The sequence below is a fragment of the Nonomuraea sp. NPDC049684 genome, assembly GCF_044465345.1.
GTDB lineage: Bacteria > Actinomycetota > Actinomycetes > Streptosporangiales > Streptosporangiaceae > Nonomuraea.
This window is the reverse complement of sequence record NZ_JBITLO010000001.1, coordinates 1-111154: the sequence shown is the minus strand read 5'-3', so window position 1 is coordinate 111154 and position 111154 is coordinate 1. Positions and strand designations below refer to the sequence as shown.

Annotated in this window: 105 protein-coding genes (1 of these 105 cut by a window edge); 51 read left to right on the top strand and 54 right to left on the bottom strand. The window is 73.4% G+C overall.

Annotated elements, in window-relative coordinates:
* Nucleotides 1-1048, bottom strand: the 5' portion of a protein-coding gene (locus ACIBST_RS00525; RefSeq protein ID WP_397167829.1) for a S8 family serine peptidase. 311 nt of this gene lie to the left of the window's left edge; 1048 of the gene's 1359 nt are visible here — the first part of the coding sequence; it begins with the start codon at nucleotides 1046-1048; the stop codon falls past the left edge of the window.
* 185 nt (nucleotides 1049-1233) lie between these two features.
* Between ACIBST_RS00525 and ACIBST_RS00520 the strand changes: the two genes are divergently transcribed.
* Both ACIBST_RS00520 and ACIBST_RS00515 read left to right on the top strand, forming a co-directional pair.
* Nucleotides 1234-3270, top strand: coding sequence for a spermidine synthase (locus tag ACIBST_RS00520; RefSeq protein WP_397167828.1), 2037 nt, complete (start codon nucleotides 1234-1236; stop codon nucleotides 3268-3270).
* A 204-nt stretch (nucleotides 3271-3474) separates the two neighbouring features.
* Entirely contained in the window at nucleotides 3475-4812 is a 1338-nt protein-coding gene (locus ACIBST_RS00515; protein ID WP_397167827.1) for a hypothetical protein, read from the top strand.
* A gap of 65 nt (nucleotides 4813-4877) precedes the next feature.
* On the opposite strand, the gene ACIBST_RS00510 is transcribed toward ACIBST_RS00515, so the two are convergent.
* Together ACIBST_RS00510 and ACIBST_RS00505 are read right to left on the bottom strand one after the other, a co-directional pair.
* Nucleotides 4878-6440 (bottom strand): LCP family protein, encoded by a 1563-nt coding sequence (locus tag ACIBST_RS00510; protein WP_397167825.1) that lies wholly within the window; start codon nucleotides 6438-6440, stop codon nucleotides 4878-4880.
* Nucleotides 6441-6574: 134 nt separating this feature from the next.
* A complete protein-coding gene (locus ACIBST_RS00505; protein WP_397167823.1) occupies nucleotides 6575-7666 on the bottom strand; it encodes a neutral zinc metallopeptidase in 1092 nt (363 codons plus the stop codon).
* Between the two features lie 631 nt (nucleotides 7667-8297).
* On the opposite strand from ACIBST_RS00505, the gene ACIBST_RS00500 reads away from it, so the two are divergent.
* The gene (locus tag ACIBST_RS00500; RefSeq protein WP_352328087.1) at nucleotides 8298-9167 is read left to right on the top strand and encodes a LysR family transcriptional regulator; all 870 of its coding nucleotides are present in this window, start codon (nucleotides 8298-8300) and stop codon (nucleotides 9165-9167) included.
* Nucleotides 9168-9298: 131 nt separating this feature from the next.
* Here ACIBST_RS00500 and ACIBST_RS00495 read toward each other — a convergent pair whose 3' ends face one another.
* On the bottom strand, nucleotides 9299-10645 hold the full coding sequence (locus ACIBST_RS00495; RefSeq protein WP_397167822.1) for a sensor histidine kinase: 1347 nt from the start codon (nucleotides 10643-10645) through the stop codon (nucleotides 9299-9301).
* Complete coding sequence (locus ACIBST_RS00490; RefSeq protein WP_397167820.1) at nucleotides 10638-11312, bottom strand: response regulator transcription factor; 675 nt, start codon at nucleotides 11310-11312, stop codon at nucleotides 10638-10640. Before ACIBST_RS00490 ends, ACIBST_RS00495 begins: the two co-directional genes overlap by 8 nt.
* 127 nt (nucleotides 11313-11439) lie before the next feature.
* On the opposite strand from ACIBST_RS00490, the gene ACIBST_RS00485 reads away from it, so the two are divergent.
* From ACIBST_RS00485 to ACIBST_RS00475, 3 genes are all read left to right on the top strand, one after another.
* Nucleotides 11440-12600 carry an outer membrane lipoprotein carrier protein LolA gene (locus tag ACIBST_RS00485; protein WP_397167819.1) on the top strand — a complete coding sequence of 387 codons (1161 nt, stop codon included), beginning with the start codon at nucleotides 11440-11442 and terminating at the stop codon, nucleotides 12598-12600.
* Nucleotides 12597-13574, top strand: a complete 978-nt coding sequence (locus ACIBST_RS00480; protein WP_397167817.1) for an ATP-binding cassette domain-containing protein — start codon at nucleotides 12597-12599, stop codon at nucleotides 13572-13574. Before ACIBST_RS00485 ends, ACIBST_RS00480 begins: the two co-directional genes overlap by 4 nt.
* A 100-nt stretch (nucleotides 13575-13674) precedes the next feature.
* The gene (locus ACIBST_RS00475) at nucleotides 13675-14613 is read left to right on the top strand and encodes an ABC transporter permease (protein WP_397167816.1); all 939 of its coding nucleotides are present in this window, start codon (nucleotides 13675-13677) and stop codon (nucleotides 14611-14613) included.
* Nucleotides 14614-14672: 59 nt separating this feature from the next.
* Here the strand turns inward: ACIBST_RS00475 and ACIBST_RS00470 are convergent, their stop codons facing one another.
* On the bottom strand, nucleotides 14673-15410 hold the full coding sequence (locus tag ACIBST_RS00470; protein WP_397167814.1) for a YcnI family protein: 738 nt from the start codon (nucleotides 15408-15410) through the stop codon (nucleotides 14673-14675).
* Nucleotides 15411-15460: 50 nt separating this feature from the next.
* On the bottom strand, nucleotides 15461-15997 hold the full coding sequence (locus tag ACIBST_RS00465) for an MFS transporter (RefSeq protein WP_397167813.1): 537 nt from the start codon (nucleotides 15995-15997) through the stop codon (nucleotides 15461-15463).
* Between the two features lie 141 nt (nucleotides 15998-16138).
* Here ACIBST_RS00465 and ACIBST_RS00460 point away from each other — a divergent pair, with 141 nt between their 5' ends.
* Entirely contained in the window at nucleotides 16139-16621 is a 483-nt protein-coding gene (locus ACIBST_RS00460; protein ID WP_397167811.1) for a hypothetical protein, read from the top strand.
* Here the strand turns inward: ACIBST_RS00460 and ACIBST_RS00455 are convergent.
* The 4 genes from ACIBST_RS00455 to ACIBST_RS00440 form a co-directional block, all read right to left on the bottom strand.
* Complete coding sequence (locus ACIBST_RS00455; protein ID WP_397167809.1) at nucleotides 16615-17358, bottom strand: ATP-binding cassette domain-containing protein; 744 nt, start codon at nucleotides 17356-17358, stop codon at nucleotides 16615-16617. The two genes, ACIBST_RS00460 and ACIBST_RS00455, sit on opposite strands and share 7 nt — an antisense overlap.
* Before the next feature lie 2 nt (nucleotides 17359-17360).
* Entirely contained in the window at nucleotides 17361-18149 is a 789-nt protein-coding gene (locus tag ACIBST_RS00450) for an ABC transporter permease (protein ID WP_397167807.1), read from the bottom strand.
* Entirely contained in the window at nucleotides 18142-18927 is a 786-nt protein-coding gene (locus ACIBST_RS00445) for an ABC transporter permease (protein ID WP_397167805.1), read from the bottom strand. The genes ACIBST_RS00450 and ACIBST_RS00445 overlap by 8 nt, the downstream gene beginning before the upstream one ends.
* A gap of 84 nt (nucleotides 18928-19011) precedes the next feature.
* Complete coding sequence (locus ACIBST_RS00440) at nucleotides 19012-19422, bottom strand: hypothetical protein (RefSeq protein ID WP_397167804.1); 411 nt, start codon at nucleotides 19420-19422, stop codon at nucleotides 19012-19014.
* Nucleotides 19423-19540: 118 nt separating this feature from the next.
* On the opposite strand from ACIBST_RS00440, the gene ACIBST_RS00435 reads away from it, so the two are divergent.
* From ACIBST_RS00435 to ACIBST_RS00420, 4 genes are all read left to right on the top strand, one after another.
* On the top strand, nucleotides 19541-20515 hold the full coding sequence (locus ACIBST_RS00435) for an alpha/beta hydrolase (RefSeq protein WP_397167802.1): 975 nt from the start codon (nucleotides 19541-19543) through the stop codon (nucleotides 20513-20515).
* A gap of 148 nt (nucleotides 20516-20663) precedes the next feature.
* Entirely contained in the window at nucleotides 20664-21500 is an 837-nt protein-coding gene (locus ACIBST_RS00430) for a siderophore-interacting protein (protein WP_397167801.1), read from the top strand.
* Nucleotides 21501-21713: 213 nt separating this feature from the next.
* Nucleotides 21714-23300, top strand: a complete 1587-nt coding sequence (locus ACIBST_RS00425) for a serine/threonine-protein kinase (protein WP_397167799.1) — start codon at nucleotides 21714-21716, stop codon at nucleotides 23298-23300.
* Nucleotides 23301-23373: 73 nt separating this feature from the next.
* Nucleotides 23374-23727, top strand: a complete 354-nt coding sequence (locus ACIBST_RS00420) for a hypothetical protein (protein ID WP_352351545.1) — start codon at nucleotides 23374-23376, stop codon at nucleotides 23725-23727.
* Between the two features lie 127 nt (nucleotides 23728-23854).
* Here the strand turns inward: ACIBST_RS00420 and aceA are convergent, their stop codons facing one another.
* Complete coding sequence (aceA, locus tag ACIBST_RS00415; RefSeq protein WP_397167797.1) at nucleotides 23855-25141, bottom strand: isocitrate lyase; 1287 nt, start codon at nucleotides 25139-25141, stop codon at nucleotides 23855-23857.
* A gap of 267 nt (nucleotides 25142-25408) precedes the next feature.
* Here aceA and ACIBST_RS00410 point away from each other — a divergent pair, with 267 nt between their 5' ends.
* Both ACIBST_RS00410 and ACIBST_RS00405 read left to right on the top strand, forming a co-directional pair.
* Nucleotides 25409-26881, top strand: coding sequence for a helix-turn-helix domain-containing protein (locus ACIBST_RS00410; RefSeq protein WP_352351541.1), 1473 nt, complete (start codon nucleotides 25409-25411; stop codon nucleotides 26879-26881).
* Nucleotides 26882-26915: 34 nt separating this feature from the next.
* Entirely contained in the window at nucleotides 26916-27863 is a 948-nt protein-coding gene (locus ACIBST_RS00405) for a glucosyl-3-phosphoglycerate synthase (RefSeq protein WP_397167796.1), read from the top strand.
* Nucleotides 27864-28054: 191 nt separating this feature from the next.
* Here ACIBST_RS00405 and ACIBST_RS00400 read toward each other — a convergent pair whose 3' ends face one another.
* The gene (locus ACIBST_RS00400) at nucleotides 28055-28627 is read right to left on the bottom strand and encodes a TetR/AcrR family transcriptional regulator (protein WP_397167794.1); all 573 of its coding nucleotides are present in this window, start codon (nucleotides 28625-28627) and stop codon (nucleotides 28055-28057) included.
* Nucleotides 28628-28714: 87 nt separating this feature from the next.
* Between ACIBST_RS00400 and ACIBST_RS00395 the strand changes: the two genes are divergently transcribed.
* Nucleotides 28715-29917 (top strand): MFS transporter, encoded by a 1203-nt coding sequence (locus ACIBST_RS00395; RefSeq protein WP_397167793.1) that lies wholly within the window; start codon nucleotides 28715-28717, stop codon nucleotides 29915-29917.
* Between the two features lie 164 nt (nucleotides 29918-30081).
* Here ACIBST_RS00395 and ACIBST_RS00390 read toward each other — a convergent pair whose 3' ends face one another.
* Nucleotides 30082-31332, bottom strand: a complete 1251-nt coding sequence (locus ACIBST_RS00390) for an MCE family protein (protein WP_397167791.1) — start codon at nucleotides 31330-31332, stop codon at nucleotides 30082-30084.
* A gap of 140 nt (nucleotides 31333-31472) precedes the next feature.
* Between ACIBST_RS00390 and ACIBST_RS00385 the strand changes: the two genes are divergently transcribed.
* Complete coding sequence (locus ACIBST_RS00385) at nucleotides 31473-32681, top strand: acyl-CoA dehydrogenase family protein (RefSeq protein WP_397167790.1); 1209 nt, start codon at nucleotides 31473-31475, stop codon at nucleotides 32679-32681.
* 92 nt (nucleotides 32682-32773) lie between these two features.
* Here the strand turns inward: ACIBST_RS00385 and atpE are convergent, their stop codons facing one another.
* From atpE to ACIBST_RS00360, 5 genes are all read right to left on the bottom strand, one after another.
* On the bottom strand, nucleotides 32774-33007 hold the full coding sequence (gene atpE, locus ACIBST_RS00380; RefSeq protein WP_397167788.1) for an ATP synthase F0 subunit C: 234 nt from the start codon (nucleotides 33005-33007) through the stop codon (nucleotides 32774-32776).
* Nucleotides 33008-33213: 206 nt separating this feature from the next.
* Nucleotides 33214-34785 (bottom strand): M28 family metallopeptidase, encoded by a 1572-nt coding sequence (locus ACIBST_RS00375; RefSeq protein WP_397167787.1) that lies wholly within the window; start codon nucleotides 34783-34785, stop codon nucleotides 33214-33216.
* A gap of 141 nt (nucleotides 34786-34926) precedes the next feature.
* On the bottom strand, nucleotides 34927-35838 hold the full coding sequence (locus tag ACIBST_RS00370; protein ID WP_397167785.1) for a cation diffusion facilitator family transporter: 912 nt from the start codon (nucleotides 35836-35838) through the stop codon (nucleotides 34927-34929).
* Entirely contained in the window at nucleotides 35838-36227 is a 390-nt protein-coding gene (locus ACIBST_RS00365; protein WP_397167783.1) for an ArsR/SmtB family transcription factor, read from the bottom strand. Before ACIBST_RS00365 ends, ACIBST_RS00370 begins: the two co-directional genes overlap by 1 nt.
* Nucleotides 36228-36293: 66 nt before the next feature.
* Nucleotides 36294-37610: an aminotransferase class V-fold PLP-dependent enzyme gene (locus ACIBST_RS00360; protein ID WP_397167781.1), complete on the bottom strand. Its 1317-nt coding sequence runs from the start codon at nucleotides 37608-37610 to the stop codon at nucleotides 36294-36296.
* A 241-nt stretch (nucleotides 37611-37851) separates the two neighbouring features.
* Between ACIBST_RS00360 and ACIBST_RS00355 the strand changes: the two genes are divergently transcribed.
* The 3 genes from ACIBST_RS00355 (at nucleotide 37852) to ACIBST_RS00345 (ending at nucleotide 40742) form a co-directional block, all read left to right on the top strand.
* Complete coding sequence (locus tag ACIBST_RS00355; RefSeq protein ID WP_397167779.1) at nucleotides 37852-38316, top strand: hypothetical protein; 465 nt, start codon at nucleotides 37852-37854, stop codon at nucleotides 38314-38316.
* Nucleotides 38317-38406: 90 nt separating this feature from the next.
* Entirely contained in the window at nucleotides 38407-39498 is a 1092-nt protein-coding gene (locus ACIBST_RS00350; protein ID WP_397167778.1) for a PLP-dependent cysteine synthase family protein, read from the top strand.
* On the top strand, nucleotides 39495-40742 hold the full coding sequence (locus ACIBST_RS00345) for an MFS transporter (RefSeq protein WP_397167776.1): 1248 nt from the start codon (nucleotides 39495-39497) through the stop codon (nucleotides 40740-40742). Before ACIBST_RS00350 ends, ACIBST_RS00345 begins: the two co-directional genes overlap by 4 nt.
* 16 nt (nucleotides 40743-40758) lie before the next feature.
* Here ACIBST_RS00345 and ACIBST_RS00340 read toward each other — a convergent pair whose 3' ends face one another.
* The 4 genes from ACIBST_RS00340 to ACIBST_RS00325 all read right to left on the bottom strand — a co-directional run bounded on the left by ACIBST_RS00340 (nucleotide 40759) and on the right by ACIBST_RS00325 (nucleotide 43491).
* Nucleotides 40759-41442, bottom strand: a complete 684-nt coding sequence (locus tag ACIBST_RS00340; RefSeq protein ID WP_397167774.1) for a copper resistance protein CopC — start codon at nucleotides 41440-41442, stop codon at nucleotides 40759-40761.
* A gap of 149 nt (nucleotides 41443-41591) precedes the next feature.
* On the bottom strand, nucleotides 41592-42239 hold the full coding sequence (locus ACIBST_RS00335) for an MFS transporter (RefSeq protein WP_397167773.1): 648 nt from the start codon (nucleotides 42237-42239) through the stop codon (nucleotides 41592-41594).
* 105 nt (nucleotides 42240-42344) lie between these two features.
* Nucleotides 42345-42800 (bottom strand): hypothetical protein, encoded by a 456-nt coding sequence (locus tag ACIBST_RS00330; RefSeq protein ID WP_397167772.1) that lies wholly within the window; start codon nucleotides 42798-42800, stop codon nucleotides 42345-42347.
* Between the two features lie 73 nt (nucleotides 42801-42873).
* Nucleotides 42874-43491, bottom strand: coding sequence for a DUF4142 domain-containing protein (locus ACIBST_RS00325; RefSeq protein ID WP_397167770.1), 618 nt, complete (start codon nucleotides 43489-43491; stop codon nucleotides 42874-42876).
* A gap of 88 nt (nucleotides 43492-43579) precedes the next feature.
* Here ACIBST_RS00325 and ACIBST_RS00320 point away from each other — a divergent pair, with 88 nt between their 5' ends.
* The 5 genes from ACIBST_RS00320 (at nucleotide 43580) to ACIBST_RS00300 (ending at nucleotide 48508) form a co-directional block, all read left to right on the top strand.
* Nucleotides 43580-44101 (top strand): carboxymuconolactone decarboxylase family protein, encoded by a 522-nt coding sequence (locus tag ACIBST_RS00320; protein ID WP_397167768.1) that lies wholly within the window; start codon nucleotides 43580-43582, stop codon nucleotides 44099-44101.
* A gap of 92 nt (nucleotides 44102-44193) precedes the next feature.
* On the top strand, nucleotides 44194-44598 hold the full coding sequence (locus ACIBST_RS00315; protein WP_397167767.1) for a nuclear transport factor 2 family protein: 405 nt from the start codon (nucleotides 44194-44196) through the stop codon (nucleotides 44596-44598).
* A 116-nt stretch (nucleotides 44599-44714) separates the two neighbouring features.
* On the top strand, nucleotides 44715-45371 hold the full coding sequence (locus tag ACIBST_RS00310) for a CBS domain-containing protein (RefSeq protein ID WP_397167765.1): 657 nt from the start codon (nucleotides 44715-44717) through the stop codon (nucleotides 45369-45371).
* Between the two features lie 59 nt (nucleotides 45372-45430).
* Nucleotides 45431-47128: a GAF domain-containing protein gene (locus ACIBST_RS00305; RefSeq protein ID WP_397167763.1), complete on the top strand. Its 1698-nt coding sequence runs from the start codon at nucleotides 45431-45433 to the stop codon at nucleotides 47126-47128.
* A gap of 156 nt (nucleotides 47129-47284) precedes the next feature.
* The gene (locus tag ACIBST_RS00300) at nucleotides 47285-48508 is read left to right on the top strand and encodes an MFS transporter (protein WP_397167761.1); all 1224 of its coding nucleotides are present in this window, start codon (nucleotides 47285-47287) and stop codon (nucleotides 48506-48508) included.
* Nucleotides 48509-48569: 61 nt separating this feature from the next.
* Here ACIBST_RS00300 and ACIBST_RS00295 read toward each other — a convergent pair whose 3' ends face one another.
* Nucleotides 48570-48977, bottom strand: a complete 408-nt coding sequence (locus tag ACIBST_RS00295; RefSeq protein ID WP_397167760.1) for a pyridoxamine 5'-phosphate oxidase family protein — start codon at nucleotides 48975-48977, stop codon at nucleotides 48570-48572.
* Between the two features lie 65 nt (nucleotides 48978-49042).
* Nucleotides 49043-49684: a response regulator transcription factor gene (locus ACIBST_RS00290; RefSeq protein ID WP_357969496.1), complete on the bottom strand. Its 642-nt coding sequence runs from the start codon at nucleotides 49682-49684 to the stop codon at nucleotides 49043-49045.
* A gap of 188 nt (nucleotides 49685-49872) precedes the next feature.
* On the opposite strand from ACIBST_RS00290, the gene ACIBST_RS00285 reads away from it, so the two are divergent.
* Genes ACIBST_RS00285 through ACIBST_RS00260 form a run of 6 tightly spaced genes read left to right on the top strand, consistent with a single transcriptional unit; the run spans nucleotide 49873 to nucleotide 57504 of the window.
* A complete protein-coding gene (locus tag ACIBST_RS00285) occupies nucleotides 49873-53514 on the top strand; it encodes a nitrate reductase subunit alpha (RefSeq protein WP_397169413.1) in 3642 nt (1213 codons plus the stop codon).
* Nucleotides 53514-55064: a nitrate reductase subunit beta gene (gene narH, locus ACIBST_RS00280; RefSeq protein WP_397167758.1), complete on the top strand. Its 1551-nt coding sequence runs from the start codon at nucleotides 53514-53516 to the stop codon at nucleotides 55062-55064. Before ACIBST_RS00285 ends, narH begins: the two co-directional genes overlap by 1 nt.
* Nucleotides 55061-55723 carry a nitrate reductase molybdenum cofactor assembly chaperone gene (gene narJ, locus ACIBST_RS00275; protein WP_397167756.1) on the top strand — a complete coding sequence of 221 codons (663 nt, stop codon included), beginning with the start codon at nucleotides 55061-55063 and terminating at the stop codon, nucleotides 55721-55723. The genes narH and narJ overlap by 4 nt, the downstream gene beginning before the upstream one ends.
* On the top strand, nucleotides 55720-56406 hold the full coding sequence (gene narI, locus ACIBST_RS00270) for a respiratory nitrate reductase subunit gamma (RefSeq protein WP_397167755.1): 687 nt from the start codon (nucleotides 55720-55722) through the stop codon (nucleotides 56404-56406). Before narJ ends, narI begins: the two co-directional genes overlap by 4 nt.
* A 32-nt stretch (nucleotides 56407-56438) precedes the next feature.
* The gene (locus ACIBST_RS00265) at nucleotides 56439-56663 is read left to right on the top strand and encodes a hypothetical protein (RefSeq protein WP_397167753.1); all 225 of its coding nucleotides are present in this window, start codon (nucleotides 56439-56441) and stop codon (nucleotides 56661-56663) included.
* 31 nt (nucleotides 56664-56694) lie between these two features.
* A complete protein-coding gene (locus ACIBST_RS00260; RefSeq protein ID WP_397167751.1) occupies nucleotides 56695-57504 on the top strand; it encodes a universal stress protein in 810 nt (269 codons plus the stop codon).
* Between the two features lie 15 nt (nucleotides 57505-57519).
* Here the strand turns inward: ACIBST_RS00260 and ACIBST_RS00255 are convergent, their stop codons facing one another.
* The gene (locus tag ACIBST_RS00255; protein ID WP_397167749.1) at nucleotides 57520-58167 is read right to left on the bottom strand and encodes a pyridoxamine 5'-phosphate oxidase family protein; all 648 of its coding nucleotides are present in this window, start codon (nucleotides 58165-58167) and stop codon (nucleotides 57520-57522) included.
* A gap of 155 nt (nucleotides 58168-58322) precedes the next feature.
* On the opposite strand from ACIBST_RS00255, the gene ACIBST_RS00250 reads away from it, so the two are divergent.
* The gene (locus ACIBST_RS00250) at nucleotides 58323-59696 is read left to right on the top strand and encodes a cytochrome ubiquinol oxidase subunit I (RefSeq protein ID WP_397167747.1); all 1374 of its coding nucleotides are present in this window, start codon (nucleotides 58323-58325) and stop codon (nucleotides 59694-59696) included.
* Nucleotides 59697-59703: 7 nt separating this feature from the next.
* Nucleotides 59704-60666, top strand: a complete 963-nt coding sequence (cydB, locus tag ACIBST_RS00245) for a cytochrome d ubiquinol oxidase subunit II (RefSeq protein ID WP_397167746.1) — start codon at nucleotides 59704-59706, stop codon at nucleotides 60664-60666.
* A 115-nt stretch (nucleotides 60667-60781) separates the two neighbouring features.
* On the opposite strand, the gene ACIBST_RS00240 is transcribed toward cydB, so the two are convergent.
* The 3 genes from ACIBST_RS00240 to ACIBST_RS00230 form a co-directional block, all read right to left on the bottom strand.
* Nucleotides 60782-61693 carry a hypothetical protein gene (locus ACIBST_RS00240; protein WP_397167744.1) on the bottom strand — a complete coding sequence of 304 codons (912 nt, stop codon included), beginning with the start codon at nucleotides 61691-61693 and terminating at the stop codon, nucleotides 60782-60784.
* A 217-nt stretch (nucleotides 61694-61910) separates the two neighbouring features.
* Nucleotides 61911-62555: a response regulator transcription factor gene (locus ACIBST_RS00235; RefSeq protein ID WP_352351471.1), complete on the bottom strand. Its 645-nt coding sequence runs from the start codon at nucleotides 62553-62555 to the stop codon at nucleotides 61911-61913.
* Nucleotides 62552-63556 (bottom strand): histidine kinase, encoded by a 1005-nt coding sequence (locus ACIBST_RS00230; RefSeq protein WP_397167742.1) that lies wholly within the window; start codon nucleotides 63554-63556, stop codon nucleotides 62552-62554. Before ACIBST_RS00230 ends, ACIBST_RS00235 begins: the two co-directional genes overlap by 4 nt.
* Nucleotides 63557-64002: 446 nt before the next feature.
* On the opposite strand from ACIBST_RS00230, the gene ACIBST_RS00225 reads away from it, so the two are divergent.
* Both ACIBST_RS00225 and ACIBST_RS00220 read left to right on the top strand, forming a co-directional pair.
* Nucleotides 64003-64461, top strand: coding sequence for a CBS domain-containing protein (locus tag ACIBST_RS00225; RefSeq protein WP_397167740.1), 459 nt, complete (start codon nucleotides 64003-64005; stop codon nucleotides 64459-64461).
* Nucleotides 64462-64466: 5 nt separating this feature from the next.
* Nucleotides 64467-65750 (top strand): SLC13 family permease, encoded by a 1284-nt coding sequence (locus ACIBST_RS00220; protein WP_397167738.1) that lies wholly within the window; start codon nucleotides 64467-64469, stop codon nucleotides 65748-65750.
* Nucleotides 65751-65765: 15 nt separating this feature from the next.
* On the opposite strand, the gene ACIBST_RS00215 is transcribed toward ACIBST_RS00220, so the two are convergent.
* Complete coding sequence (locus tag ACIBST_RS00215) at nucleotides 65766-66650, bottom strand: phosphotransferase enzyme family protein (protein WP_397167736.1); 885 nt, start codon at nucleotides 66648-66650, stop codon at nucleotides 65766-65768.
* 678 nt (nucleotides 66651-67328) lie between these two features.
* Between ACIBST_RS00215 and ACIBST_RS00210 the strand changes: the two genes are divergently transcribed.
* The 5 genes from ACIBST_RS00210 (at nucleotide 67329) to ACIBST_RS00190 (ending at nucleotide 72979) form a co-directional block, all read left to right on the top strand.
* Nucleotides 67329-68150, top strand: a complete 822-nt coding sequence (locus tag ACIBST_RS00210) for a lysophospholipid acyltransferase family protein (protein WP_397167734.1) — start codon at nucleotides 67329-67331, stop codon at nucleotides 68148-68150.
* 168 nt (nucleotides 68151-68318) lie between these two features.
* Nucleotides 68319-70559 (top strand): MMPL family transporter, encoded by a 2241-nt coding sequence (locus ACIBST_RS00205; RefSeq protein WP_397167732.1) that lies wholly within the window; start codon nucleotides 68319-68321, stop codon nucleotides 70557-70559.
* Nucleotides 70556-71413: a lysophospholipid acyltransferase family protein gene (locus tag ACIBST_RS00200; RefSeq protein WP_397167730.1), complete on the top strand. Its 858-nt coding sequence runs from the start codon at nucleotides 70556-70558 to the stop codon at nucleotides 71411-71413. The genes ACIBST_RS00205 and ACIBST_RS00200 overlap by 4 nt, the downstream gene beginning before the upstream one ends.
* Before the next feature lie 91 nt (nucleotides 71414-71504).
* On the top strand, nucleotides 71505-71756 hold the full coding sequence (locus ACIBST_RS00195; RefSeq protein ID WP_358008853.1) for an acyl carrier protein: 252 nt from the start codon (nucleotides 71505-71507) through the stop codon (nucleotides 71754-71756).
* Complete coding sequence (locus ACIBST_RS00190; protein WP_397167729.1) at nucleotides 71756-72979, top strand: beta-ketoacyl-[acyl-carrier-protein] synthase family protein; 1224 nt, start codon at nucleotides 71756-71758, stop codon at nucleotides 72977-72979. Before ACIBST_RS00195 ends, ACIBST_RS00190 begins: the two co-directional genes overlap by 1 nt.
* Nucleotides 72980-72996: 17 nt before the next feature.
* Here ACIBST_RS00190 and ACIBST_RS00185 read toward each other — a convergent pair whose 3' ends face one another.
* Both ACIBST_RS00185 and ACIBST_RS00180 read right to left on the bottom strand, forming a co-directional pair.
* Nucleotides 72997-73434, bottom strand: a complete 438-nt coding sequence (locus ACIBST_RS00185; RefSeq protein WP_397167727.1) for a VOC family protein — start codon at nucleotides 73432-73434, stop codon at nucleotides 72997-72999.
* A 73-nt stretch (nucleotides 73435-73507) separates the two neighbouring features.
* Nucleotides 73508-74695 carry a cytochrome P450 gene (locus ACIBST_RS00180; RefSeq protein ID WP_397167726.1) on the bottom strand — a complete coding sequence of 396 codons (1188 nt, stop codon included), beginning with the start codon at nucleotides 74693-74695 and terminating at the stop codon, nucleotides 73508-73510.
* A 73-nt stretch (nucleotides 74696-74768) separates the two neighbouring features.
* Here ACIBST_RS00180 and ACIBST_RS00175 point away from each other — a divergent pair, with 73 nt between their 5' ends.
* A complete protein-coding gene (locus ACIBST_RS00175) occupies nucleotides 74769-75377 on the top strand; it encodes a TetR/AcrR family transcriptional regulator (RefSeq protein ID WP_397167724.1) in 609 nt (202 codons plus the stop codon).
* A gap of 18 nt (nucleotides 75378-75395) precedes the next feature.
* Here ACIBST_RS00175 and ACIBST_RS00170 read toward each other — a convergent pair whose 3' ends face one another.
* Nucleotides 75396-75998, bottom strand: a complete 603-nt coding sequence (locus ACIBST_RS00170; RefSeq protein ID WP_397167722.1) for a CGNR zinc finger domain-containing protein — start codon at nucleotides 75996-75998, stop codon at nucleotides 75396-75398.
* A gap of 68 nt (nucleotides 75999-76066) precedes the next feature.
* Between ACIBST_RS00170 and ACIBST_RS00165 the strand changes: the two genes are divergently transcribed.
* The 3 genes from ACIBST_RS00165 (at nucleotide 76067) to ACIBST_RS00155 (ending at nucleotide 78280) form a co-directional block, all read left to right on the top strand.
* Entirely contained in the window at nucleotides 76067-76456 is a 390-nt protein-coding gene (locus ACIBST_RS00165) for a RidA family protein (RefSeq protein WP_397167720.1), read from the top strand.
* A gap of 32 nt (nucleotides 76457-76488) precedes the next feature.
* A complete protein-coding gene (locus tag ACIBST_RS00160; protein ID WP_397167718.1) occupies nucleotides 76489-77901 on the top strand; it encodes an MFS transporter in 1413 nt (470 codons plus the stop codon).
* Nucleotides 77902-78004: 103 nt separating this feature from the next.
* Nucleotides 78005-78280: a hypothetical protein gene (locus ACIBST_RS00155; RefSeq protein WP_397167716.1), complete on the top strand. Its 276-nt coding sequence runs from the start codon at nucleotides 78005-78007 to the stop codon at nucleotides 78278-78280.
* 16 nt (nucleotides 78281-78296) lie between these two features.
* Here ACIBST_RS00155 and ACIBST_RS00150 read toward each other — a convergent pair whose 3' ends face one another.
* The 7 genes from ACIBST_RS00150 to ACIBST_RS00120 form a co-directional block, all read right to left on the bottom strand.
* Complete coding sequence (locus ACIBST_RS00150) at nucleotides 78297-79160, bottom strand: D-alanyl-D-alanine carboxypeptidase family protein (RefSeq protein WP_397167714.1); 864 nt, start codon at nucleotides 79158-79160, stop codon at nucleotides 78297-78299.
* Nucleotides 79161-79313: 153 nt separating this feature from the next.
* The gene (locus tag ACIBST_RS00145) at nucleotides 79314-80507 is read right to left on the bottom strand and encodes a sensor histidine kinase (RefSeq protein WP_397167713.1); all 1194 of its coding nucleotides are present in this window, start codon (nucleotides 80505-80507) and stop codon (nucleotides 79314-79316) included.
* Entirely contained in the window at nucleotides 80504-81211 is a 708-nt protein-coding gene (gene cseB / locus ACIBST_RS00140) for a two-component system response regulator CseB (protein ID WP_397167711.1), read from the bottom strand. The genes ACIBST_RS00145 and cseB overlap by 4 nt, the downstream gene beginning before the upstream one ends.
* A 15-nt stretch (nucleotides 81212-81226) precedes the next feature.
* Complete coding sequence (locus ACIBST_RS00135; protein WP_397167709.1) at nucleotides 81227-82402, bottom strand: ABC transporter permease; 1176 nt, start codon at nucleotides 82400-82402, stop codon at nucleotides 81227-81229.
* A 2-nt stretch (nucleotides 82403-82404) separates the two neighbouring features.
* A complete protein-coding gene (locus ACIBST_RS00130) occupies nucleotides 82405-83079 on the bottom strand; it encodes an ABC transporter ATP-binding protein (RefSeq protein ID WP_397167708.1) in 675 nt (224 codons plus the stop codon).
* Nucleotides 83072-84895, bottom strand: a complete 1824-nt coding sequence (locus tag ACIBST_RS00125) for a peptidoglycan-binding protein (RefSeq protein WP_397167706.1) — start codon at nucleotides 84893-84895, stop codon at nucleotides 83072-83074. Before ACIBST_RS00125 ends, ACIBST_RS00130 begins: the two co-directional genes overlap by 8 nt.
* Entirely contained in the window at nucleotides 84895-85692 is a 798-nt protein-coding gene (locus ACIBST_RS00120; protein ID WP_397167704.1) for a hypothetical protein, read from the bottom strand. Before ACIBST_RS00120 ends, ACIBST_RS00125 begins: the two co-directional genes overlap by 1 nt.
* A gap of 172 nt (nucleotides 85693-85864) precedes the next feature.
* On the opposite strand from ACIBST_RS00120, the gene ACIBST_RS00115 reads away from it, so the two are divergent.
* Nucleotides 85865-86413, top strand: coding sequence for an AAA family ATPase (locus ACIBST_RS00115; RefSeq protein WP_397167703.1), 549 nt, complete (start codon nucleotides 85865-85867; stop codon nucleotides 86411-86413).
* Here the strand turns inward: ACIBST_RS00115 and ACIBST_RS00110 are convergent.
* From ACIBST_RS00110 to ACIBST_RS00095, 4 genes are all read right to left on the bottom strand, one after another.
* Complete coding sequence (locus ACIBST_RS00110; RefSeq protein ID WP_358301390.1) at nucleotides 86391-86891, bottom strand: anthrone oxygenase family protein; 501 nt, start codon at nucleotides 86889-86891, stop codon at nucleotides 86391-86393. The genes ACIBST_RS00115 and ACIBST_RS00110 overlap by 23 nt on opposite strands.
* Nucleotides 86892-87023: 132 nt before the next feature.
* Entirely contained in the window at nucleotides 87024-87773 is a 750-nt protein-coding gene (locus ACIBST_RS00105) for an SAM-dependent methyltransferase (RefSeq protein WP_397167701.1), read from the bottom strand.
* Between the two features lie 56 nt (nucleotides 87774-87829).
* On the bottom strand, nucleotides 87830-88594 hold the full coding sequence (locus ACIBST_RS00100; protein WP_397167699.1) for an SDR family NAD(P)-dependent oxidoreductase: 765 nt from the start codon (nucleotides 88592-88594) through the stop codon (nucleotides 87830-87832).
* Nucleotides 88595-88690: 96 nt separating this feature from the next.
* Nucleotides 88691-89560, bottom strand: coding sequence for a LysR substrate-binding domain-containing protein (locus tag ACIBST_RS00095; RefSeq protein WP_397167698.1), 870 nt, complete (start codon nucleotides 89558-89560; stop codon nucleotides 88691-88693).
* A gap of 76 nt (nucleotides 89561-89636) precedes the next feature.
* Between ACIBST_RS00095 and ACIBST_RS00090 the strand changes: the two genes are divergently transcribed.
* Nucleotides 89637-89786, top strand: coding sequence for a hypothetical protein (locus tag ACIBST_RS00090; RefSeq protein ID WP_397167696.1), 150 nt, complete (start codon nucleotides 89637-89639; stop codon nucleotides 89784-89786).
* Nucleotides 89787-89793: 7 nt separating this feature from the next.
* Here ACIBST_RS00090 and ACIBST_RS00085 read toward each other — a convergent pair whose 3' ends face one another.
* Nucleotides 89794-91917 (bottom strand): SpoIIE family protein phosphatase, encoded by a 2124-nt coding sequence (locus ACIBST_RS00085; protein WP_397167694.1) that lies wholly within the window; start codon nucleotides 91915-91917, stop codon nucleotides 89794-89796.
* A 462-nt stretch (nucleotides 91918-92379) separates the two neighbouring features.
* On the opposite strand from ACIBST_RS00085, the gene ACIBST_RS00080 reads away from it, so the two are divergent.
* Both ACIBST_RS00080 and ACIBST_RS00075 read left to right on the top strand, forming a co-directional pair.
* Nucleotides 92380-95634 (top strand): S8 family serine peptidase, encoded by a 3255-nt coding sequence (locus ACIBST_RS00080; protein ID WP_397167693.1) that lies wholly within the window; start codon nucleotides 92380-92382, stop codon nucleotides 95632-95634.
* A 234-nt stretch (nucleotides 95635-95868) separates the two neighbouring features.
* Nucleotides 95869-96150: a hypothetical protein gene (locus ACIBST_RS00075; RefSeq protein ID WP_397167691.1), complete on the top strand. Its 282-nt coding sequence runs from the start codon at nucleotides 95869-95871 to the stop codon at nucleotides 96148-96150.
* Nucleotides 96151-96157: 7 nt separating this feature from the next.
* Here ACIBST_RS00075 and ACIBST_RS00070 read toward each other — a convergent pair whose 3' ends face one another.
* Nucleotides 96158-96499: an Lsr2 family protein gene (locus ACIBST_RS00070; protein ID WP_397167689.1), complete on the bottom strand. Its 342-nt coding sequence runs from the start codon at nucleotides 96497-96499 to the stop codon at nucleotides 96158-96160.
* 533 nt (nucleotides 96500-97032) lie between these two features.
* Nucleotides 97033-97893, bottom strand: a complete 861-nt coding sequence (locus tag ACIBST_RS00065; protein ID WP_397167688.1) for a hypothetical protein — start codon at nucleotides 97891-97893, stop codon at nucleotides 97033-97035.
* A gap of 84 nt (nucleotides 97894-97977) precedes the next feature.
* Here ACIBST_RS00065 and ACIBST_RS00060 point away from each other — a divergent pair, with 84 nt between their 5' ends.
* The gene (locus ACIBST_RS00060) at nucleotides 97978-98709 is read left to right on the top strand and encodes an ankyrin repeat domain-containing protein (RefSeq protein ID WP_397167686.1); all 732 of its coding nucleotides are present in this window, start codon (nucleotides 97978-97980) and stop codon (nucleotides 98707-98709) included.
* A gap of 71 nt (nucleotides 98710-98780) precedes the next feature.
* On the opposite strand, the gene ACIBST_RS00055 is transcribed toward ACIBST_RS00060, so the two are convergent.
* The 3 genes from ACIBST_RS00055 to ACIBST_RS00045 form a co-directional block, all read right to left on the bottom strand.
* Complete coding sequence (locus ACIBST_RS00055) at nucleotides 98781-99995, bottom strand: RNA polymerase sigma factor (protein ID WP_397167684.1); 1215 nt, start codon at nucleotides 99993-99995, stop codon at nucleotides 98781-98783.
* Complete coding sequence (locus tag ACIBST_RS00050) at nucleotides 99992-100327, bottom strand: YciI family protein (RefSeq protein ID WP_358301365.1); 336 nt, start codon at nucleotides 100325-100327, stop codon at nucleotides 99992-99994. Before ACIBST_RS00050 ends, ACIBST_RS00055 begins: the two co-directional genes overlap by 4 nt.
* 95 nt (nucleotides 100328-100422) lie before the next feature.
* Nucleotides 100423-100851: an ATP-binding protein gene (locus tag ACIBST_RS00045; protein ID WP_397167682.1), complete on the bottom strand. Its 429-nt coding sequence runs from the start codon at nucleotides 100849-100851 to the stop codon at nucleotides 100423-100425.
* A gap of 188 nt (nucleotides 100852-101039) precedes the next feature.
* Between ACIBST_RS00045 and ACIBST_RS00040 the strand changes: the two genes are divergently transcribed.
* The gene (locus ACIBST_RS00040) at nucleotides 101040-101384 is read left to right on the top strand and encodes a hypothetical protein (protein WP_397167681.1); all 345 of its coding nucleotides are present in this window, start codon (nucleotides 101040-101042) and stop codon (nucleotides 101382-101384) included.
* Between the two features lie 138 nt (nucleotides 101385-101522).
* Here ACIBST_RS00040 and ACIBST_RS00035 read toward each other — a convergent pair whose 3' ends face one another.
* Complete coding sequence (locus tag ACIBST_RS00035; RefSeq protein WP_397167679.1) at nucleotides 101523-102092, bottom strand: helix-turn-helix domain-containing protein; 570 nt, start codon at nucleotides 102090-102092, stop codon at nucleotides 101523-101525.
* Nucleotides 102093-102139: 47 nt separating this feature from the next.
* Here ACIBST_RS00035 and ACIBST_RS00030 point away from each other — a divergent pair, with 47 nt between their 5' ends.
* Together ACIBST_RS00030 and ACIBST_RS00025 are read left to right on the top strand one after the other, a co-directional pair.
* On the top strand, nucleotides 102140-102976 hold the full coding sequence (locus tag ACIBST_RS00030) for a class I SAM-dependent methyltransferase (RefSeq protein ID WP_397167677.1): 837 nt from the start codon (nucleotides 102140-102142) through the stop codon (nucleotides 102974-102976).
* 114 nt (nucleotides 102977-103090) lie between these two features.
* Nucleotides 103091-104266 (top strand): acyltransferase family protein, encoded by a 1176-nt coding sequence (locus tag ACIBST_RS00025; protein WP_397167676.1) that lies wholly within the window; start codon nucleotides 103091-103093, stop codon nucleotides 104264-104266.
* A 6-nt stretch (nucleotides 104267-104272) separates the two neighbouring features.
* Here the strand turns inward: ACIBST_RS00025 and ACIBST_RS00020 are convergent, their stop codons facing one another.
* On the bottom strand, nucleotides 104273-105226 hold the full coding sequence (locus ACIBST_RS00020; protein ID WP_397167674.1) for a zinc-binding alcohol dehydrogenase family protein: 954 nt from the start codon (nucleotides 105224-105226) through the stop codon (nucleotides 104273-104275).
* Nucleotides 105227-105304: 78 nt separating this feature from the next.
* Between ACIBST_RS00020 and ACIBST_RS00015 the strand changes: the two genes are divergently transcribed.
* Entirely contained in the window at nucleotides 105305-105898 is a 594-nt protein-coding gene (locus ACIBST_RS00015; protein WP_352351401.1) for a helix-turn-helix domain-containing protein, read from the top strand.
* Between the two features lie 29 nt (nucleotides 105899-105927).
* Here the strand turns inward: ACIBST_RS00015 and ACIBST_RS00010 are convergent, their stop codons facing one another.
* Nucleotides 105928-108189 (bottom strand): SpoIIE family protein phosphatase, encoded by a 2262-nt coding sequence (locus ACIBST_RS00010; RefSeq protein ID WP_397167672.1) that lies wholly within the window; start codon nucleotides 108187-108189, stop codon nucleotides 105928-105930.
* Between the two features lie 19 nt (nucleotides 108190-108208).
* Nucleotides 108209-111154 (bottom strand): response regulator (locus ACIBST_RS00005; protein WP_397167671.1); only part of this gene is annotated, 2946 nt, incomplete at its 5' end.

The window sequence follows — 111154 nt, the reverse complement described above, 5'->3', positions numbered from 1 at the left end:
CCTGCGAGGAGTAGCCCACCCGCTCGCCGTTGACGTCGACCCCGCCGATCGACAGCGCCTTGGGATGGGAGTTGGCGCCCCCGATGGGCCGGTTGGGGAAGGCGCACCGGCCGTCGGGACACTGCCTGCCGCAGTTGCCCGCCGCGAACAGCACGTCCGCGCCCGCCCGGTCGAGACTGGCCACGACCAGGTTGAACGGGTGGGCGGCGTTGTCGGAGTAGTTGCCCGGATGCCCGACGGGGAAGTCCCACTCGGGGGAGAACGACCCCCACGAGTTGCTCACCACCAGCGACCTGGACGCCGCGGGCTGGGCCTCCAGCACCGTGCGCAGGTGCGTGAAGGCGGCCACCGCGTCCGACAGCAGGCCGTCGAGCGCCGAGCCGCCCGGCCGGGCCGACCGCAGCAGCGGCACGTCGATCAGGGACGCCTGCGGCGCGGCGATGAGCGCGTCGAAGGCGCACATCGTGCCGTGGTCGACCTCGAACTGGCCGGGCCGCCCGTTGACGCCGGAGGGGCTCCAGCTCCGCTCGGCGTCCAGCGTGACGCCGCGGCCGAGGTGGCGGGCCACGTGCGCGGCGTTGATGCCGGTGTCCAGGACGGCCAGCGCCACCCCGGCGCCGTCGAGCCCCTCGGCGTGCAGCCCGGCCACGTTCAGCAGGCGCTCGACGTCGTGCCAGTCGCCCACCGGCGGATCGCCGCCGCAGGTCAGGCTGGACTCGATCACCGGGTCGGCGAACACGCCGACGACGTCGGGACGCAGCGTGGGCAGCAGCGTGACCCGCGAGGTCAGCTCGTCGTCGGAGATCGTGCCGCGGACGAGCACGGAGGCGTCCTCGGCGGCCAGGGAGAAGTCGAGGGGCTGGTGGAGGGAGAGGGGATCGCCGCCGGCCGCGGGGACCGGCCTCGGCACGGCGACCGGTGTGAAGCCCGTGTCGAGCTCGACGCCGGGCAGGCCGTCGGCGACGTCGGCCGTGGTGGCGGTCTGGCCGGGATCGGCGACGGCCGCGACCAGATCGGGGGAGGGACGGAGCTGGATCAGGACCCGCATGAGTCACCACCGAACGTAATGGGGGCAAACGAACGACCCAACATTCCTGCATCCGTCAAGGCGCGTCCAGCCCCTTACGCCGGTTGTGACCTGCGAAAACACCGCATAACTGGCGAAGCGGACCATAATTGTTTCCGGGGCGTCAGGCTTCCTTGTCCTCGGTCTGTTCACTACGGTGATGCATCATGACGCTCCAGGCGCAGACGCCGGTTTCCGACGGGGAAAGACAACACTGGCTGCCGGTGCGGCCGAGGCTCGTCCTCGCCAGTGCCTTCATGCTCTTCCTCGAACTGGCGCTCATCAGGTGGACCGGCTCGAACATCGTTCATCTGAGCTATTTCACCAATTTTGTCCTGCTCGGTTCTTTTCTGGGAATCGGGCTCGGATTTCTGCGCGTGGGGCGCTCGCGCCGCCAGCCGTATTACTCGCCGGTCGTCCTGCTCGTCCTGGTGGCCCTCGTGCTGGCCTTCCCGGTGACGGTCGACCGCAACACCGAGGGCGTCCTGTACTGGACGAGCCTGGGCACCGTCGGGCCGCCCGCCTGGCTGATCCTGCCGGTGATCTTCATCGCCGCGGCGGCGGTGCTCATGGGGCCCGCCGAGCTGGTCGGGCGCTGCTTCCCCGAGCTGCCGCGCCTGGAGGCCTACCGCTACGACCTGATCGGCAGCCTCAGCGGCATCGCCGCGTTCACGGCGCTGTCGTTCCTGTCGGCGCCGCCGGTGTTCTGGGGCGTGGTCGCGGCCCTGTGCTACGGCCTGCTCCTGGTGCCCCGGCCCCGCTCGCTCTACCTGGGCCTGGTGGTCCTGCCCTCGCTCCTGGTCGCCGGCCTGCTGCTGTCGGAGACGCTGACGGCCGGGGCGCTGTGGTCGCCGTACTACAAGGTGACCTACAAGGCGATGCAGATGCTCGGCGTGCCGGTCACCGACATCTCCGTCAACGGCATCCCGCACCAGCAGGCCGTGCCCGCCTACGCCCGCCTGCAGTGGGAACGCCAGTACGGGCTGCCCTACGAGCGCACCACCAGGCCGCCGCAGAACGTGCTGATCGTCGGCGCGGGCAGCGGCACCGACGTGGCCATCGCGCTGTCCAAGGGCGCGCAGCACGTCGACGCCGTCGAGATCGACCCCAAGCTGCGCGAGCTGGGCGGCAGCCTGCACCCCGACAAGCCCTACGCCGACCCGCGCGTCACCACCCACATCACCGACGGCCGCGCCTTCCTGGAGCGCAGCGGCGACCGCTACGACCTGATCCTGTTCGCCCTGCCCGACTCGCTCACCCTCGTGTCCGGGGCCAGCTCGCTGCGCCTGGAGAGCTACCTGTTCACCGAGGAGGCCATGCGGGCCGCCCGCGACCACCTGCGGCCGGGCGGCACGTTCTCGATGTACAACTACTACCGCGAGAGCTGGCTGGTCGACCGCCTGGCCTCGACCATGCAGACCGCCTTCGGCCACAAACCGTGCGTCGACGTGGTCAGCACCGCCGGCCAGCAGGCCGTCATCACCGCCGGCCTGACCGCCGCCGACCAGCGCTGCGCGAGCCAGTGGCCCGGCGCGGCCGCCGGCACCCCGGCCCCCGCCGACGACGACCGCCCCTTCCTCTACCTGAAGGACCGGACGATCCCGCCGATCTACATCATCACCCTCGGCCTGATCCTCATCGTCAGCCTGCTGGCCGTCCGCGTGGTGGCGGGCCCCTACGGGCGCATGAAGCCCTACGCCGACCTGTTCCTGCTCGGGGTGGCGTTCATGCTGCTGGAGACCAAGAGCGTGACGGGCTTCGCGCTGCTGTTCGGCACCACCTGGGTGGTCAACGCGATCGTCTTCGCCGGGGTGCTGGTCGCCGTGCTCGCCGCCGTCGAGGTGACCCGCCGCTTCCGCACCCCGCCGCTGCCCGTCATGTACGCCGTGCTGCTGGCCGGCCTGCTGCTGGCCTGGCTGGTGCCCAACGCGTGGCTGCTGTCGCTGCCGGTGCCGTTGCGCGCCGTGGCGGCCGTGACGGTGGCGTTCCTGCCGATCTTCGCGGCGAACGTGGTCTTCGCCAAACGTTTCTCCGACACCGCCGACGCGACCACGTCCTTCGGCGCCAACCTGCTCGGCGCGATGGTCGGCGGCTGCCTGGAATACCTGGCGCTGGTGATCGGCTACAAGGGCCTGCTCATCGTGGCCGCCCTGCTCTACCTGGGCGCCCTGGCGCTGATGCCGCGAAAGACCGCGCTCGTGTGACAAAGGGAAATGGCTCGCGGCGATCCTCTGTAATGCCTTGACCGATGGTCAGGATGAATTGTCGGCGACGCGGGTTGATTTGTCGTCGCGGGCGAGGTGAGCTGGATACGTCATCGAATCCGGAAAAAGATCGAACGATATTCAGAAAGGCGGGCACGCGAATCGGGGGTCACATCCGGTAACCCACGAGAAAAGGTGACAGTCATGGCGACACCAGGGGCGGCCAGGATCGACGTCGAGCGCATTCAGGCACAGGAGTGCGAGCCCGCGCCCGCCGGACGCGCGCAACAGATCGCCGCAGCGCTCCCCGCGGGGGTGTTCTTCACGCACGAGCCCGGCGGCTCCGGCGAGCACCGCGAGCCCGACGCGCGCTGGGAGCTCGCCTCCGCCTGGCCCTACCAGGGCCGGCTCGCCACGGGGACGGCCGCCGTCCACCTCGCCGCCGGCCACGACGCGCTCGTCCGTCCCATGATCTTCGCCGACGGGTTCGGCCACGGGCCCAGCGACCTGGCCGGGCTCTGGGGACGGCTCGACGCGCCGTACCCGCCGCATGGCGACCGGCTGCTCAGCCGGCTGCTCGCCCAGGGCATCGACGTCGTGCTGCTCGGCTTCGCCGCCCGCCACACCCACATCCAGGCCAACGCCGGGGTCGCCGCGGCGTGCGTGGGCCGCGCGATCCGCGAGCGGCTCGGCACCACGCCGTTGATCGTCGGCGGCCTCGGCGCGGGCGGCCTGGTCACCCGCTACGCGCTGGCGGAGATGGAACGCCGCCGCGAGGACCACCAGACGATGACGTACCTGTCCTACGACTCGCCGCACAACGGCGCCTGGATCCCGCTGATCCTGCAGCAGCTCGCCTACTTCGCCGAGACCCTCGCGCCGGCCGCGCCCGGCCAGGCCGACCTGATCAGGAGCCCGGCCGCGCAGCAGCTCCTGTGGGGCTGGGTGCCGGACGGGCGCTACTGCGGGCCGGTCGCCACGGCCAGCCCGCTGCGCCTGGCCTTCATCGAGGACCTGCGCGCCGCCGGCTGGTTCCCGCTCAGGCCGCGCAAGCTCGGCGTCTCCAACGGCGCCGCCGACGGCACCGGCCGCAACGTCCCGCCCGACGCCCTGGCCTTCGAGTGGACGGCCCGGGACGGGCTGGCCGGCGCCACCGTGCGCACCCAGCCGGACCGGGGCGCCCGTCAGCGGGTGGGCGGCATGCGAGCCGTCCCGCTGTGGGCGAGCACCAGCCGCACCAGCGACGTCGCGGCCTTCGACGGGGCGCCCGGCGGCACGCTGCCCTCCTACGGCATGGTCGCCGACGCCTTCGGCGCGCCGATCGCCGGCCGGTTCCGGTCGGCCTGCTTCGTCCCCACCGTGAGCGCCGTCGCGCTCCAGTACGACCCCGTGGACTGGACCGTGGACCTCTACACCGACATCACCGCCCTGTCACCGGAGCACAGCGAGCTGGACGACTACCAGTGCGACTCCGACAACTCCGAGCACGGCACGGTCACCGGCACGCTCGCCGACTGGATCCTCGGGCACCTGACGAAGTGACCTGAGGTCGCGAGCCTCGGCCGATCAGAGCTCCCGCAGGAGCCCGGCTCCGGCGGGGGCGACGCTCACAGGCCGCACAGCTCCGTCAGGGACTTCGCGCCGCCCCGCTGGCTGTTGCGGGTCGGGGTCTCGGTCGGCGTGCCCCCCTGGGCCTGCGTACGGGTCCGCGACGGCGTGGCCGTCGGGGAGCCCGGCGAGCCGGGGGACGCGGTCACGTTGGCGGTCTGGGCCTGGCGGCCGGAGCGGTCGGAGTCGGCGATCGCCTTCTTCGCCGCCGCGCGGATCTTGACCCAGTCGGGCCTGCCCGAGTAGAAGTCCGGCGGCACGAACTGCAGGCTGGTGATCTTGGCGTCCTTGACCTTGAGCGCCAGGTCGGCCAGCGGCGCGACGAGCGGACGCGGGATGTTCGTCTGGGCCAGCCGCTTGGCCGCTCCGGCAATCTTGGTGAAGTTCGTCAGGATCACGCCGGGCGTGGCCTGCTGGGCGAAGGCGCCGATCACGCAGCGCTGGCGTCCCATGCGGGAGAAGTCGTCGCTGTTGACGCGGGAGCGGCCGTACCACAGGGCCTGCTCGCCCGACAGCTTGCGGTAGCCCGCCTTGATCGTGCCCGCGGTGCCGAAGTGGCCGCCCCACTTGACGTCCTCCTCGACCCGGATCTTCAGGCCGCCGATGGCGTCCACCAGGGCGGCGAAGCCGTACATGTTGATCAGGGCGTAGTAGTCGATCCTGAGGTTCAGGGTGTAGCCGATGGCGTCCATGAGGGCCCGCGGGCCGCGGTTCTTGCCGCCCATGAGCTGCGGGTTGTCGTTGGCGTACTGCCAGACCTCGTTGAGCAGGCCGCCGTTGGGCAGCTCGGCCATGTAGCCGTTGGGGAAGTGCTTGTGCAGCGGCGAGGACGGCGGGAAGCGCACGTGCTGCAGGTTGCGCGGCAGGCTGAACAGCACGGTGTTGCCGGTCCTGGTGTCCACGCTGGCCACCGTCATGCTGTCGGTGCGCACGCCCACGCGGTTGCCCGCGGCGTCGCCGCCGACCAGCAGGAAGTTCACCCGGGTCTTGCCGTCCCAGGGGTCCTCGGGGTTCTTGATCTGGACGGGGTTCTCCGGGTCCGGGTGCGAGGGGAAGATCGCGTTGACGGCGTTCCGCCCGGCCAGCACGTAGTTGGCCGTCAGCGCGAACGGCGACATGACGGCCACGCACAGCACGCCCACGACGATCCCGGTCACCACCTGGCCCTGCTGGTTCAGCCTGTTGGGGCCAAGCGCCACGTACGAGACCGCGATCACGGCGAACCAGGCCAGCGCGCACGCGGACGCGATGACGATCACCGTCATCATGGCGCCGTCCTCGGCCAGGCCGGTCACGTCGCTCAGGTTGCGGGTCAGGCCGAAGGCCAGGGCCCCGAGCAGCACGGCCGCGTACGCGCCGATCATGATCAGCCCGGTACGACGGCGCCCGGCCCGCAGATGCGCGGCGCCGGGCACGAGGGCGGACAGAGCCGTCCAGCCGATGACGGAGGCGGTCGTCAGGGGTTTGGCGAAGCGCGGCGCGGGGGAGGAGCCCTTGCGCGGGCGTGGAGTCCGCCGTTTGGCGCCTCCGGGCACGGCGTCCACCCGATCGCGCTTGCTCACACCGGCTCCTTCACACGCCTACCAGGCAAAAAATGACGTTCGCCCCATGTCGGGCACAAGATTGCCAGGATTCTAGCCCCCATACCTGGACATCAGAGACAACTCTTCAACATGAGATGAACGCCACGTGTCGCTCAGGAGGTCGTCGAGGACGGCGCCAGCCACGTGTTGCACTGGTACGTCTTGTCCCTCTCCCACCCCTGCCGGAACCAGCGGTTGTTGTTGGCGGGCGTGCCGTGGTCGCGCGGATAGCCGGGATAGTCGCCCACCTGCGCGTAGAACCAGAACAGCCGCGAGCGCAGCGACGACGGGACCGGGTAGGACGAGGCGACCGAGCGCATCCACATGCCGCCGAGACAGGTGGCCTGCAGCTCCAGCTTCCTGCTCAGCGCCAGCTTGCCGCTCTGGCTGGAGGAGTTCACCGTGCCCTGCCACCAGGAGTCCATCACGCCGGTGATGTTCTGGACGTGGTGGCCGTACTCGTGGGCCATCATGCTGATGATGCCGCCGTGCCAGGAGATGATCTGGCCGTAGCCGCGCGCGTTGCCGTTGCCCCTGGACATCGCCGAGGTGGAGGCGTAGATCGTGTTGTTGCGCGGGCAGTAGTACGGCACCATGCTCCCGGCCGACGGATAGTCGCCGCACGCGCCCCGTCCGCGCCCGGCCGCGACGGCGTAGCTCGGCGGGCTGAACGCGATCCCCTGCCGCTGCAGGATCGGCCCCCACGCCTTGTCCATGCACCGGCCGGTCTTCAGGATCAGCGCCTTGAGCTGGCTGTGGCTGAAGATGTTGGTGTTCCCGGCCCGGCAGTTCACCCGGGGCAGGCTGCCCGCCCGGTAGAGGGTGTTGTTCTTCAGGCTGGTGTTGAGCGTGACCTGCTTGGGCGGCGTCACCGTCTCCTGGGTCGGCCGCTCGGTCGGCCGCTGCGACGGCTGCTGCGTAGGCTCCTGGGTCGGCTCCTCCGTCTGTTCCTGGGTGGGCTCCTGCGACGAGGTGTCGTGCGTCGGCTCCTGGCTGGGGAAGGGCTCGTCGGTCCGCGACGGCTCGTACGACGGGAGCGCCACCGGCGTGGTCGTGTCCGTGTGCGAGGACGACTTCAGCATCGCCGCCCCGATGACGATCAGCACGAACAGCGCCGCCAGCGACCCGAACACGACCCCGAGGACGCCGGCGACCCCCATGCCGGACTTCTTCCTCGGCTGCTGCGGCCACTGCCTCGTGGGCATGGTCTGCATGGGCGGCGGCGGTGGTGGTGGCGGCTGGTACTGCCGGCCGTACTGCGGCGGCGGATACTGCGGGCCGCGCGGCGGCTGTCCCTGCGGCGGATAGCCCTGCGGGGGCTGCGGCGGGCCCTGAGGGGGGCCCTGCGGCGGGCCCTGCGGGGGCGGTGGCTGCGGCGGATATCCCTGCGGCTGGTGGTGCTGCGGCGGATAGGGCTGACGGCCGGGCGGCGGCCCCTGCGGCGGCCCCTGCGGCGGCCCCTGGGGAGGGCCCTGCGGAGGGCCCTGGGGCGGGGCCGGCGGCGTCTGCGGGTAGGGCTGACCGCCCTGCGGCTGGGACTGCCCGTAGCCCGGCGGCGGCCAGGGCCGCGAAGGGGGCCGAAGGGGCTGCCCGGGCCCTTGTGGCGGAGGTGGATATTGCCCGTTTGCTGTCACCGTGTCTCCCCGTTAACCCGCTTGTCTGCAATGCACGGCTTTGCGGCAGACCCCAAAGGATCTTTGCCAAATTTGGGGCAAAAGCATACTGATTTATCACCCGTCACGGATGTAGCGGTACTCGGTCACGCTCCGAAATCAATCGAGGTGATCTCCGCTATCTGCCGGTCCCGGAGCAGGGCGGTGTCCTAGCTTCGTTGGCATGAATCTCCAGCAGCTCCGCTATGTGGTCGCGACTGCGGAGCACCGCACCATGACCGACGCGGCCAGGTCGCTCTACATCGCGCAGCCTGCGCTGTCCCGCGCGATCCGCGATCTTGAGCGAGAGCTCGGCATGACGCTCTTCGCCCGCTCGGGCCGCGGCGTGGTGGTCACCGCCCAGGGCCGCCGCGTGGTCAAGCTGGCGAGGGAGGCGCTCGACGCCGTGCACGAGATCGAGGGCCTGGCCAACCACGCCGGCGTGACGGAGGCCGAACTGCGCATCGCCTCCACCCCGAGTCTCGAACCCGGACTCGCGGGGCGGCTGCTCCCTGCCTACGCGGCCGAGCACCCAGGGGTACGCGTGCACATCGTGCGCTGCGACGGCCGCGACGGCGTCGTCAGCGCCATCCGGGATCAGCGGGCCGACCTCGGGCTCACCGATCTGCCCGTGCCCACCGACCTCATCACCCACCCGCTCGAACGCCAGGAGATCGTGCTGATCTCCCCGCCCGGGCTCGATCTGCCCAACCCGGTCCCCATGGGCAAGCTGCACGGGATGCGCCTGGCGCTGCCCGCCCGCGGCAGCTCGCGGCGCAGGGAGCTCGACGCCATGTTCGGCAAGTACGCCGTCACCCCCGTGGTCGTCCTGGAGACCGACGAGCGCAACGGCTGGCTGAACGCGGTCCGCGCCGGCCAGGCCTCGCTGCTGTGGTACCGCGGCATGGCCGACCAGGCCGCCAGGGCGGGCCTGGTGGTGCGCTCACTCGAACCGGCCGTGCGGCGCGTCATCGCCGTGGTGCACGCACGCCGCCGCCTGCCCCTCATCGCCCAGGACTTCCTGTCCACGGCGGAGAAGGGCACAGCCGCCTGACCAGGAACGTTCCATGATCCCCCGCAGTCCCCGCCTGTGACCACCAGCCCGCCGGCGCCCCGAGCGCGTCGCGCGGGCGAGCGTCCCCGCCGCCCTCCCGCCGATCGCCCCCGCGGATGGCTCGGGCCCGCCTAGCGGGACACCGGAAGGCGGACCACGGCACGCAGGCCCGGCGCCGCGTCCTGCAGGACCACCGTCCCGCCGTGGGCGCGCACGGTCTCCCGGACGATCGCCAGCCCCAGACCGGCCCCGCCCTCGTCCCTGCTGCGCCCGGAGTCCAGCCGGGTGAACCGGTTGAACACCCGCTCCCGGTCCTGCTCGGGGATGCCGGGCCCGTCGTCGGTCACCGTCAGCACGCCGTCGGCGGTCAGCGCCACCTCGACCTTCGAGGAGGTGTGCCGGACGGCGTTGTCCATCAGGTTCGTCAGCACCCGGCTCAGGTCGAGGGCGTCCCCGCGCACCACCACGGGGTCGCACGCGGTCAGCCGGGCCTCGCCGTACCGCTCGGCGACCTGGCGCACCACCTCGTCCAGGTTGACCGGCTCGTCGCGGGCCGGAACCCCGCCGCGCTCGTCCAGGCGGGCCAGCGCGAGCAGGTCCTCGGCCAGCCTGGACAGCCGCAGGGCGTCCTCCAGCACGCCCTCGGCGGTCTCCCGCCAGTCCTGGCCCTCCGGATGGCCGAGCGCAACCTCAAGCTGGAGCCGGATGCTGGCCAGCGGGCTGCGCAGCTCGTGGGCGGCGTCGGAGACCAGCGCGCGCTGGCGCTGCTCGGCCTCCTCCAGCCGGGCCAGCATGCCGTTGAGCGTGGTGGCCAGGGCGTACACCTCGTCGCGCGACTGCGGCACCGGCAGCCGCCGGGACCGGGCCGTGTGCGTGATCTCGGCGGCGACCCGGCGCAGCGAGGAGATCGGGCGCAGCGTCCGGCCGATCATCAGCCAGCTCGCCACCGCCAGCAGCACGACCAGCGCGGGCGTGCCGACCAGCAGGACGCGCCCGGCCACGCCCAGGCTCGTCTGGATCTCGCCGATCGGCCTGGCCGCCAGCACCGTCTGCCCGTGGTCGGCGCTGAGCACCACCACCCGCAGCGGCCCCGGGATCGCGTACGGCCGCCCGTCGAGGAACGTCGCCCGCCCCTCGCGCAGCACCCTGGCCCTGGCCGCCGCGTCCAGCAGCGGCACCAGCCGGTCGGTGCCGTACGTGACGTGCGTGATCCGCCCGCTCCGGTCGAGCACCTGGACGATCGTGCCGTCGTGCGTGGTGATCGGGCTGGTCAGCGTCCCGGCGTCGGCCGCCACGCGCACGGTCTGGGCCTGCTGCCGGGTCGAGGTGTCGACCGTGTCGATCAGCGCGCGGTCGAGCACCGACAGCAGCACCGAGGCCGACAGCGCCAGCGCCAGCGCCAGCACGGCGGCCGCCGCGGCCGTCAGCCTGAACCGCAGCCCCTGACGCCGCCACCAGGCCATCGGGGTGTCAGCCACCGTCGCCCGCCAGCCGGTAGCCCGCGCCGCGCACGGTCTGCAGCGCGTTCCTGCCGAACGGGGCGTCGACCTTGCGCCGCAGGTAGCCGACGTAGACCTCGACCACGTTGGGGTCGGTGTCGAAGGTGTCCCACACGTGTTCCAGGATCTCCGCCTTCGACACCACCTCGTCACGGCGGCGCATCAGGAACTCCAGCAGCGCGAACTCCCGCGGCGTCAGCTCCACCGGACTCTCGCCCCGCTGCACCTTCCGGCGGGCCGGGTCGAGGGTCAGGTCGCCGGCCGCCAGCACCGACGGCCGCCGCCCCGAGTCGCGCCGCAGCAGGGCCCGGAGCCTGGCCACCAGCACCACGTACGAGAACGGCTTGGTCAGGTAGTCGTCGGCGCCCAGGTCGAGGCCGTCGGCCATGTCGTACTCGCCGTCCTTGGCCGACAGCATGAGGATCGGCACCCAGTTCTCCTCGGCGCGCAACTGCTTGCACACGTTGTAGCCCGACAGCCTCGGCAGCATGATGTCCAGCACCACGACGTCGTAGTCGCCCTGCCGGGCCGCGTGCAGGCCCTCCTCGCCGTCGTGGGCGAGGTCCACGGCGAACCCCTCGGCCTGCAGCCCGCGCTGGAGGGCCGCGGCCATCCGCCGCTCGTCCTCGACGACCAGTACTCTCATGTGCTGATTCTCCCGTCCCTGAGCTGAGACGCCGCTGAGAAGCCTGAGAGGCGTCTCAGACAGTCTCAGGCCGGCCACAGGATGCATGCCGCAGGCTCTGGTCATCGACATACCGTTAAGGAGTGAGATGCGCAGAGGCACGTTCGTGAGGTGGGGAGTCCCGATCGCCGCGGCGGCGCTGATCGGTGGCGCGATCGGAGCCGGCCCGGTGATCGCGGCGGTCAGCGGCGAGCCCGTCCTGCCCGAGCGTTCGGCCCAGCAGCTGCTGGCCGACGCCGTGGCGGCGACGAGCAAGGGGGGCGGCCTGCCGCCCATGTCCGGCACGGTGCAGCAGACGGCCTCGCTCGGCCTGCCGTCGCTGCCCCAGACCGGCGGTGAGTCGCCGCTGAGCCTGCTGTCCGGCTCGCACGAGATCAAGGTCTGGTACGGCGGCGCCGACCGGTTCCGCGTGGCCATGCCGACCCAGCTGAACGAGACCAACCTGATCGTCAACGGCGACCAGGGCTGGTACTGGCAGAGCGCCACCAACACCGCGACCAGGTTGACCGTCAAGCCCGGCACGGGCCAGGAGCACAAGCTGCCCAGCCCGCCGCCGACCCAGCTGACGCCGGCGCAGGTGGCCGAGCAGGTGCTGGCCAAGGCCGACGAGCACACCGCGGTCCGCGTGATCAACACCGCCGAGGTGGCGGGCCGTCCGGTCTACCAGCTCGTCCTCGCCCCCAAGGACGAGGGCTCGCTGGTGCAGGAGGTGCGGCTCGCGCTCGACGGCGAGACCTACGTCCCGCTCCAGGTGCAGGTCTACGCCAAGGGCTCGGCCGAACCGGCCTTCCAGGTCGGCTTCACCCAGGTGACGTTCACGCCCCCGGCCCCGGAGAACTTCGTCTTCACCCCGCCCGCGGGCGCCAAGGTGGAGGAGAAGGACCTCAGCGAGCTGGGCGACGCCAAGCGCGCCGAGCAGCACGCCGAGCAGGCCGAGAAGGTCGCGGGCCAGCTCAAGGTCGTCGGCGACGGGTGGACGTCCGTGGCCGTCCTGCCGTTCAAGCCGGAGGACCTCACGGCGGCCGGCCGGCCGGCGGGCGACGGGGCCGCGCCCGGCGACGGCTCGCAGGCCGACGTGGGGGCGCTGGCCGACACCGTACTGAAGTCGGCCACGCCGGTGAGCGGCACGTGGGGCTCGGGCCGGCTGATCAGGACCAAGCTCGTCACCGTCCTGCTGACCGACGACGGCCGCCTGCTGGTCGGCGCGGTCACCCCGGAGGAGATCACCCAGGCGGCGGGCATCAGGTGACCACCGCCGTCACGCAGGAAGCGGGGGCGCCCTTCGGGGCGGCCCCGCCCTCCGGGGAGCACGCCATCGTCACGCGCGGCCTGACCAAGCGCTTCCGCGGCGGCCAGGTGGCCGTGGACGCGCTCGACCTGGCGGTGCCGCGCGGCTCGGTCTTCGGCTTCCTCGGGCCCAACGGCTCGGGCAAGACCACGACCATCCGCATGCTGCTGGGCCTGATCGCGCCCACCGAGGGGGAGCACTCCCTGCTCGGGCTGCCGCTGCCGCGGGCGCTGCCCCGGGTGGGGGCGGTGGTGGAGGGGCCGGCGTTCTACCCGTACCTGTCGGGCGAGGCCAACCTGATGCGCTTCGACGCCGCCGACCCCACCGCCGTGCGCCGCACCGCGCGGGCGCGCGTCGCCGCCGCGCTCGACCGGGTGGGCCTGTCGGCCGCGGCCGGCAAGCGCTACCGCAACTACTCGCTCGGCATGCGCCAGCGGCTGGCCATCGCGGCCGCGCTGCTCGGCCCGCGCGAGCTGCTCGTCCTGGACGAGCCGACCAACGGCCTCGACCCGCAGGGCACCCGCGAGGTGCGCGCGCTGGTCAAGGACATCGCCGCGGGCGGCACCACCGTCTTCGTCTCCTCGCACCTGCTGGCCGAGGTCGAGCAGATGTGCACGCACGCCGCCATCATGCGGACCGGCAAGCTGGCCGCCCAGGGCACGATCGCCTCGCTGAACGGCGGCCTGGCCACGCGCGTCCGGGTCGAGACGCCCGACGTGGCCGACGCCGCGCGGGTGCTCGGCGGCCTGGGGCTGGCCGACGTGCGGCGCGGCGAGGCCGAGGTGACGGCCGAGCTGGGCGGCGACGCCCCGGAGCGGATCAACGCCGCGCTGGTCGGCGAAGGGGTCGCCGTACGCGGGCTGGCCGTGCTGCGGCCGAGCCTGGAGGACGTTTTCGTCGGACTGACGGGGGAGGGCTTCGATGTCGACGGCTGACACCTCGGCGCCGGACGCTGAGACGCACGCACCGCGGGACACCCGGACGCCGGAGACGCGCGACCGCCGGGCCGGCGGGCGCACGCCTGGCCTGGTTCCGGTGACCGAGACGCTGCGCACCGTGGAGCGGCGCACCCCGGACCCGGCGGACGTCGCGGCGGTCGCGGCGGGCCCCGCGCAGGACGCGTGGACGGACGCCGCCGGCGGCCCGCGGCGGGCGCGGTGGGCGTTCTGGCGGCTGCTCGGCTCGGAGCTGGGGCTGACCTTCCGCCGGCCGCGCAACCTGGTGATGCTGGCCGTGCTCGCCTCCGTGCCGGCCGTCCTCGGCCTGGCCCTGCGCGCGTTTGGCGGCGACGACCGCGACGGGATGGGCGGGTTCGTCCAGAGCGTGGCGGGCAACAGCCTCATGCTGACGTTCGTCGCGTTCTCGTTCCTCGTGCTGCTGCTGATGCCGGTCGCCGTCAGCGTGGTCGCGGGCGACTCGGTGGCCGGGGAGGCGGGCGGCGGCACCCTGCGCTACCTGCTGGCCGCGCCCGCGGGACGCACCCGCCTGCTGGCCGTCAAATACCTCAACGCGGTCGTCTTCGCCTACGCCGTCACGGCGGTGGTGGCGCTGTCGGCGCTGGTCACCGGGCTGATCCTGTTCCCGGCCGGGCCGGTGACGCTGCTGTCGGGCACCACGATCTCCATGGGCGAGGGGCTGCTGCGCATCCTCGTCGCCGTCGGCTACGTCGGGGCCGGCATGGCGGCGCTGGCGGCCGTCGCGCTGGCGCTGTCGACGTTCACCGAGGTGTCCATCGGGGCGGTGGCCGCCACGCTCGTGCTGGTGGTCGTCTGCCAGGTGCTGCGGGCCTTCCCCGACCTGAGCGCGGTGACGCCGTACCTGCTGCCGACCAGGTTCACCGGCTTCGACGCGGTGCTGCGCAGCCCGATGGACCTGTCGGCGCTGCGCGACGGGCTGCTGGCCTTCGGCGCCTACATCGTGCTGTTCTGCTCGATCGCGTGGGCGCGCTTCTCCGGCAAGGACATCACGTCCTGACCGGGCGGCGCGTCCCCGGCCGGGCGAGGTGCCCGGCCGGGGACGCCGCCTCGCGCGGGTCAGGCCGCCCGGCGGCGCAGGCCCAAGGCGCCGACGACGACGCCGATGACGCCGACGACCAGCCCGGCGCCGCCCAGCAGGCGGGCCGTGCCGTCGGAGGAGGAGGCCGAGGCGGCCGCCACCGGCGCCACCGACGGGCCCGTGGCGGCGGCCGGAGCGGCCGAGGCCGACGCGCTCGCGGCGGAGTGGTGGTGGTCGTCGTCGCCGGAGGCCGGGACGAGCTTCAGCGTGGGCGCCGGGTGCTCGGCCTCGGTGCCGTCGGACTTGGGCGCGTCGGCCCAGTCGACCACCTCGCCGCCGGAGTAGGTCTGCTTCGTCGGGAACGTCAGCGAGTCGACGTCCTTGGGCAACTGGCCCATGGACACCTCGAACTCCTGGAACTCACCCGGGTTGATCTTGCCGCCGGACCACACGACCGTGGTGACGGCCTCCTCCAGGTCGCCGTACTCCGTCTTGACCGGCTTGGGCAGCTTGCCCTCGGTGACCTTGACGTCCCAGCCCGGCACGGGCTTGACCGACACGAACGCCAGCGGATGGTCGGTGGGGAAGCTGACCTGGACCTTGGTCGTGGAGGCGTTGTCACGCTCGTTGGGCACCCGGAAGGCGACCTTGGTGAACCCGCCCTGCTCGGCGGTGCCCGGGTTGATGGAGACGTGGGCCAGCGCGGGCAGCGCCAGGCCGGCGGTGAGGGCGGTGGCGGCGGCGAGCACGGTCGCCGCGCGACGGACGAAGGACATGGCGGAACTCCACTTCGGAAAAGGACAGGGGGTCTACGGGTGTCAGCAGGTCAGGCGGGAAGTGGAGGACCACGCCTGGCCACCCGGTGCCGGAACCCCGGCTGCGGGGGGACCGCCCTGGTGTGCACGACCGGAACGCCCGGCCGCACCGCGGGCACGACCGCGAGCAGCGGCGGCACGAGCCGCAACCCCAGCCGGCGCAGCAGCGACCACAGCACGATCTCGCCGCGCGACAGCCACCAGCCGGTCATCAGGGTCGCCGTGAGGTGCGCGAGCAGCATGCCCGCGTTGACGGCCAGGCCCTGGCCGTGGCCGTGCTCGAAGACGTAGGAGGACGGGCTGCCGCCGGCGAACAGCTCGTGCAGGCCGAACTGCGCCACGCCCAGCACGACGTTGATCAGCGGCGCCGAGCGCTCCCTGCCGGACAGCGCCAGCCCCAGGCCGGACACCGCCACCAGGCCCAGCGCCGCCGCCCACGGCCCCGGACGCCCGCCGCCGCCCGCCACGTGGGCGAGGGCAGCGAGGGTCACGCAGACGGCGGCGAAGGCGGCCGTCCGCGCGAGCCGGAGGGGAAGTCGCGCACGCATGTGTGCCACATGGTCTCACGAGGGTCGGTCGCATGAGACCCCTAACTTCCGGGCGGGCTGATGCCTGGTCCGGAAATGGCATTTGTCGCTAGGGTCGTGCCGAGCGCGTTGACATTCGCGTTGACATTTGAGGTGAGAACGTTGCGGCACTTAGCAGGTTTGCTCATCGGCGTCGTGGTCACGGCGGCCGTCCTCGGGGGTGGCGGATGGGCCGTGCAGCAGGCCCTCGCCAGTGCGGCGATCACCCCGCCGCCGCCCGACAACCAGAAGATGTGGATCGCCCTCGGCGCCATGGCCGCGGTCGGGCTGGTCGTCGGCCTCGTCGTGGCCGGCCGGATCTCGCCGCTGGCCACGTTCGTGCCCTCGATGGTGCTGCTGGCCTGGACGGTCGTCTACGCCCTCGACACCGGCAGAGCGCTGTCCCTGATCCCCGACGCGGCGTCGGTCCACCAGATCGTCAGGGACGCCGGCGCGGGCGACAGGACGCTGCTCACCACGGGCGTACTGGCCCTGCTCGGCGTGGTCCTGTTCATCCCCGTGCTGATGCCCTCCCGCTGGTCGCGCCCGCACGACGACCTCGACGACGACGATTACGAGACCACGCGGGAGGGCGGCTACTACTGAGCGCCGGTGTAGAGCCTGGTCACCACGTCCTCGATGGTGGCCTGCTCCGGCGCCGTGGCCATGAGCTCGGCGAGCGTCCCGTCGAAGGCCAGCCGGCCGTGGTCGATCAGCATGATCCGGCGGCACAGGCGCTCGATGTCGCCGAGGTCGTGCGTGGTCAGCAGCACGGTCGTGCCGCGCTCGGCGTTCTGCCGCTTCAGGAAGCCGCGGATGCTCGCCTTGCTGACCACGTCGAGGCCGATGGTGGGCTCGTCCAGCACCAGCACGTCGGGGGCGTGCAGCAGCGCCGCGGCCAGGTCGCCGCGCATGCGCTGGCCCAGGCTGAGCTGGCGCACCGGGGTGCGCAGGAAGGGGCCGAGGTCGAGGGTCTCGGTCAGCTCGGCCAGCCGGACCCGGAACGTTCCGCGATCTACTTTGTAAAGGTGCCGGACCAGTTCGAAGCTGTCCTTGAGCGGCAGGTCCCACCACAGGGTCGTCCGCTGGCCGAACACCACGCCGATGCGCCGGGCGAGCGCGGTGCGCCGGCGCGAGGGGTCGAGCCCGGCCACCCGCACCGAGCCGGTGGTGGGGGTGAGGATGCCGCACAACATCTTGATCGTGGTGGACTTGCCCGCGCCGTTGGGCCCGAGGTAGCCGACGAACTCGCCGGCCGGCACGCTGAACGACAGGTCGCGTACGGCGTGCACGACAGCGCGTCTGACCTTGAACGAGCGTCCCGCTTCGCGCAGTTCGATCATTGCTAACTCCCCGTCGATCGGTAGTGCCTGATGCCCTGCCGCCAGGCCGCCGCGGCGGCCAGGGCGAGGACCAGCGCGGCGGCCGGTCCGAGGAAGCGCATGAACCCGGGCGTGCCGAACGGGTCGTCCCGGCCCAGGACGTAGAGGCCGGGCTGCCAGTTGACGAAGGCCAGGGGCAGCGCGTACGTGACGCCGCGGACCAGGTCGCGGGCATAGATGCTGAGGGGGTACTGGCTGAGCTGGTGGGTGCCGTAGGTGAAGGTGTTGACCACCTCCGGGGCGTCGGTCAGCGCGAACTGCAGCGCGCCGGCGAGCGTCCACAGCGCGGTGAAGATGACGACGCCGGTGACGATCATGACGGGGATCATCCAGGCCCGCCGCCAGTCGAGGCCGAGCGCGGCGACGGCGTAGGCGAGCACGGCCACGGCCTGGAGGACGCGGCCGACCCTGGTGGGCGCGAAGCGGTCGGCGGCGATCTGGACCCAGGCGGCGGCCGGGCGGATGAGGATCGTGTCGAGCGTGCCGGCCTTGATGTGCTGGCTGATGCGGTCGAGGTTGCTGACGAAGGTGTCGCAGATCGTGAAGGAGACGGCGCAGGCGCCGTACAGGAACAGCACCTCCTCGCGGGTGAAGCCGGCCAGGGTGGTGGTGTTGGCGAAGACGACGAGGATGGCCGCGACGTCGATCGCCCCCGTGACCAGGCCGAACACCACCATCAGAGCGAAGGAGAGGCGGTAGGCGGCCGCGGCGCGGGTCCAGGTCCAGGCCAGCAGGAAGTACGTCCTAACCACCCTGGATCACCACCTTGTGGCGGACGGCGCGGGTGGCCAGGAGGCCGAGGGCGAACAGCGTCGCCGCCCAGAACGCCTGGAGGGCGAGCGTCTGCCCCACGGGGGCCTTGCCGAGGTAGAGGTCGGCGGGCGCCTGGACCATGGAGGCCCACGGCAGGGCTCTGACCACCTCGCCCAGCGGGCCGGGGAACAGGTGGAGGGGGAGCATCATGCCGCTGCAGAACGTCGTCATGACCAGGGAGACGACGGCCACGCCGCGGTCGTCGGCGAGCCAGCAGACCGACAGCGCGACGAGGTAGCGCCAGCCGAAGCTGATGAGCACGCCGGCGAGGCAGCCGGTCAGGGCCGCCGCCCATCCGGCCGGGGAGGCGGGGGCGGTGATGCCGAACAGGGCGGCGCCGAGCAGCAGCGGCGGGAGGCTGCGCACCAGCAGCAGGTACGCGGCGCGGCCCAGGTCCTCGGCCAGCGACCAGAGCTGGAGGGAGGCGGGGCGGACGAGGTCGAGCGCGATGTCGCCGCTGCGGATGCGCTCGGGGATGGCCAGGCCGCCGCCGAACAGCATCATCGGGCCGATGAGGGCCTGGGTGACGAAGCAGTAGGTGACGGCGTCGGTGACGTCGTAGCCGGCCAGGCCGGGCCGGGCCTGCCACAGGGCGATGAGGACGTGGGCGCGCAGGATGCCGAACACGCCGTTGGTGAACGCGCCGGCGAGCGCGGCCCAGACGTAGACGGCGTGTTTGCGGAAGCCGTACCGGACGAGGCGGGCGTAGAGGGGCATGGTGGCTCACCTCCCGAGAGTGAGGACACGGTCACGCGCCGTGCCTGGGGTCGGGCACGGGTCTGCCTTGGCGGAAGCCTGGAATTATCCGCCGGTGGGTCGGCGGTCCGCAACGCGATAAACGAAGCGCAGGCCCGACCAGGTCTCGTCGATCGCCGCGACCTTGTTGTCGACCAGCCCGGCGGCCAGTCCGAAGTCGCGGACGAGGCGGTCCGACAGGTCGGTGGGGATGCCGGAGGCCGGTTTGATCCGCCAGATCCACAGGCCGCCGTTCCTGGCCGGCGCGGACTTGGCCGGCGGGAGCACGCGGTGCAGAGCGGCGGCGTCGGGGCAGAAGAGCAGGACGACGTCGTACGGGGAACGGGCGTCGGCGGGCGGGCCCTGCTCGCGGTGCACGGTGGCGGCGGGTTCGCCGAGGTCGAGGCCGGCGGGGGCGTCGAGGGCCAGGACCTGGTGTCCCGGCTTGATGCCGAGCTTGCGGGGGCGCGGAGTCACCGAATATCCCGCCATATCCCCAGAGTCGCACAAGGCCGGAATATTCGCGGAAGGGACGAGATCCTTACTGGCCGGTAGAGCCGTCACGTACCGGGAAGAAAAGGGGTGGAGGACCGTCATGCGCATCAACAAGGACGTGGCACCCGACTACCCCTTGAGCTGGCAGGCCAGGGCCCTGACCTCGGTCATGTGGGGCACCCTGAAGCCCGCCTCCACGGTGCTGATGCGTCATCCGCTGGCCCTGATCGGCGCGGCCCGCCTGGGCGAGCTGGCGCAGCTGATGCCGCTGCGCCTGCCCGAGCACGCCGTCGTCGCGCCCGCCGAGGGGCCGGACTGCGGCGGCGAGTGGGTCCGCGCCGGCCGGGTGGACGAGCGCAAGGCGGTGCTCTACTTCCACGGCGGCGGATACTTCTCCTGCTCGCCGCGTACCCACCGGCCCATCACCTGGCGGTTGTCGGCCGTGGCCCGGCGGCCGGTCCTCGCGCTGGACTACCGGCAGGGGCCGGTGCACCCGCTGGCCGACTCCCTGGCCGACGCGCTGGACGCCTACGAGTGCCTGATGCGCAACGGGCACGCCCCCGAGGACATCGTCATCGCCGGGGACTCGGCGGGCGGGCATCTGACCCTGGCCACCCTGCTGGCGCTGCGCGACCGCGGCCTGCCGACGCCCGCCGCCGCGATCTGCCTGTCGCCCTGGGCGGACCTGACCGACATCCCGCGCCGCGCCAACCGCTGGCACGACCCCATGTTGCCGGCGGGCCGGGTGCGATGGCTGGCCCGCCACTGGACCTGCGGGCTCGACCCGTGGGACCCGCTGGTCTCGCCGGTGCACGGCGACTTCACCGGCCTGCCGCCGCTGATGATCGTCACTGGCTCCACGGAGGTGCTGCGGGACGAGGCCCGCCGGGTGGCCGAGCGCGCCCGGGAGGCGGGGGTGCCGGTGCGGTACGAGGAGTGGCGGCGCATGCCGCACGCGTTCCCGATCCTGGCCGACGTCCTGCCGGAGGCGCGGCTGGCCTTCCGGCACATGTCGGCGTTCCTGGAGGCCGTCGCGGCCCGTGCGGCGCGCAGGGGGCATTCGACGGCGGCCTGACTGGGCCAGCCGTATGGGGGTAGCTTGAGCTGATATTTCACAGTTTGGGGTTGCGCGCGGAGGAAGGCGTCTCAGCGTTACGGTGGCCATGCCCGTCAATCCCGCTGTAAGGTTAGGTATACCTAACTAACACATGGGGGCTGAAGTGATGGCTGACAAGCCCACGGACCACCATCGGGGCGTCGTCCTGCGGACCGAGCGGCTCTCCCCGCACATGATCCGCGTCGTGGTCGGCGGCGACGGCCTGCGCGACTTCGCCTGCCGCGGCCTCACCGACCATTACGTGAAACTCGTCTTCCCGCACGAGGGCGTGGACTACCCCGAGCCCTTCAGCGTCAAGCACGTGCGCGAGACCATGCCGCGCGAGCTGTGGCCGCGCCTGCGCACCTACACCGTGCGCGCCTGGGACCCCGACGCCCTTGAGCTGACCCTCGACTTCGTCCACCACGGCCACAAGGGCCTGGCCGGGCCGTGGGCCGCCGCGGCCGAGCCCGGCGACGTCGTGCTGATGCTGGGCCCCGGCGGCGGCTACGCGCCCGACCCGGAGGCCGACTGGCACCTGCTGGTGGGCGACGAGAGCGCGCTGCCGGCCATCGCCGCCTCCCTGGAGGCGCTGCCCGACGGCGCCCTCGCCCACGTCCTGCTGGAGGTGGACGGCCCCGGGGACGAGCTGAAGCTCGGCACGGCCGCCGACGCGCGGATCACCTGGCTGTACCGGGGCGCGCGGCCGGTCGGCCAGGCGCTGGTGGAGGCGGTGCGCGCGCTGGAGTTCCCCGAGGGGGACGTGCACGCGTTCGTCCACGGCGAGGCCGGTTTCGTCAAGGAGCTCCGCCGTCACCTGCGGCTGGAGCGGGGCGTGCCGATGGAGCGGCTGTCCATCTCCGGCTACTGGCGCATCGGCGTGGACGACGAGGGCTGGCGGGCGGTCAAGAACGACTGGAACCGCGAGGTCGAGGCCGACGAGGCCCGCGCCCTGGCCTCCTGACCCGCTGAAAGGCCGCCAATCACCAAAAACCACTTCAGAACGTTCCAACCCAGGACTTACTAACCTTCCGGGCACGAACGCCTTACCTTCGATACCCCTTGCGCAAGACATGCGGAAAGGGCCCCCGGATGCCGCCACAGTGTGCCTTGCCGTGTCCCCCACAGGAGAGGCGAGACCCGGATGGCGCGTGGTGCGAGCGACATGCCTCCTGGCGTGCGACCGCTTACGGTGGGCGACCCGGTCGTCATCGGCCGGTACCTTCTCCTCGGCCGCCTGGGGACGGGCGGGATGGGAGTGGTGTACCTGGCCGAACACCCGCAAGGGGGCCTGGTCGCGCTCAAGACGCCGCACGCGGTGCATCTCCACGATGCCACGTTACGGGCGCGTTTCGCCGAGGAAGTGGCTTTCTCGCGGAGATTGGTGCCCTTCTGCACCGCCGCCGTCATCGAGGACGGGGTCGAGGACGGCCGTCCGTACCTGGTCACGGAGTACATTCCGGGGCCCGCGCTGTCCCAGGTGGTCAAGGCCGGGGGAGCGCTCACGCCCGACCTCGCCTACGGCGTGGCGCTCGGCGTGGCCGCCGCGCTCGTGGCCGTGCACGAGGCCGGTCTGGTGCACCGCGACCTCAAGCCCGGCAACGTGCTGCTGTCGCCCGCGGGGCCGCGGGTCATCGACTTCGGCATCGCCCGCGATGTGGACACCCTCGCCGCCCACACCCAGGCCGGCCAGGTCATGGGCAGTCCCGGCTGGGTGGCGCCCGAGCGGCTGACCGGCGGCCCGGCCCTGCCCGCCTCGGACGTGTTCGCCTGGGGCTGCCTGGTGGCCTACGCCGCGAGCGGGCACCACCCGTTCGGCGGCGGCGAGGCGGACGTGCTGACCCGGCGCATCCTGTTCGACCCGCCGCGGCTCGACGGCGTGCCCGTCCTGCTGCGCCCGGCGGTGGAGGCGGCGCTGGCCAAGGATCCGGGCTCGCGTCCCGGATCGGCCGCCCTGCTGCGGGCGCTGCTGGCGTCCGGGGGTGTGGGGGATCCGTGGGACCTGCGCCGGGCGGTCTCCGACGTGCTGGACGGGAGCTGGGCCGAGGTGCCCCATCCGGCGGTCGGCGGCCCGGTCACCCCGGCGGAGGAGCCGGCCGGGGCCGAGCGCGGAAACGGGCGCGGGAACGGCCGCGGGAGCCGGCGCGGGAACGGGCGGGGGAGTGGCCGCAGGGGCAGGGCGAAGGCCGGGGCGCACCTGTCGCACGCCGGCTTCGCCGCGCTGGCCACGGTCTCGATCGCGGCGGTCACCGTGATCGCGGCCTCGGGCGGGGACGCCCTGAGCCTCGGCGGCGGCTCGCTGCTGCCCGATCCCGCGGTCGTCCAGCCGCAGGACGGCGTCCGCACGACCGAGCGGCCCACGGCGACCCCTGGCGGCGTCCGGCCGTCCGCGCGCGTGGCGCCTGCGGCGAGCGCGGCCACGCCGGCTGTGCCCGGCACGCGTTCCCGCACGCCGGGCGGGCAGTTCGCGATCCTCACCCCGGAGCCCGACCGGTGGACCGACGACGTCCGCCGGTCCCGGCCGTCCCGGGCCGCCCGCCCGTCCGGCACGTCCGGACCGGGCGATCTGGGCGATCCGGGCGGGGAGGAGCCCGGTCCGTGCGCCGGTCCGCCGGGTCGCCGCCGAGGGGGCGGGGGCGGGGGCCGCCGCGACTGCCCGCGGCCGTCGGGCTCGATCAGCACGATCCCCCAGGACGGCCCCGGCGAGTCGCCCGGCCCCAGCGTCTCGGGCCCGGCCACCCCGACGGCCACCGGAGCGTCCTGACCGCGCATGCCTCATGATCGAGGGGAGCGGGGGAAGCGTGGTCAGCCTCCCGCACCCGAGAGCGAGGCCGTACATGAGCTACTACGACATAGAGGGCAACCCCATCAGCCCGGCGCGGGCGCAGGAGCTGCTGGCCGACCGCGCCCGGCGCACGATCGGCGACGACCGCGTCGGCACCGCCGCGGGAACGTTCCGCATCCGCACCCTGCACCTGGTGCTCGACCAGGCCGACGGCGGGACGGTGCCGCTGCTGTTCGAGTCGACCGTGCGCCTGTCGCCGCCGGGCGCCGATCCGGGGACGGGCGGCGAGGAGGTGCTCAGCCTGCACTGGTCCACCAGGCAGCAGGCCGAGGACGCGCACGCCCAGCTCGTCCGCGACATCACCGAGCGGCAGGACCTGCCGTCGTGGGCCCGGGAGGGCGGCTGAGCGCACGGCGGTCACGGGCGGTCGGCGGCGGGCATGAAAAGGGGCCGCGCCGGGCTGGGGGAGCCGGCGCGGCCCTTCGCCGGGGGAACCATCCCATGCCCTGGAGGTGGCCGGCGAGATCAGGAAATCAGTGGTGGAACTGCTCCTCCTCGGTGGAGCCCTTGAGCGCGGTCGTCGAGGAGTCGGGCGCGACGGCCGTGCTGACCAGGTCGAAGTAGCCGGTGCCGACCTCGCGCTGGTGCCTGGTCGCGGTGTATCCGCGCGACTCGGCGGCGAACTCGGCCTCCTGGAGCTCGACGTAGGCCGTCATGCCGTCGGTGGCGTAGCCCTGGGCGAGGTCGAACATCGAGTAGTTCAGCGAGTGGAACCCGGCCAGCGTGATGAACTGGAACTTGTACCCCATGTGCCCGAGCTCGCGCTGGAACTTGGCGATCGTGGAGTCGTCCAGGTGCGCCTTCCAGTTGAACGACGGCGAGCAGTTGTAGGCCAGCATCTGGTCCGGGTAGCGGGCCTTGATCGCCTCGGCGAACTCGCGGGCCACGTCCAGGTCCGGGGTGCCGGTCTCCATCCACAGCAGGTCGGAGTAGGGGGCGTAGGCCAGGCCGCGGGCGATGCAGGAGTCCACGCCGTTGCGCACCCGGTAGAAGCCCTCGGCGGTGCGCTCGCCGGTGGTGAAGGCCTGGTCGCGCGGGTCCACGTCACTGGTCAAAAGCGTCGCGGCCTGTGCGTCGGTCCGCGCGACGATCAGTGAGGGGACGCCGCACACGTCGGCGGCCAGCCGCGCGGCGTTGAGCGTCTTGATGTGCTGGCCGGTCGGGATGAGCACCTTGCCGCCCAGGTGGCCGCACTTCTTCTCGGAGGCGAGCTGGTCCTCCCAGTGCACGCCCGCGGCGCCGGCCGCGATCATGCCCTTCATCAGCTCGAACGCGTTCAGCACGCCGCCGAAGCCGGCCTCGGCGTCGGCCACGATCGGCGCCAGCCAGTGCGGCGCGTCCGGCACGCCCTCCGACCAGGTGATCTGGTCGGCGCGCAGCAGCGCGTTGTTGATGCGGCGCACGACGGCCGGCACGGAGTTGGCCGGGTAGAGGCTCTGGTCCGGGTAGGTCTGGCCGCCGAGGTTGGCGTCCGCGGCCACCTGCCAGCCGGACAGGTAGATCGCCTTCAGTCCGGCCTTCACCTGCTGGACGGCCTGGTTGCCGGTCAGCGCGCCGAGGGCGTTGACGTAGTCCTCGGTGTGCAGCAGGTCCCACAGGCGCTCGGCGCCGAGCCGGGCCAGCGTGTGCTCCTCCTGGACGCTTCCCCGCAACCGGATCACGTCCTGCGCGCTGTACGTGCGCTCGACGCCCGCCCAGCGAGGGTCGTTGTCCCACTTGTCCTGCAGCTGCTCCGCAGCTCCCTTGAGGCGATCGTTCATCGTTCGCTCCTTTGTCGTCCCCTGGGGCTCACGTCGATGATCTGCCCGGAGGCCGCAGGTCAATAGGCTTCAGGGCGGAGAAGAAGCGTCAAAGTTTCCAGCATGTGCATTACTCGTGGGTATTCAGATGAGAAGAAATCGCAAGTTTTCCTGTTGGCCTAGACCAATCCTCATCCCGAGGCGCACGCGGCTCGGGCGTCCCGCTGCGACGCGCCCTGGGTGCCCAAAGGCTAGAAAATGGGCCGAATTTCTGTCTAAGATGCCTGTATGGCGTCCCTGCTAGGCGAAGAACCGCTGTCTTTGACGCAGGAGCTCGATCTGATCGCGTTCGGCCAGCGTCTGCGCCACCTGCGCAAACAGCGCGGCCTCACCCTGTCGGACCTGGGCTCGCGCGTGAGCCGGGCGCCCAGCCAGCTGTCGCTGCTCGAGAACGGCAAGCGCGAGCCCAAGCTCTCGCTGCTCAAGTCCCTGGCGACCGCGCTTGGCGTCCCCGTCGAGGAGCTGCTGCGCCGTCAGCCGCCCAACCGGCGCGCCCAGCTGGAGATCGCGCTGGAGGAGGCGCAGCGCGACCCCATCTACGCCGGGCTCGGCCTGCCCCGGCTCAAGGTGTCCGCGCGCGTGCCCAACGACGTCCTGGAACACCTGCTCGGCCTGTACGGCGAGCTGCGCGCCCGGCAGGCCCGCGGCACCGCCACCCCCGAGGAGGCCAGGGCCGCCAACGCCGAGCTGCGGCGCAGGCAGCGCGAGGTGGGCAACTACTTCCCCGACATCGAGAAGGCCGCGGCCGAGGCCCTCGACGCCGTCGGCTACCGCACCGGAGCCCTGTCCCAGAGCACGATCCAGGGCCTGGTCACGCACTTCGGCTATACCGTCCACACCGCCCAGGACCTGCCGCGTTCGGTGCGTTCCATCACCGACCTCCGCAACCGGCGCATCTACGTCAAACACGAGCAGCTCGGCATGCACACCCCGCGCACGATCCTGCTCCAGACGCTCGGGCACCTCGCGCTCGGCCACGGCAAACCGCGCGACTTCGCCGACTTCCTGCGCCAGCGCACCGAGGCCAACTACTTCGCCGCCGCCGTGCTCGTGCCCGAACGGGCCGCCGCCCCCTACCTCCAGGAGGCCAAGGCGGCGCGGGCGCTGTCGGTGGAGGACCTGCGGGACGTGTTCGCCGTCTCCTACGAGATGGCCGCCCACCGCTTCACCAACCTGGCCACCCACCACCTGGGCCTCGTCTGCCACTTCGTGCGCAACGACGCCGGCGGCACCATCTACAAGGCGTACGAGAACGACGGCATCGTCTTCCCCGCCGACGAGCAGGGGGCCATCGAGGGGCAACGGATGTGCCTGCAGTGGTCGGGGCGGCAGGTGTTCGCCTCGCCCGACCGGTTCTCGGTGTTCTACCAGTATTCCGACTCCCCCACCGGCACCTATTTCTGCGTCGCGCACGTCGATCCCTCGCGGGAACGGGACTTCGCGATCACGCTGGGGGTGCCGTACCGGGAGTCGCGGTGGTTCCGGGGCCGGGAGACCACCAACCGGACCAAGTCAAGCTGCCCCAACGGCGATTGTTGCCGCCGTCCGCCCGCTGAGCTGGCCGAACGCTGGGAGGGCTACGCCTGGCCGTCCGCGCGGGCCAACTCGCACATCCTGGCCGCCCTGCCGCCCGGGTCGTTCCCGGGTGTGGACGAGGCGGACGTCTATACCTTCCTGGAGCGTCACGCCACCCTCGCATAAGCTGACAAGCGGGGGAACGGGGGAGGTGTCGCACATGCTGCCTGATGTGCGGAAATGGTGGCATCGCCGAACGTCGTGCGCCGCGGACTGGCCGCTGCGCGACCTCGTCGCGGCCAAGGGGGGCACCACGGTGAGCGTGGTCCTGCCGGCCCGCGACGAACGGGAGACCGTGGGGGAGATCGTCCAGGTGATCCGGCGCGAGCTGGACGGCCTGGTGGACGAGCTCGTCGTCATCGACTCGTGCTCGGCCGACGACACCGCGCGCGTGGCGGCACGGGCCGGGGCCGCCGTGCACGCCCAGCGCGACATCCTGCCCGAGCTCGCACCGCTGGAGGGCAAGGGCGAGGCACTGTGGAAGTCGCTGGCGGTGACCTCCGGCGACGTGGTGGCCTTCGCCGACGCCGACATCAGGCACTTCCGCGCCTCGCTGGTCGCCGGGGTGCTCGGGCCGCTGCTCACCGACCCCACCGTCGCCTACGCCAAGGGCTGCTACGACCGTCCGCTGAACGGCGCGCCCAACGGCGGCGGCCGCGTCACCGAGCTGGTCGCCCGCCCGCTGATCAACCTGCACTGGCCCGAGCTGGCCGGGTTCGTGCAACCCCTCGCCGGGGAGTACGCCGGCCGCCGCTCGGCCCTGGAACGCGTGCCGTTCCTGACCGGGTACGGGGTGGAGCTCGGCCTGCTCATCGACCTGCTGGACCTGGCCGGGCTCGACGGCCTGGCCCAGGTGGACCTGGGCTCGCGCGAGCACGCCCCGCAGTCGACGGAGGCGCTCGGGGGGATGGCGGCCCAGATCATGCTGGCCGCGTGGTCGCGGCTGCGGCGCCAGGGGAAGATCGAGGCCCGTGATGCGCCGGGGGTGGAGCTGGCCCAGTTCCGGCGGTGCGAGAGCGGCCACGACGTCCTGACCCGCCAGGTCGCCATCGGCGAACGCCCCCCGATGCTCACCCTCCCCCGCCCCACCCGGCCCCCACCAACGTAACCACCTCACCCTGTCGCCTCGCCGCTGTGAGGGGCCCGGCTTGTCGCGCCACTGACGTGAGGGGGCTGGCTTGGCGCCCCGCCGACGTGACGGGCTCAATCACCCTTGGGCCGCCCTTGGCGCGCCTTCGCGATCAGGTCGGGAAGCATGGTTCACCGTGTTCGCCCGCTGGCAGGGGTGGGGGTGAGGGGTTACTTGAGGGCTGCTGTGACGAAGGCGCCGATATGGTCGCGGATGGCGTCGTGGTCTTCGGCGTCGTCGCCGAGCATGATCCGTCCGAGCTGCGGCATCATCGACGGGAACAGCGCGAGCCCGGTCAGCATGAACAACGTGCGCGCCGTCGCCTTCGACGGCTCCTCGCCGCGCCCCGCGGCCAGCGAGGCCGCCTTGCGCGCGCACCGCTCGACCCTGGCCTCCTGGCCGGGCAGCAGCTCCTGGCCGCGGTAGTTGAGCGCCTCCCACATGAGCAGCCGGACCAGGTCGGGATGGCGCCGGTAGTAGTCGGTCAGCCGGGCCACGTAGTCGACGGGGTCGGCGCCGGGCAGGGCGATCTGCGACGTCAGGTCGTCGAGCGCCTCGTTGATGACGGCGTCGAACAGCTTCTCCTTGTTGCCGAAATGCCCGTAGATGCGCTCTTTGTTGACGCCGGCACGCTCCGCGATGCGATCCACGCGCGCCCCTGCCACGCCGTACGCGGCGAACTCCTCGCGGGCGGCTTCCAGCAGGGCGGCGCGGGTGGCGGCGGTCGAGACCTTGGGTGACATGCCCCCATTCTGCCACCAACAACTAGTTGGTTGAAAACCAACTAACTAGTTGACGTCCAACTGGTTGGTTGGCTAACGTCCTCTGGCATGGCACTCACGCTTCCCCGTACGGAGGCCGCTTCGGCAGTCCGTACCGATTACGCCCGTTTCGGCCGCACCCTGTTGGCGTTCACCCTCACCGCGGTCCTGTGCAGCGGCCAGTTGTACATCGTGATCCCTCTCCTGCACGACATGGCGACCGGCTGGCACACCTCGCCCGGCGGCCTGACCTGGCTGGTCACCGCGTTCGGCGCCGGCTACGGCATCGGGTTCCTGGTGTTCGGCCCCCTTTCCGACCGGTACGGCCGCCGCCGTCTGCTGCTGGCCGGTCTGCCGCTTGCCGCGTTGACCAGCGCGTTGGTGGCGTTGAGCCCGAACGTCGAGGTGGCCCTGGTGTTGCGTGCCCTGCAGGGGGTGGCCGTGGCGATGTTTCCGCCCGCCGGCATGGCCTACCTGGCCGAACGGCTTGAGCCGCGGCGCCGCGTGATCGCCATCGCCGCGGTGACCGGCGCTTTCCTGGCCTCGGCCGTGTTGTTGCAGGTCGCCGCGCAGGTGCTGGTCGAGACGATCGGCTGGCGGGGGCTGTTCCTGCTGTCGGCCGCCGGTTTCGCCCTCGCGGGGCTCGGCCTGCGCGCCGTCATGCTGCCCGACCTGCCGCGCCAGGCGGCCGGGTCGCTGCTGTCGGCCTACCGCGCGGTGCCCGGCCTGCTGTTCGACCGGGTGCTCGCGCTGCGTTACCTGGCGACGGTCATGCTGATGGCCGGGTTCGTCGCCGTTTACACCGGGTTGCAGATCTACGGGGGCACGTCCGCCGCCGACCTGCTCACGTTGCGCGCCTCCGGGCTGCCCTCGATCGTGCTGATGCCGGTGCTCATGCCGTGGCTGGCGCGGGTCCCCACCACGGCCAGGGCCGCCGCGTTCCTGGCCGTGGGCGCGCTCGCCCTGGCGGCGGTCGCGTTCAGCGGGGCTGGCGCGCTCGGCCTGGTGCTCCTGCTGGCGGTGTATGTCGCCGCCATCACCGGTGGCCTGCCCAGCATGAACGAGGCCATCTCCGCCCAGGCCGGACCGGCCCGCGGCACGGCGCTCGCGCTCTTCTCCTTCGCCCTCGCCGTCGGCGGCAGTGTCGGTCCGCAGCTCGCGGCCGCCTTCGGCGGATTCACCCCGCTGGTGTACGGCCTGGCGATCGGCATGGGCGTGGCCGCCCTGGCCGTCCTCACCTCCGCCCGCCGCTCCACCCGCACCGCCCGCTGACCCGCCCTGTACTGCCCACTGCTCCACCCGTACCGCCCGCTGACCCGCCCCCTACTGCCCGCCGACCCTCGTACCGCCCGCTGATCCGTTCAGATCCGTCCCTTCAAGGCCCTCATCAGACGCTCCGGCCCGGCGCCTGGTGGGGGCCGGTCTGCGTGTGGCGGTCAGTGGGTCGTGACGAGCCCGCCGAGCGACAGGTCGGGGCGGTCGACCCGCACATCGGGCAGCAGCCACGACGTGTCGATCGCCACCGTGTCGTTGAGCGCCCGCGCCAGGGGGTTGAGTGCGCCGAGCAGCGACTCGCAGTCGCCGTCCATGGAGTGGGCCAGCGAGCACAACCACATCGCGACGTCGTCGGTCTGGCCGTTGAGGTTGAACCGGGCCCGGAACGTCGCGCTCACGGGGTCGTAGGCGTTGTTCGCGTTGTTCAGGGCGAGCGGCGCGGTGTCGAGGAACGTGCCGATGGACGCGCGCTGACGTACCAGCAGGGTGGTGAGGTGGGCGAGATCGCGGGTGTTGGCGGCGATCTCACCCCTGTTGTCCTCGACGAAGTCGGCGACCTGTGTGAGCGTGGAGGACAGCTGACCCAGCACCGCGCGCAGTTCCTCGCGCTCGCCGTCGAGCTGCGCCGACACGCCCGCCAGGTCCTTCATGAACGCCCGGATCCGCGCGTCGTCGCGGGCCATCGCCCCGGTGATCGTGGCCAGGTCGCGGACGGTCTGCGCCAGGTCGTCGCCGTCGCCGGCCAGCACGGAGGCCGCGTCGGACAGGCCCCGTACGGTGGCCCCCACCGTCTCGCCCTGCCCGCCGAACGTGCCCGCCGAGATCCGCAGCAACCGCGCCAGCGCCCCCCGCTCATCCGCCGCCACACCACCCGCCCGTGGCCCCGGCGAGCCGGGCCATGAGGAACCGGGTTGCGGAGAAGGCGATGGCGAGCCGGATCGCGGCGAACCGGGTTGCGGGGAGGGCGGAGGGGGACCGTTCTCGGGCGGAATCGGTGGGGCGAGGGCGGCGGTGAGCTGGTCGTAGCCGCGTAACGCCTCGTCGATCTCGACCGGCGAGCGGCTGTGGCTCAGCGTGCCGCCGTCCTGGAGCACGGGCCCGCCCCGGTACGGCGGCGTGAGCTGCACGAACCGGTCGGCGATCAGCGACCGCGCCACGATGACCGCCTGCGCGCCGGCCGGCACCTTGCGCCCGGCGTCAAGGGCCAGCTCGACCCGGACCTGGGCGCCCGCCGGACAGACCGCGGTGACCCGCCCGACCCGCACCCCGAGGACCCGTACGTCGGAACCGGGATACAACCCCACGGCGGCGTCGAAGTAGGCGACGGCACGGACGCCCGTGACCGGCCTGAGCAGCAGATACGCCGCCCCCAGCGCGAGGACGGCGAGAAGTGCGGCGAGCCGGCGGTCCATCGGCCTTCCTCGATCGACATGGGCGTACGGTGACCAGAACATTACCGTGAGTCGCCACGCCGTCGCACCTTCCGGCTGAGCCCTACTCGCCGGTAGGGTGTTACCGACGGTAACAATGGAACGGCCAGGGAGTGGACGCGATGACCGGGTTCTGTCCGGAGCTCAGTGACGACGTGATCGAGGTGCGTGACTGGGTCCACGCGTTCGCCCGCGACGTGATCCGCCCCGCGGGCGCCGAATGGGACGAACGCGAGGAAACCCCCTGGCCCGTGATCCAGGAGGCGGCCAAGATCGGCCTGTACTCGCTGGACTTCTTCGCCACCCAATGGTTCGAGCAGAGCGGCCTGGCCCTGCCGGTGGCGTTCGAGGAGATCTTCTGGGGGGACGCCGGCATTGGCCTGTCCATCGTCGGCACCGGCCTGGCCGCCGCCGCGCTGTCCGCCAACGGCACCCCGGAGCAGCTGGGGGAGTGGCTGCCGCAGATGTTCGGCACCGAGAACGACGTCAAGCTGGGCGCCTTCTGCGCCTCCGAGCCTGACGCCGGCTCCGACATCGGCGCCATCCGCACCCGCGCCGTCCACGACAACGGGGACTGGGTGCTGAACGGCGTCAAGACGTGGGCCACCAACGGCGGCATCGCCGACGTGCACGTGGTCGTCGCCTCGGTGGACCCGTCCCTGGGCACCCGGGGGCAGGCCAGCTTCGTCGTCCCGCCCGGCACGCCGGGCCTGTCGATGGGGCAGAAGTTCCGCAAGCACGGCATCCGCGCCTCGCACACCGCCGAGGTGATCCTCGAGGACGTGCGCATACCGGGCTCGTGCCTGCTGGGCGGCAAGGAGAAGCTGGACGCCCGCCTGGCCAGGGTCCGCAACGGCGAACGCGCCGGCGAGCAGGCCGCGATGCGCACGTTCGAGACCACCCGCCCGTCGGTCGCCGCGATGGCCGTCGGCATCGCCCGCGCGGGCTTCGAGTACGCCAGGGACTACGCCCGCGAACGCGAGCAGTTCGGCCGCAGGATCGGCGACAACCAGGCGATCGCGTTCCTGCTCGCCGACATGGCGACCCGCGTGGACGTGGCCCGCCTGCTGACCTGGCGCGCCGCCTGGATGGCCCGCAACGGCAGGCCGTTCGAGCAGGCCGAGGGCTCGATGTCGAAGCTGGTGGCGGGCGAGACGGCGGTGTGGGTGACCGAACAGGCGATCCAGATCCTCGGCGGCGCCGGCTACACCCGGGAACACCCGGTGGAACGCTTCCACCGCGACGCCAAGATCTACACCATTTTCGAGGGGACGAGCGAGATTCAACGGCTCATCATCGGCCGCGCGGTAACGGGTCTACCGGTCCGTTGAATAATGTGAGTCGTGGGGTGGCGTGACTCCAGAGCGGTCATCGCCACCCGTCTTCAGCTCGAATTCGCCATTCGCTCAGCGGAACGCGGCGATTACTTGAGGAACTGGAAGATGAACGGCGCGACCAGCCCGATCAGCGCCAGGGCCTCGGTGAGGACGAAACCGAGCAGGATGTTCTGGCGGATCAGCGGATACGCCTCGGGCTGACGGGCGATGGCCTGCACGCCCTGGCCGAAGATGATGCCGACGCCCACGCCGGGGCCGATCGCGGCCAGACCGTAACCGATGGCGGCGATGTTGCCGGAGACTTGAGCGAGTACGTGCATTGCGCCGCCTTTCTGGCGTCCGGTGAAGCAGTGAATCGCTGGTCTGCCTGCATTTCAACCCGTGGACGCGAGAAAGAAAATATGGCGTTTCTCCAATTTGTCCGCAAAATGCTCGTTGATCGGCGTACTGGACAAATCGATCTACATGTAGAACGCGTGAGCGGATCCTTCCGTGCGCCCGGCGCGGGCGCACGGAAGGGCCGGTATCAGCGGGTCTGCCTGCCTTCGATGGTCGCGTCGTGGATGGTCGTGGCGGCGCGGGCCTTGGCGGCCGGCCGGGCGGCGTCGGGGCCGGGCAGGTCGCGGCTGTAGGCGTAGACGACGGCCGCCGTGGCGACCGCGCCGGTGTTCAGCGCGAGCGCCTTGTCGTTGATGTTGGCGATGGTGTCGCAGGCCTGGTGGTAGCAGGGGTCGTAGGGCTGTCCGGCGGTGCCGCCGAAGATCGCGGCCTCCTCGGGCGTCTTGATGCCCTCGGCGCCGGTGAACACTCCGCCGGAGGGGATGCCGGCCTCGATGAACGGGCCGTAGTCGGAGCGGCCGTCGAAGTCGGTGCCGTTGTGCCCCTGGTGCAGCAGGTCGAAGTACTTCTCGTAGAGCTTCTCGATCTCGTCGGAGCCGGGCGGGCCCGCGGGGGCGCCGACGCCGTCGGAGTCGTCGCCGTCGTAGATCTTGAAGGCGTAGTTGGTGGAGCCGAGCATGTCGTAGTCGAGGAAGAGCTTGATCTTGGACAGTTCGGCCGCGGGCAGGGTCTCCACGTAGTGGATCGAGCCGAGCAGGCCCAGCTCCTCGGCGCTCCACCAGGCGAAGCGCAGCCGGTTGCGGGTCGGGATCTTGCCCAGGGCCTCGGCGACGGCGAGCGTGGCGGCGGTGCCCGAGCCGTCGTCGTTGATGCCGGGCCCGGCCGGGACGGAGTCGAGGTGGGCGCCGGACATGACCACCTTGTTCGGGTCGCCCCACTTGGAGTCGGCGATGACGTTGTAGGTGGTGCGCATCTCGCTGACGGTGTCGGTCTTGATGTGGATCACGCCGCCGGTCGTGGCGAGTTCCTGGCCGACGTCGAAGCTGGTGCCCAGTACGGGGATGGTGACGGGCGTGCCGAGGTTGCCGCGCAGGGTCGCGGTGCGGCCCGGCTGGCCCTCGTTGAAGACGATCACCGCCACGGCCCCGGCGGCCTTGGCGTTGTTCGCCTTGACCACGAAGTCGCAGGTGCCGCGCTGCAGCAGCGCGATGTTGCCCGGCGTGAACCCGGCGAAGTCGGCCGCCTCGCACCCGGAGTTGGACGTGCTGGGCGTCGGGCCGGGCGGCAGGACGAGATCGACGTTCTGCAGCGACGCGGTGACCTCGCCGGACGCGGAATAGGTCATGGTGGCGAACTCGCCGACGGAGGAGCCGTCGGGCGGGGTCGGGGTGAAGACGCGCGGGCTGGGGGAGAGGCGCTCCATCAGCGCTGTGGACTTCTCCTCGAAGTAGGCGATGTCGAACGGCTGGAGGGTGACGTTGTACCCGGCCTTCTTGAGCTTGGCGGCGACGTAGTCGCGCGAGGCCAGGTGGCCGCTGGTGCCGGCGGCGCGGTTGCCGTGGTTGGCGTCGGCGATGCTCTGCAACGCCTGCAGATGCTTCTTCACCGCCGGCGCGGTGACCGAGTCGATCAGCTTCTTCTCGGCCGGGGCAGGCGTGGGGTCCGCCTGCGCCGCGGTCGGAAGCAGAGCCAGAGGCAGGGACAGTGCCGCGGCCGTCGCAAGGACGCGGAAGGTGCCTCTGCGCAGGGTGATGCGCATACGAGCTCCTCGAACTGAGATGAAACAGGTGTCTTTCCCGATTCAGCGGCCCAGGAGAATACATAAGCCGACAAATCCACCCGTGGGAAGAATTTGAGTCGTCCGATGTCGGACAAGTGCACCGTGGGGACTGGAGGCGCGCTACCAGCCCAGCTCGTCGCAGCCCTGGTGGTCGACCGGCTCGACCTGCAACGTGGCGTGCGCGATGTGATGGCGCTGCCGCAGCACGTCGCGGGCCCGGTCCAGGACGGCGTGGTTGTCGCCCGGCTCGGCGGTGACCAGGTGCGCGGTGGCCACGTTCATGCCGGAGGTGAGCGTCCACAGGTGCAGGTCGTGCACGTTGTGCACGCCGTCGATGGCCGCCAGGTCGGCCGCCACGGCGGCGGCGTCGATGCCCTCGGGCACGTGCTGCCCCAGGACGGCGAAGACCTGCCGCCCCAGCGACACGGCCCGGACGGCCACGAACACCCCGATGGCCAGCGCGACGACGGTGTCCCAGAACGCCTGCCCGGTGGCGGCCACCAGCCAGCCGGCCACGATGACGCCGACCGAGCCGGCGGTGTCGGCCACGACCTCCAGGTAGGCGCCCTTGACGTTGAGGCTCTCGCTCGCGCCCGAGCGCAGCAGGAGCAGGGCCACGAGGTTCACCACCAGGCCGACGGCGCCGACGACGAGCATCGGCCCGGAGGAGACCTCGGCGTGCCCGCCGATGCGGCCGACGGCCTCGATCACGACGTACAGGGCGACGCCGAGCATCAGCACGACGGCCAGCAGTGAGGCGAACACCTCGGCCCGGTAGGAGCCGTAGCTGCGCCGGCCGGTGGTGTCGGGTCGGGCGGCGATCCTGGTGGCGACCAGCGCCGCGCCGAGCGTGACGACGTCGGCGGCCATGTGCCCGGCGTCCGACAGCAGCGCCAGCGACCCCGAGACGAGACCGTAGCCCAGCTCGACCAGGAAGAACGCGCCGATCAGGATGAAGGAGACCGCCAGCCGCCAGCGGTGCCGCGCCCCGGCGTGCCCCTGGGCCTGCCCGTGCCCGTGTCCGTGACCCATCAGCGTTCGCCCTCCCGTTCCGGGTGGATGGCCTCGGTGTGCTCGGTGTGGGCCAGCGCCAGGTCCAGCAGCATCCGTACGTGCGGGTCCTCCAGCCGGTAGTAGGCCATCCGGCCCGAGCGGCGGGCGGCCACGATGCGATGGGCGCGCAGCAGTCGCAGCGCGTGGGAGACCGCCGACTCGCTCTGCCCGGTCACCGCCGCCAGGTCGCACACGCACAGCTCGCCGTCCAGCAGGGCGACCAGCAGCTTCAGCCGGTTGGGGTCGGACAGCAGGCCGAAGACGTCGGCGGTGTCGGCCAGGTCGGCGGCGGCGGGCATGCGCTCGTGCACGGCCGCGACGCGGTCGGCGTCGACCACCTTGACCGCGCAGCCGTCCACGGCCAACACGTGGTCATCTGAAGAACTGTTCACATGTCCAACTTAGCGGGACAGGCCGGTGATCTGTCAACCGCCTCAGGCCCGCAGCCGCGGGGTCAGCCGCCGCAGCGCCGCCGCCAGCCGGTCCACCTGCGCCGCCGAGGTGAACAGCGCCGGGGTGACCCGGACGGCGTCGCCCCCGGCCATGCCCGTGCGGGCGACCGTGTAGAGGCCGTAGGTGTCCAGCAGGGTGGCGGCGACGGCCTCGTTGTCGGCCGTGGAGGTGCGGCCGGCGATGCGGAAGGCGGTGATCGCGCCGTACATGCCGGGCTCGTCCGGGGTGAGGATCTGCAGGCCCGGCAGGTCGCGGACCTGGCTCACCCAGCGGTCGCGCAGGTGCCGCAGCCTGGCCTGCTTGACGGCCGCGCCGAGCCGCAGGTGGAAGTCGAGCGCGTCGGGGACCGTGAGGGGCGCCGCGACGTCCATGGTGCCCGAGTGCACCCGCGAGCGGATGTCGCCGGCCGGGAAGCTCTCGTCGCCGAGGACGGGCTCGACGTCGGCCAGCCGGTCCCGGCGGATGTAGAGGAACCCGGTGCCGAGCGGCGCGCCGATCCACTTGTGCAGCGAGAACGCGGCGAAGTCGGCGCCGAGGGCGGGCAGGGTGAAGTCGAGCTGCCCCCAGGAGTGGGCGGCGTCCACGACGACGTCCACGCCGCGCTCGCGGGCCATCGCGACGATCTCCCGGACCGGCAGCACCAGGCCGGTGCGGTTGTTCATGTGCGACAGCAGGAGCAGCCGGGCCCTCGGGGTGGTCCGCAGGGCCCGCTCGTAGGCGTCCAGCGCCGCCTGCCGGGTGGCGGGCTCGGGCAGGACGAACCGGGCGACCGTCGCCTCGCGCCGCCCGGCCAGCCAGTTCATGGTGTGCTGGGCGGAGGGGTAGTCCAGGTCGGCGTAGAGCACGGCGTCGCCGGGCCGCAGCCGCCGGTAGCCGGAGATGAGGTTCTGCAGCGCCTCGGTGCCGCCCCGGGTGAGCGCGATCTCCGCACGGGTGACGCCGAGCAGCGCGGCGATCCGGTCGCGAACCTCGTCCGCCCTGCCCTTGTACGCCGTGCGCAGCAGGTGGGAGTTGCGGGCGTTGAGGACGTCGACGTTGCGGTGGTAGGCGCGCCGGACCGGCTCGGGCATGATCCCGTAGTAGCCGTTCTCCAGGTTGACGAAGTCGCCGCTGACCCGGAACTGCCCGGCCACCTCCGCCCAGAAGCGTTCGTCCCGGGCCAGGCTCGCGGCGTCGGCGTCGGCGTCGGCGGCGGCGGCGGCTTGCGGGACGGCCTGCGGGGGCGCCTGCGGGAGCGCTTGCGGGAGCGCGGCCAGTGCGCCGGCCCCGGCGATGACCGCGCGTCTGGACAGGGCCATGAGACACCCCCAAGGTCGGGCGGCGCGTAATTGTGGCCGCGCCGGCGAATGCCAGTCTCGCGGAGAGGTCGCCGCGCGGCGAAAACGGCTCGCCGTCCTTCCCGCCATCCGGCGGGAAATCGAGAAACGGAGGGCGCTCAAGGTGATTCCCGGCGCGATTCCCGTGCGCCGGGAATTTCTTTACCTCGTCCTTGGCCTTTTCCCGGCGCGCCGCGCCGCGTGACGGGCATGATCTGCGGTGATGCTCACGACCAGGTCAGCTCCCGCGCTCCGCCCGCCCGCCTCGGGGGCCGGCCGGTGGTGGCCGCACGCGATGCTGGCCCTCGCCCTGCTGATCACCGTCGTGTTCGCGCACGGCGGCGCGTGCGCGGCCGTCGAGCTGTCCGAGCGGGCCCAGGCCGGGCCCGTCCCGTCCGTCCAGAGCGCCCACCTCGACGTGCACCGGCACGTCAGATGGCTGTCCGGGCGCATGCCGGTGCGCGACGCCGGGTGCCTGCACGGCGAGCTGCCGCCGGGCCACCTGCACGGCACCGAGCAGGAGTGCGCGGCCACCGCGGCCACCGCCGCCGCGCCGGTCGTGGCCGCCGTCCCCGGGCTCGCCGCCGGGCGCGCGGCCGTCGTGCCGGGGTCCGTGCGACCCGCGCCGCGGGCCGCCTCGCGACAGGCCGTTTCAGGCCACGAAAATCTCCGCGTGATGCGCATATAGGACGGGCGTCTTTCGCCGCCGTCCTTTTCCACCGCGCCCGCGGCGTCCTCCGTGCCGCGCGGCCGCCGTTCATCTCGGGGATAAATACCAATGTCGTACGACACTTTGCCGCGCCCTGACATTCTGCCCGCCATCGGAAATTCGGGTATCTGCGTCACCGTCGGAAACACGCCGCTGGCCTTCGTCGCCGCGCCGTTCGTAGCGGACGGCGGCGGCTTCTGGGCCAAGCTGGAGGGCTTCAACCCCGGCGGCATCAAGGACCGGCCCGCCCTGCACATGGTCCGGCAGGCCCGCGCCCGGGGCGAGCTGGCCCCCGGCGCCACGATCGTCGAGTCCACCAGCGGCACCCTCGGCCTCGGGCTGGCCCTGGCCGGGATCACCTTCGGCCATCCGGTCGTCCTGGTCGCCGACCCCGGCATGGAACCGCTCATGCAGCGGCTGCTGGTCTCCTACGGCGTACGGCTGGAGATCGTGCCGGAGCCGCATCCCACCGGCGGCTGGCAGCGGGCCCGCCGCGACCGGGTCGCGGAGCTGCTGGCCGAGCTGCCCGGCTCCTACTGCCCCGACCAGTACGGCAACCCGGACAACGTGGCCGCCTACGCCGGGCTGGCCCGCGAGCTGCTGTCCCAGCTGCCGCACATCGACACGCTGGTCTGCTCGGTCGGCACCGGCGGCCACAGCGCGGGCATCACCCGCGAGCTGCGCCGCCACCTGCCCCGGCTGCGGCTGGTCGGCGTCGACACCGTCGGCTCGACCATCTTCGGGCAGCCCGACCGCCCTCGCCTGATGCGCGGCCTGGGCTCCAGCATCCACCCCGCCAACGTCGCCTACGACGCCTTCGACGAGGTCCACTGGGTGAGCGCCGCCGAGGCGGTGTGGGCCTGCCGCACCCTGGCCGCCCAGCACTACGTCTCCGGCGGCTGGAGCACCGGAGCAGTCAGCCTGGTGGCCCGCTGGCTGGCCGGACGGGCCGGGCCGGGCGGCTGCGTCGTCGCCGTCTTCCCCGACGGGCCCTGGCGCTACTGGAACACGGTCTTCGACGACGGCTACTGCCGCGCCCACGGCCTGCTCGGCGTCACCCCGGCCGACGAGCCCGACGAGCTGGACGACCCCGCCGAGCGCGAGGTGCGCCGCTGGACCCGCTGCGCCGCCGTCCGCGACCCGCTGGCGGGCCGGCGATGAAGGCCACGCTGGCGCAGTTCCGCTCCTTCGACCGGCCGATCCGGCTGCTGCAGATCAACCAGGCGGGCATCAACATCGGCTTCTACATGCTCATGCCCTACCTCGCCCAGCACCTGTCGGCCGGCGCTGGGCTCGCCGCCTGGACGATCGGGCTCATCCTCGGCCTGCGCAACGCCAGCCAGCAGGGCATGTTCCTGATCGGCGGCACGCTGGCCGACCGGTTCGGGCACAAGCCCATGATCATGGCGGGGTGCGCCCTGCGTACCGTGGGGTTCGCGCTGTTCGGGCTCACCACGTCGCTGCCGCTGCTGGTGGCGGCCGCGGTGATCACGGGGCTGGCTGGGGCGCTGTTCAACCCGGCGGCCCGCGCGTACCTGGCCGCCGCGGCCGGGCCGCGCAAGGTGGCGGCCTTCGCCGTGTTCAACGTGTTCTACCAGGGCGGCATCCTGCTCGGGCCGCTGCTCGGGGTGCTGCTGCTGGCGGGCGGGTTCACCGCGGTGTGCCTGGGGGCGGCGGGGATCTTCGCCGTCCTGACCGTGCTGCAGGGGTTCTACCTGCCCGCGCGGCCCCGGGAGCCGGGGCGGGCGCGGCAGCCGGTGCTGCGGGCGTGGCGGCTGGCGTTCGGTGACCGGGCGTTCGTCTCGTTCGCGGCGTCGATGATCGCTTCGTACGCGCTGTCGTACCAGATGTACCTCGCCCTGCCGCTGGCGGTGCAGCGGGCCGGCGGCGGCCAGTGGGCGGTGACCGCCCTGTACACGGTGTCGGCGCTGCTCGGCATCGCCGGGCAGGTGCGCCTGACCGCCTGGTGCGGCGAGCGATGGAGCCGCGGCCAGGCGATCACCCGCGGGCTGACCCTCATGGGGGCGGCCTTCCTGCCCATGGTCGCCGCCGCGCAGCTCCACCTGCCGCGGGCGGCGACGCTGACGGCCGCGCTGGTGTGCGCGCTGCTGCTCGGCGCCGGGACGCTGGTGGCCTTCCCGTTCGAGATGGCCACCATCGCCGACATGGCGGGCGAGGAGCTGGTCGGCACCTACTACGGCCTGTACAACCTGGCCTCCGGCGCGGGGATCCTGGCCGGGAACCTGCTGTCGGGCGCGCTGCTGGACGTCGCCGCCGACGCGGGCTGGGCGGGGCTGCCCTGGCTGTCGCTGACCTTCGCGGGGCTGGTCTCGGCCCTGGCGGTGGCCCGCCTGGAACACCGCAGGGCCCTGCGCCCGCGCCTGCCCGCCGCCATGGCCACCTAGAGCACCGGCGACCCGGTCAGGGCCGGGGGCCGGCGTCCCCGCCGGCGTCGCCGGTGGCGCGCCTGCGGCGGCCGGCCACGACGGTCGCGGCCCCGCCCGCCACCAGGGCCGCCGCGGCCACCCACAACCAGCCGGGCACGCCGCCCGAGCCCGATTCCGCCTCGGCCTGGGCGACCGGCGACGGGGAGGCCGCCGGGGCGGCACCGGCCGTGGTCCCGGTCGGGCTCGCGGCTGTGGCCTCGGTCGGGGCCTCGGTCGGGGCCTCGGTCGGGGTGGCTTCGGGGGCGCTCGTGGCCGGGGTGGCCGGGGCGGTGACGGTGAAGCGCAGTTCGCCGGCGATCGGGTGGCCGTCGGAGGAGACCACCCGCCAGGCCAGCCGGTACCGGCCGGGCTCCAGCGGCGCGGCCGGCTCGGCCTTCACCGTGACGCCCTGGGCCCGCGGCTTGCCCAGCGGCAGGTTCTCGCCCGCCGGGCCGTCGAGCACGAGGGTCGGCATGGTCATGCGGGAGGTGAACTCCAGCTCGATGCTCTCCACCTGCGCGAGCTTGGCGCCGTCGGCGGGCGAGCTGCTCTTCAATCGGTCATGGGCCAGCGCGGCGGGCGCGGCGGCCAGCAGCAGCAGGACGGCGCCGCCGACGGCGACACCGGCACGAAGGGCCGCCCGGAACGGGCGACGCGCGGGACGAAGGGAAGAGGTCACTGCGAACTCCGAGGTTCCTGGATCCGGCTCGACCGCCGGATGGACATGCGGTCCGGCGCGCGACGGGACGCGAGGGGCGTGCCGCGGCGGCGCCGGCTGGGTCGACTACCTGCTGGAGGCACGCCGGACCCGCCGCATGACGGGGAACGTCAGCGGGCGGACGGCCGGGCGCGCGCGGCCGGGCGGGGCGGCCCGCGCCGGGAGAGCACCGGAGCCAGCAGCAGCGCCCGGTGACCCGCCACGGGAGGCCACAGCGGGCACGCGCGGGCGGGCCCGGCGGGCGGCGGAGCCAGCACGGACAGCCAGGCGCACAGGACGGCCCACAGCCGGGCCAGCCGGACCGTGCTCAACCGCAGCAACGCCGCCAGCGCCGCGTCCCCGCGGGCCAGCCACCAGCTCGACGAGAGGGCCACCGCCAGGTGGATCACCACCATCCCGGCGGAGCCGTGCCCATGGACGACGGCCCCGGCGGACGGCCCGGCGGGCGGCCCGGCGAAGGACGGGGAGGAGGCGTCGAGCAGGTGGCTCAGGCCGTACCGGGCGGACTCGGAGGCGTCGAAGAGCTCGTGGAGGCCGTACTGGGCGGCCACGCACATGGCCAGCAGGGGCGCCCGTCCACGAGGGCGGGAACCGGCGGCGTAGGCGGCCGCGAAGGTCGCCGCGACGGCCAGGGCCAGCGGGCCGGGCGCGATCGCCGTGCCGCCGACCAGCATGTGCAGGGCCGCCGAGGCCAGGACGCACACGGCCGTGAACACCGCGGCGCGAAGCGCGCGGACCACGGGACGGCCGACCTGCATCCGGCCATCGTGCCAGAGCCCGTCCAGGCCGTCATCCGCCCCCTTGCGCACCAGGCGGCCGCACCGGGCGACGGGGAGAGGGGGCGGCCGGCAAGGGCCAATGGGTCAATGGTGTTGCGGGGTTTCCAGTTCGCCGCCCAGGCGGTCGCGTAGCCGTTCCAGCAGGTCGGCCGTGGCGACGACGACCCAGCGGTCGCCGACCAGGTACGCGCCGCCGTACGCCTGGGCGATGTCGAGCCAGTCTCGTTTGCCCTGGTCGGTGCTGAACGTCACGATCGTCAGGCGCCCCTGGGGGGTGTCGCAGGCCGCCTGCCGCAGCTCGGCGGCGTCGGTCTGGAGCTTGCCGCCGGGGCAGCCGAGCAGGGCGGTGAGCTGCTTCATGTCGCCGGCCGGCACCTTCGGCGCGACGGCGGCGGCGGGGGCGGGGGGAGCGGCGCCGTGGTGGTGCGCCGGCAGCCCCTGGGGGACGGGGGCGGCCGCGCACCCCGCCAGCAGGGCGATGCCCAGGGCGGCGATCGCCCGCCGCGACGCGCGGACGGGGGCTTCGAGAAGTTCGGGCATGAGGTCGGTGTTCCGCCGGAGTGTAGATGGGACCGGTCCCCCGTGGAAAGACGCGCTTCCAGGGGCCGGCAGGTCAGGAGGTGGGCGGGGCGGGGGACGGGACCGGCGGCTCGGGGAGCTGGTTGTGGTTCACCAGGCCGGTCGATTCGAGGTACGTCATGTGGCGCATGACGAAGTTGATGCCTTCCTGGGCGAACCTGCGGATCTCGGCGTTCCTCGTCCCGGCCCGGACGAGCGCCAGGGTGCCGAAGACCTTGCCGTGCGCGGCGCGCAGCAGGTTCGCGTAGTCCTGGTCGAAGGCCGGGCCGCTCTCGGCCGCGAGCTGGGCCAGCCAGCGCTGCTGGTCGGGGTTGGGCTCGTCGGGCAGGGCGACGCCGAGCCTGGCCGCCGTGTCGCGGGTGATCTGGTCCAGCTTCTGGTGCTCGCCCATGATCTGCTTGCCGACCTGCTTGACGCGCGGCGACTGGGCGCGGGTGGCGGCGTACTCGCCCGCGGGCATCTCCCACAGGCCCGCCTGCCGCACCTTGATCAGCAGGTCGATGTCGGCGGCCGAGAGGGGGCCCGAGGGCGTGATGGTCCGTTGCGCGTCCGCGGGGTCGATCGACGGGGGCAGGATCAGCAGGATCGTCGCCGCCGCCGCCGCGACGAAGCCGCCCAGCATGAACATCTCACCGCGCAGGAGCCTGTGCATGCTCGAAGGTACGCGGGCCCGCCGGATCCGGTTCAACATAATCGGAACCGATTTCCTGGATACCCCCTAAGGGTATAGAGTGCGCCGTATGAGACGTCTTGAACCGCTCGTTCCTGAGAAGGCCCCCGAGAAGTCCCGTCAGATCCTGGACGACCTCGTCGCCCGGCACGGCACGGTGGGTGACATGGTGTCCACGATGGCCCACTCGCCCGCCTTGCTCCAGGGATACCTGGACTTCTCCCGGGCGATGAAGCGGGTGAAGCTCCCTCGCGCGCTCAGCGAGAAGATCTCGCTGGCCGTGCAGGAGTGGATCGGCTGCGGCACGTGCCTGGCCGCGCACACCGAGGGGGCGCTGGCCGCCGGGCTGAGCGAGGCCGACGTCGCGCTGGCCCGCCAGGGCACCTCGGCCGACGCGCGGGAGGCCGCGCTGATCGCGGTGGCGGTGCGGGTGCTGGTCGAGCCGTCGTCCATCACCGACGAGGAGGTGGCCGCGCTGCGCTCCCACGGCTGGAGCGACCGGGTGATCGCCGAGGTCGTCGGCCTGGTCTCGCTCAACCTGCTGACCGGCGCGTTCAACCTGCTCGTGGGGAACCAGCCGGAAGAGAAGTAGGTCAGGGGTACGGTGGTGATGTACTGGCTCAAGTCGATCGGCGGGCGACCGGACCCGGCTCCCGCACGCCCCGGCGACGGATGGAGGACGACATGACCGTGCGCGAACCGGCGGCATCCCCGCAGCGGCAGCACCGCGCCCACGCCGACGCGATCGACGCCTTCATCGCCGCCGCCAACGCCGACGACCCCGACCACCGTTCCGCGCTGCTCAGCCGCGCCCTCGCCGCCGACGTGGTGTTCTGGGGGCCGCTCGGCCGCGGGGCCGGCCGGGGCGCGGTGGCCGACTTCGTCACCGAGGTGGTGCAGGGCTACCGGGCCGGCGGCTGCCGCATGGTCCGCACGACGTCCGTCGACGCGCCGCACGAATGGGCCCGGTTCGGCTGGCGCTTCGAGGGGCCCGACGGCGCCACCGTCCTGTCGGGCACCGACATGGTCCATCTCACCGCCGCCGGCGACATCGACGAGATCGTGGTCTTCGCCGGCCCGCTCCACTGACGTCCGCTCACCGCCGCCGGCGTCCAGGACCTAAGCCCTTCGGCCGCGGGACGTTCGCCGCTGCCGCCACCGCCCCCGCGCGAGGGACCGTGGAGGCGGAAAGCGAGGTGGCGATCATGTCGATCGAGGTCAAGGACGTCATGGGACGCGTGGCGATCGCGGTGCTGGAGCACGCGTCGTTCGCCGACATCGTGGCGGCGATGAAGCGGTACGCGGTGGGCGCGGTCACCGTGATCGACGCCGACCGGCGGCCGGTGGGCGTGGTGTCGGAGGACGACCTGCTGCTCAAGGAGACCGGCCGGGCGCGGCACGCCGTGTCCGTCCTCGACTCGCGGGCGCGGCGGCAGGAGCACCGCAAGGCCGCCGCCGTCAGCGCCGCGGAGCTGATGACGTCGCCGGCGGTCACGGTCACCCCGGGCATGCCGGTGCGCGAGGCGGCCAGGATCATGCACGCCCGGCGCATCAAGCAGCTCCCGGTGATCGACCCGGTCACCGGCCGCGTCGTCGGCACCCTGCACCAGCGCGACGTGCTGCGCGTCTTCACCCGCCCGGCCGCCGAGCTGGAGGCGGACGTCAGGGCCGTGCTCCCGCCGGACGGCACGTTCGCGGTCGCGATCGACGCCGGCGTGGTCACGATCACCGGCAGGCCGGCGAGCGGGACGCGGGCCGCCGCGCTGACGGAGGCGGTCCGGGCGGTGGAGGGCGTCGTCGACGTCGTGACCGAGCTCGACCGCGACCGGGACGACCTGTTCACCGTCCCGCCGCTGCTGTAGCCGTGGCGTCCGGCGGCCTGATTCCGGCAGCGGGTGCAGGAGCTGGGACACTGAACGGTATGTCGGAAAGTGAGCAGCGCAGCCTGATGCCCCAGATGCGGCTCGACGAGCTGCTGGCCGAGCTGCAGACGAGGCTCAACGCCGTCCTGGCCACCCGCGACCGGGTGCACGCGCTGCTGGAGGCCGTGGTCTCGGTGGGCAGCGACCTCGACCTGGAGACGGTGCTGCGCCGGATCGTCGAGACGGCCACCAAGCTGGTGGACGCCACGTACGGGGCGCTCGGCGTGGTCGGCGAGGAGCAGACGCTCGTCCAGTTCATCCCGGTGGGGCTGAGCGAGGAGGAGATCGCCCGCATCGAGCACTGGCCGCACGGGCTCGGCCTGCTCGGCCTCCTCATCAAGGACGCCCGCCCGCTCCGGCTGGGCCGCATCTCCGACCACCCCGAGTCCTACGGCTTCCCGCCCGGCCACCCGCCGATGGGCACCTTCCTCGGCGTCCCGGTACGCGTGCGCGACGAGGTGTTCGGCAACCTCTACCTGACCGAGAAACGCGGCGGCGGCGACTTCGACGAGGAGGACGAGGCCATCGTGATCGCCCTGGCCACCGCCGCCGGCGTCGCCGTGGAGAACGCCCGCCTGTACGAGGAGTCGCGCCGCCGCGAGACCTGGCTGAAGGCGTCCTCGGAGATCACCACCAGTCTGCTGTCCGGCGCCGGCTCCCGCGAGGTGCTCACCACCATGGCGGCGCGGGCCCGCCAGATGAGCGACGCCGACCTGGTCCAGGTGCTGCTGCCCGACCCGTCGGGCAGCACGCTCACCGTCGACGTGGCCGAGGGCGAGGGCGCCGACGAGCTGCTGGGGACGGCGTTCGACGTCTCGGCGACCCTGGCGGGGGAGGCGTTCACGCACGCCGAGCCCAGGTCCGAGCGGGACCTGCCGGGCGCGCCCTACCCCGACTCGCCGCTGCGCCGGCTGGGCTACGGGCCGGGCCTGATGGTCCCGCTGGGCGCCGCGCCCCGCGCGCGTGGGGTGCTCATGCTGGCCAAGCGCGGCGGACGGCTGCCGTTCAGCGGGGCCGACCAGCAGATGCTGGAGTCGTTCGCGGGGCAGGCGGCGATCGCGCTGGAGCTGGCCGAGGCCCGCCGCGACGCCGAACGGCTCGGCCTGCTGGAGGACCGCGACCGCATCGCCAAGGACCTGCACGACGTCGTCATCCAGCGCCTGTTCGCCACGGCCATGACGCTGATGAGCACCGTCCGGCTGGTCGAACGCCCCGAGGCGGGCAAACGGCTGCAACACGCCATCGACGAGCTGGACGAGACCATCCGGCAGATCCGCTCGTCCATCTTCGCCCTCCAGGCCCCGCGCGAGGACGCCGCGCCGAGCCTGCGCACGAAGATCGTCGACCTGGTCGAGGGGGCCGGCGCGCACCTGGGGTTCATGCCCGGCCTGCGCATGGAGGGGCAGATCGACACCCTGGTGCCCGACGAGGTGGCCGGGCACCTGCTCGCCGTCCTGCGCGAGGCGCTGTCCAACGTGGTGCGCCACTCCCACGCCACCCGGGCCGAGGTCTCCATCGAGGTCGCCGGCGGCCGGCTCACCCTCGTCGTCGGCGACAACGGCGTAGGCGTGGGCGACGGCGGGCGGCGCAGCGGCCTGCGCAACATCGAGGAACGGGCCGCCGACCTCGGCGGGGCCGCCGAGCTGGAGACGCCGGAGGAGGGCGGCACCCGCCTGCGCTGGCACGTCCCGGTGTGAGGGCCGCGCCGGCACCTCGCGCGTCCTAAGTCCCGGGAGGTCGGGACCTTCGTCCATACCCCGCGTCATGCCCGCTGAGCTGTGATGAGACGGCACAGCCAGGTGATCGCGGCCATCCAGGCCGCCCCACCTCCGCATGAACCACGTGAGGAAGACATGACGAACGCACCGGCCACCACCCCCGGCCGCAGCCCGGCGTTGATGCTCACCCTGGCGACCCTGGGCTTCGCGGTGAACTTCTGGGCCTGGGCCCTGCTCAGTCCGCTCGGGCCGCGTTTCAAGGAACTGCTCGGGCTGTCGGCCGGGCAGCAGGCCCTGCTGGTGGCCGTCCCGGTGATCGTGGGGTCGCTGGGCCGCATCCCGGTCGGCGCGCTCACCGACAGGTTCGGCGGCCGGGTGATGTTCCCGCTGGTCTCGGCGGCCACCATCGTCCCCGTCCTGTTCATCGGCCTGTTCGGGCAGACATCGATGGTCTCGCTGCTGATCGGCGGGTTCTTCCTCGGCGTCGGCGGCACCGTGTTCGCCGTCGGGGTGCCGTTCGTCAACGCCTGGTTCCCGCCGAACCGGCGCGGCCTGGCCGTCGGGATCTTCGGCGCCGGGATGGGCGGCACCGCGATCAGCGCGCTGACCACCGTCCCGCTGGTCCGCGGCGGCGGCGCCGCCGTGCCGTTCCTCATCACCGCCGTCGTGCTGGCCGCGTACGCGGTCGTGGCGTGGCTGGTGCTGCGCGACGCGCCCGGCCGCGCCGTCGTCACCCAGCCGCTCGGCGCGCGCCTGGCCGCCGCGCTCAGGCTGCCGATCACCTGGCAGGCGTGCGTGCTGTACGCGGTCGCCTTCGGCGGTTACGTCGCCTTCTCGGTCTACCTGCCCGCCTACCTGCAGACCGGCTACGGGCTGGAGCAGGCCGACGCCGCCAACCGGATGGCCGGGTTCGTCGTGCTGGCCGTGCTGGCGCGGCCGATCGGCGGCTGGCTGTCGGACCGCGTCGGCCCGGTGCCCGTGCTGACCGGCGTGTTCGTCGTCACCGCCGGCACCGCGGGCGTCCAGGCGCTCACCCCCGGCCTCATGCCGGTCGGCACGATCGCGTTCCTGACCATGGCCGCCGCGCTCGGCGCCGGCAGCGGCGCCACCTTCGCCCTGGTCGCGCAGGTCGCCCCGGCCGACAAGGTCGGCACGGTCACCGGCCTGGTCGGCGCCGCCGGCGGGCTCGGCGGGTTCGTCCCGCCGCTGGTGATGGGCTTCCTGTACGGCCGGCTCGGCTCGTACGGCCTCGGCCTGGCCCTGCTGGCGGCCACCGCCGTGCTCACCCTGGCCCTGACGGTGACCGCGGTCCGCGCGCTGGCCGCCCGCCGGGTCGCCGGCCCGGCCGGCTCGCGCTGACCGCACGAAAAAGCGGGGCCCGGCGTCCGGCCGGGCCCCGCGCAATGGCGTCAGCGGTACGTCACCCGGCGATCCGGCGGCCGGACACCTGCTCGGCGTCGACCACGATGTAGTGGTCGCGGCTGCCCGGAGCCCACGGGGACAGGGGCAGCGCGGCCAGCCGGGCCGTCTCGGCCGGATCGGTCACCGCCCGCGCGTGCCCGACCGCCGTCACCGACCAGCCGGTGCGCATCGCGGGATCGAACTCGTCGGCCTCGAACGCCACCACGGCGTGCCGGGTGGCCGCGGCCAGCTTCGACCCGATCGACGTGCGGATGACGACACGCTCGCCGTCGAGGCAGAAGTTGACCGGCTGCACGGCCGGCAGGGCGCGATCGGTGAAGACGATCCGCCCGATCGGCGTGGACGACAGCAGGCGCAGGCACTCCTCACGAGAGAGCACCTGGAGCCCGGACGAGTCGAGTTGCATGCTTCTCAGCCTCCCACCAGGTACGTTCCCGGCGTCAGAGGCGAAAGTCCCGATGCGGGTGACGCTCAGTCGCGACGGTCGGCCCGCAACCGCGCCGACAGCGCGGCGGCCTGCGTCCGGCGCTGCATGTTGAGCTTGGCCAGCAGGTTGGACACGTAGTTCTTGACCGTCTTCTCGGCCAGGAACATGCGCTCGCCGATCTGCCGGTTGGTCAGCCCCTCGCCGATCAGGTCGAGGATGTGCCGCTCCTGCTCCGACAGCGCCGCCAGCGGGTCCTGCCGGGCGGCCTGGTCGCGCAGCCGCTGCAACATGGCGGCGGTGGTCTGCGGGTCGAGCAGCGACTGCCCGGAGGCCACCGTGCGCACCGCGCCGACCAGGTCGGAGCCGTGGATCTGCTTGAGCACGTAGCCCGAGGCGCCGGCCATCACCGCGTCGAACAGGGCGTCGTCGTCGGCGAAGGAGGTCAGCATGAGGCAGGCCAGCCCCGGCAGCTTGGAGCGCACCTCGCGGCACACGTCGACGCCGTTGCCGTCGGGCAGGCGCACGTCGAGCACCGCGACGTCGGGCTTCAGCGCCGGGATGCGGGCGATGGCCGACTCGGCGGTCCCGGCCTCGCCGATCACCTCGATGTCGTCCTCGGAGCCCAGCAGGGCGGCCACGCCACGCCGCACGACCTCGTGATCGTCGAGAAGGAACACACGAATCATGTCTCCGACGCTACCGCCTCCCGTCACCCGGAAGTAGGGACCAAGGTCCCCGGCTGCCGGTCGTGGGCCCATCGGCCGGTACGAAGGGACTTTGGTCCCTGCCGGGAGCGCATGCCCGCCCACCAGCCTGGATCCATGACCGTTGTGGCAGGGGAAGAGTTGTGAGCGACATAGACGCGATCCCGGGCATGGGGCCGTTGCTGGCGGCCAGGAAGTTCTTCACCAGGGCGGAGGTGTCGGCCGACGGCCGCACCCTGCACCAGGTCGATCCCGGCGCCTGGGACCGCTTCTACCGGGACCGGTGGGCGCACGACAAGGTGGTGCGCTCGACGCACGGCGTGAACTGCACGGGCTCGTGCTCCTGGCAGGTGTTCGTCAAGGACGGCCTGATCACGTGGGAGCACCAGGCCACCGACTACCCGTCGGTCGGCCCGGAGTCGCCCGAGTACGAGCCGCGCGGCTGTCCCCGTGGCGCGTCCTTCTCCTGGTACACCTACTCTCCCTCGCGGGTGCGCTACCCGTACGTGCGCGGGGTGCTGCTGGAGATGTGGCGCGAGGCCAAGGCCAGGCTGGGCGACCCCGTGCTGGCCTGGGCGGAGCTGACCGGCGACCCGGAGCGCGCGCGGGCCTACAAGCGGGCCCGCGGCAAGGGCGGGTTCGTCCGGTCGAGCTGGGAGGAGGTCCTGGAGCTCATGGCCGCCGCCCACGTGCACACCATCAAGGACCACGGCCCCGACCGGGTGGTGGGCTTCTCGCCGATCCCGGCGATGTCGATGGCCTCGTTCGCGGCCGGCACCCGCTTCCTGTCGATGATCGGCGGCACGCTGCTGTCGTTCTACGACTGGTACGCCGACCTGCCGATCGCCTCGCCGCAGGTGTGGGGCGACCAGACCGACGTGCCCGAGGCGGCCGACTGGTGGAACTCCCGCTACCTGATCATGTGGGGCTCCAACATCCCGGTCACCCGCACCCCGGACGCCCACTTCATGACCGAGGCGCGCTACCAGGGCACCAAGGTCGTCGCGGTCAGCCCGGACTACGCCGACAACGTCAAGTTCGCCGACGACTGGCTCGCGCCGCACCCCGGCACCGACGGCGCCCTGGCCATGGCGATGGGCCACGTGACGCTGACCGAGTTCTTCCGCGACCGCCAGGTGCCCTACTTCACCGACTACGTGCGCAAGTACACCGACCTGCCGTTCCTGGTGACGCTGGAGCCGCGCGGCGACGCGTACGTGCCGCGCCGCTTCCTGACCGCCGCCGACCTGGGCCAGGAGAGCGAGAACGCCGAGTTCAAGACCGTCTTCCTGGACGAGACGACCGGCGCGGCGCAGGTGCCGAACGGCTCGCTCGGCCACCGCTGGGGCCAGGAGGGCGAGGGCCGCTGGAACCTCGACCTGGACGGCGCCGTCCCCGCGCTGACCCTGCTCGGCCGGTCCGGGCGCGCGGTCGAGGTGGACCTGCCGCGCTTCGACGAGGGCCCCACCGAGGGCGGCTCGGTCATGCGCCGCGGCGTCCCGGTCACCGAGATGGGCGGCAAGCTCGTCACGACGGTGTTCGACCTGCTCATGGCCCAGTACGGCGTGGCCCGCGACCTGCCCGGCGAATGGCCGGCGAGCTACGAGGACGCCACGCAGCCCTACACCCCGGCCTGGGCGGAGGAGATCACCTCGGTCCCGGCCGCCACGATCGCCAGGATCGCCCGCGAGTTCGCCCGCAACGCCGAGCGCACCCGGGGCCGCTCGATGATCGCGATGGGCGCCGGCACCAACCACTGGTTCCACTCCGACCAGATCTACCGCTCGTTCCTGACGCTGGTGCTGCTGACCGGCTGCCAGGGCGTCAACGGCGGCGGCTGGGCGCACTACGTGGGCCAGGAGAAGGTCCGCCCGGTCACCGGCTTCCAGCACCTGGCCTTCGGCTTCGACTGGCAGCGCCCGACCCGGCACATGGCCGGCACCGCGTTCTGGTACCTGGCCACCGACCAGTGGCGTTACGAGCGCATCGGGGCCGGCGAGCTGGCCAGCCCGCTGGGCGAGGGCAGGTTCGCGGGCCGCTCGTTCGCCGACTGCAACGCCCAGGCGGCCCGGCTGGGCTGGCTGCCCTCGCACCCGACGTTCGACCGCAACCCGCTCAAGCTCGCCGACGAGGCCGCCGCGCGCGGCGTCCCGGTGGCCGAGTACGTGGTGGAGGAGCTGAAGGCCGGGCGGTTGCGCTTCGCCGCCGAGGACCCGGGCGACCCGGCCAACTTCCCGCGGGTGCTGACCGTGTGGCGGGCCAACCTGCTCGGCTCGTCCGGCAAGGGCAACGAGTACTTCCTGCGCCACCTGCTCGGCGCCGACGCCGAGGCGCGCAACGAGGAGACGCCCGAGGGGCTGCGCCCGGCCGAGGTGACCTGGCGGGAGAACGCCGCCGAGGGCAAGCTCGACCTGCTGACGACGATCGACTTCCGGATGACGTCCACGGCGCTGTTCTCCGACTTGGTCCTGCCCGCCGCCACCTGGTACGAGAAGCACGACCTGTCCAGCACCGACATGCACCCGTTCGTGCACGCCTTCAACCCGGCCATCGCCCCGCCCTGGCAGACCAGGTCCGACCACGACGCCTTCCTCGGGCTGGCCGACGCCTTCTCCGAGCTGGCCGCCCGCCACCTGGGCCGGCGGACCGACGTGCTGGCCGTCCCGCTCACCCACGACACCCCGGACGAGCTGGCCCAGCCGGGCGGCCGGGTGCGCGACTGGAAGCACGGCGAGTGCGAGCCCGTCCCGGGCCGGACGATGCCCAAGATCGTCACGGTCGAGCGCGACTACGGCGCGGTAGCCGAGCGCGTGCGCGGGATCGGGCCGCTGTTCGCCGACCTGGGCCTGACCACCAAGGGGATCACCTACCGGGTGGGCCCCGAGCTGTACTACCTGCGCGAGCAGAACGGCGAGACCCCCGAGGGCCACATCTCCCTCGGCACCGCCGACCGGATGTGCGAGGCCATCCTCGCGCTGTCCGGCACCACCAACGGCCGCCTGGCCACCCAGGGCTTCGAGACCATGGAGAAGCGCACCGGGACCAGGCTCGCCGACCTGGCCGCCGAGCACGAGGGCAGGCGCATCACGTTCGCCGACACGCGGTCGAGGCCGCAGCCGGTGATCACCTCGCCCGAGTGGTCCGGCTCGGAGACCGGCGGGCGCCGCTACTCCGCCTTCGTCATCAACGTCGAACGCGACAAACCATGGCACACCCTGACCGGCCGGCAGCAGTTCTTCCTCGACCACGACTGGATCATCGAGCTGGGCGAGCAGCTTCCGGCCTACCGGCCGCCGCTGGACCTGCGCCGCCACCACGGCGACCAGCGCGACGGGCAGGCTGACGGGCAGGGCGCCGAGGTCACCGTGCGGTACCTGACGCCGCACTCGAAGTGGTCGATCCACTCGGAGTACCAGGACAACGCCTACATGCTGGCCCTGTCGCGGGGCGGGCCGACGATCTGGATGAGCGTCGAGGACGCCGCCTCGATCGGGGCCGCCGACAACGACTGGATCGAGGCGTACAACCGCAACGGCGTGGTCGTGGCCAGGGCGGTCGTCTCCCACCGGATGCCGGCCGGGACGGTGTACATGTACCACGCCAAGGACCGCAACGTGAACGTCCCGCTCACCGAGCGGTCGGGCCGGCGCGGCGGCGTGCACAACTCCCTCACCCGGCTGCTGCTCAAGCCCAGCCACCTCATCGGCGGGTACGCGCAGTTCACCTACGCCTTCAACTACTACGGGCCGACCGGCAACCAGCGTGACGAGATCACGGTGATCCGCCGCCGCGGCCAGGAGGTGACCTACTGATGCGCGTCATGGCACAGGTCGCCATGGTGATGAACCTGGACAAGTGCATCGGCTGCCACACCTGTTCCGTCACCTGCAAGCAGACCTGGACGAACCGGGACGGCGTCGAGTACGTCTGGTTCAACAACGTCGAGACCAAGCCCGGCGTCGGCTACCCCAAGCGGTACGAGGACCAGGAACGCTGGCACGGCGGCTGGCAGCTCGACGGGCGCGGCCGGCTCAAGCTGCGGGCGGGCGGCCGGGTCAAGCGGCTGCTCAGCCTGTTCTCCAACCCCGACCTGCCGGACCTGGACGACTACTACGAGCCGGCCACCTACGACTACGACACCCTGCTCAACGCCCCCGCCGGGCCGCACGTGCCGGTCATCCGTCCCAAGTCGGCCATCACCGGCAAGGACATGAACATCACGTGGGGCGCCAACTGGGAGGACGACCTCGGCGGCGCCCCCGAGCACGCCCACGGCGACCCCAACCTGGCGGCCATGGCCGAGAAGGTGCGCATGGAGTTCGACCAGACCTTCATGTTCCACCTGCCGCGCATCTGCGAGCACTGCCTCAACCCGGCGTGCGTGGCCGCCTGCCCCTCCGGCGCGATGTACAAGCGGGAGGAGGACGGCATCGTCCTGGTCGACCAGGACCGCTGCCGCGGCTGGCGCATGTGCGTCTCGTCGTGCCCGTACAAGAAGGTGTACGTCAACCACAAGACCGGCAAGGCCGAGAAGTGCACGTTCTGCTTCCCCCGCATCGAGGCGGGACAGCCGACCGTGTGCGCCGAGACCTGCGTGGGCCGGCTGCGCTACATCGGGCTCGTCCTGTACGACGCCGACGCCGTGCTCGCCGCCGCCCGCGTGCCCGACCCGCGCGACCTGCTGGAGGCCCAGCGCAAGGTCTTCCTCGACCCCGACGACCCGCAGGTGGCCGCCGCCGCGCGGGCCGGCGGGATCAGCGAGGACTGGATCGAGGCCGCGCGGCGCTCGCCGATCTACCGGCTGGTCATGCGCTACCGGGTGGCGCTGCCGCTGCACCCGGAGTACCGCACGCTGCCGATGGTCTGGTACATCCCGCCGCTGTCGCCGGTGCTGGACGCCGTGACCGGGGCCGGCGCGGACGCCGACGACCCCGACAACGTCTTCCACGCCATCACCGACCTGCGCATCCCGCTGGAGTACCTGGCCGGGCTGTTCAGCGCCGGGGACACCGAGGTGGTGGCCGGGGTGCTGATGAAGCTGTCGGCGATGCGCGGCTACATGCGGGCCCGCACCCTCGACGGCACCGTGGCCGGGGACCTGCTGGAGTCGGCCGGGATGACGGCCCGGGACATGGAGGAGATGTACCGCCTGCTGGCCGTCGCCAAGTACGAGGAGCGCTACGTCGTGCCCGCCGCCCACCGCGAGGACGCCGCCGCGCTGTCGGCCCAGGCCGCCGGATGCAGCCTGGACGGCGACGGCGGCCCCGGGATGAGCGAGTTCCACCCGACCGGCGTGACCGGCCGCCGCAGCGACGGACGCCTGGGTCTGAAGCTGTTCACCGGAAAGGGACCGGCGTCATGAGACTGCTGCCCGCCCCCGACGCCGTCGTCGAACGGCCGCGGGACCGCGCCGCGCTGCTGCGGCTGGTCTCGCTGCTGCTGCAGTACCCGGACGCCGGGCTGCTGGCCGCCCGCCCCGAGCTGCGCGAGGCCGTCGCCGCGCTGCCCGACGGGCATCCGCGCCAGGCGCTGGAGCAGTTCCTGTGGTGGTTCGGCGACCGGCAGCCGATGCCGCTGGCCCGCCACTACGTCGAGACCTTCGACCTGCGCCGCAGGTCCAGCCTCTACCTCACCTACTACCTGCACGGCGACACCCGCCGCCGGGGCATGGCCCTGCTGACGCTCAAGCAGCGCTACCGCGTTGCCGGGCTCACCCCGCCCGACGGCGAGCTGCCCGACTTCCTGCCCGTGGTGTGCGAGTTCGCCGCGCTGGCCGGGCCGGACGTGGGCGAGGCGCCGCTGCGCCAGCACCGCAAGGGGCTGGAGCTCATCCGCACCGCCCTGCACGAGGCCGGCTCGCCGTACGCGCTCGTGCTGGACGCCCTGTGCGCGGTGCTGCCCGGCATGTCGGAGGCCGAGCGGGCCGCGGTGGCCGACCTCGCCCTGGCCGGCCCGCCCGCCGAGGAGGTCGGCCTGGCCCCGTACGGGCCGCCGCTGAACGAGAGTGAGGTACGGCCGTGAGCGTCGTGCTCTGGGCGATCGTCCCCTATGTCGCTTTGACGATCTTCGTCGCCGGGCACGTCTGGCGCTGGCGGGTGGACCAGTTCGGCTGGACCACCCGGACCACGCAGGTGCTGGAGAGCAGGCTGCTGCGGCTCGGCTCGCCGCTGTTCCACCTGGGCGCGTTCGCGGCCATCGGCGGTCACGTGCTCGGCCTGCTCGTCCCCAAGAGCTGGACCGCGGCCGTCGGCGTGGACGAGCACCTCTACCACCTGGTGTCGGTCAGCGCCGGGACCGTGGCCGGGGTCATGGTCGTCGCGGGCCTGACGCTGCTGCTGGCCCGGCGCCTGACCAGCCCGCGGGTGCGGCGCACCACCACCCGCGCCGACAAGGTGCTGTTCACCGTGCTGGCCGTGGTGATCGCGCTCGGCATGGCCGCGACGGTGGGCAGCAACCTGCTCGGCGGCGGCTACGACTACCGGGCCACGATCGCCGTCTGGTTCCGGGGCGTGCTGACCTTCCGTCCCGACCCGCGGCTGATGGCCGACGTGCCGCTGCTGTTCCAGTTGCACGCCATGTCGGCCTGGCTGCTGGCGGCCATCTGGCCGTTCACCCGGCTGGTGCACGTGTGGTCGGCGCCGGTGGCGTACCTGTGGCGGCCCTACGTCGTCTACCGGCGGCGCGTGCCCGTCCGGGCGCGCTGACCGGCGCCCGCCGAAGGGGGAGGGGCGCCAGGATGAGCGTCGCCAGGGTGGCGGTGGCGCTGCTGGCCGCCGCCGGCGCGGCGCTGGTGGCGGCCGGCCCGGTCACGGCCGCCCAGGAGAGCACGGCCCGCGTCGAGATCCGGCTGGACCGGCGCGGACAGCTGATCAGGCCGGTCGGCGACGTCCCCTGCGCGGATGGCCCGGCGTCCTGTGCGCCGGTCGTCCCGGGGACGACGGCGGCCCGGCCGCGGACCTGAGGGCGCGAGGAGCCCGGGAAGGACAGGCGTGATGGGCGGTCAGATCGTGGTGGCGGTGGACGGATCCGCGCCCGCGACCGCGGCGGTGGGATGGGCGGCGGCCGACGCCGCGCGGCGCGGGCTGGACCTGCGGATCGTGCACGTGCGCCGGCCCGGCGGGACGGACGTCCCCGCCCGCGCGCTGGAGGCCGCCGCCGCCCTGGCGGCGCGGACGGGGCCGCCCGGGGTGACGACGGAGACGCTCACCGGGAACGTCGTGGACACCCTGGTCGCGGAGTCGTCGGCGGCCGACAGCCTGGTGCTGGGCTCGCGCGGGCTCGGCGGGTTCACCGGCATGCTGGCCGGGTCGGTGAGCGTCGCCGTGGCCGGGCACGCCGACGGCCCGGTCGTCGTCGTCCGGACGCCGCCGCAGGGGCGGCACGACCGGGTGGTGGTCGGCTTCGACGGCTCCGGGCACGCGCGGGCGGCCATGGACTACGCCGTCGAGCAGGCCAGGGCGCGCCGGGCGCGGCTGCACGTGGTCTCGGCCTGGCAGATCCCGGTCGCCTCGCCGTACGCCGCCGCCTACGGCAGCCTCATCGAGGTCATGCAGGACGCCGACCGCCAGGCGGACGGGCACGTCGTCCCGTGGCGGCAGGCCGATCCCGACCTGGTCATCACCGAGGAACAGCCGTGCGAGCACCCGGTCTCGGCCCTGGTCCGCGCCGCCGGGACGGCCGACCTGGCGGTGGTGGGCTCGCGCGGGCTCGGGGGGTTCGCCTCGGCCGTGCTGGGCTCGGTCGGCCACGGGGTGCTGCACCACGCGGCCTGCCCGGTGGCGGTGGTCCGGCCGCGCCTCTAGCTGCCGGCCCGGCCCTCACATGGAGTGGATGCGCCGGCCGGTGACGTGGTGGGGGACGATCCGGATGTGCAGCCGCCGGTCGCCGCCCGCCCACGGGGTGACGTCCGATCCGTCCTGCTCGTCGGGGGTCACGTGGTGGGCGGGCCCCTGCACGAGCACGCTCCACCCCTGCCGCCGGGCCTCGTCGATCCGGTCCACCTCGAAGCCCACCATGACCTCGACGCCCTCCAGGCCGGTCCGCAGATCCTGGTCGAGCGGGCCGCCCGCGGCGGTGCGGAAGACGACGGCGCCGTCGTGCACGCGGAAGTTGACGGGCAGCACCGTCGGCCCGTGCGAGCCGTTGAACGCGATCCGGCCGATGCCGCCGGGCGCGATCAGGCGCAGGCACTCCTCCCGGTCGAGGACCTCCAGGACGGGCTCGGCCATCGCGGGCCCGACGCCCGGCGGACGGTCGCGCCCGCCGCCCAGCAGATCCTGGCCGGTGGTCCCGAGCGCGTCGGCCAGGCGGGTCAGGGTTCCCCGGTCCGGGATGTCCACGTGCTCCTCCATGTACCGCAGGTAGCCGGCGGACATGTCCGCCCGCTCCGCCACCTGCTCGACGGTGAGCCCCAGCCGCTGCCGGTGGTACTGGATGCGGTGGCCGAAGTCGCCGGTCGCTGTCACTGTCTTCTCCTGCCTCTGCGTCCCCATGCGCGTCGAAGGTATCCAGCACCACGTACCCCGGACAGGGTCTTTCGCCCCTTCATGGGACCAACGTCCCTCGCCCCCGGGACGCACGGCCCTACGGCGCGGCGGCCGGGAAGAGGAGCCTGGCCTGCATGGATGTCCTGGATCTCTCCCGGTGGCAGTTCGGCATCACGACCGTCTACCACTTCCTCTTCGTGCCGCTCACGATCGGCCTGTCGATCATCGTGGCCGGACTGCAGACGGCGTGGCACCGGACGAAGAAGCCGGAGTACCTGCGGCTGACCCGGTTCTGGGGCCGCCTGTTCCTGATCAACTTCGCCATGGGCGTGGTGACGGGCATCGTGCAGGAGTTCCAGTTCGGGATGAACTGGAGTGACTACTCCCGCTTCGTCGGCGACGTGTTCGGGGCGCCCCTGGCCATGGAAGGGCTGATGGCCTTCTTCCTGGAGTCCACCTTCCTCGGCCTGTGGATCTTCGGCTGGGACCGGCTGTCGCCCCGGCTGCACCTGGCCACGATCTGGCTGGCCGCCATCGGCACCAACATCTCGGCCTACTTCATCCTGGCGGCCAACTCCTGGATGCAGCACCCCGTCGGCTACCGGATCAACAACGGCCGCGCCGAGCTGACCGACATCTGGGCCGTCCTGACCAACTCGACCACGCTGGTCACCTTCCCGCACGTGCTGTTCGGCGCGTTCCTGACCGCGGCCGCGTTCGTGCTGGGCGTCAGCGCCTGGTTCCTGCTGCGCAAGCGGGACGTCTCCCTCTTCCGCACCTCGGCCCGGCTGGCGCTGGCCGTCAGCCTCGTCTCGGCGGTCGGGGTGTCGTTCTCCGGCCACTGGCAGGCCCAGATCATGACCGAGCAGCAGCCGATGAAGATGGCCGCCGCCGAGGCCCTGTGGGAGGACGAGACCTCCGCCGGCTTCTCCCTGTTCGCCATCGGCGACGTCGAGAACGGCCGCAACCACGTCAACCTGCAGATCCCCTACGGCCTGAGCCTGCTGTCCACCAACACCCTGGACGGCGAGGTCGAGGGCATCAACGACATCCAGGCCCGCTACGAGGCCCTGTACGGCCCCGGCGACTACCGGCCGATCGTCGGCCTGGCCTACTGGTCCTTCCGGCTGATGATCGGGTTCGGCATGCTGTCGGCGCTGCTCGCCCTGGCCGGGCTCTGGCTGACCAGGCGCGGCCGGCTGCCCGCGGGCCGGTGGGCCTACCGGCTGGCCATCGCCGGGATCGGCCTGCCGTTCCTGGCCAACAGCATGGGCTGGATCTTCACCGAGATGGGCCGCCAGCCGTGGACCGTCTTCGGGCTGATGCGCACCGCCTACGCCGTCTCGCCGACGGCGGACGTCCCCTCGGTGGCCATCACGCTGGTCGGCTTCACCCTGGCCTACGCCGTGCTCGCGATCATCGAGATCCGGCTGCTGGTCAAGTTCATCCGGATCGGGCCGAACGAGCAGGACGAGCCCGAGACCGCCGTCCCCGCGCTGAGCTACTGAGGAAATCATGGAAAACGTCTGGTTCGTCCTGATCGCCGTGCTGTGGACCGGCTACTTCCTGCTGGAGGGCTTCGACTTCGGCGTCGGCATCCTGATGCCCGTCCTGAGCCGCGAGGAGGCCGACCGGCGGGCCGTCCTGAAGACGATCGGCCCGGTGTGGGACGGCAACGAGGTGTGGCTGCTGGTGGCCGGCGGCGCGACCTTCGCCGCCTTCCCCGAGTGGTACGCCACCCTGTTCAGCGGCTTCTACCTGCCGCTGTTCCTCATCCTGCTGGCGCTCATCGCCCGCGGCGTGGCCCTGGAGTACCGCAGCAAGAGCGACAGCACGCGCGGCTGGGACCGGGCGCTGTTCTGGGGCTCGCTCGTCCCGGCCTTCCTGTGGGGGGTGGCCTTCGCCAACATCGTGCGCGGCGTGCCGCTGAACGCCGAGCACGAGTACACCGGCACGCTGCTGACCCTGCTCAACCCGTTCGCGCTGCTCGGCGGGCTGGCCACGCTGCTGCTGTTCACCCTGCACGGCGCGGTCTTCCTGGCCCTGCGCACCACCGGCGACCTGCGCCTGGCCGCCGGCCGGATGGCCAAGAGCATCTCCCCGGCGGCGTTCCTGGTCGTGATGGCGTTCCTGCTGCTGTCCGGCGGCGGCGGCGCGCTGCGGTGGGCCGCCGTGGCGCTGGTCGCGCTCGGCCTGGCCGGCGCGGTGGCCGCGACCGTGCGCGGCCGTGACGGTTGGGCCTTCACCGCCAGCGCGGTCGCCGTGGTCGCCCTGGTGGCCGCCATCTTCACCGGCCTGTTCCCGAACGTCATGCCCGCCCTGGACCCGGCCAACAGCCTCACCGTCACCAACGCGGCCTCCAGCCCGTACACGCTGACGGTGATGACCTGGGTCGCGGCCGTCTTCACGCCCCTGGTGCTGGGCTACCAGGCGTGGACGTACTGGGTGTTCCGCCGCCGCCTCACCGGGGCCGCCTGAACCCGGCCGGACCGGCGGCGGCGCCGTCACCGCCGGACGGCGTCCACCGCGCCGGTGCCGGGCCGTGACCCCGCAGCGGCCCCGGGGCTCGTCGTGGCCCCGGGGGCCGTCGTCGTCACGCTCGCGTGGGTGACCCGCCGAGCTCGGTCACCGTCAGGGCGCGCAGCAGGTGCGGGTGCAGGCCCTCGGCCCGCGGCCGGGGCAGGCCGGCGGCGAGCGCGGCGTCGGTGAGCGCGGCCCGCGTCCAGGCCAGGTCGACCCGCCGGCCCGACTCGCCGGTGAGCAGCGGGTGGTCGGCGGGCCGGTCGCCGCACAGACGGCGCAGCGGGCGGCGCAGGTAGGGGGCCAGCGGGAAGGCGACGATGTCGCCCCGCCCGTCGTGCAGGGTGATCAGTACGGGGTCGCCGGCGCCTGCCAGGTGCACGTCGCACGGGGTCAGCCGGGCCAGCGCGTCGACGGAGGCGCCCGTGGACTCCAGCAGCCCGACGGCCACGGCCTCGGCTAAGCGCCCTTCCTCGGCCAGCACGGCGACCCCGCCGCGCAGCAGCCGCCGCTCGGCCGGGGTGGGCGGGTGGGCGGCCGGCGCCGGGAGAGCCGGCCCGTGCCGTCCGGCGAAGGCGTAGAACGAGGCCAGCACGGCCCGCCTGCGGATCACCGTCGCGCGGGCCAGCGGCCGGCCGGACGGCGCCAGGCCGGCGGTGAGCGCCGCCAGGCAGTAGGCGTCGACCTGCGACCCGGCCCCCAGCACGTCGCCGCCGGGATCCTGCCCGCGCAGCCACCGCAGGTAGGAGGCCAGCACCCGCAGCCGCGTGCGCCGCAGGGCCGGGGAGGGCCGCTCGCCCAGCCAGGCCGCCGCCACGCCGGCCGCCGCCGGGCCCAGCCCCTCGACGACGTCGACGTCGGCCGCGGGGACCTCGCCCCCGTCGCCGGGACCGCGCCGCGGACGCAGCCCCTCGATGCGGGAGACGAGGCCGCGGGCCTCCTGACCGGTGAGCGCGCCCCAGGACGCGACGGTGTCCGCGGCCATGCTCAGCACACGACCGGCACGGCGACGGGATCGGCGGCAGGGTCGGCGGCGGCCCGTGCCGGAGCACAACAGGACGAAAGGGAGGCGTGGAGGACGTCACTGCTCGCGCCCAACGGACCCATCATGATCTCGATCGTCTCATGGAACTGTGCCCGCGGGCTCCATCCGGCCGGGCCGCCGGGACCGCGGGACCCGGGGGCGCGGCCGTCCGCCGAGGTCAGGGTTCGATCAGGCCGGCGCGGATGGCGTAGCGGGTCAGGTCGAGCCGGTCGTTGAGGCCGAGTTTGGCCAGGATGTTGCTGCGGTGGCGGTCGACGGTCTTGGGGCTGATGACCAGGGTGTCGGCGATGGCCTTGGTGGAGTGGCCCTCGGCGATGAGCTTGACGATCTCCTCCTCGCGGGCGGTCAGCAGGCTGTCGGGCAGCGGGTCGCCGTGCCGGTGGCGGTGGAGGTAGTCGCGGATCAGCGCGGTGACCGCCCCGGGGTAGAGGAACGGCTCGCCGCGCATCGCCGCCCGGCACGCCTCGATGAGGTCGCGGTCGGCCACCGACTTCAGCACGTAGCCGCAGGCCCCGGCCTTCAGCGCGGCGAAGAAGTACTGCTCGTTGTCGTACATCGACAACATCAGCAGGCGGATGCCGGGCCGGCGGCGGGAGATCTCCCGCGCGGCCTGCAGGCCGGTCATGCGCGGCATGGCGATGTCCAGGACGACCAGGTCGATGTCGTGGGTGCGGACGGCCTCGACCGCCTCGGCCCCGTCGGCCGCCTCGGCGACCACGGTCAGGTCGGGCTCGGCGTCGAGGATCAGGCGGACGCCCTGGCGGACGAGCGCGTGGTCGTCGGCGAGCAGGATGCGGGTCATCGGGCGTTCTCCTTGGCCGCGCCGGGGACGGTGAGGACGATCTCGGTGCCGCCGCCGGGCGGCGAGTGCACGCTCAGGCGGGCCCCGATGAGCAGGGCGCGCTCGTGCATGCCGCGGATGCCGGCGCCCGGCTCGCCGATGCCGCCCCGGCCGTCGTCGGTGACGCGCAGGACCAGGTCGCCGTCGTCGGGCGTCAGCGTGAGCGTCGCCCTGGTGGCCTCGGCGTGGCGGGCGACGTTGGTCAGGCTCTCCTGGGCGATGCGGTAGAGCACCAGCTCGACCTCGGAGCTGAGCGGCGGCAGCCCCGGCGCCAGTCTACGCGTGACCTCGACCGTGCCGGTCTGCGACAGGTCGGCGGCCAGCGCGGTGAGTGCGCTGGTCAGCCCGAGGTCCTCCAGGACGCCGGGACGCAGCCGGTGGGCGACCTGGCGCACCTCGTCCAGGCTGGTCCTGATCGCCTCCTGGGCGTGGCCGAGCTCGCCGGCCAGCTCGGCGGGCGCCCGGTCGCGCACCCGCTTGAGCGCCAGGAGCGCGACGGTGAGGCTCTGGCCGATCTCGTCGTGCAGCTCGCGGGCGATGCGGCCGCGCTCGGCCTCCTGGGCGGCCAGGGCCTGGGCGCTGGCCACGCTGCGCTCCTCCTCCAGCCGGTCGAGCATCTGGTTGAAGGTGTCGGTGACGCTGCGCAGGTCGCGGTTGCCGGCGGGCAGCCGGTCGTGGGTGTGCAGCAGGTCCACCCGCCGCATGAGTGCGGTCAGGGAGGTCAGCGGGGCCAGGCTGGCCCGCACCAGGAACGCGTTCGCCGCCAGGATCAGCGCCAGGCCGATGAGCAGCACCGGGACCTCGGTCAGCAGCACCGGTGAGGAGACCGTCGCGGGGGACAGCGCCAGCACGAACGTGCCCGCGGCGAAGACCAGCGCGTTGATGACGAACAGGCGGCGGAACAACGCCTGGGCCGGGGTGCGGCCAGGCGGCTCCGGCGCGGTGGCGACGGCGTCTCTCATGCCTCCAGCCTGGGCGTTCGCCGCCCGCGCTGTCCACTGACCCGGCCCGGATACGGTCGCGCCCCCACCCGATATGGGGGCCGGACCCGATGGGCGCGGCCCCCCGCGCGGTGATGGCATGGTCTCCCCGGAAAACAGGGACGGACCGTAAGGAGGTGGGCGATGCGTGGCACGGACCTTCTCCGAGCCGCGGCGGCAGGACCGCTTCTCCTCCTGCCCGCCCGCGGGTCGCGGTCCGTCCCCCGGGGCCATTCGACGCGCGGGCCGCGCCGGGGGCCGGCCGCCGTCCCGTGGCCGGGGCCGGGCGCCTGAGCCGCCCCCGCCGCCTTTGTGACCTTCGCCCATGCCCCCGCTGGAGGCTCCCCATCAAGATCCGTCATACGACCGTGCCCCGAACCGGCGCGAACCGTCGTCACCCCGCCACTCCGACCACCGTGGACGGTGCCATGCGAGCACAGGACATCGCCGTCACCCTGCCGACCGTGACGGCCCGCGACTCCGTGGGACGCGCCGTGCGCCTGATGGTGGTCAACCGGCTGCCCGGGCTCATCGTGGTGGACGAGCGGGGCAGGCCGGCGACCGTGCTGCCGGGCACCCAGGTGCTGCGGCTGGCCATCCCCGGCACGTACCAGGAGGACCAGGCCCTGGCCCGCACCCTCGACGAGAGCGACGCCGAGCTGTTCTGGCAGGAGCTCGCCCACCTGACGGTCGGCGACTGCCTGCCCAGGCCGCCCGCCCGGCCCGTCACCGTGCCGCCGGACGCGACCCTCCTGGAGGTGGCGGCGCTGATGGCCCGCACGCGCAGCCCGCTGGTCGCCGTCCTCGGCGCGGACGCCACCCTCACGGGGGCGATCACTCTGGAACGCCTGCTGACCAGCCTGGCCATCACGAGCCTTCCGGACTGATCCGCATGAGCGCGATCCTGGCCATGGCCATCTTCGTGGTGGCGTTCTTCTTCATCGCCACCGAGAAGGCCGACAAGGTCAAGGTCGTCCTGGTGGCGGCCGGCCTGATGACCGTGCTGGGGCTGACACCGGGGGAGGAGGTGTTCTCCTCAGGGCACGCGGGCATCGACTGGAACGTCATCTTCCTGCTGCTCGGCATGATGATCATCGTGGGGGTGATCAAGCAGACCGGGCTGTTCGACTACCTGGCGATCTGGGCGGCCAAACGCTCGCGGGGGCGGCCGTACCGGCTGATGGCGATGCTGATGGCCATCACCGCCGTGGCCTCGCCGTTCCTGGACAACGTCACGACGATCATGCTGGTCGCGCCGGTGACGGTGATGGTGTGCGGACGGCTGCGCATCCCGGCGCAGCCGTACCTGATCGCCGAGGTGCTGGCCTCCAACATCGGCGGGGCGGCGACGCTGATCGGCGACCCGCCGAACATCATCATCGGCAGCCGGGCGGGGCTGACGTTCAACGACTTCCTCGTCCACATGGCGCCCGCGGTCGTGGTGATCTTCGGGGTGTTCGTGCTGCTCACCTACCCGCTGTTCCGCCGGTCGTTCCACTACAACGCCGAGCACGTCGCCAAGGTGATGGCGTTGCAGGAGCGGCGCGCCATCACCGACCCCGCGCTGCTGGCGCGGTCGATGACGGTGCTGGCCGCGGTGGTGACGGCGTTCGCGCTGCACTCCGTCCTGCATCTGGCGCCCTCGATCATCGCCCTGGTCGGCGCGGGGGTCATGCTGCTGGTCTGCCGGGTCGAGCTCGGGGACGTGCTGCGCGAGGTCGAATGGCCCACGCTGGTGTTCTTCGCCGGGCTGTTCGTCATGGTCGCCGGGCTGGTGCACACCGGGACCATGGAGACCATCGGCCGCGCCACCATCGACCTGTTCGGCGACAACTACTTCGCCGCGGCCACCTCGCTGCTGTTCGGCTCCAGCGTGCTGGGGGCGTTCTTCGACAACATCCCGTACGTGGCGACGATGGCGCCGGTGGTGGAGGAGCTGGCCGCCGCCGCACCGGACGCGTCCACCGGGCAGGCGCTGTGGTGGGCCTTCGCCTTCGGCGCCGACTTCGGCGGCAACGGCACCGCGGTCGCCGCCAGCGCCAACGTCGTGGCCCTCGGGATCGCCGCCCGCACCGGGAACCCGATCTCGTTCTGGCAGTTCACCCGGTACGGCATCGTCGTCACCCTGGGCAGCACGGCCCTGGCCTGGGTGTACGTCTGGCTGCGCTACTTCTGACCCGGGCCGCCCGGGTCAGGGGCGCAGCCGGTGGAACAGCTCGACCCGGGCCCGGTGGTAGTCGAGGTCCTCCTCGTCGTGCGGCACGCCCGCCGCGGCGGCCTTGCGGAAGTAGGCGTGCTCCCTGCGCAGCTTGTGCCGGACGAGCTGGGCGAGCGACTCGTCGTCGAGGGGGGACGCCGTGCCGCCCTCCTCGTGGTAGGCGGCCACGAACTCCTTGCTGGGCCCGGTCAGGTCGTCGCCCCACTCCAGCGCGGCGGCGGCCAGCTCCAGCTCGGGGGCGCCGACGAAGGTCTCGTCCCAGTCGAGGACGGCGACGATGCGGCCGTCCCTGGCCAGGGTGTTGCCGGTGTAGTAGTCGCCGTGCAGGGGGTGGCGTACGGGGTGCCCGGCGTGGAAGGCCGCCAGCCAGCGGTCGAGGACCGGGTCGTGCAGGCCGGCGGCGTCCGGGGGCGGGTCGCCGTACAGGCCGGACTCCTGGAAGGCGGGCACCGGACGCGGGCCGGGACGCAGCCCGGCCAGCGCGCGGTGGAGCCTGGCCAGCAGCCGCGCGCCCGCCTCACGCTGCGCCGGGACGTCGGAGTCTGGCCAGTCGCCCTCGACGTAGGGCCAGCAGGAGATCGGCCGCCCCGCCACGACGACCACCGTCGCGCCGCCCGCGATGGCCAGCGGGGCGACGGCCTCGGGGAGCGTGGTGGCGGCGTGCCGGGCGACGGCGTGGCACCACTCCGACTCGGCCACCCCGCGCGCGGCCGGGCCCACCCGGACGACGTGGTCGCCGAGGCGGTAGGCGGCCGACTCCTCCCCGCCGTGCAGCCGCTCGCCCTCTCCTTCGGCGCCCCAGGCCCGGGAGACGGCGGCACGGATCTCGGGGGTGAGGGGCGTCTTCGCGTAGATCACCTTGTCAGGTTATGGGGCTCAGGTCATGAGCCGGGACGGCTTGTGGAGTGTTCTGCCAAGGTCGGGCGACACGTGGCGCAAATTCCGCGCTCTCCGCCGGATGGCGCTTAACCTGCATCAACAGGATCATCATCCGCTTGTCACCCCGCGGTCAGGGCCGCCGGTGCCGAGCCCGCTCCGAATTCGGGACGCTCATGATCGTGCAGTCGCAAATCTCACATCCGCCCCATACCCGCCCGTCCCGGCGCCAGGGCACCGGTACGCCACCCGGCCCGGCGCGCCGCCACCCGCGCCGGATCCTCGCCGCCGCACCCTGCCCGCGCCGGGCCTTCCTGGGCCAGGCGCGCGTGAGCCTTGGAACGGTCCACGTTCCGGGGCCGGTCAGGCGCGACCTGCCGCCCGCCGTCGTCTCGCGCTGCCGTTAGCGCCGCTCGGGCCGGCCCGCCGATCACCGTCTGGGAGTCCCGCGTGTCCCATCCGACTCCACCCGCAGCGCCGACCGCCGTGCCGTCCGCTGTGCCGTCCGCCACGCCGCCCGTGGTGCCGTTCGCCGTGTCACCGGCCGTGTCACCGGCCGTGTCACCCGCCGTGCCGCCCGCAGGGTCGTCCGTAGGGGCGCCTGCCGGGGTGGGGCGGGGGCGGGCGACGTGGCGGCATGTCGCACGCCCCGGCCGGCGCGTGGAGATCAACCCGTGGCTGGCGCGGGCGCCGTGCTCGGTGCGCGCGTGCCTGCCGGAGGAGGCCGTCGCCGCCGGACGGACGCGCCGCGCGGCCCGGTTGTGCGCCGCCCTGCTGGTGCTGCTGGCCGCGCTGCCCGCCTTCCTCGTCATGGGAGCCGCGCCGAGGCGCTGGCGGGCCAGGACCGCGCAGGCGGCGGCCCGGCTGCTGCTGCGCGCGCTCGGCGTCCGGGTCGAGGTCGCCGGTCCGGCCGACCTCGCGGGGGAGGCGGCCGGGGTGCTCGTCGTGGCCAACCACGTCTCGCTGCTCGACCCGCTGGTCATGCTGGCCGCGCTGCCCTGCCGCCTGCTGGCCAAGCGGGAGGTGCGCCGGTGGCCGCTCATCGGGACGCTCGGCGCGGCCTGCGGGGCGGTGTTCATCGACAGGGAACGCCTGTCCACGCTGCCCGCCGCGGTGGGCCTGATCCGCGACGCCCTGCTGGCCGGGGAGGCGGTCGCCGTCTTCCCGGAGGGTACGACGTCCTGCGGGCGCGAGGTCGGCACGTTCCGGCCCGCGCTCTTCCAGGCGGCGATCGACGCGGGGGCGGCGGTGTGCCCGGCCGTCCTGCGCTACTACGAGGGTCCGAGCCCGTCGAGCCGGGGGAGCTGGGTGGGGGAGGACTCGGTGGCCGGGTCCGTCGTCCGGGTGGCCGGGACGCGGCTGCTGCGGGCCGAGGTGCGGCTCACCCCGCTCCTGCCGCCGCCCGCCCCCGGCCGCGGGCCGCGCGGACGGGCCGCCCTGGCCCGCGCCGCCGAGGAACGCGTACGCGCGGGCCTCGACTGACCGCACAGGCCGAAAACACAGGCCGTAAACACAGGCCCGAACACACAGGCCCGCGCCGCGGGGGAGCGCGCGCGGCGGCCTCGACCGACCGTTACTCGACGTAAGGATTCACCGATGTGGGGCAATTCGCCGCCGTCCGGCCGTGGGCGGAGGTGGCCGCGACGGGTCGTGCTCTGGGGCGCGGCCATCACGTTCGCCGTCTCGCTCGTGGCCGGCCTGGACGTGCACGACCGGCTCGTGCTGGGCGACATCGTGCCGCTCGGATCGCAGTCCCTGCGCGCGGACGACATCCTCCAGGACGCCTTCCACGCGGGCAACGCCGACCTGGTCCTGATCGCCCGCGCCGCACGCCCGGTCGACGACCCCGAGATCGACGCCGCCGGGACGCGGCTCACCGAACGCGTCTCGGCCGACCCGGGCGTGTGGCGGGTCACGTCGTACTGGCGCGGCCACGAGCCCAGGCTGCGCAGCGGCGACGGGCGCGCGGCGGTCGTCCTGGCCCACCTGAGTGGCGACAACGCCGCCCGCAACGCCGCCGCCCGCCGGATCATGGACTCCCTGCACGGCAGCTACGGCCCCCTGTCGCTGACCGCCACGGGCGAGGCCCAGGTGCGCGTCGAGGCGCAGGACCGCAGCGAGACCGACCTGCGCACCGCCGAGCTGATCGCCGCGCCGCTGACCCTGGCCATCCTGTGCGTGGTGTTCGGCAGCCTGGTCGCCGCCCTGCTGCCGGTGCTGATCGGCGCGCTGGCGGTGATCGCCACCATGGCCGTGCTGCGCCTGCTCACCGAGGTCATGGAGATCTCGGTGTTCGCGCTGAGCATCTCCAGCGCGCTCGGCTTCGCGCTGGCCGTCGACTTCAGCCTGTTCATCGTCACCCGCTTCCGCGAGCAGCTCGCCCAGGGCCAGGACGCCGCCCAGGCCGTCGCCGTCACCATGCGCACCACCGGGCGGGCCATGGCCTGCTCGGCGGCCACCGTGGCGCTGTCGATGTCGGCGCTGCTGCTGTTCCCGTTCACCATCCTGCGCTCGCTGGCCGTCGGCGGGATGACGATCAGCCTGACGGCGGCCGCGGCCAGCCTCGTGGTGCTCCCGGCCGTGCTCACCCTGCTCGGCGACCGGGTCAACCGGCTGCCCGTGCCCGGCCCGTGGAACGCCGCGCGCCGCTCCGCGCCGCCGGTCGAGGACGGGCCCTGGTACCGCCTGGCGGTCGCCGTCATGCGCCGCCCGCTGGCGGTGGCCGTGCCCACCACCGCGCTGCTGCTGGCCATGGGCGCGCCGTTCCTGGGCGCCCGCTTCGGCACCCTGGACGACCGCATCCTGCCGCCCGACGCGCCCGCCGCCCGCGCGGCGCAGGCGCTGCGCGCGGAGTTCGGCGGGCAGCAGGTGGTCGGCGGCACCATGATCGTGCTGCCGGACCTGCGGATGGCCGGGCAGAGCTCCGCCGGCCCGCTGGACGGCTACGCCAGGCGCCTGGCCGCCACCGACGGCGTGCTCCGGGTGGACACCGCCGGCGGCTCCTACAGCCGGACGGCCACCGTCCCCGGGGCGGGCCGCCGGTTCACCGGCGAGGCGGGCACCTGGCTGCTCGTCACCACCGCGCACGAGCCGTACTCGGTGGCCAACAGCGAGCTCGTCCGGCGCCTGCGCGCGATCCCGGCCCCCGGCCAGGCGCTGTTCGCCGGGCCGGGCGCCGAGCTCGACGACCTCAGGCAGAGCATCGGCGGCACGCTGCCCGCGGCCCTGGCGCTGATCGCGCTGGCCACCCTGGCCATGGTGACGCTGCTGACCCGCAGCGTCGTGCTGGCCGTCAAGGCCCTGGTGATGAACGTGCTCAGCCTCACCGCCACCTTCGGCGCCCTGGTCCACGTCTTCCAGGACGGCCACCTGCGCGGGCTGGTCGGCGACTTCACCGCCACCGGCAGCATCGACGCCCTCATGCCCACGCTGATCTTCTGCGTCGCCTTCGGCCTGTCCATGGACTACGAGATCTTCCTGCTGTCCCGGATCACCGAGGAGTACCGCGACCGCGGCGACACCGCCACCGCGGTCGCCACCGGGCTGCAGCACACCGGGCGGCTGTTCACCTCGGCCGCCGTCATCTTCGCCGTCGTCATGGCCGCCGTGGCCACCTCCGGCCTGGCCGTGCTCAAGATGATCGGCGTGGGCATCGCGGTGGCCGTCCTGGTCGACTGCACGCTGATCCGCACGCTGCTCGTGCCCGCCGTGATGCGCCTGGCCGGGCCCGTCAACTGGTGGACGCCCCGGCTGCTGCGCGGCAGACGGGCGCGCGGCGGCTCTCCCGGCGACCCGCCGCGCGTCCCCGTCGGCGCGGCCGCGGGCGGTCCGGGCGGCCCGGACGGGACGGATCCCGCGGCGCCGGCGGGCACACCCGCGAGCACGTCGTGACGACCGTCCGCGATCAGGACCACCGCCACGAGCGGCCGCCGTCCGGGCCGGGGCTGTCGCCGTGCACGCCGGACGCGTGCGTCCGGCCGCCGGTCGCCGCCGCCGGGCCGGTGCGCCGGGCCGCCCGCCTCCTGGGCTGCGCCCTGGCCCTGGCAGCCGCCCTGACGCTGTCGGCGATGCCCGCCCGCCGCCCCGGCGCCCTGCGCGGCCGCCTGGGCCGCCGCGCCATGGGCCTGATCGTGCGCGCGCTCGGCATCACCGTGCGGGTCCCCGGCGGCGTCCCCGCCCTGGACGGCCACGGCACCCTGCTGGTGAGCAACCACATCTCCTGGGCCGACCCGCTGATCATGGCGGCCCTCACGCCGGCCCGCCAGCTCGCCAAGCGGGACGTCGGACGGTGGCCGCTGGTCCGGTCGCTGGCCGCGGCCCACCGCACGCTGTTCATCGACAAGGACCGGCCGGCCGGGCTGCCCGCCGCGATCAGCGCCGTCGCCGGCGCGCTGCGCGACGGGGACGCCGTGCTGGCCTACCCCGAGGGCACCACCTGGTGCGGGCAGGCCATGGGAGCCTTCCACCCGGCCCTGTTCCAGGCCGCCGTCGAGGCGGGCGCGACCGTCCGGCCGGTGGCGCTGCGCTACCGCGAAGGCGGCGCGCCCTCCACCCGCGCCGCCTGGATCGGCGCGGACTCCCTGCCGGTCTCGCTGCTGCGCGCGGTCGCGACCCGGAACCTGGTGGCCGAGGTGACGTTCCTGCCCCCCGTACGCCCCGAGCCCACCGGACGCCCGCGCGCGGACCGGGCGGCGCTGGCCGCGCTGACCGAGTCGCTGGTCAGGGACGCTCTGGGCCCGGCTTGATGGACATTTGATGTGTCATACCCGGACCCGCCCGCACTCCTGGAGCACACTCGGACACGCCCCCCCATCCGCCGAGAGAACGGACGGCACCATGACCGACGACCAGATAACAGACGTGCTCCGCGGCCACTGCGCGCGGGTCCTGGGCGTCAGCCCGGCCCAGATCGGCCCGCACACCGACCTGCGCGAGGAACTGGACGCCGACAGCCTGGACTTCGCCGAGCTCTACGCCGTGGTCGAGGACGAATGGGGCACCTTCGCCGACGACCGGCTCCAGCGGGTGCGGACCGTCGCCGACATGGCCGCCGTCATCCGCCGCCACCTGACGGCGGTGGGCGGCTGATGCGACCCCGGGTCGCGGTGACCGGGCTCGGCCTGCGCACGCCCGCCGGCTCCGGCCCCAAGGAGCTGTGGAACGCGCTGCTCGCCGGACGCTCGACGGCACGGGCCATCACGTCCTTCGACACCTCCGCGCTCGCGGTGCGCTTCGCCTGCCAGGTGCCGGAGCTGGACGTCTCGGCGTACCTGACCGAGCGGCAGGCCCGGCGGCTGGACCGGGCGTCGCTGCTGGCGGTGTGCGCGGCGGGCGACGCGCTGGCCGACGCCGGTCATCCGCGGGTGCCGCCCGAGCGGCGGGCCGTGGTGGCGGGCAGCTCGTTCTGCGGCACCGAGACCTACGAGTCGGCGCTGCTCGACACGCCCGGTCCGGGCGCGCTGCGGCTGTCGCCGATCTTCATCCCGAAGATCATGCCCAACGCCGGCGCCGCCGCCGTCGCCATGCGGTACGAGATCCGCGGGCCGAGCATGTCCGTGGTCACCGCCTGCGCCTCCGGCGCGCACGCCATCGGCGAGGGCGTCCGGCTGATCCGCGACGGCTCGGCCGACCTGGTGGTGGCCGGGGCCGGGGACGCCAACGTCACCCCCGGCATGCTGCACGGCTTCAGCCGGTGCCGCGCCCTGTCGGTCCGCAACGACGACCCCGGGGCCGCCTGCCGCCCCTTCGAGGCCGACCGCGACGGGTTCGTGCTGGCCGAGGGTGCCGCGTTCGTCGTCCTGGAACGCCTCGACGACGCCGTGCGGCGCGGGGCGCGCGTCCACGCCGAGGTGTCGGGCTACGGCCGTACCAGCGACGCCCACGACCTGACGGCTCCCGCGCCCGGCGGCGAGGGCGCCCGGCGGTGCATGGACGCCGCGCTCGCCGACGCGGGCCTGGCCCCCGAGGACATCGTGCACGTCAACGCCCACGGCACCGGGACCGAGCTGAACGACCTGGCCGAGGCGCAGGCGATCGGCCGCGTCTTCGGGCCCGCCGCCGTGCCGGTGAGCTCGACCAAGGGGGTGACCGGGCACGCGCTCGGCGCGTCCGGGGCGATCGAGGCCGTGGCGTGCGTGCTGGCGATGGCCGAGTGCACCGCGCCGCCGACCGCCAACCTGGACCGGCTCGACCCGCGCTGCGACATCGACGCGGCGGCCGTGCCGCGCCCGATCGCGAGGGGGCCGGTGATGTCGAACTCGTTCGGCTTCGGCGGCCACAACGCCACGCTGGTCTTCTCGCCGGCCCGCTGACCGCTCCCGCCGGAGGGTCAGCCCCGCTGGGAGACGAACACGCAGAACGGGTGCCCGGCCGGGTCGGCGTAGACCCGCAGGGGCTCCTCGTCGTCGTCGATCCGGTCCAGCAGCAGCCGGCCGCCCAGGCGCAGAACGCGTTCGTGCTGCTCCAGCAGGCTCTCGACCGAGGGCACGGTCAGGTCGAGGTGGAGCTGCTGGGGCACCCCCGGCTCCGGCCAGGTCGCCGCCGGCAGCGTCTCGACCTGCTGGAAGGCGAGCTGCGGCGTGCCGTCCCCGGATCGCAGCACGAGCCAGTCGCGGCCGCGCTCGTCGTCGGCCCCGGGCTGCGGGGGCTCGTCGCCGGGCCGGTAGACCAGGTCCAGCAGGGACCGGTAGAACTCCGCCAGCGCCCTGGCGTCGGTGCAGTCGAGCACCACCTGACACAGCCTGATCCCGCCGTCCGTACCGGCCATGCGCGCCTCCCGTGATCGTCCTTCGTCCGTCATGCTCTCTGCACGGCGGGAGGGCACGTCAAACGCGCCGGCTTCACCAGGTGACCGGCAGGGACGCCAGGCCGTAGATCGTGGCGCGCGGGCGCAGCGGCACCTCCTCGGCGGGCACGGCGAGCCGCAGCCCGGGGAAGCGGCGCAGCAGCGCGGGGAAGGCCAGCCGCATCTCCAGGCGGGCGAGCTGCTGGCCCAGGCACTGGTGGATGCCGTGGCCGAAGCCGAGCTGCGGCCCGGCCTCGCGGGTGACGTCGAAGCGGTCGGGGTCGGGGAAGCGGGCCGGGTCGCGGTTGACGGCCGGCAGGGAGAGCGTCACGGTCTCCCCGGCCCTGATCGTCTGCCCGGCGAGCGGCACGTCGGCCCGCGCGACCCGGATCGGGCCGAGGTGCACGATGCTGAGGTAGCGCATCAGCTCCTCGACGGCGGTCGCCGCGACGCCGGGGTCGGTGCGCACCAGCTTCGCCTGGTCCGGACGGCTCAGCAGCAGGAACGCGCCGAGGGCCAGCATGTTCGCGGTGGTCTCGTGACCGGCGGTCAGCAGCAGGGTGGCCACCCCGGTCAGCTCCTCGTGGTTCAGCTCGCCGCCGGAGACGAGCTCGCCGAGCAGGTCCTGCGTGGGCTCGGCCCGCTTGCGGGTGACCAGCTCGGACAGGTAGCCCATCAGCTCGGCGCCCGCCGCGCCGCGCTGCTCGGGGGAGTTGTCCAGGTCGACCGCGCGGGCGGTGGTGTCCTGGAAGCGCGCGCGCTCGTCGTACGGCACGCCGAGCAGCTCGCAGATCACCAGCGACGGGATCGGCAGCGCGAACGCGCCGACCAGGTCGGCGGGCGCGCCGCCTGCGGCCATCTCGTCGAGCCGGCCGTCGACGATCTCCTGGATCCTGGGCTCCAGGAGCCGCATCCTGCGCATGCTGAAGCGGCCGGTGAGCAGCCGCCGGTAGCGGGCGTGCTCGGGGTCGTCCATGGCGATGAAGAAGCCCGGCGGGATCACCAGGTCGGCCAGGCCCTCGGGCGGCGCCAGCTCCTTGATCGGCGGCGCGGCGCCCTGGGAGGTGTTGCTGAAGCGCGGGTCGTCGAGCACCGCGCGGGCCTCGGCGTGGCCGGTGACCAGCCAGCCGGGGCGGCCGTCGGCGTAGATCATGCGGTGCAGCGGGCCGTGCAGCCGGGCGAGCTCGGCGGGCGGCTCGAACGGGTCCTCGCGGTCGAGCGGCAGGCTCTGAAGGATGTCCATGCCCTCAGAAAACCGCAGAGGCTGCGAATTTGCAACCTATGCATAAAAGCAGGGCATGCAGTAGGGTGGCGCCGTGGAAGGTCATCGCGAACGCAAGAAGGCCCGCACCCGACGCGCGCTGCTGGAGGCCGCCGTCCGGCTGTTCGCCGAGCGGGGGTACGAGCAGACCACCGTCGCCGACATCGCCGCGGCGGCCGACGTCGCGCCCCGCACCTTCTTCGCGTACTTCGCGAGCAAGGAGGACGTGCTCTTCCTCCAGGCCGGCGACCGCGAGCGGGTGATGCTGGAGGTGATCGCCGGGCGGCGGCCGGGGGAGCCGCTGGGGGAGCTGCTGAGCCGGATGTTCGAGGCCATGGTGCGCAGCCTGGCCGAGGACGACGAGCTCGGCTTCGCGCTGTCGCCGCTGCGGGCGCGGCTGATGGTCGCCGAGCCCGCGCTGCGCGCCCGCGGCCTGACGCTCATGATGGAGACCCAGCCCCGGCTGGCCAGGGCGCTGTGCGAGGTCTACCCGGGGCTCGACCCGGTGTCGGCGGGGGCGGCGGTCGGCAGCTTCATGGGCGCGCTGGCCGTGGCCGGGATGGTCGCCCAGGAGCAGGGCGGCTCCGAGGACGACGTCCTGGCCGCCGGGCGGCGCGGGATCGAGATCGCGGTCGACGGCCTGTCGAGCCTCGACCGGGCCTAGTGCGCGCGGGGCCGCCCGTCACGGCTCCAGGGCCTGGCGGGCGCGCAGGGCGCGGAGTTTGTGGCGGTTGCCGCAGCGTTCCATCGCGCACCAGCGGCGGGCGCCGGGGCGCGAGGTGTCGACGAACACCAGCGGGCAGTTGTCGCTCGCGCACTCGCGGATGCGTTCGGCCAGCGGCCCGGACAGCAGGTCGATCATCTCCCGCGCCAGGGTCGACAGCACCTGAGGGGCCCGCACCGGCGGAGCCCATCCGGCGGTGACGCCGTCGGCGGCGAGCTCGGGGACCAGGGGCGCGGCCGACGCGGCCCGGTTGATCACCGTGATCGCCTCGGCGGGCAGGGGGCGGCGCGCCGCCTGGGCGTGGGCCGCGTCCCAGATCGCCTGGCGCAGGGCCTTGGCGTCGGCGAGCTCGCCGACGGTCACGGGGGCCGTCATGACCGCCGTCAGCGGTGGCTCGGCCAGCCATTCGGCCAGGTCGGCGGGCTCGTGGAGGGTCTCGAAGATCGCGTACTGGCCCTCGCCGCCGGTGTGGGCGAAGTCGAGGCAGAGGGCGCCGGCGTCGAAGCGGAACGACCCGCCCTTGGGATCGTGCAGCACCCGTCCGGTTGCGTTCACTCGCATGACACCACTATAACTGGTGTCGCAACGAAACCTCTTTAACTGGTTTCAGAACGCGAGGAGAGAAGAACATGGGCGTACGGCACATCAACCCCGAAGGGCTTCACCGCAGCCCGGCCTTCAGCCAGGCCGTCGTGGTCGAGCAGCCGGCCAAGACCATCTACATCGGCGGCCAGAACGGCGTCGGCCCCGACGGCAAGGTCGTCGGCCCCACGGTGGGGGAGCAGGCCAGGCAGGTGTTCCGCAACCTCATGACGATCCTGGAGAGCGAGGGCGCGACCCTGGCGAACGTCGTCCACTGGCGCATCGCCGTGCTGGACGGCCACACGTTCGACGAGGGAGTGGCCGCCTTCCAGGAGGTGTGGAACCGGACCGACCCGCCGCCGGCCATCACGGTGCACGTCGTGGCCGGCCTCAACCCGGGATGCCTGGTCGAGGTCGACGCCGTCGCCGTCGTGTGACGCCCCAGGGACCGTCGGCGAGATCTCCGATCATGACGAACACCGCGGACGCGCCACCGGCCGGGCGGAGCGCCGCCCGGCCGCCCGGCCCCCACTGGCCGGTCGTCGCCCTGGTCTGCCTGGCGCAGTTCATGATGGTCCTCGACGTGTCGATCGTGAACGTCGCGCTGCCCGCCATGGAATCCGACCTGCGCATGGGCGCCGAGGGGCTGCAATGGGTGGTCAACGGCTACCTCCTCACCTTCGCCGGATTCCTGCTGCTGGGCGGCCGGGCGGCCGACCTCTACGGCCGCAGGCGCACCTTCGTCGCGGGCCTGGCCGTGTTCGCGGCCGCCGGCCTGGCGGGCGGGCTCGCCACCACGCCGGAGCTGCTGATCGCCGCGCGGGCGTGCCAGGGGCTCGGCGCGGCCGTGGTCGCCCCGGCCACGCTGACCATCCTCACCACCACGATCCCCGCCGGGCCGGCGCGGGCCAGGGCCGTCGCGACCTGGGGCGCGGTCGGGGCGGCCGGCGGGGCGGCGGGATCGCTCGTCGGCGGGCTGCTCACCGAGCACCTGTCCTGGCGCTGGATCCTGCTGATCAACGCGCCGATCGGGGTGGTCGCGGTCGTCGCCGCGCTGCGCCTGCTCGCCGAGAGCCGCGACGCCGGCGCCCGCCGGCTCGACCTGACCGGCGCGATCACGGTGACGGCCGGGCTGTCGGCGCTGGAGCTGGGCATGCTGCAGACCCCCGCGTACGGCTGGGGTTCGGCGCGCGCGCTGGTCCCGATGGGCGTGGGCGTGCTGGCGCTGGCCGCGTTCGTCCTGGTGCAGGCCCGGTTCGCGCGGGCGCCGCTGATGCCGTTGCGGATCTTCCGGGCCCGCTCGGTGTCCGGCGCGCTCCTGGTGCAGTTCCTGCTGGGGGCCGCGGGCTTCGCGCTCTGGTACTTCCTGTCGCTCCACATGCAGCAGGTGCTGCGCTACAGCGCGCTCCAGGCGGGCCTGGCGTTCCTGCCGCACACCCTCGCCGTCGTCGTCGCCGCCAAGGCCACGCCGTGGCTGGCCGGCCGGGTGGGGCTGCGTCCGCTGCTGGCCGCGGGCGCGCTGGTCTCGGCGGCGGGGTTCGCCTGGCAGGCCGCCGTCACGCCGGAGAGCGGCCTGCTCGTCGGGATCGTGCTGCCGGGCGTGCTCGTCACCGGCGGACTGGGGCTCACCTCGGCCCCGATCGCGCTGACCGCCACGGCCGGCGCCGCCCCCGGCGAGGCGGGCCTGGTCTCCGGCGTCCTCAACTCCGCCCGCCAGGTCGGGGGCTCCCTCGGGCTGGCCGCGCTGACCGCCCTGGCCGCGGCCCCCGCCGGCGCGCCAGACTCCGGGTACGCCCTGGCGTTCTGGGCCTGCGCCGGCGTCGTGACCGCCGGGGCGGTGGCCGTGCTCGCTCTGCCCAAGGTCCCGGACGAGCGTCGCTGACGGGGGATCGCGTCCGGTTGTGGACATACGCCCCCGGGTGGCGCGCGGCGGGTGGCGGGGCAGGGAAGAGGTGCCCCCGTCCCTCCGGAGGAAAGGGAACCTCATGATCACGCTGGTGCGACGGCTCGCCGTCATCTCGGCCATCGCCCTCGCCGGGGCGGCTCTGCCCGCGTCGTCCGCGCACGCGATGGGCTCGTGGGTCTGCGCCGGCGGCTCCCGCACCTACCTGGGCAGCGTCGTGGGCTACCACATCCTGGGGTCCGGCTGCACGGGGGAGGGTTCGGGAGCCGGGTCGATCACCATCCCGTCGGGCACCTACGGCTGCGCGGTCGTCAACCCGACACCCCAGCTGGGCATCGTCAGCGGCCTGAACTGCTGATCCCCGCTCGCTCGGCTCATCCCGACCGGTCGAGCAGCCACCGCTCGACCGCCGCGCTCATCCGCCCGCCCGCCTCCAGCGCCGCCGCCTTGGCGGCGGCCGGGTCGGTGTGCGCGGCCTGGCCGAGGATGACGCCGAGCACCAGATGCCCCCGTACGCGCGAGGCCCACATCAGGCTGCCGCCCGCGGCCGTGCCCGAGCCGGTCTTGATGCCGATGACGCCGTGCCTGTTCAGCAGCGTGTTGGTGTTGTGCAGCCGCCGGGCGTCCCCCGGGACGGACGTGTCGGTCTGCGCCACCACCGCCCGCAGCACCGGGTCGCCCATCGCCGCCCTGGCCAGCCTGAGCTGGTCGGCGGCGGTGCTGACGGTGGTGTCCTCGTTGCCGCTGGCCCCCGTGTACGTGCTGTCCGCCATGCCCAGGCGCCGGGCGGCGGCGTTCATCCGGGCCACGAACCGCTCCTGGGAGCCGGCGTCCCAGCGGGCCAGGAGCCGGGCCACGTTGTTGCCCGAGGGCACCATCATCAGCTCCAGCAGCCGCCGCAGCCGCACCGTCCGGCCCTGGACGAGCGGGACGGTCGACTCCAGCCGCGACAACGACTCCTCGGCCGCCGTGCGGTCCACGGTGATCGGCGGGCCGTCGTCGCCGGGCCGGAGCGGGTGGCGGCGCAGGATCACGTAGGCGGTCATCACCTTCGTCACGGAGGCGATCGGCACCGGCCGCGGGTCGCCGCTGACGCCCAGGCTGCCCACACCGGTCACCTCGACCGCCGCCTGCCCCTCCCGCGGCCACGGCAGGGACGCGTCCCCGGTGACCGGGGGAGCCCCGGCACAGCCCGACAGAACACCCGCCACCAGCACAAACATCAAGGAACGTCGCATACCGGCCAGGTTGCGCGACCGGCGTGTCCGTACGGCCGTGGCCGCGCATCCACCCGCGCTCAGCCGTGTATCAGCCCGGCATCAACCCCGGCGTCGATCCCGGCGTCGATCCCGGCGTCGATCCCGGCGTCGATCCCGGCGTCGATCCCGGCGTCAGCTCGCCGGGAGGCGGAGGACGGCGACCGCGCCGCCGTCCGGGGCGTTGGACAGGGTCAGCTCGGCGCCGATGACCCGGGCCTGGCCCGCCGCGATCGTCAGCCCCAGGCCGTGCCCGCGGCCCCGCTCGGCGGCGCCCGTGCGGAACCGGCGCGGCCCGTCGGCCAGCAGCTCCGGCGGGAACCCCGGCCCCCGGTCGCGCACCTCGACCACGTGGTCGCCGACCGCGATCTCCACCGGCGCCGCGCCGTGCCGGTGGGCGTTGAGCACGAGGTTGGCCAGGATCCGGTCGAGCCGCCGCGGATCGGTCTCGGCCACCGGGTCCCCGTCGGCCAGCACCCGCGCCTCGACCCCCACCCGGGACGCCGACTCCGCGGCCAGCCCGGCCAGCGGCACGCGCACCCGCTCGGCGACCTCGGCCCCGGCGTCCAGCCGGGACACCTCCAGCAGGTCCTCCACCAGCGCCCGCAGCACCCGCACCCGGTCGCGCACCAGGTCGGTGACCTCGCCCTCGTCCAGCAGCTCGACCACGGCGACCAGCCCCATCAGCGGGGTGCGCAGGTCGTGCGCGACGTCGGCGGTGAACCGCTGCTCGGCCAGCAGCCGGTGCTGCAGGCTCGCCGCCATCGAGTCCACGGCGGCGGAGATGCGGGCGATCTCGTCCCGGCCGCGGGCGTCCGTCCGGGCCACCAGGTCGCCCCCGGCGATCCTGCGGGCGGTCTGCGCGACCCGCCGCAGCCGCCGGTTGGGCAGCTCGGCTGCCAGCACCGCCAGCGGCACCACCCCGGCCAGGGCGAGCAGCCCGGCCTTGGCCATGTTCCGGTCGAGCGCCTGGAGGCCGAGCAGCTCGGAGCCCATCGCGATCCGCACGCTCCGCACCTCGTCGCCGCCGTACGGCTGGACCGCCCACATCCACGGCTCGTCCCGGTGGTCGAGCCCGTACCAGACCACCCGGCGGCCGGGGCGCAGCCGGTCGGCCAGGTCGGCGGGGAGCTCGGCGAGGGGCACCACGTCCTCGGCGGTCCCGGCGGCCAGCGACTGCTCCAGGGCCACCTCGGCCTGCGCCTGGCCGAGGTCGAGCGCCCGCTGCCAGGTCGCCCGGTGCACCAGCAGCCCCACCACGGCGGCGACGACGGTCGCGGCGAGCGTGACGAGAGCGGCGATCTTCCAGCGCAGCGAGGCCGGGTTCACGTGACGGCCAGCTTGTAGCCGAACCCGCGCACGGTCTCGACGCGCTCGGCGCCGATCTTCCTGCGCAGCCGCTGCACGCACAGGTCCACCACGCGGCTGTCGCCGTCCCAACCGTAGTCCCACACGTTGCGCAGCAGCGTCGCCCGCTCCAGGACGATGCCGGGATGGGCGGCGAACTCCAGCAGCAGCCGCAGCTCGGTCGGCGACAGCTCGACGCGCCGGCCGGCCCGCCGCACCTCCAGCGCGCCGGTGTCCACGCTCAGGTCCCCGAACTCCAGCACCGCCGCCCCCGCCCCTGCCCCCGCGCCTGCCCCCGTGCCGGGCCCGGCGGGCGTGCGCGCGAAGGTCGCCCGGCGCAGCAGCGACCGGATCCTGGCCACCAGCACCGGCAGGTCCACCGGCTTGACCACGTAGTCGTCGGCGCCGCCCTCCAGCCCGGCCACGATGTCCAGCCCGTCGCCGCGGGCCGACATCATCAGGATCGGCACCTGGCTGGTCTCCCTGATGCTGCGGCACACGCTGATGCCGTCCAGGCCGGGCAGCATCACGTCCAGCAGCAGCAGGTCGTGATCGCCCGTACGGGCGGCCTCCAGCCCGTCGAGCCCGTCGGCCGCCGTGGTCACCCGGTAGCCGTACCGTTCCAGGGCCATGCCCAGCGACGTGCGGATCACGGTGTCGTCCTCGACGAGCAGCAGGGATGTCATGAAATCGCACCATACCTAGCGAAGTGCATTGACCGGTTCCATCCGGGCGGCGCGCAGGGCCGGATACAGGCCCGCCAGCAGCCCGACGACGGCCCCGGCCACCGGCGCCACGGCGGCCGTCCCGACGTCCAGGACGGGCGTCCACTGCTTGACGGCGCAGACCCCGACGATCACCACGATCCCGGCGGAAGCGCCCAGCACGCCGCCGATCAACCCGGTCAGCGTGGACTCCAGCAGGAACTGCGCCGCGATGTGCCGGCGCGCCGCGCCCAGCGCCCGGCGCAGCCCGATCTCGGCGACGCGTTCCATGACGGTCACCAGCGTGACGTTGGCGATGCCGACCGCGCCGACGACCAGCGAGACCAGCCCGAGGATCAGGAACAGGGCGTCGACGTCGCCCTCCACCGCGTCGCGGGCCCTGGTGGGGCTGGGCGGCGAGACGACCTGGAGCAGGGCCTCGTTGCCGGGGCTGAGCGCCGAGGGCGCCTGCCGGGCGATCAGCTCGGCGGCCCCGAGCGCGGTGTCGACCAGGACGCGCGTCACGGTCCCCAGACCGTAGGGCCGGCCGGCCGTGGGCGGCAGGATGACCGCGCTGGCCAGGCTCTTCTCCCGCCGGAGATCCCCGAGCACCCCGATCACGGTGTAGGCCCGGGTGCCGATGAACACGGCCGGAGCCCGGTCGAGCCCCGTGATGCCGAGCAGCCGGGCCGCCTGCTGGCCGAGCACGACCACCCGGTCGCCCCGGGCGACGTGCCCGGCGTCGAAGTAGCGGCCCTCGATCATCCTGCCCTTGACCGCCGCGGGCAGGCCGGGGCTGCTGGAGACCACGGTCAGCGTCTGGTCGGTGACGCGGGCCGGGTCCACGACGTCGTTGGAGCGGACGACGAGGTTGGCGCTGCGGTCGGACTCGGCGAGCGCGGCGGCCGAGACCACCCCGCGCAGCCGGGTCACCCGGCCCACGTCGGCCCATCCGACCAGCGGGAACGGGTGGGCCGGGACCTCGACCGTGACGGAGGTGGCGGTCAGCTCGTCGAAGCGGCCGACGATCTGGTTGCCGGCCGTCGCGGCGACGCCCAGGGTCACCACGAGCGTGGTGATGCCGAGCACGGTGCCCAGCGTGGTCAGGGCCGAGCGCACCGGGCGGGCCAGCAGGCCCGCCACGGCCTCGGTCAGCAGGTCGCGCGGGTGCACGTCTACTCCTCCGTGAGGACGCCGTCGGTGATGCGGACCCGGCGTCCGGCCCGGTCGCTCACCTCGGTCTCGTGGGTGATGACGACGATGGTCATCCCTTGGGCGCGCAGCTCGTCGAACAGGTCGAGCACCGCGCCGGTGTTCGTGCTGTCGAGGTTGCCGGTGGGCTCGTCGCACAGCAGCAGCGACGGCTCGCCCAGCAGGGCGCGGGCGATGGCGGCGCGCTGCCGCTCGCCGCCGGACAGCCTGCCGGGCAGGAAGTCCACCCGGTGCGACAGGCGCACCCGGTCGAGGGCCCGCACGGCGCGGTCCCGCCGTCCCGCGCGCGGGGCGCGGCCGTAGATTTCGGCCAGCATGACGTTCTCCAGGACGCTCCGGTGCGGCAGCAGGTGGAAGGACTGGAAGACGAAGCCGATCCGGCCCCCGCGGACGGCGGTGCGCGCCCCTTCCCTCAGCGTGGTGGTCTCTATGCCGTCGAGCCGGTAGCTGCCGCGGGTCGGCCGGTCGAGCAGGCCCAGGGTGTTGAGCAGGGTGGACTTCCCCGACCCCGACGGCCCGACGACCGCCACGTAGTCCGCCCGCTCGACCCGCAGGTCGACCGACGACAGCGCGCGGACGGGCGGGTCGCCGGGGAACTCCTTGGTCAGCCCGCGAAGGTGGATGACCGGCTCAGCCACTGTTGACCACCACCCGCTCACCCGGTTCCAGGTCGCCGGTCACCTCCACGGCCCCGTCGGCGGACAGGCCGGTGCGCACCTGCACCTCCTCGGTCCGGCCGGGCGCGGTCTCCACCCGCACCCTGGCCCGGCCGTCCGCCGCCGTGACGACCGCGGCCACGGGGACCACCAGCACCTCCCCTCCGGTGGCGCCGATGGTCACGCGGACCGTGACGGGCTTCCCGGCGAGCCCGCGCAGCCCCTTCACGGAGGCGGGCGTGACCGTCACCGGGACGGCGCCCTTGGCGTCACGCCCCTCGATGGCGGTCACCGTGCCGGGGACGGTCGTGCCGGAGTCGGTCTCGATGCTCGCCGGCAGCCCCGCCTTGACCCGTTCGGCCTCGGCCGCGTCCACCGAGCCGGACACCACGAACCCGGCGCCGGTGACCGTGGCGACCGCCTTGTCCACCGGCTCGCCCGCCTTGACGGCCGCCTTGTGCAGGCGGACGGGCAGCCTGGGCAGGAAGACGATCTCGCCGGGCGGCACGGTGGTGCCGTAGGTCCGGGAGAACTCGGCCAGCAACGCCTGCGCCGCGGCCAGGTCGGTGCGCGCGTTGGCCACCTTCAGCCGGGCGGGGGAGAGCTGCCTGGCCTGCCTGAGCGCCTGCTCGGCGACGGCCACGGCCTCCCGCGCCGCCCGTACGGCCTTCTCCAGCTCGGCCAGCCGCTTCGCCCGCGCCGCTCCGGCCTCCGCCCGCGCGCGTTCCAGCGCCGACCGGGCGGCGGCCAGGTCCGCGCGGGCGTTGGCGACCCGGAGTTCGAGCAGGCGGGTGTCGGCGGGCGGCCCCGCCGTGGGGGCGGAGCCGGGCGCCGCGGTCGGCGCGGTGGTGGGTGCGGTGGTGGGCCCAGAAGTCGGCCCGGTAGACGGCCCGGTAGACGGCCCGGTAGACGGCCCGGTAGACGGCGCAGTGGTCGGCCCAGCGGTCGGCGTCGCCCTCGCTCGGGCGAGTTCCTGCTCGGCCGCCAGCAGCCTCTCCTCGGCCGCCCGCACCGCGCTCTCGGCGGCCTCGACGGCAGCCCCGTCCCGGGCCCTGGCCTCGGCGGTGCGGTCCTTGGCCCGCGCGCTCCTCAGCGCCTGTTCGGCCTCCTTCAGGTCGTGGCGGGCGCCGGTCACCCTGAGCTTCAGCGGGCGCACGTCCATGGCCTGGTCGAGAGCCTTGCTCTCGGTCGCCAGCACGTCCCGCGCGGTCCGTACGGACCGCGCCAGCTCGTCGCGCCGCTGCCGCAGCTCCAGGGTGGGCTGCTGGGCCTCGTAGCCGCGCCGGGCGTAGAAGCGCGACACCGCCGCGACGGTCGCCCGGTCGAACACGCCGGTCACCGGCACCCGGTGCCCGAGCCGGCGCAGCGCCTTCTGCAACTGCCGGACGTCGTCCCCCTCGGCGCCCGGGACGATGCCGCGGTGCATCGGCACCCTGCCCGCGAAGACGAACACCGGCCGCCCGTTCACCTCCATCAGCACCGCGCCCTCCACGAGCTTCCCCCGCCGGGGGGCACGGGTGGCCCGCTGGACGGCCTCGCCGCCGCCCACCACCCCGCCCACCACGCCGGCCAGCGACACCGCGCGCGGGGAGCCGTACTCCAGCGTGCCGCTGACGACGACGGTGGCGACCAGCCTGCGCCGCTCGACCTCGACGGTGACCAGCGACGGCACGGGCGGCCTGCGCGCGGCCGCCTCGTCGGCCGGTGAGCGCAGCCGGGTGCCCACCCCCCAGCCGGTCCCGGCGACCGCCAGGACCACGACCAGCACGAGCAGCAACTTGCCGCGAGGGGTGCGCATCACTGCTCTTGGAACCCGTACTTCACCCGGGCCTCGTTGGTGAGCCGCCGTTGCAGCGGGACGAAGGCCGCGTAGAAGTCCTTGCCGCACTCCAGGTCGGCCAGCGCCGACCTGATCTCCTTGGCCAGGTACGGCCGGGCGGCGGCGGCCGTGACCTCGCCCGCCTTGCCGAGCCGGTCGGCCTGCTCGCCCCACAGCGTCAGCCCCCGCGCGCTCAGCGCCAGCGGCCGGACGGAGGTCACCCGCTCGCCCTTGGACTTCAGGCACTCCGCGAACGGCCCGGCCAGCTCCACCAGCTTCGGATCGCCGTCGAGCGCCTTGTCGATGTTCTCGATCTCGGTGCTCATCTGGTCCTGGTAGTCGGCGAGCGAGGTGACCTTCAGGCCGTCGACCTGGCGCAGGGCGCTGACCCGGCACTCGTTCATGGTCTTCAGCCAGGCGTCCCGCCGGGGGCCGGAGAGCCCGTCGAGCGTGGCCTGGTTGGGGTCGGGGGCCCGGGTCTCGGTAGGCTTGGGGTAGACGATCGCCGAGAAGACGCCGAAGCCGTTCCTGCTCCGCTCGGCCTTCATCGCCTCGTAGTCGGCCGGGTCGGCGTCGGGCGTCCCCGGCCTGCTGACCGAGGGGGTGTAGGCGAAGCCCTTCTGCTTCATGCAGGTGGCGATCACAGTCTCCCGCTCGCGTAGCTTGTCCGCCCGGGCGTCGCCCCCGCCGGACGCCGGGGCGGCCTGTCCCGCCGGAGCCCCTCCGCAGCCGGTCAGCACCGCCAGACCGAGCAGACCGCACACCAGCACACGCATCAAGGGCTCCTTCACCGTGGGGACGCGCCGACCTTCGCGACGCCTCGGCCACTCTTGAGCCCTTTTCCCTCCGCCCGGCCTTGGCCGGGTATCACCGGGCGCTCAGCCGTGTATCGGCCGTGTATCAGCGCCCGCAGCCAGCCATCAACCCCCACCGAAACGGAGAAGAACCGTGCCGAATCACGTTCTCACCGGCACCCCGGGCGCCGGGAAGACGGCCGTCCTGCGGCTGCTGGAGGTCCACGGGTTCAGCGTCGTCGAGGAGGCGGCGACGGACGTCATCGCCCTCGGCCAGGCGCTCGGCCGCGCGGAGCCCTGGCGCGAGCCCGCCTTCGTCGAGGAGGTGGTCAGGCTCCAGCGGCGGCGCCAGGAGGCCGCCCCCGCGGGCGAGGCCGCCGTCTTCTTCGACCGCTCGCCGGTCTGCACGCTGGCGCTGAGCCGCTACCTGGGGTTCCCCGCCTCGCGTCTGCTCGCCCGCGAGGTCGAGCGGGTGGTGGAGCGGGGGACGTACGACGGGAAGGTGTTCTTCGTCCGCAACCAGGGGTTCGTCCGCGCCACCGCCGCCAGGCGGATCGGCTACGAGGAATCGCTGGACTTCGAGCGCCTGCACGAGCGGACCTACCGCGACCTCGGGTTCGAGCTCGTCGAGGTGCCCGCCGGGCCGCTGGCCGACCGCGTCGCGCTGGTCGAGCGCGCCGTCAGCCCACCCGGCCGCTCTTGACGAGCGCCCAGCACAGCGAGGCGAACGCGCCGGTGGTGGTGATCGTGCGGACGAGGTTGTAGCCGGCCCACTTGGCCTCGTCGAACGCGCGGCGCACCGCGGCCAGGTCGGCGATCCGGTCCGGGTCGCCGGCCGCCTTGATGGCGTCGTTGAGCGGCACGTTCACGGCCACCGTGAGCACGAAGGCGACCAGGTAGAGCACCAGCGCGACGATGATCCAGGGCAGCACCGCGCGCACGTTCTGGCCGAGGTGCAGCGCCGCCGCCAGGCCCGTGAAGGCCAGCGCGCCGACGAAGCTGAGCATGAACCAGGGGTTGAGGATCGCCCGGTCGACGGCCTGGAACGCCCCGACGAACGTGCGGTCGTCGGTCGCGCCCAGACCGCGCATGATGGTGTGCGAGTAGAGCCCGAAGACGCCCGCCGCGAGCCCGGTGGCCATGGTCGCCGCGATGAGCACGACGGTGCGCAGAACCGACATCTGTGTGTTCCCCCTGTTCGTCCCCGCGCCCGACGTCCCGGACGCGCGAGGACTAGTCAACGCGACACCGGGGGAGCGCGGCCATGGCCGAGACTCTCCCGCCCATACGCCAGACTCCATGGGGCGCCGGGGTCAGGGCGCGGGCGGGTTCCGGCGCGCGGTGACCAGCGCGAAGGACAGGTATTCCCCCTGGTCGGCTTCGAGCATGGCGATCGTCGCCGTCTCCTGCCGGGCGCGGGCCCACAGCAGCCAGTCGTGCCAGCCGCCGTCCTGCAGGCGCGCGGACGTCACCGTGACCAGCTCGGTGATCTCCCACTGGAAGCGCCACCACCCGGCGGTGTGCCAGGCGATGGCCTCCCAGCCGACCAGCGCCTTGACGTGGGCGGGGATGTGCCCGAGGTCGCGCACCTCGCGGGTCATGCCGGGCGTGGCGACGCCGAGCTGCCCGCCGGGCCGCAGGAAGCGGACCAGGTAGGGCAGGTAGGAGTCGGCCGTGCCGAAGTACTCGAAGGCGTCCACGCTGACGATGGCGTCGAAGGACTCCTGCTCGAACGGCAGGGCGTGCGCCTCGGCCCGTACGGCCCTGACGCGGTCCGCGACGCCCGCCGCGGCGAAGACGGCCGCGGCCTTCTCGGGCGCGACCCACAGGTCGGCGGCCACCACCTCCACCCCGAACTCGCGGGCCAGGAAGACCGAGGTCGCGCCCAGGCCCGAGCCCAGGTCGAGCACCCGCATGCCGGGCCGCAGGTCGAGGTCGCGGGCCAGGTCCTCCAGCAGCCACAGCGGATGGGGGCCCATGTCCAGCCCGAGCACCCATTCAGGGTCGTATTTGGAGGAAAGCGGATAGACGTCGGGACGCACGAGGTCCTGGATCGCTGACACAGCGGGCATCCCACCACGAAGGCCCCGCCCGTTCAACCGGTTATGTGCCGCCGGGGTCAGGCCGCGATGACGGCCGCGGCGGTGCGGCCCCCGTCGACGTCGAGGACGATGCCGTGGACGAACGCGGCCTCCTCCGCGGCCAGGTAGACGGCGGCGTGCGCGATGGCCTCCGGCGTGCCCACGCCGCCCGCCGGAGTGCCGTTCATCATGACCGCGCCGGCCCGCGCCGCCGCCGCGCCCGGCTCCAGGATCACGCCGGGCGAGATGGCGTTCACCCGGACGCCCCGCGGGCCGAACTCGGCGGCCCAGGCCCGCGTGAGGGTCTCCATCGCGCCCTTGGTGGAGCTGTAGAGCGCGCCGACGGGCACGCCCAGGCGGGCGATCCACGAGCCCAGGTTGATGATCGCGCCGCCGCCCGCCTGCGCCATGGCCGGAGCCAGCGCCGCGGTCAGGAAGAACGGCGCCTTGACGTTGACCGCGTAGACCCGGTCGAAGGTCTGCTCGTCGGTGCCGGCGGTGTCGTCGCCGGGGTAGATGCCGGCGTTGTTGACCAGGATGTCGACGCCGCCGCCGAGCACGTCGGCCGCCTCCCGGGCCAGGGCCCGCGAGGCCGCGGCGCTGCCGTCGAGGTCGGCCCGCACGAATCCGGCCCGCCCGCCGCGTTCGCGGATGCCGGCCACGACCCGCGCGCCCCGCTCGGCGCTGCGCCCGGAGACGACCACGTGCGCGCCCTCGGCGGCGAACGCCTCGGCGATCGCTCGCCCGATGTTGCTGGTCGATCCGGTCACCAACGCCCGCCTGCCCCGCAACCGTGCACTCATCACAACGCTCCCGTCAGTGTTCCGCCGGGACACGCCGCCCCGGCCGGTCCTGCCACTGTGCGCGGAGAAAATTGGACCCGCAAGTCCAATTCGGGGTCACCGGGTGAGGTGCGCCAGCAGGGCGGCGGCGGCCGGGTTGGCGGGCACGGGCGCGCGGCCGGCCAGCACGACCGTCCTGGCCGGATCAGGCTGGCGGATGCGCACGGTCGGCAGCCCCTCCCGCTCGGCCACCCGCCGGGGGACGATCGCCACCCCGATCCCGGCGCGCACGAGGTCGACCAGCAGCCGGATCTGGGTGACCTCGCAGGTGATCTGCCGGTGCAGCCCGCACCCGGCGGCCAGCCTGCGCACCGCGGTCTCCAGCCCGGTGCCGGCCTTGAAGTCCACGAACGGCTCCTCCGTCAGCTCCGACAGCAGGGCCCGCTCCGCGCCGGCCAGCCGGTGGTCGGGCGAGGTCATCAGCACCAGCTCCTCCTCCCAGGACTCGAACACGGCCAGCCCCGCGGGCAGCTCGGCGCCGTCGAGCGCCAGGTAGGCCAGGTCGAGCTCGCGGGCGAGCAGCGCGTCGAGCAGCCCCGCCACCGGGGCGTCGCGGACCGAGATCTGGACGCCGGGCCGCAGGCGGTGGAAGGCGGCCAGCTCGGCCGGCAGGTCGACGCTGGTGAGCGTCTGGATGGTGCCGATCGCCACCCGGCCGGCGGCCAGCCCGGACACCGCGGACACGGCGTCGGCGGCCGCCGCGGCGTCGGCCAGCAGCGCCCGCGCGGCCGGCAGGAAGGCGTGCCCGGCCGGGGTGAGCACCGGCCGCCGCCCGGTGCGCTCGAACAGGTCGGCGCCGAGCTCGCGTTCGAGCTTGCGGATGGACGTGCTGAGCGCCGACTGCACGATCAGCTCGGCCCGCGCGGCGGCGGTGAAGCTGCCGTGGGTGGTGACGGCGACGAAGTGGCGGAGCTGGCGCAGTTCCATCCATCTACGATAGCGATGGCTGCCAGCGAGACGATGTGTTGGATCGATCAGTGTGTGCCAGGACATCCTGGTCCGCATGGAACGACACGTACCTGCCCTGTGGTCGGCCGCCTACTGCTCCCGCCGTCCCGCCCCGGTCCGGCTCGCCGGGCGGGGGCTGCTGAGGATCCTCGACTTCGTCCGGGCGCTCGCCCTGGCCGACCACCGCACGTTCGTCTCGCACTGAGCGGGTCTCAGCCCGCGTTCTCCCGGTGCCGCAGGAGCAGCAGCGCGATGTCGTCGGTGTGCGGGGCGTGGTCGAGCAGCGTCCCGGCGACCTGCTGGAGCTGCTCGCGCGGGGCGCTGGTCAGGTACGCCGCCAGCGTCCCGATGGCCTCGTCCAGGTCCACGCCCGGCGCCTCGACCAGCCCGTCGGTGTAGAGGGCCAGGACGGCGCCCGGCGGGAACGGCACCTCCACCGTGGCGTACTCGGCGTCGGCGTCGATGCCGAGCAGCAGGCCCGCCGGGATGTCGATGATCTCGGCCGGCATGTTGGGCGGGCGCAGCAGCGGCAGGGGATGACCGGCGTTGGCCGCCCGCAGCGTGCGCAGGCGCAGGTCGAAGTAGATGAGCAGGCAGCTGGTGAACAGGTCGGTGTCCAGGTCCATGAGCAGCCGGTTGGTGTGCTGGAGCACGTCCCCGGGGCTGGCCCCGACGGCGGCGTGGGCGTGGATGGCGGTGCGCACCTGGCCCATGAGCGCCGCGGCCGTCATGTTGTGCCCCTGGACGTCCCCGATGACGGCGGCGGCGGTGGTCTCGTTGAGCCGGATCAGGTCGTAGAAGTCGCCGCCGATGCCGACGCCGCGGGTCGCGGGCACGTATCGGGCGGCCACCTCCAGGCCCGGCATGTCGGGCAGGCTGCCGGGCAGCAGCGAGGTCTGCAGGCTGTGGGCCAGCCGGTCCTTGGTGTCGTAGAGCAGCGCGCGGTCCAGGGCCTGGCCCATCAGCCCGGCCAGCGTGGTCAGCGTCGCGCACTGCTCGGCGGTGAACGGCCGCGCATGGTCGAAGGCCAGCAGGCAGACGCCGAAGGTGTCGTCGGAGACGGTCAGCGGCAGGAAGGCCCAGGCGGCCATCCCGTCGTCCTGGACGGCATCGGGGAAGGCCCGGCCCAGCTCGTCCCGGTCGGCGAAGAAGGCCGGCTCGCCCGTGCGGATCACCTGCTCGGCGGGGCTGGGCGCGGCCAGCGTCTGGCCGTCGAAGCGCTCCAGCACCTCGGGGACGTAGCCGTGGGAGCCGACGATCCGCATCCGGCCGCTCTCCGCCCTCATGATCGCCATGGCCTGCGCCTTGAACACCGGCATGACGTGCTCGGCGATGAGATCGACGACCTCCCTGACGTTCAGCGCCCTGGTCATCGCCGAGGCCATGTGCAGGAAGTTGTAGAAGACGTCGGCCCGCGGCAGCCCCGAGTTGTCCGGGGCGAAGGCGCGCGCGGGCCGCTGCGCGGACAGGTCGGCCCCCGAGGGGGTGATGCGCAGGCTCACCCCCGTCGGGTCCGGGTGCAGCACGAACTCCAGCTCGTGGCCGTCCGGCCGGCGGGCCGTGCAGGAGGCGACCTGCTGGCCGACCACCGCCGCCCGGCAGCGGTCCTGGAAGGCCGGGTCCTTCAGCCACGTCGCCGTCTCCCACAGCGGCGTGCCCAGCAACTCCGAGACGGTGGTGCCGAGCAGCCCGGCGGCGGCGGGGCTGGCGAAGGTGACGACGCCGTCCAGGTCGAGCGCGACGGAGCCGTCCCGCAGCCGGTCCAGGTAGCCGGCCGCGGCCACGGCCTCGTACGGGTCGGGCATCGGCGGCGGCACCGGGGTCAGCACCCGCGGCTCGCCGCCGGGGCGCAGCGGGCATCCGCTGTCGGCGGCCTGCTCCAGGACGGCCGCCAGGCGCTCGCTGGCGGCGGCGATGACCTCCTGCTCCGGCCCGCTCAGCTCGGCCGGCCGCCCCTCCGGCCAGAGCAGGATCCACGAGCCCCACATGCGGGAGTCGCTGTGCAGGGGCGCGGAGGCCGAGGCGAAGGCGTACGGGAAGGCCAGGGCCGTGCCGGGGAAGCGGCGGGTCAGGTCCTGCGCGGTCGGTACCCACACCAGCCGCCCCTGGCGCACGGCGGCGGCCACGGGCGCGCCGCCGTCCAGCCGGACGGTGGTCCACGGCTTGACGAGCTGCGTGGGCAGCCCGATCTCGGCCTCCATCATCAGCACCTGCGGGGAGCCCGTCAGGAGGTAGACCGCGCCGATGTGCGCGCCGGTGTCACGGGCGGCCTGGGCGAGCTGCTCGTCCAGCGCCGAGGTGTACGGCCGGGTCCCCTCGTCGGCGTGGCCGCCCACGGGCTAACTCGTTCCGTCCTGCGCTGACGTCGGCGCCGCGTCCCGTTGATCGCCCATAGGACAACTGTAGATATCCGTATTGGGGGTGATGCTCACCGTTGCCGGATTCTGGCGAAGAGGTGGGACGAATATGAGCTTTGCGGCGGCCGGCTGTCTGGTGGGGCCAATTGGCCGGAACGTGACAAAGCGGCGGGGTTCTCGGCCAGTTGATCGCTGTCTACACTCCGGTTCGGACGCCAACCCACCCCGCCCACGGGGAGGGGAGGCGGTCCAGCTCGTCACCCACCGGGGAGGGTCATCGATCTCTCCGGCATGCGCGCGTGGGGGTGACATGACGTCCTCGGCCGGTCAGGCGGGTTCTTGCAGCTCCTCGGCCAGGAGGTCTTCGTGTTGTCCCGTTCGTTCTCATCCCGTTTACGCCGGTTGACATCGGTAGCCGTCGGGCTCGGTGTCGTGATGGCCATGAGCCCGGCCGTGGCACGTGCCACGCCCACCCCGCCCGCGAAATGGCGGTCCGTGCCGCTCACCGGCGCCGAGGTGGTCGAGGGCGCCAAGTCCCCCACCGGCAAGCTCGCCAAGAGCGACGCCGCGCTGCTGAAGGCCACCTCGCCCGCGCCGGTCAACGTCATGGTCAAGCTGGACTACGACTCGCTGGCCGCCTACCAGGGCGGGCTGGCCGGGCTGCCGGCCACCAGCCCCGCCGTCACCGGCAAGGCCCTCGACACCAGGAGCGCCGAGGCCAGGAAGTACGGCACCCACATCCAGGACGTCGAGAACGCCTTCCTGGGCGAGCTGGCCAAGAAGGTCCCCGGCGCCGTCGTCGGCCAGCGCGTCAGGACGGTCTACGGCGGCATCGCCCTGCGCGTCCCGGGCAACAAGGTGGCCGACGTGCTGCGGCTGCCCGGCGCGGTCGCCGTCCAGGAGGACAAGCCCCAGCAGCTGCTGACCGACTCCAGCCCCGAGTTCATCGGCGCCGACACCATCTACGGCAAGCTCGGCGGCAGCTCCTCGGCGGGCAAGGGCGTGATCGTCGGCGTGCTCGACACCGGCGCCTGGCCCGAGCACCCGTCGTTCGCCGCCGCCCCCGGCCTGCCCGCCCCCGGGCCCACCAAGGACGGCACGCCGCGCGTGTGCAACTTCGGCGACAACCCGCTGACCCCCGCCGCCGATCCGTTCACCTGCAACAACAAGCTGATCGGCGGGCAGCCGTTCATGGAGACCTACAACGCCGTCTACGGCGGCGAGGTCTACGGCGACAGCGCCCGCGACTCCAACGGGCACGGCACCCACACCGCCAGCACCTCCGCGGGCGGCCCGGTCGCCGACGCGAACCCGCTGGGCATCAGCCGCGGCCCGATCCACGGCATCGCCCCGGCCGCCGCGGTGTCGGTCTACAAGGTGTGCGGCGCGCAGGGCTGCTTCCCCTCCGACTCGGCGCAGGCCGTGGCGCGGGCCGTCCTGGACGGCGTACGCGTGATCAACTTCTCGGTCTCCGGCGGCAGCGACCCCTACAGCGACCCGGTCGAGCTGGCCTTCCTCGACGCCTACGCGGCCGGCGTGCTGGTCTCGGCCTCGGCCGGCAACTCCGGCCCCGGCGCCGGCACCACCGACCACCGCGGCCCCTGGGTGACCACGGTGGCCGCCTCCTCGCAGTCCAGGACGTTCCAGTCCACGGTCACGCTGTCCGGCGGCGGCGCCACGGCGACGATCAAGGGCGCGTCCATCACCGCGGGCCTGGCCTCGCCGCTGCCCGTCGTCCTGGCCTCGGCGCCGCCGTACTCGCGCGCGGCGTGCGACGTCCCGGCCCCTCCCGGGATGTTCACCGGGAAGATCGTCGCCTGTGAGCGCACCCCCAACCGCGTGCTGAAGAGCTTCAACGTCAGGCAGGGCGGCGCGGCCGGGATGATCCTCTACAACGCCTTCCCGTTCGACGTCTTCACCGACGCGCACTGGCTGCCGTCCGTGCACGTGGACAAGCCCGAGGCCGACACCCTGCTGGCCTTCCTCGCCGCCCACCCCGGCGCCACCGCCTCCTTCACGCAGGGCGCCAAGTCCACCTGGCAGGGCGACGCGATGGCGCACTTCTCCTCGCGCGGCCCCGGCGGCGACTTCCTCAAGCCGGACGTCACCGCGCCCGGCCAGCACATCATGGCGGGCATGACGCCGACCCCCGAGTCGCCGCTGGAAGGCCCGCCCGGCAACCTCTACCAGGTCATCTCCGGCACCTCGATGTCCGCGCCGCACGTGACCGGCTCGGCGGCCCTGGTCTTCGCCCTGCACCCCACCTGGACGCCCGGCCAGGTCAAGTCGGCCCTGGAGACCACGGCCAAGACCGCGGTCACCAAGCAGGACAGGACCACCCAGGCCGACCCGTTCGACATGGGCGGCGGGCGCATCGACCTGACCAAGGCCGGTGACCCCGGACTGACCCTCGACCAGGACGCCGCCGGCTTCGTCGCCTCGGCCACCGACCCGCTCAACCGGATCGACCTCAACCTGCCCTCGGTGAACGCGCCCACCATGCCCGGCGTCATCACCGCCAAGCGCACCGTCACCAACACCACCGGCTCGTCGCTCACCTTCACCGCCTCCGGCACCACCGTGAGCGGGGCCACCGTCGCCGTGGTGCCGCCGGTGTTCACCGTCGCGCCCGGCAAGAGCGCCAAGCTGAGCATCGTCGTCACCGCGCCGGAACTGCCCGACGGCCAGTACTTCGGCCAGGTCAACCTCAAGCAGGTCGGCGGCTCGCGCGCGCTGCACCTGCCGGTGGCGTTCTACCGCAAGCAGGGCGCGGTGCCGGTCGAGCAGACCTGCGCCCCGGACACCATCGCCAGGAACACCGGCGAGTCCACCTGCACCGTCACCGTCCGGAACACCACGTACGAGGACGCCGAGGTGACCGCGCTCAGCACCCTGGACGCCCGCCTGCGCCTCAACAGCGTCACGGGCGCGACCAAGGTCGGCACCCAGGTCGCCACCACCAAGGCGACGCTGGCCGCCACCCAGCCCGCCCGGCCGGCGATCGCGCCCGGCGCCGGACCGGCCGGCTACATTCCGCTGGACGCCTTCGGCGTCACGCCCACCCCGATCGGCGACGAGCAGGCGCTCAACTTCACCGTGCCCGCCTTCCAGTTCGCCGGACGCGGCTACACCCGGCTCGGCGTGACCTCCGACGGCTACAGCGTCGCGGGCGGGGCCACCGGCGACGACGTCTCCCCGACGCCGCAGACGCTGCCCGACCCGGCGCGGCCCAACGGCGTGCTCGCCCCGTACTGGACCGACCTGGACGGCACCGCCGCGCCGGGCGTCCTGGCCACGATCCTGACCGACGGGGTCAGCGACTGGCTGGTGGTGGAGTGGCGGCTGAACCTCTACGGCACCACTGACCTGAAGGTCTTCCAGCAGTGGATCGGGCTCAACGGCGTGGAGGACGTCAGCTACGCCTACGACCCGGGCAACCTGCCCGGCTCGCCGCCCGCAGGCTACGGCCTGACGGTCGGCGCCGAGAACGCCGAGGGCACCGCCGGCGCCCAGATCTCCGGGCCGCCCACCCAGGATCTGGTCGTCACCAGCACGCCGGGGGCGCCCGGCGGCAGCCTGACGTACTCGATGAAGGTCAAGGGGGTCAGCGCGGGGGTCGGCAAGATCACGACCGTCACCTCGACCCCGCAGGTCAAGGGCATCACCGTCGAAGTGGACAAGATCACCGTCCAGTGACCCGCCGGCGGCCGCGGGCGGCGCACCCGCCCGCGGCCACCGTGGCCCGGCTTCCGGCTTCCGGCTTCCGGCCGAGGGACGCGGTCGCCGCGCCGTTCGCGCGGGGTGCACAGGCGTCCGGGTCGTCCAGACCGGCGCCAAGCGCGGCGCAGGTCGTTCCCAGGTCTGCGCCAAGAGCGTTCGCCGAGCATGGGAGTCGTCACCCGACCCGGACCACTCTGACAGGAGACGGACATGCCGGCTTCCACCACCGCTGTCCCCGCCGGACGGGCGCAGGTCGTGCTGGCCGTGGGGGCGACCCGGAGCCGCCGTGGCGTCGCCGTCCCGGCCGCCGCACTGCTGGCGGTCGCCGGGGTGCTGGCCTTCGTGTCGGGGTTCTACGACGGCGGTTACGCCGCCGAGCTCACGGCCGGGCAGCGGATCTACCAGATCGCCCTGGTCGCGGCGCACCTCGCGGTGGCCGTCGTGGCGGCGCTCAGGCTGGCCGGACTGCTCCGCCGGCCCGCGCGCTCCTGACGTCGTCCTAGTGGGCGGCCTCGTACTTCTCGACCACCGAGGCGGCGATGCGGCCGCGCTCGCTGACGGGCAGGCCGTTGGCCTTGGCCCACTGCCGGATCTCCGAAGACTTCTCCCGGCTCAACGCGCGGCTGCCGGTCACGACCGCCCGCCGCCCGCGCCCACCGCGATCCACGCGAACAGGACGGGCCTTCACGATGAAGGGCGCCAGTGCTTTACGCAGCGCGTCCGCCTTCTCCTCATGAAGGTCAATCTCGTAGCTGCTGCCATCGAGTGCAAAGACGACGGTCTCATGAGCCTCCCCACCGTCTACATCGTCGATGAGAATCTCTTGAATCTGCTTAGCCATGGTGGCACTCCATGCTCGATACGGTTGTTGCGTACTGTAGCGCCCTTCAGTAGCGTGCGGGCAACTTACCTCGGCCCGGCGCCGGTGAACGCGGAGAACTCACCGGGCACACCGCCTGTCAAAGGCATTTCAAACGCGGCGGGAACCGCGCGTGCCCGGGGTGTCACGGCGGCTTCCTTGCTTATCTCACCTGGGAATGGCCGGGTCATGTGCCAGGTCGCCGGGCCGGCGGGCGGGCGCGGCGGACGCGGGGCCGCCCGGCGCGCGCACGCGGACGGGGTGAGCGCGGGAAGGCGGCGGCCGCGGCGGTGCGCATCTTATCGAAGATGAATTCAAAGGTGTGCTTCAATGTGTCCGCGTCGCTGCCGGGTGCGCGCCGCCGTCGCTTCCCGGCTTCGGCACACGGTTTTCCGGCGTCCCGCGAGCTGTGCGCCGACGGGGGCCCTATGGCGTCAACGCCGGGCAAGGCGTAGAAGTGCAAGTGCGAATGCGACGGGCCCGGCCGTCTTACCGCCCTTTTGTTTCTGACCGATTTATCGGGCGGGGCGGCCGAACCACTCCGTGACGCGGCGGAGGGCGGCGTCCGGGCCGTCGAGGTCGAGCAGGAGCTCGGGGGCGGCGAGCGCGGCCACCTCCTCGAAGGCGTCCTGATGACAGGTCAGCCGCCAGCCGGGCCAGCGCTCGGCCGGCCGCGACGGGGGCAGCGAGCAGTCCAGCGACCACCAGTCGAGCGTGCGGGCGGCGGCGTCGAGGTGCACGCCGTTCCAGGGGACGGCCTCCAGCGCCGCGAAGGGCGTCGCCAGCTCCTGGGGGCTCAGCAGGGCGGCGGGGCCGGCGAGCAGCACGCGGGCCAGGCCGGTGCCCCACCAGCCGGCGAACGACAGCCTCCCGGTGGTGTCCCGTACGGCCACGAGGGTGTCGGCGACCACCGACAGGTCGTCGTCCTCCGCCGGGCCCTGACCCCATTGCAGCGGCAGCGGCGCCGGCGGGTCGTCGAGGCCGGCGACGGTGTCGTAGCCGAGCCCGAGGTGCTCCATGACCTCGTGGAGGCCGCGGGCCGCCCACTTCACCGTCCAGCCGGGCCACCGCGCGGCGAGCAGGCCCAGCCACGCCCGGATCTCCAGCACGGACGTGCGCCACACGGGCCCGCGGATCTCCAGGGAGCAGTGGACCAGCAGCAGGCGGCGGGACACGTCCAGCACGGCCACGGCCTGCCAGCGCACCGCGTCGCCCCAGCCGAGGGCGTGGCCGTGCTCCTGCTCGCGCACGAAGGCGGCCAGCCGGTCGGGGCCGCGCAGCAGGTCGCCGTAGAAGGTGCCCGCGCCGCCCCGGCGTGACCAGACCCGATGGCCGCCCGCGTCGACGATCACGTAGTGCGCGTGCTCGGTGCCCATGCCGCCCAACCTAGCCCGCGCCCGGCCGGGGCGGTCTCCAGCTGATCCGTGGCGGGACGGGACGGGGCTCGTGACAATGGGCCCATGCGCTACCTGGATGCGGCGGACCCGCTGGCGGTGTCGGCGGCGGCGGCCGTGCGGCTCGGCGACCTCGACGGCGTACGGCGGCTGCTGGCCGGGCATCCCGGGCTGGCCCGCGTCCGGCTGGGCGAGGCGGGCGGGGTGTCGCGGACCCTCCTGCACGTCCTCACCGACTGGCCGGGCCACGTGCCGCGCGGTCCCGCCCTGGTACGTGCGCTGGTGGCGGCCGGGGCCGAGGTCGACGCCCGCTTCGCCGGCCCGCACGCCGAGACGCCACTCATGTGGGCCGCGAGCTGCGACGACGTCCCCGTGCTCGACGCCCTGCTGGACGCCGGGGCCGACGTCGAGGCCACCGGCGCGGTCATCGGCGGCGGCACGGCCCTGTCGGACGCGTGCGCCTTCGCCCAGTGGCACGCCGCCCGCCGCCTCGTCGAGCGCGGCGCGTCCGCGCGGTTGTGGGAGGCCGCCGCCCTCGGGCTCATGGACCGGATCGCGGCGGCGTTCGAGGCCGGGACGCCGTCCCCGGCGGAGGTGACGGAGGGGTTGTGGGCGGCCTGCCACGGCGGGCAGTCGCAGGCCGCGGCGTTCCTCCTGGAGCGCGGCGGCGACCTCGCCTGGGTGGGCTACGACGAGCTCACCCCGCTGGACGCCGCCCGCCGCGCCGGGGCCGACGACCTGGCGTCCTGGCTCACGGCCCGCGGCGCCCGCCCAGGCCCCCGCCACCCCGCCAACTGACCTTCAGCTCAAGCACCGGCCCCCGTCGGCACCTTGCGGCAGGCCACGGCGCTTCGCTGACCGGTTCCCGCTCAGGCTTCCGTGCCGCGCGCGGACTCGGCGGCGCGGGTCAGGAGGGCGCGGCGTTCCTGGTCGCTGTGGGCGACTGCGGCGGCCCGCCGGAACAGCGCCGCCGCGCGGGCCGGGTCGCCGTCGCGGGCGGTGAGATCGGCCTCGGCGGCGATGGCCAGCGGATGGCCGTCGAGCTCGGCGCGGGAGCGCTCCAGCAGGGCGAGCCCGGCCCGCGGCCCGTGGGCGTACCCGTGCGCGACGGCCCGGTTCAGCTCCACCACGGGCGTGGGGTGGAGCAGGGCCAGCTCGTCGTAGCAGCGGGCGATCCGCGACCAGTCGGTGCCCGGCAGCGAGGACGCCGTGGCGTGGCAGGCGGCGATGCGCGCCTGGAGCCCGTACGGGCCGTCGCCCTCGACGGCGGCCAGCAGGGCGAGCCCCTCGCCGATCGCGGCCCGGTCCCAGCGGGAGCGGTCCTGCCGGTCGAGGGGCACCAGGTCGCCGGCGGCGTCGCGGCGGGCGTCCCGGCGGGAGTGCTGCAGGAGGAACAGCGCCAGCAGCGCCGTCACCTCCTCCTGCTCCGGCATGAGCCGTCGCAGCAGCCGCGCCAGCCGGATCGCCTCCTCGGCGAACGCGGGCTCGCCGCCGGCGTCGTACCCCTGCGTGAACAGCAGATAGAGGACGGCGAGCACCCCGGGCAGCCGCTCGGCCAGCGCCGCCCCCTGCGGCACCCGGTACGGGATGCCCGCCTCGGCGATCTTCCGCTTGGCCCTGGTCAGCCGGCGGGTCATCGCCGACTCGGTGACCAGGAAGGCGCGGGCCAGGTCGGCGGTCGGCACGCCGCAGACCGTCCGCAGCGTCAGCGCCACCCGCGACTCCAGCGCCAGCGCCGGATGGCAGCACGTGAAGACGAGCCGCAGCCGGTCGTCCACGACCTCCTCCTCCCGCCCGTCCCCGGGCCCGTCCTGGACGGTCAGGGCGAGCGCCGCCAGCTCGGCCAGCTTGCGGCGCTCGATCGAGACGCGGCGCAGCGCGTCGATCGCGCGGTTGCGCGCCACCGTCATGAGCCAGCCGCCCGGGTTGGACGGCACGCCCTCCTCCGGCCACCGCCGCACGGCCAGGGCCAGCGCCTCCTGGGCGCAGTCCTCGGCGAGGGTCCAGTCGCCGGTGACCCGGATGAGGGCGGCGACGATCCGCGGGTACGCCTCCGCCGCCGCCTCCTCCAGGGGTTGTCTCACTGCTCGAAGTCGGCGAACGGCCGCAGCTCCAGCCGTCCGTGCCGGGCCATGGGGTGGGAGCGGGCGACCTCGACCGCCTCGTCGAGGTCGGCGCATTCGAGCAGGTCGAAGCCCACGATCACCTCTTTGGTCTCGGCGAACGGCCCGTCGGACAGGACCAGCTCGCCGCGGCGCACCCGCACGGTGGTCGCGGCCGACTCCGGCGCCAGCACCGCGCCGCGCACCCGCCGCCCGCGGGCGTCGTTCTCGGCCACCCACGCCTCGACGTCGGGCAGGTTCTCCTGGTCGGTGTCGGGCTCGGTGTCGGTGCAGACGAACATCATGTACTTCATCTCGCGCTCCTCGGTCGGACGGCGTCTCACCATGGTGACGAACGGGACCGACGGAACCGGACGGCGCCCCCGAGATTTCTTCCGCCGAGGGATGGTCAGGCCGACACGGCGCGGCGCGCGTCCAGGCGGCCGGCGTGGCGGCGGGTCCGCAGGTCGAGGGTCAGCAGCGAGCCGAGCCCGGTCTGCTCCAGGACGACCTCGTCGCAGAGCTGCTGGATGACCCACAGGCCGTACCCGTGGGAGGCGGTCGGGTCGAGGCGGGCCGAGGACAGGTGCTCGTGGGTGAGCCGGCCGGCGACGTCGAGGATCTCCACGATCACGCCGTCCGCGCCGCCGCGGGAGGTCACCATGCCCGTGCGGCCGCCGTGGTCCAGCACGTTGGTGACCGCCTCGTTGACCGCCACCACCAGGTCCTCCAGCCGGTCGGCGGGCAGCCCGCAGTGGCGGCCGTGGACGCGGATCAGGTCCCTGATGAGGGCAAGGTCAGTGCTGATGGGGCACTGGAGCTCGAACTGAAGGGTCATGATCGTCTCGCGTGGCGGGGTCGGATGGGGTGGCGGGCCAGTCTCCAGCTTTCCCGCCGGCGGCCACTCAAACGTGTACCGCCGCTGTTCGCAAGTCGGCGGCATGAGGGACGCAGGACCGGGTAGCGCCATAAGTGCAGAAACTTCCGGCACGCCCACGGTCCCCAGACGAACCCGGAGGCTGACGAATGCGGCATGGCGACGGCGACCAGAGCACGGGCATCGACCATCCCAAGGGGAGCGGCCAGATCACGGGAAGCGGCGGCGGGCTGGGCAGGGCCGCGCTGTGGCCGGCCTCGGTGCTGACCGCGGCGGTGACCGCCGACCTGCTGCGGCGCCGGTTCGCGCCGGCCCGGGTGCGGCTGGCGGAGGCCGCGAGCGGGCTGCTCGAACGTACGGGCGTGCGCCCCGCCAGGCCGCGCCTCACCGACCGGGAACGGCTGGACCGCCAGCTGCTCACCTGGCGCCAGGCCCACCCGGAGCCCTCATGGCCCACCGGCCGCATGGGCCCGGCCGGAACCAGCAGCAGCTGACCGGCCCCTCCCACAGGATCCGCGGCTAGCCGGGGCCTCGTAAGGTCTGCGGGACCGCTGTGAGGTGGGCCGGCGGCCGTAGGTGCTGCGGGCGTTCGGGTCAGGTGGGGCCGGCGGCGCCCCGCCGGGCCGTCGCTCCTACGCCTGGCCCACGTGCAGGTGGGAGCGTTCGCCGTCGTGGTCGAAGATGGTGAGCAGTTCCACGGGCCCCTCGTGGGCGCCGACGGCGTGCGGGGTCATGGTCGAGAACTCGGCCGCGTCGCCCGCCGGCACCAGGACGGTCCGCTCGCCCAGCAGCAGCCGGGCCGTCCCCGACAGGACGGTGAACCACTCGCGCCCGGGATGCGCCTGCGGTTCGAGCGGCCGGTCGGGCGTGATGCGCATCTTGGCCACCGTGACGCCGTGCAGCGACCGTTCCCGGGACAACAGCCACACGGTCATCCCGGGGTGGTCGCAGGGGAGCGGCCGGATCACCACGTCGTCGTCCTCGGTGGACTCCACGAGCTGGTCGAGCGTCGTGCCGAGGGCCCGCGCGATGGGGACGAGCTGGTCGAGGGCGATCCGGCGATGGCCCGTCTCGATGCGGCTCAGGTTGGACGGGCTCAGCCGGCACCGCGCGGCCAGGGCGTCGAGCGACCAGCCCCGGGCCAGTCGCAGGCCGCGGATGCGCCGCCGGACCACGGCGTCCAGGTCGACTTCTTGCGTCATAGGCAAGATTGTATGCCGCACGCGCAGGAGCCCCCTACGGTGAACGCATGGAAGCACATCACCACGCACATCCCGACCACGGACAGCACCACCACGGCGACGAATCGGCCCTGGCCGACCTGCTCGACCTGGACGCCGAGGTGCTCGGGCCGTTCCTGGACGAGCTGACCGCCTGGGTCGCCGAGCAGTCCGGCCGCACCCCGCGCACGGTCGCCGACCTGGGCGCCGGCACCGGAACCGGGACCCTGGCCCTGGCCAGGCGGTTCCCGTCCGCCGAGATCGTCGCGGTCGACCGGTCGCCGGTCATGCTCGACCGCCTGCGCGCGGCGGCGCGCGGCCAGGGGCTGGAGGAGCGGGTGCGCGTGCTCCAGGCCGACCTGGACGCGGCCCTGCCGCCGCTCGGCACCCCGGACCTGGTGTGGGCGGCGGCGTCGCTGCACCACGTCGAGAACCCGGCGCGGCTGCTCGGCGAGGTCCACGCCGCGCTGCGGCCCGGCGGGCTGCTGGCGGTCGTCGAGATGGACGGCATGCCGCGCCTGCTGGCCGACGAGGCCGGAGCGACGCTGGAGGCGCGCTGCCGGGAGGCGCTGGCGGGCAGCGGCCCGGACCCGTACCCGGACTGGGGACCGGTCCTGGCGGCGGCCGGATTCGAGGTGGCCGCGCGGCGCGACTTCCCGATCGAGGTGCGCCCGGCGCCGCCGGGCGCGGTCCGTTACGCGCGGACGGTGCTGAGCGGCTACCGGTCGCGGCTCGCCGGGAGACTGGCCGAGGGCGACCTCGCCGCCCTCGACCGGCTGCTCTCCGCCGACTCGCCGGAGTCCGTCCGGCACCGCGAGCTCGTCGTGCGCGGCACCCGGACGGCCTGGGCGGCCCGCCGCCCCTGACCGGCCTCGCCCCCGAGACGGCGGCGAGCCCGAGACGGCGGGCGAGTCCGAGGCGGCGAACCCGAGGCGGCGGCGAGCCCGGGGCCCGACCGCGGGACCGATACGTTGGGGTGCGTGACGACTGCTCCCCTTGGCACCCCCCAGGTCGTTCGTCCGGAGGCGTCCAGGCTCGCCTGGCTGGACGCCCTGCGCGGCATCGGCGCGCTCGCCGTCGTCGGCGAGCACCTGACCACCTGGGCCATGCCCTGGCTGCGCCCGACCTTCTTCAACCTGGGCGTGTACGGCGTCCTGGTGTTCTTCCTGGTCAGCGGCTACATCATCCCGTCGTCGCTGGAACGGCACGGCGACGTGCGCGCCTTCTGGATCGGCCGCGCCTTCCGCCTCTACCCGCTCTACCTCGCCGTCATCGCCGTGGTCCTGGCCCTGTCCTGGTGGATCCCGGTACGCGCCGAGGTGCCCAGGGACGCCTCCTCCGCCGCGGCGCACGCCACGATGCTGCTGGACGTCGTCGGCGTCGCCGGGGTGATGAACACGATGTGGACGCTCTCCTACGAGATGGTCTTCTACCTGATGGTCACCGCCCTGTTCGTGACCGGCGTCCGGGACCGGCGCGGCCTGGTCGCCGTCGCGTTCGGGGTGACCGCGGTCGTGGCGGGCCTCGCGCTGAGCGCGGCGCCGCTGACCGGCGGCTGGCTGTCGTGGGCGTCGTTCGCGGTGTTCGCCGCCGGGCTGGCCTGCGTCGTCACGGGCCGGCTGCGCAACGTGGCGGCGTGCGCGCTCGGCGTCATGGCCCTGGCCCTGCTGCTGCTGAGCAGCCGCGTCCCGTGGTTCGGGGCGGCGATCCTCGCGGTCATGTTCACCGGCACGGCGATCCGCCGGTGGGAGAGCGGCCAGGGCTCCCTGTGGCCGGTGGCCCTGGCCGCCTCGCTGGTGACGGTCGCCCCCTTATGGGCGCTCAGCGCCGGGTGGTGGTGGGTGCAGCCGGACGTGTGGGCCACGACCGTCGCCCTGGCCGGGCTCACGTTCGCGGCCGGTCTGGCCTGGCGGGCCCGCCGGGTGCCCGCCGTGCTCACCTGGCTCGGGCTGATGAGCTACTCCCTCTACCTGGTGCACCTGCCGGTGCTCCTCGTGGTGATGGAGGTGGCGGGGGAGATGCGCTGGTCGCCGCTGCCCCTGCAGATCGGCGTGAGCGTGCTGTTCCTGGCTCTCGTGCTGCCGGGCAGCCGGCTGACCTACCGTTTCCTCGAACGTCCGATGCAGCGGCTCGGCCGCCGCCTGACCGCGTCCTAGGAGCTCCTACCGGCGCGGGTCGAGCACGAGCTTGCCGGTCGTCCGCCGTTCCCTGAGCTCCGCGTGCACCTGCCGCACCTCCGACATCGGACGGTCCCCGCCCGCGACCACCCGCAGCTCTCCCGCGATCACCCGCGCCGCCATCTCCGCGTACGCCCCGGCCAGGACGGCGGGCCGCTGGAAGGCGTTGAGCAGCCAGAATCCGCTGACGGTCGCCGAGCGGGGCTGGAGCGCGCGAGGCGAGACCGGCTGCGGTTCCACCCCGCCCGCCATCCCGTAGAAGGCGAGCCGGCCGAACGGCGCCAGCGCCGCCAGGCTCTGGTCGGTGACCCGGCCGCCGGTCATCTCCAGGACCACGTCCACGGGCTCGCCGCCGTTGGCCGCGCGCAGCGCCGCGGTGAGGTCGTCGGCGGCCGGGTCGACGGCGGCGTCCGCGCCCAGCGACAGGGCGAGCTCCCGCTTGGCGGGCGTGCTCGCGGTGGCGATCACCCGGCCCGCGCCCGCCGCCTTGGCGAGCTGCACCGCCAGCGAGCCGACGCCGCCCGCCGCCGCGTGCACGACCACGCTCTCCCCGGCCTGGACCCGGCCGGTGTGGCGGACCAGCCACCACGCGGTGAGCCCCTGGGCCAGCAGGGCCACCGCGGCGACGTCGTCGAGCTCCTCGGGCACCGGGAAGGCGGACGCCTCCGGGATCGCGGCCTTCTCGGCGTACCCGCCGCGCTCCAGCATGGCGGCCAGGCGGCGGCCGTCGGCCGTCCTGCCGACGACCTCGCCGCCGGGGACGACCGGCAGCGTGGTCGCGGCCAGGTAGGCGTTCTCGCGCATCAGCGTGTCGGCGAAGTTCACGCCGCAGCGCGAGACGTCCACGACGACCTGGCCGGGGCCGGGCACCGGCTCGTCCACCTCCCGCACCCGCACGACCTCGGGACCGCCGAACTCGGTGATCTGCACGGCTCGCATGGCAACTCCAATGGAATCCAGTTTCAAATGGTACTGAGTACCATAAGGGACGCCGTCCGCAAGCGCTAGACTGAGGCCGTGACCGAGCCCTCCCTGCGCGCCCGCAAGCGACAGCGAGCCCGCGACGAGATCATCGAGGCGGCCTACCGGCTCTTCGCCGAGCGCGGCTACGACGAGGTGACGGTCGCCGACATCGCCGAGCGCGCCGAGGTGGGCCGCACCACGTTCTTCCGCTACTTCGGCGACAAGCAGGAGGTCGTCTTCGCGGGGGAGCACGACTGGCTCGACGGCCTGGCCGCCCACCACCGCGAGCTGCGCGGCGACCGTCCGCCCGGCCTGCCGGAGGCGCTCGCCCAGGTGCGCGAGCTCACCCTCGCCCTGTGCGCCAGGGCCACCCTCGACCCCGGCCGCTACGTCCTGCGCGAACGGCTGATCGCCGATCATCCCGAGCTCGGCGACCGCACGGCGCGCAAGCAGCGCCGCTTCGCCGAGACCATGACCGAGATCCTGCGCGAGCACGGCGCCACCCCCGAGACGGCGGCCCTGGCCCCGCAGCTCGCGCTGGCCTGCTACACCGCCGGCCGCGCCGTCGCCGGCGACGACCCGGCGGCGCTGGCCCCGAGCGTGGCCGCGGCCTTCGACCGGCTCGGCCTCCTCCCGCCCGCCGCCTGACCTCGGCGCCCGGCCGCCTGCCGCCCGGCTCAGCGCACGTGCACGCCGATCAGGCAGGTGTCGTCGTCGGTGTCGGAGTTGCAGTGGGTGAGCAGGTCGTCGAGCCGGTGGTCGAGGGTCGCGGCGGTACGCGAGGCGACGGCCAGCAGCCGGTCCTGGGCGTGGCGCAGGTTGTGGTCGCGCCGCTCGATCAGGCCGTCGGTGTAGAGCAGCAGCGTGTCGTCGGCCTCCAGCTGCAGCCGTCCCTCCTCGTAGACGGCGTCGGCGAACGCGCCGAGCAGCGGCCCCTTCACCATCGGCAGCTCCGTGCCCTGCGCGCCGCGCAGCAGGATCGGCGGCAGGTGCCCGGCCCTGGCCCAGCGCAGGACGCGGGTCGCGGGGTCGTACAGGCCGCAGATCGCGGTCGCCGTCATGCGGTCGGCGAGGTGGCGGGCGACCAGGTTGAGCCAGCTCAGCAGCCGGGCCGGGCCCGCGCCGGTGGCGGCCAGGCCGCGCAGCGCGTTGCGCAGCACCACCATGCCCGTGGCGGCCTCGACGCCGTGCCCGGCCACGTCGCCCACCGACAGCAGGATGCACTCCGACGGCAGGACGACCGCGTCGTACCAGTCGCCGCCGACCAGGTCCTCCTTCTGCGCCGGACGGTAGCGGACCGAGATGCGCAGCCCGAAGGAGTCCATGCGGCCGTGCGAGGGCGGCATGATGGCGTGCTGGAGCTGGAGGGCCAGGCGGTTGCGGGCGGCGGACTGCCGTTCGGTGTGGGCCAGCCTGTCGCGGGTCACCGCCAGCGCGACCTCCGTCCAGTGCTGGGGCGAGACGTCCTGGTAGGCCCCCCGCAGCGCGGTCAGCCGGCCGTCGGGGGCGAACACCGGCTCGGCCACCACCCGCAGATGGCGGGCCACCCCGTCGGGACGTTCGAGCCGGAACGCCGTCGCGGCCGGCCGCCGGTGGTGCAGCACCGTGCGCAGGAAGAGGCCCACGGCCACCTCGTCGTCGCGATGCACGTGGTCGCGCAGGCGCTCCAGCGGGACCGGCCGGGCGTCCGGCGGCAGGCCGTACAGGGAGAACATCTGGGCGTTCCACATGATCTCGCCGGTGAGCGCGTTCTCCTCGAAGCCGCCGATGCGGCCCAAACGCTGGGCGTGCTGCAGCAGGCGGGCCTGGTCGTCATGGTCGCGCCGGACGAGCAGCACGCCGCCGCCGTGGCGGGTGATGCTCACCTCGGCCGTGGAGGCCGCGGTGAAGGGCATGTCGGCGGAGCGGAACGGCTCGCCGGTGGCGTGCACGTGCTCGATCCTGGCCAGCAGTTCCCCGGCCGCGAACGGGTACGCCTCCAGCAGCAGCCCGCCCGCCCGCACCGCCGACGACGCGTTGGCGTGGTGGACGCGGAAGTCGGCGATGTGCCCCTGCGGGTCGAGGTGCGGCACCAGGACGAGCGCCGGGTCGGACATGGTGTCGGCCAGGGCGGCCAGCTCGGCCAGGGCGGCCCCGGCGCGCGCGGGCGGCCCGGGGGAGTTCAGGGTCAGGGCGCACAGGTCGGCCAGCGCCTCGATCTGCCGTTCCATCCTGGGCGTGGGCTCGGGACAGCCGCCCGGCCAGCAGATCTCCAGGACGCCGAGCACCCGCCCGCCCAGCCGGGCCAGCGCGGTGACGCGGCCGCCGGTGAGCTGGTGGCGGCCGATCGAGGGCGGCTCCTGCGTGGTGTGCCACAGCGTGCGGCGTTCGATCAGCGTGCTGGTGGCGGGCGTGACCAGGCCCGGGGGGACCTGCCGCCACAGCCCGGCCTCCTCGGCGCTGAAGCCCGCGTGGCCGGCCAGCGTCAGCGACGTGTCCGGCCCGGCCGCCCACACCGCGACCGCCGTCGCGCCGATGGGCAGCAGGGCCGTCTCCAGCACGGCGTGGGCCGCCGCCTGCACGTCCGTGGCGCCGAGCGCGGCGCTCTCGGCCGTCCGCAGCCGCACCGCCGCCTCCGCGTGCCCGGCGGGCGGCTCCTCACCGCCGTCGAGCCCGGCGGCGCCGGTCAGGGACGCGTCGGCGATGGGGTCGTCGGCGGCCCGGTTGACGACGTCGGCGGCCAGCTCGGCCTGCGAGCGCCCGGTCCGGGCCGCGAGCGTGGCGAGCTGGTCGGCGGCCTGCGCCGGGGCGCAGCGCAGGCGTTCGACCAGGATGCCCTTCGCCAGCTCGATCAGCGCGCGGTCGTCGGCGGCGCGGCGGACCTCGTGCAGCTCGGCGCGCAGGCGTTCGACGGTCGCGGCCAGCCTGGCCAGGCCCGTCTCCTCGGCTGAACTCCCCATGGCGCGACTCCTCACCGGATCAGGCCGGATCCATCCAGTGCTGGATGCGTTCGATCAGCTGGTGGGCGTCGACCGGTTTGGTCACGTGGTCGCTGGCTCCGGCCGCCAGCGACTTCTCCTGGTCGCCCGGCATGGCCTTGGCCGTGACCGCGATGATCGGCAGGTCGGCGTAGCCGGGCATCTCGCGGATCGTCTCGATCGCCGTGTAGCCATCCATCTCGGGCATCATCACGTCCATCAGGATCAGGTCCGTCTCGGGGTGGGCCGTCAGTGTGTCGATGCCCTTGCGGCCGTTCTCGGCGTGCAGCACGTCGATGCCGTGGATCTCCAGGATGCTGGTCAGCGCGAACAGGTTGCGGGCGTCGTCGTCCACGACCAGGACCGTGCGCCCGGACAGCGTGTCGTCGATCTCCCGGCCCGACGCCGCCCCCACCGTCCGGGACCTGACCAGCGGCAGCACGTCGCCGGGCTGGTCGGCGGTCAGGTGCAGGGCGATGCGCTCGCGCAGCTCGTCGAGGCTGGACAGCAGCTCCAGCGGCCGGTCGCCGACGCGCGTCTCCCGCGACGGGCCGGAGCGCCAGTTGTCGTAGGCCAGCACCGGCACGCCGTGCAGCGCCGGATCGCCGTCCATGGCCTCCAGCAGGTCGTAGGCGGCCCGGCCGGGCAGGTCGAGGTCGAGCACGACGCAGTGGCACGGCTCGGCGGCCAGCAGGCTCGCCGCCTCCTCCGCGCCCCTCGCCTCGACCACCTGGACGGTCCCGCCGAGCGGGTCGGGCGCCCCGGCCAGGCCGCTCACCACGCTCTCGGTCACCAGCGACAGCAGCCCGTGCGGGCGTTCCTCGATCACCAGCAGCCGCCGCGGCTGACCGGCCACCGGCAGCGCGTGCCCCTCGGCGCCGGGCTGGGCGACCGGCAGGTACAGGGTGAACACGCTGCCCTGGCCCGGCGTGCTCTGGACGGTGATCGCGCCGCCGAGCAGGTAGGCGATCTCGCGGCTGATGGACAGGCCGAGGCCGGTGCCGCCGTACTTGCGGCTGGTGGTGCCGTCGGCCTGCTGGAACGCCCCGAAGATCACTTCCAGCTGCTGCTCGGGGATGCCGATGCCGGTGTCCATGACGCGCAGGGCGATGGCGGGGGCGTGCGGGCGCACCGCGGCCGGCAGCTCGCCGTGCGCGGCCGGTTCGATGCGCAGCTCGACGCCGCCGGTCTCGGTGAACTTGACCGCGTTCGACAGCAGGTTGCGCAGCACCTGCCGCAGCCGCGAGTCGTCGGTGAGCAGGTCGGCCGGCACGCCCGGCCCGGTGGTGATCCGGAAGTCGAGGCTCTTCTGCGACGTCATCGGCCGGAACGTGGCCTCGACGTAGTCCAGGAGCTGCCGCAACGGCACCCATTCGGGATTGATGTCCATCTTGCCCGCCTCGACCTTGGACAGGTCGAGGATGTCGTTGATCAGCTGGAGCAGGTCCGAGCCGGCGGAATGGATGATCCCGGCGTACTCGACCTGCTTGGGCGTCAGGTTGCGCGTGTGGTTCTGGGCCAGCAGCTGGGCCAGGATGAGCAGCGAGTTGAGCGGGGTGCGCAGCTCGTGGCTCATGTTCGCCAGGAACTCGCTCTTGTACGTCGAGGCCAGCGTGAGCTGGTGGGCACGGTCCTCCAGCTCCTGCCTGGCCTGCTCGATCTCCAGGTTCTTGGTCTCGATGTCCTGGTTCTGGCGGGCCAGCAGCGTGGCCTTCTCCTCCAGCTCGGCGTTGGAGCGCTGCAGCTCCTCCTGCTGCTGCTGCAACTCCTCCGAGCGGGCCTGCAGCTCGACGGCCAGCCGCTGCGACTCCTTGAGCAGCTCGTCGGTGCGGGCGTTGGCCACGATCGTGTTGAGGTTGACGCCGATCGTCTCCATGAGCTGGTCGAGGAAGGCCCGGTGGACCGGCGTGAACGCCTGCACCGAGGCCAGCTCGATCACGCCGAGCACCTGCTCCTCGACCACGATCGGCAACACGATGACCGAGCTCGGATCGGTCCTGCCCAGCCCCGAGGAGATCGTGATGTAACCGGGCGGGACGTCGGCCATCGTGATCGTCCTGCGGCTGCGGGCGGCCTGGCCGACCAGCGCCTCGCCGAGCCGGAACCTGGTCGGCCTGCCGGGGTCTGCCGGGTAGCCGTAGGCGCTGATGAGCTGGAGCTCGTTCTCCTCGGCCAAGAAGAACGCGCCGTACTGGGCGCCGACCAGCGGCGCCAGCTCGTTCATCACCAGCTCGGCGACGGCCGCCAGGTCACGGTGGCCCTGCATCAGCCCCGACATGCGGGCCAGGTTGGACTTGAGCCAGTCCTTCTCCTCGTTGGCGCTGGTCGTCTCGCGCAGCGACTTGACCATCGAGTTGATGTTGTCCTTCAGGTCGGCCAGCTCGCCCTCGGCGTCGACCGTGATCGACCGGGTCAGGTCGCCGGAGGTCACCGCGCTGGTCACCTCGGCGATGGCGCGCACCTGCCGGGTCAGGTTCGCGGCCAGCTCGTTGACGTTCTCCGTCAGCCGCTTCCAGGTGCCGGACACGCCCTCGACCTCGGCCTGGCCGCCAAGCCTGCCCTCCCGGCCCACCTCGCGGGCCACGCGGGTGACCTCGGCGGCGAAGGAGGAGAGCTGGTCGACCATCGTGTTGATGGTGGTCTTGAGCTCCAGGATCTCGCCGCGGGCATCCACGTCGATCTTCCTGGTCAGGTCGCCCCTGGCCACCGCCGTGGTGACCTGGGCGATACTGCGCACCTGGTTGGTCAGGTTGTCGGCCATCGAGTTGACGTTGTCGGTGAGGTCCTTCCACGTGCCCGACACGCCCCGGACGGTGGCCTGACCGCCCAGGTTGCCCTCGGTGCCCACCTCACGCGCCACCCGGGTCACCTCGTCGGCGAAGGCCGACAGCTGGTCGACCATCGTGTTGATGGTCTCCTTCAGCTCCAGGATCTCCCCCCGCGCGTC

Bases quoted from the DNA above. Each gene is read 5' to 3' on its own strand.
- ACIBST_RS00520 (WP_397167828.1), top strand. From the start codon at position 1,234: ATGACGCTCCAGGCGCAGACGCCGGTTTCCGACGGGGAAAGACAACAC.
- ACIBST_RS00515 (WP_397167827.1), top strand. From the start codon at position 3,475: ATGGCGACACCAGGGGCGGCCAGGATCGACGTCGAGCGCATTCAGGCA.
- ACIBST_RS00505 (WP_397167823.1), bottom strand. From the start codon at position 7,666: ATGCCCACGAGGCAGTGGCCGCAGCAGCCGAGGAAGAAGTCCGGCATG.
- ACIBST_RS00500 (WP_352328087.1), top strand. From the start codon at position 8,298: ATGAATCTCCAGCAGCTCCGCTATGTGGTCGCGACTGCGGAGCACCGC.
- ACIBST_RS00490 (WP_397167820.1), bottom strand. From the start codon at position 11,312: ATGAGAGTACTGGTCGTCGAGGACGAGCGGCGGATGGCCGCGGCCCTC.
- ACIBST_RS00485 (WP_397167819.1), top strand. From the start codon at position 11,440: ATGCGCAGAGGCACGTTCGTGAGGTGGGGAGTCCCGATCGCCGCGGCG.
- ACIBST_RS00470 (WP_397167814.1), bottom strand. From the start codon at position 15,410: ATGTCCTTCGTCCGTCGCGCGGCGACCGTGCTCGCCGCCGCCACCGCC.
- ACIBST_RS00465 (WP_397167813.1), bottom strand. From the start codon at position 15,997: ATGCGTGCGCGACTTCCCCTCCGGCTCGCGCGGACGGCCGCCTTCGCC.
- ACIBST_RS00455 (WP_397167809.1), bottom strand. From the start codon at position 17,358: ATGATCGAACTGCGCGAAGCGGGACGCTCGTTCAAGGTCAGACGCGCT.
- ACIBST_RS00445 (WP_397167805.1), bottom strand. From the start codon at position 18,927: ATGCCCCTCTACGCCCGCCTCGTCCGGTACGGCTTCCGCAAACACGCC.
- ACIBST_RS00435 (WP_397167802.1), top strand. From the start codon at position 19,541: ATGCGCATCAACAAGGACGTGGCACCCGACTACCCCTTGAGCTGGCAG.
- ACIBST_RS00430 (WP_397167801.1), top strand. From the start codon at position 20,664: ATGGCTGACAAGCCCACGGACCACCATCGGGGCGTCGTCCTGCGGACC.
- ACIBST_RS00420 (WP_352351545.1), top strand. From the start codon at position 23,374: ATGAGCTACTACGACATAGAGGGCAACCCCATCAGCCCGGCGCGGGCG.
- aceA (WP_397167797.1), bottom strand. From the start codon at position 25,141: ATGAACGATCGCCTCAAGGGAGCTGCGGAGCAGCTGCAGGACAAGTGG.
- ACIBST_RS00410 (WP_352351541.1), top strand. From the start codon at position 25,409: ATGGCGTCCCTGCTAGGCGAAGAACCGCTGTCTTTGACGCAGGAGCTC.
- ACIBST_RS00405 (WP_397167796.1), top strand. From the start codon at position 26,916: ATGCTGCCTGATGTGCGGAAATGGTGGCATCGCCGAACGTCGTGCGCC.
- ACIBST_RS00400 (WP_397167794.1), bottom strand. From the start codon at position 28,627: ATGTCACCCAAGGTCTCGACCGCCGCCACCCGCGCCGCCCTGCTGGAA.
- ACIBST_RS00395 (WP_397167793.1), top strand. From the start codon at position 28,715: ATGGCACTCACGCTTCCCCGTACGGAGGCCGCTTCGGCAGTCCGTACC.
- ACIBST_RS00390 (WP_397167791.1), bottom strand. From the start codon at position 31,332: ATGGACCGCCGGCTCGCCGCACTTCTCGCCGTCCTCGCGCTGGGGGCG.
- ACIBST_RS00385 (WP_397167790.1), top strand. From the start codon at position 31,473: ATGACCGGGTTCTGTCCGGAGCTCAGTGACGACGTGATCGAGGTGCGT.
- atpE (WP_397167788.1), bottom strand. From the start codon at position 33,007: ATGCACGTACTCGCTCAAGTCTCCGGCAACATCGCCGCCATCGGTTAC.
- ACIBST_RS00375 (WP_397167787.1), bottom strand. From the start codon at position 34,785: ATGCGCATCACCCTGCGCAGAGGCACCTTCCGCGTCCTTGCGACGGCC.
- ACIBST_RS00370 (WP_397167785.1), bottom strand. From the start codon at position 35,838: ATGGGTCACGGACACGGGCACGGGCAGGCCCAGGGGCACGCCGGGGCG.
- ACIBST_RS00360 (WP_397167781.1), bottom strand. From the start codon at position 37,610: ATGGCCCTGTCCAGACGCGCGGTCATCGCCGGGGCCGGCGCACTGGCC.
- ACIBST_RS00355 (WP_397167779.1), top strand. From the start codon at position 37,852: ATGCTCACGACCAGGTCAGCTCCCGCGCTCCGCCCGCCCGCCTCGGGG.
- ACIBST_RS00350 (WP_397167778.1), top strand. From the start codon at position 38,407: ATGTCGTACGACACTTTGCCGCGCCCTGACATTCTGCCCGCCATCGGA.
- ACIBST_RS00345 (WP_397167776.1), top strand. From the start codon at position 39,495: ATGAAGGCCACGCTGGCGCAGTTCCGCTCCTTCGACCGGCCGATCCGG.
- ACIBST_RS00335 (WP_397167773.1), bottom strand. From the start codon at position 42,239: ATGCAGGTCGGCCGTCCCGTGGTCCGCGCGCTTCGCGCCGCGGTGTTC.
- ACIBST_RS00330 (WP_397167772.1), bottom strand. From the start codon at position 42,800: ATGCCCGAACTTCTCGAAGCCCCCGTCCGCGCGTCGCGGCGGGCGATC.
- ACIBST_RS00325 (WP_397167770.1), bottom strand. From the start codon at position 43,491: ATGCACAGGCTCCTGCGCGGTGAGATGTTCATGCTGGGCGGCTTCGTC.
- ACIBST_RS00320 (WP_397167768.1), top strand. From the start codon at position 43,580: ATGAGACGTCTTGAACCGCTCGTTCCTGAGAAGGCCCCCGAGAAGTCC.
- ACIBST_RS00315 (WP_397167767.1), top strand. From the start codon at position 44,194: ATGACCGTGCGCGAACCGGCGGCATCCCCGCAGCGGCAGCACCGCGCC.
- ACIBST_RS00310 (WP_397167765.1), top strand. From the start codon at position 44,715: ATGTCGATCGAGGTCAAGGACGTCATGGGACGCGTGGCGATCGCGGTG.
- ACIBST_RS00305 (WP_397167763.1), top strand. From the start codon at position 45,431: ATGTCGGAAAGTGAGCAGCGCAGCCTGATGCCCCAGATGCGGCTCGAC.
- ACIBST_RS00300 (WP_397167761.1), top strand. From the start codon at position 47,285: ATGACGAACGCACCGGCCACCACCCCCGGCCGCAGCCCGGCGTTGATG.
- ACIBST_RS00295 (WP_397167760.1), bottom strand. From the start codon at position 48,977: ATGCAACTCGACTCGTCCGGGCTCCAGGTGCTCTCTCGTGAGGAGTGC.
- ACIBST_RS00290 (WP_357969496.1), bottom strand. From the start codon at position 49,684: ATGATTCGTGTGTTCCTTCTCGACGATCACGAGGTCGTGCGGCGTGGC.
- ACIBST_RS00285 (WP_397169413.1), top strand. From the start codon at position 49,873: ATGGGGCCGTTGCTGGCGGCCAGGAAGTTCTTCACCAGGGCGGAGGTG.
- narH (WP_397167758.1), top strand. From the start codon at position 53,514: ATGCGCGTCATGGCACAGGTCGCCATGGTGATGAACCTGGACAAGTGC.
- narJ (WP_397167756.1), top strand. From the start codon at position 55,061: ATGAGACTGCTGCCCGCCCCCGACGCCGTCGTCGAACGGCCGCGGGAC.
- ACIBST_RS00265 (WP_397167753.1), top strand. From the start codon at position 56,439: ATGAGCGTCGCCAGGGTGGCGGTGGCGCTGCTGGCCGCCGCCGGCGCG.
- ACIBST_RS00260 (WP_397167751.1), top strand. From the start codon at position 56,695: ATGGGCGGTCAGATCGTGGTGGCGGTGGACGGATCCGCGCCCGCGACC.
- ACIBST_RS00250 (WP_397167747.1), top strand. From the start codon at position 58,323: ATGGATGTCCTGGATCTCTCCCGGTGGCAGTTCGGCATCACGACCGTC.
- cydB (WP_397167746.1), top strand. From the start codon at position 59,704: ATGGAAAACGTCTGGTTCGTCCTGATCGCCGTGCTGTGGACCGGCTAC.
- ACIBST_RS00240 (WP_397167744.1), bottom strand. From the start codon at position 61,693: ATGGCCGCGGACACCGTCGCGTCCTGGGGCGCGCTCACCGGTCAGGAG.
- ACIBST_RS00235 (WP_352351471.1), bottom strand. From the start codon at position 62,555: ATGACCCGCATCCTGCTCGCCGACGACCACGCGCTCGTCCGCCAGGGC.
- ACIBST_RS00230 (WP_397167742.1), bottom strand. From the start codon at position 63,556: ATGAGAGACGCCGTCGCCACCGCGCCGGAGCCGCCTGGCCGCACCCCG.
- ACIBST_RS00225 (WP_397167740.1), top strand. From the start codon at position 64,003: ATGCGAGCACAGGACATCGCCGTCACCCTGCCGACCGTGACGGCCCGC.
- ACIBST_RS00220 (WP_397167738.1), top strand. From the start codon at position 64,467: ATGAGCGCGATCCTGGCCATGGCCATCTTCGTGGTGGCGTTCTTCTTC.
- ACIBST_RS00195 (WP_358008853.1), top strand. From the start codon at position 71,505: ATGACCGACGACCAGATAACAGACGTGCTCCGCGGCCACTGCGCGCGG.
- ACIBST_RS00190 (WP_397167729.1), top strand. From the start codon at position 71,756: ATGCGACCCCGGGTCGCGGTGACCGGGCTCGGCCTGCGCACGCCCGCC.
- ACIBST_RS00185 (WP_397167727.1), bottom strand. From the start codon at position 73,434: ATGGCCGGTACGGACGGCGGGATCAGGCTGTGTCAGGTGGTGCTCGAC.
- ACIBST_RS00180 (WP_397167726.1), bottom strand. From the start codon at position 74,695: ATGGACATCCTTCAGAGCCTGCCGCTCGACCGCGAGGACCCGTTCGAG.
- ACIBST_RS00170 (WP_397167722.1), bottom strand. From the start codon at position 75,998: ATGCGAGTGAACGCAACCGGACGGGTGCTGCACGATCCCAAGGGCGGG.
- ACIBST_RS00165 (WP_397167720.1), top strand. From the start codon at position 76,067: ATGGGCGTACGGCACATCAACCCCGAAGGGCTTCACCGCAGCCCGGCC.
- ACIBST_RS00160 (WP_397167718.1), top strand. From the start codon at position 76,489: ATGACGAACACCGCGGACGCGCCACCGGCCGGGCGGAGCGCCGCCCGG.
- ACIBST_RS00155 (WP_397167716.1), top strand. From the start codon at position 78,005: ATGATCACGCTGGTGCGACGGCTCGCCGTCATCTCGGCCATCGCCCTC.
- ACIBST_RS00150 (WP_397167714.1), bottom strand. From the start codon at position 79,160: ATGCGACGTTCCTTGATGTTTGTGCTGGTGGCGGGTGTTCTGTCGGGC.
- cseB (WP_397167711.1), bottom strand. From the start codon at position 81,211: ATGACATCCCTGCTGCTCGTCGAGGACGACACCGTGATCCGCACGTCG.
- ACIBST_RS00125 (WP_397167706.1), bottom strand. From the start codon at position 84,895: ATGCGCACCCCTCGCGGCAAGTTGCTGCTCGTGCTGGTCGTGGTCCTG.
- ACIBST_RS00120 (WP_397167704.1), bottom strand. From the start codon at position 85,692: ATGCGTGTGCTGGTGTGCGGTCTGCTCGGTCTGGCGGTGCTGACCGGC.
- ACIBST_RS00110 (WP_358301390.1), bottom strand. From the start codon at position 86,891: ATGTCGGTTCTGCGCACCGTCGTGCTCATCGCGGCGACCATGGCCACC.
- ACIBST_RS00100 (WP_397167699.1), bottom strand. From the start codon at position 88,594: ATGAGTGCACGGTTGCGGGGCAGGCGGGCGTTGGTGACCGGATCGACC.
- ACIBST_RS00095 (WP_397167698.1), bottom strand. From the start codon at position 89,560: ATGGAACTGCGCCAGCTCCGCCACTTCGTCGCCGTCACCACCCACGGC.
- ACIBST_RS00090 (WP_397167696.1), top strand. From the start codon at position 89,637: ATGGAACGACACGTACCTGCCCTGTGGTCGGCCGCCTACTGCTCCCGC.
- ACIBST_RS00080 (WP_397167693.1), top strand. From the start codon at position 92,380: ATGAGCCCGGCCGTGGCACGTGCCACGCCCACCCCGCCCGCGAAATGG.
- ACIBST_RS00075 (WP_397167691.1), top strand. From the start codon at position 95,869: ATGCCGGCTTCCACCACCGCTGTCCCCGCCGGACGGGCGCAGGTCGTG.
- ACIBST_RS00070 (WP_397167689.1), bottom strand. From the start codon at position 96,499: ATGGCTAAGCAGATTCAAGAGATTCTCATCGACGATGTAGACGGTGGG.
- ACIBST_RS00065 (WP_397167688.1), bottom strand. From the start codon at position 97,893: ATGGGCACCGAGCACGCGCACTACGTGATCGTCGACGCGGGCGGCCAT.
- ACIBST_RS00060 (WP_397167686.1), top strand. From the start codon at position 97,978: ATGCGCTACCTGGATGCGGCGGACCCGCTGGCGGTGTCGGCGGCGGCG.
- ACIBST_RS00050 (WP_358301365.1), bottom strand. From the start codon at position 100,327: ATGAAGTACATGATGTTCGTCTGCACCGACACCGAGCCCGACACCGAC.
- ACIBST_RS00045 (WP_397167682.1), bottom strand. From the start codon at position 100,851: ATGACCCTTCAGTTCGAGCTCCAGTGCCCCATCAGCACTGACCTTGCC.
- ACIBST_RS00040 (WP_397167681.1), top strand. From the start codon at position 101,040: ATGCGGCATGGCGACGGCGACCAGAGCACGGGCATCGACCATCCCAAG.
- ACIBST_RS00035 (WP_397167679.1), bottom strand. From the start codon at position 102,092: ATGACGCAAGAAGTCGACCTGGACGCCGTGGTCCGGCGGCGCATCCGC.
- ACIBST_RS00030 (WP_397167677.1), top strand. From the start codon at position 102,140: ATGGAAGCACATCACCACGCACATCCCGACCACGGACAGCACCACCAC.
- ACIBST_RS00020 (WP_397167674.1), bottom strand. From the start codon at position 105,226: ATGCGAGCCGTGCAGATCACCGAGTTCGGCGGTCCCGAGGTCGTGCGG.
- ACIBST_RS00010 (WP_397167672.1), bottom strand. From the start codon at position 108,189: ATGGGGAGTTCAGCCGAGGAGACGGGCCTGGCCAGGCTGGCCGCGACC.